The sequence below is a fragment of the Streptomyces sp. NPDC028991 genome (assembly GCF_055564775.1).
Genome location: NZ_JBVHVP010000012.1, coordinates 144,058 through 227,688, shown reverse-complemented (window position 1 = coordinate 227,688; position 83,631 = coordinate 144,058). Strand labels below are relative to the sequence as shown.

Here is an 83,631-nt window from a genome sequence, read left to right as displayed (position 1 = left end):
CCTCCCCCCCCCCCCCCCCCCCCCCCCCCCCCCCCCCCCCCCCCCCCCCCCCCCCCCCCCCCCCCCCCCCCCCCCCCCCCCCCCCCCCCCCCCCCGGTACCGTGCCACGCCGTCGCGGGCGGCGCCGACCAGGAGGAAGGGCAGACCGGTGGGAAGGACTCCGGTCCGGGGGCGGGCGCTTCCGGTGGGCGATCCACCCGGCCCCGATCCGGGGCGCGTGCCGGAACTTCTGGTACTGGGGTCCTCGGTGGCCGCGGCGGCCGCCTCGGTAGCCCAGCCATTCGTCCTCGGCCGCACACTCGACCTGCTGCTGGGCGGGGGCGACGCCGGTCTCTGGCTGGCGGCCGGCGTCGCACTGCTCGTCGGCGAGATCCTGCTCGACGGTCTGACCGCGTTCCTCACCGGCCGGTGCACCGCAGACTGGACCGCCGCCATCCGCTCCCGTGCGCTGCGGGGGCTTCTGCACGCCGTACCGGACACGGCCCGCGCGCACTCCTCCGGGGACGTCGCGACCCGGCTGACCCTCAACGCCTCGGACGCGGGCGCCGCTCCCGGGGCCAGGGCCGCGCTCGCGGCCTCGCTCATCACTCCGGCCGGCGCCCTCGTCGCGCTGGCCGTCGTCGACGTGTGGGTCGCCGCCTGCGTCCTCGTCGGTCTGCCGGCCCTCGCACTGGTTCTGCGGGCCTTCGCACGGGACACGGGGGTGTCGGTCGGGGCCTATCAGCGGGTCCAGTCGGACATCGCCTCCCGGCTGCTGGAGACCTTGGAGGGCGCGGAAACCGTCGCGGCCGCCGGGACCGCCGCCCGGGAACGCGACCGCGTACTCCGCCCGCTGGCCGAACTCGGCACTCTCGGTGAGCGCATGTGGCGTCTGCACGGGCGGGCGTTGGCCACCGGCGGGGTCCTCGTCCCGCTGCTGACCGTGGCCGCCACCGCCGTGGGCGGCATCCGGCTCGGCGCGGGCGCGCTCAGCACCGGTGAGCTGCTGGCGGTGTTCCGCTACGCGCAACTGGCCGCCGGAATCGGTGGTGCGGCCACGCTGGTGGGCGCGGTGGCCCGGGGCCGCTCGGCGCGGAAACGCACCAGGGAACTGGAGGAGCTGCCGGCCCTGCCCTACGGAACCCGGACCCTCTCCCCAGGAGGCCCGGGGACTCTCGAATTGCGCGGGGTACGGGTCTTCCGGGGCGGTACGGAAGTCCTGCGGGCGGACCGGGTGACGGTGCCGGGTGGCCGGACCGCCGCGGTCGTGGGCCGCAGCGGCGCCGGCAAGTCCGTCCTGGCCGCTGTGGCCGGCCGGCTGACCGACCCCGATCGGGGGCAGGTTCTCCTGGACGGAACGCCTCTCGGACTGCTGACCCGGCCGTGTCTGCGCGCCGAGGTCGGCTTCGCCTTCGCGCGCCCGGAACTGGGCGACCGCACGGTGGCGGAGGCGGTGGCCGCCGGTCCGCGCGCCGTGTCGCCCCACGAGGTCCGGTCGGCCGTGCGCCTCGCCGGTGCCGACTCCTTCGTCGACCGGTTGCCGCGGGCGTACGACACACCGCTCGCCGACGCGCCGCTGTCCGGCGGGGAGTACCAGCGCCTCGGGCTGGCACGGGCCTTCGCCCACGCGGGACGACTGCTGGTCATGGACGACGCGACCTCCAGCCTCGACACCGCCACGGAACACGCGGTGGAGCAGGCGCAGCGGCGCTCACCCTCGGCAGCCACCCGGCTGGTCGTGGCGCACCGCCCGTCGGTGGCGGCACGGGCCGATCTGGTGATCTGGCTGGAGCGAGGCAGGGTCCGGGCGGTCGACACCCATCGGCGACTGTGGCGGGATGCCGCTTACCGGGCGGTGTTCGGTACCCGGGAGGAGAGCGCCGGGGCGCCGGCCGGGGAGATCGGCGCTGACGGAGGCGGTCACGAGCGGGCCGGCCCGCGGCCTGGGGAGGTACGTTCATGACAGCCACCGCCGGACGGCGCGCGGTGAACCCCCGCGACGGAGCGGGGGCCGGGCGACGACTCGGGCCGCCCGCCCGTCGTTTCCTCGCCGAACGCAAGGGAGTCCTCGCGCGGCTGGGGGCATGGTCGGTGGCCGAGTCGGTCCAGACCTTCCTGGTGGGCTACGGCGTCGCCCAGGCCCTCGACCGGGGGTTCCTGGCCGGTGACACCCTGACGGGCCTCGGTTGGCTGGCGGTCTCGGCCTGCGCGGTGGTCCTGGGGGCGCCGGTGATCAGAGGGGTCTTCACCCAGCTGTCCGGGCTGACGGAACCGCTGCGCGACCGTCTCGTACGCCGGGCGGTGGACCAGTCCATGGCCCGCGCCCTGTCCCGGCCCGGCGCGGTGGACCGCGCGGCCGTCTCACGGCTCACCAACCAGGTGGAGATCGTGCGGGACAGCTTCGCCGGGCTCGTGCTGACCCTGCGCTCCTTCGTCTTCACCGCGGCCGGAGCTCTGATCGGGCTGTTCTCACTGCATCCGGCTCTCCTGCCGGTCGTCGTCCCGCCCCTCGCCGGGGGCCTGGCCCTGTTCCTGCTGACGCTGCGGCCGATGGCGGCGGCTCAGCGGCGGGCTCTCGCCGCGGACGAGGCTCTGGGCGACCACGCCGCGCGCGCTCGCAGGGCGCTGCGCGACATCACCGCCTGCGGTACGCAGCCGGACACGTCGCGGACCGGAGCACGGCTGGTCGCACACGCCGCGGACACGTCCCGTGCCCTCGCCCGCTGGGCCGCGGTACGCACCCTGGCCCTCGGGGTCGCGGCGCAGCTGCCCGTGCTGCTTCTGCTGGTCGCCGTGCCGTGGCTGCGCGCGCAAGGCGTCACGACCGGTGCCCTGTTGGGGGCGTTCGCCTACCTCGCCCAGGCGTTGCTGCCCGCGCTGCACACCCTCATGACCGCGCTCGGCGCCGCGGGAAGCCGGCTCTTCGTCGTCCTGGAGCGATTCACGGACCTGGAGGGGAATCCCGGCCTCGCGGGCGCGCCGCCGCCCGCACGGCAGCCGGACTTGCCCTCCCCGCCGCCTCCGGCTCGATCGGGGCCGGCCCCCGCGGTGCAGTTGCGCTCGGTGACCGTACGGTACGGCGCTCGGGCGGAGCCGGTCCTCGACGCGCTGGACCTGCGCGTGGAGGACGGCGAGCACGTGGCCGTCGTCGGTCCCAGCGGCATCGGCAAGTCGACCCTGACCCGCCTCGTCGCGGGCCTGTGCGCTCCGCAGAGCGGTGCCGTACGGGTGGCGGGCAGGTCGGTCACCGGCCGGTCCCCGGCGGAACTCGCCGCGCTGCGCGTACTGGTGCCCCAGCAGGCGTACGTGTTCACCGGAACGGTCCGGGACAACCTCGCCTATCTGCGGCCCGACGCCTCTGCGGCCGACATCGAGGCAACCGTCCTGGAGCTCGGTGCCGCACCCCTCGTCGAGCGGCTGGGCGGGCTCGACGCACGGTTGCGGCCGGACGCCCTGTCGCAGGGTGAGCGTCAACTGATCGTGCTGGCGCGCGCGCATCTGTCCACCGCCCGGCTGCTTCTGCTCGACGAGGCGACCTGCCATCTGGACGCGGCGTCCGAGGCACGCGCCGAGGAGGCGCTCGCCCGACGCCCCGGAACGCTGCTCGTCGTGGCCCACCGCATGTCCTCCGCGGTCCGGGCCGACCGGGTCCTGGTACTGGACGGCGTCCGGGCGGCCCACGGCACCCACCGGGAACTGCTCGGGACGTCGCCCCTCTACCGCGACCTGGTGGGGCACTGGGGCCGCGCCTGAGGACGCGCGGTGCGAGCGGGACCCGCACGGCGCGTCCTTCGCCCACGTCACAGCCAGCCGGAGTTCCGTACGATGCGGATCGCGTCCACGCGGTTGCGGGCCCCGACCTTCCGGACGGCGCTGGCCAGGTAGTTGCGCACGGTCCCCCGGGACAAGTGCAGGCCCACGGCGATCTCGGCGACGGAGGAGCCCAGTGAGGCTTCGAACAGGACGCCCAGTTCACGAGCCGTCAGCGGCATCTCCGATGCCCGCAGCAGTGCGACGGTGAGTCTCTCGTCGAGGAAGCGTTCCCCCTTGGCGACCGTGTGCACCGCGGCGATCAGCCGCTGTGCGGAGGCGTCCTTGTCCACGAACCCGAGCACTCCCGCGTCGAAGGCCCTGCGCAGCAGCCCCGCCCGCCCCGGCGCCGCGAGGACGACCAGCCGCGCCTCGCACAGGCTCCAGAAGGGCGCTCGGCCGACCTCGTCCGGAGATCCTTCCAGACAGTCCCCGTCGACCACGCACACGTCCATGGGCAAGTCGTCGCCGTCCGGCACGTCACCGCGCGACGGCATGGACGACACCTCGAGTCCGTCGGCGGACCGCAGCAGTTGCACCAGCGCCGACCGCAGCAGCGCAGCGTCGTGCACCACGAGAACGCGGACCATCTGACAACCCCCTGTCTTCACCGGTCGTCATCGCGGACGACCGGGCTCGTCCCCCAGTCCTCCAGCCGTCTGCCCCTGGCCCCCACCCCAGAAGCACGGGGTCCGGTCGCATCCGGGGCAGAGCGACATCAACACGCCGTTTTCTGCGGCTCGGCACGGGCCCGGAACTGGCGGGATCGGGCTGGAAGGCGTCTGTGACGCGCCGGGACTCCCCCGACGCGTCCGAGTGGAGAGTTCCCGCGTTGGCTGTTCATGTCGGGGACCGTGGTGCCGGGTGGCCGGCGGCAGGGCGGCGCCGTGGGACCGGGACCCGTTGTTACCGGAGCGTCACAGACTCAAAACAGGCGAAGTGAATGTGGCTCATATGTCCTGCCCGCTCCCGTCCTCCGGGACCGCGTGCGACGGGACCTCAGGTGCGCAGGCGGACCGGCTTCAGCGGCGACGGCGAGACAGGCGTGGTGGGCGCGGCCCTGCGGCCGACCGCCGATTGCGGGCGTCCGCCTGCCATCTGGCGGCGGTCAGCCGGCCTCGCCGGTGCCGCTCGGGTCCGGGCTGCGGCTCTGGGAGCGCCCGACGAACTCCTCGACCACTCCCCCTGGGCGTCGTGCCCAGCCCGAACGGCACCACGCACCACCTGTTCTGGCCCACTCCTCGGCACGGGAGGCTCGAAGCTGGGTTCGAAACCGCGCCGACCTGCAGGGGGGGAGCGAGTCTTCGCCCCCCTGCGACCGGCCTTCCGGGTGAGGCCCGACCGCGAAACCCGCGCGGTGCCGCCGGACGTGCCACTCGAGTGAGGAATGCACGGGCTACGGGTTCTCGGCACCATGTTATCTGCATCCGCGGGGCGAAGATTTTACGGAACGTGCAGGCAGTTTCCTTACAGCAATGACCAGAACAGAGTTATTCAACGTACCCAGACAGCCACAACGTGCTACTGTCGTTCTCAGTTGCAGTTGTGGTTCCCGAATTTCAAGCGCTTCCCAGTCGGCCTCCGTGCCGAGCGAAGCTCTTTTTGACACCGGTCTTATCCGGGCGGGGTGATCATCGCGGCGACACGGCGTCCGTGCAGTGCGGACGCCGACGCACTGCCCCGAAGGAGACAGACATGGCTACTGGCACCGTGAAGTGGTTCAACGCGGAAAAGGGATTCGGCTTCATCGAGCAGGACGGTGGCGGCGCCGATGTGTTCGCCCACTACTCGAACATCGCCGCCCAGGGCTTCCGCGAGCTGCTCGAAGGCCAGAAGGTGAACTTCGACATCGCGCAGGGCCAGAAGGGCCCGACGGCCGAGAACATCGTTCTCGCCTGACGCCGGCGCGCCGGCCGGCGCGCACTTCGTAGCTGGGGCCCGCATCCTTCGGGGTGCGGGCCCCAGCTGCATTCATTACCGCAGTGAATCCGACCTGCGGGACGACTCCACGGAATCCGCGGATCCACGTACACGGATTTCTGTTTCATTCGGCCTATTCTTGCAATTCTCCATGCGCACCTTGCTGCGGGAATTCCTTGATATAAGCCGCATCGAGGAAGGCTCCGCATGAACAACCACACCCGCACGAACGACCGCTTCTCCCGGACTCGGAACGGCAGCGCCGCCCCCGGGAAGACCGGCAGCCGATTCGGTTCCCCGGCCCCGAGGCGCTCCGACGGACGCAACCGCCGGCCTGCCGCGGTGCAGGGCGAGTTCGCCCTCCCGGAGACGGTCACCCCGGCACTGCCCGCCGCGGCGAGTTTCACCGAACTCGACATGCCCGCACAGCTGCTGGGCGCGCTCGGCTCGCAGGGCGTCACCGTGCCCTTCCCGATCCAGGCCGCGACCCTGCCGAACTCGCTCGCAGGCCGCGACGTCCTCGGCCGGGGACGCACCGGTTCCGGCAAGACCCTGGCCTTCGGGCTGGCTCTGCTGGCCCGTACGGCTGGGCGACGCGCCGAGGCCCGGCAGCCGCTGGGGCTGGTCCTCGTACCGACGCGTGAGCTGGCACAGCAGGTCACCGACGCGCTCACGCCGTACGCCCGGTCGGTGCAACTGCGCCTGGCCACGGTCGTGGGGGGAATGCCGATCGGCAGGCAGGCGAGCGCACTGCGCGGCGGCGTCGAGGTCGTCGTCGCCACCCCCGGGCGCCTCAAGGACCTCATCGAGCGCGGCGACTGCCGGCTGGACCGAGTCTGCGTCACCGTCCTCGACGAAGCGGACCAGATGGCCGACATGGGCTTCATGCCGCAGGTCACCGCACTGCTCGACCAGGTACGCCCCGACGGCCAGCGCATGCTGTTCTCCGCCACTCTCGACCGCAACGTCGACCTGCTGGTGCGCCGCTACCTGAGCGACCCCGTCGTGCACTCCGTCGATCCGTCGGCCGGCGCGGTCTCGACGATGGAGCACCACGTGCTGCACGTCCACGGCGCCGACAAGCACGCGGCCACCACCGAGATCGCCGCACGCGACGGCCGGGTGCTCATGTTCCTGGACACCAAGCACGCCGTCGACCGCCTCACCGAGCACCTCCTGAACAGCGGGGTACGGGCCGCCGCCCTGCACGGGGGCAAGTCGCAGCCGCAGCGCACCCGTACGCTGACGCAGTTCAAGAACGGGCACGTCAACGTGCTGGTGGCGACCAACGTCGCGGCACGCGGCATCCACGTCGACAATCTCGACCTGGTCGTCAACGTCGACCCGCCGACCGATCACAAGGACTACCTCCACCGCGGCGGCCGCACCGCCCGAGCCGGCGAGTCCGGCAGCGTCGTCACCCTGGTCACTCCCCACCAGCGCCGCGCCATGACCCGCCTCATGGCAACGGCCGGCATCGCCCCGCGGACCACCCAGGTCCGCGCCGGCGCTGAGGCCCTGCACCGCATCACCGGTGCCCAGGCCCCCTCCGGCGTCCCTGTCGTCGTCACGGCACCGGTGACCGAACGCCCCAAGAAGCGTGGTGCCACCTCACGCGGCCGGCGCCGTCCGGCTTCGGTGACCGGGCGCGCAGCCGCACGGCGCTCCGTCATCGCCGCGGCAGCCTAGAACGTCCCGATCGGAAAGCCGCCCATCTCTGCAGGAGGAACCTTTGACGCCGGTCCAGACGCATCCCCGTTCAACGACCACCTACCCCGTGCCCAGGACGGTTGCCGATGCCATGCAGGCGGCCGGTCCCCAGGTCTGGGACGACATGACCGTCGAGGTGGCGCTGTCCGTCATGGCCGCCGCACGCACGGGGCACCTCGTAGTCTGTGACGGGGACGGCCAGTACACCGACCTGGTCACCCGGGCCCGGCTCACCGCCGTGCGAGACAGTTCCGGATACACGGACCGGGTCCGCCTGCGCGACATCACCGTCAGTGACGGGCCCTTCACCTCGCCACTGACCACTGTGGCCGAAGCCGAGCACGCGATGCACCATCGGCGGCTCCGGGCCCTGCCGGTGGTCGACGAACACGGCAATGCCCTCGGCGTCCTCGCCCTCTCCCGCTGATCCGCCTCACCACGCCGGCTCCCCTCCCCCCCTACTTGTTGTGAGGCATCATGCGCTGTGTCATCGCCCGCTTTCCGTTCGAGCTCACCAAGGGTGGCGTGCTGGAGTCGATGAAGGGCGTCAAGCCCGAGCCGGTCACCGGCGACTCCGTGATCATCGGGCGCCGCCACTACCCCACCAAGCAGGTCGGCCAGGTCGTCACCCGCCAGGACCGCCGCGACTTCAGCGGCGACGAAGTCCTCAGGGCCATGGCCCGGCTCGGCTTCACGTGCCGCGTCCTCCCCAAGACCACAACCGCGCGGAACGTCGATCCGCTCCAGCGGGCTTCCGCGGCGCTCGGCGCCCCCTTGCCGGTCTGACCCACGGGAAGATCCAGACGACACCCCCCAAGACCCAGTCGCCCGCCGGTGGCACCGGTCCTTGCCGATGAAGGACGTCGCCACCCGCCCGGCGGGGTTACGCCTACGCAGGCCCTGTCGCTGTCGACCGGTGTCCCGCTTGAGCGGGCCAGGTCAGGCGTCGGCCTTGTCGGAGCGGTCGGCGGGACGTCGTCGCAGTTCCTCGTTGATGCGCCGGGCCTCTTCGAGTTGGTCTTCGAGGATGACGATGCGGCAGGCGGCTTCGACGGAGGTGCCCTGGTCGACCAGCTCGCGGGCGCGGGCGGCGACGCGCAGCTGGTAACGGGAGTAGCGGCGGTGACCGCCGTCGGAACGCAGGGGCGTGATCAGCCGGGCCTCGCCGATGGCCCGCAGGAAGGCGGGGGTCGTGCCGAGCATCTCGGCTGCTCGTCCCATGGTGTAGGCGGGGTAGTCGTCGTCGTCGATACGGTTGAGCGGATTGTCTGCGGTCACTGGCACCTCTGATCGGGGAACGCGTCGAGGGGCCTTGGTGCCGTACGGCACCAAGGCCCCGAGGGATTTGCAACACCATCTGCCGGCTTACTGCACTGCCAGCCTTCTGTTTCCGCGCCGTCCCTCGTCGAGGGGCGGGCGGTCAAGGGATCGCGGATGCGTGACCGTGGGACCACCTTCCGTTCCGGGGCCTGCGGTACCCGGGAGAACCCTTCTCGCCCGGGCGATCCTGATGGCGTCCGCCTCCTTCTCTCTTCCTTACTGATGCACCTCTTGGTACTGCTGGTACTGCGTACTGCCGGCGGCCCTGGTAAGCCGCCTGGCCCGGCAGCCAGCGGCGGGACCCTGGGAACCTCTGGCCCACGCCACTCCACCACCGTGCCGAACCACTGTCCTGCATGCGGGCAGTTCGTCTCTGCCGCGCCTCACTGACTTCCTGGCTACAGTAGGACCCTAACCCCATCGACAGCCGTATGTCTACATCAGCCACGACAGATTTCACTCCAAACGGGTGAACGGTTTTCTGTCTCGGTGACCGTCTGCTCACGGACGTCGGAGCGCCTCACCACCATGTGGGCCCCAAAGGTCACGGTCGGCATGGCACAGGTCGCGTACGTCGGGAGAATGGAGAGGGGGCGAGGGGGTCGGTGCCGACAGTGGGAAGAGGTTCGAGGTGATGGTGCTCGCGTGGCGGAGTCCGGGCCGGCCGAACACCTGGCAGGCGCGTGGCGCCGGGGGCTGGTGGTGAGTCCGGCGAGGTCGCTCGATCCGAAGCTGTTCGACGAGACAGTGGCGGCGGTCGCGTTGTTCGCGGGCCCCGAGCACCGCCTGGTCTACCAGAACGTGGCGTGTTGCAAGATGCTCGGGGCCCGGCCTCTCGGACTGCCGGCGCGGGAGGCCTTCCCCGAGCCGGACGCCGAGCAGTTCCGGAACGTGCTGGACGACGTGGTGGCCACTGGGCGGCCTCAGCGGCTCCCCGACTCACGTCGGCCCGACCCCGGCGCCTCGGACCAGGCCCGGTACTTCGTCTACTCCTGCACGCCCGTCACCACGCCCAACGGTCCCGGCGCCATGGTCGTCGCGCTCGACACCACGGCCGAGACCCTGGCACTCGAGCGCTACGAGGCGTTGGTGTCGGCGGTATCGCAAATGGTCTGGGTGCTGCGTGCGGACGGTTCCGCGGAAGAGATCGTCCCCGGCTGGCAGGCACTGACCGGAGCTCCCTGGCACGGGTGGATGGACGAGCACTGGGACGCCTACATCCATCCCCGTGACCGCGACGGACTCAAGCAGGCTTGGCGCTCTGCCGCCACCCGGTATCCGCCGGGCATCTTCGAGAGCACCTTCCGGGTCCGGGCCGCCGACGGCTCCTACCGTCACCTGTCCACGCGGTGCGTGCCCATCCTGCGTGACGGCCGCGCCGAGGAGTGGGTCGCCGCCACCGCCGATGTCGAGGACACCTGGGGTGCCGCGCTGCGTGAGCGCCTTCTCGCGCAGGTCGCGGAGGAGGCCGGCGGGAGTCTGGACGAGGCCTTCGCCGCACTGGTGAAGGTGATCGTGCCCGAACTCACCGACTCCTGTGTGATTCTGCTGTTGTCCCACGAGGAATGGCCACTGCCGGAGAACGCGGCCGTCACGGCCCGGCGGGTCGCGTCCGCTACTCGCCCAGGCCTGCCGGCCCGGCCCGCCCTGAGGGACCAGCGCGTCACCGTCACCGACACCGTGCGGAAGGTGCTGGAGAGCCGCACCCCACGCACCTTCCGTCTGCCGGCGGGCGGGCAGGTGCCATCCGGGCTCGTCCCCACGGTCACCGAACGGTGGCTGACCGCCGCGGACGCCACCAGTCTGACGCTCATCCCCCTGGTCGTCGACGACATCGTCCTCGGCTACGCCGCCGCCAGCACCAACGGGGACACCCCTGTCCCCGGGCCCGCCGACGTCGAGCTGCTGCACAGAGTCTTCCTTCTCGCACAGCGGCCCATCCACCGAGCCCTCGATCTCCAGCAGGCCCGTCGCACCGCCCTGCGCCTCCAGCGCGCCCACCTCACCCGCCCGCCGACCGTGCCCGGCGCGGCCCTGGCAGCCTGCTACCAGCCGGCCAGCTCCGCCAACGAGATCGGCGGCGACTGGTACGACGCCATCATCTATGCCGACGACACCCTCGTCCTCGACATCGGCGACGTCGCCGGCCACGACCTCACCGCGGCCACCACCATGGGACAGCTCCGCAGCATGCTCCGGGGCCTCGCCTGGAACAACGGCCCGGACTGCACGCCCGCGGCCGTCCTGACCATGCTGGAGGACGCCGCCGAGGGGCTGAACATCGCCTCCTTCACCACCGCCGTCCACACCCACCTGCGACGGCGTACCGACGGCACCTGGAGGATGACCTGGTCCAACGCCGGCCACCCGCCACCCCTCCTCCTCCCCGCCCGGGGAGACCCCCACTTCCTCACCGGCACCGACGAGGATCCTCCGTTGTGTGTCGCCGCCGGCATCTCCCGCACCACACACGCCCACACCATCGCCCCCGGCGACATCCTCCTGCACTACACCGACGGCCTCATCGAGACTCCTTCCGCGTCCCTCGACGACGGCCAGCAGCGCCTCTTGCGGGCTGCCACGTACCATCGGGCCGAGCCGCTCGCCGAACTGCTCCGTCGTCTGCAGAACCTCTCCGACGACCGCGACGACACCGCCATGATCGCCTTCCGTGCCGATCCGCCCAGCTGATCCCCGTCGAAGAACTGCGCGTCGCCGCCGCGCGACCGGACGCGAACCTCCGTCGACGCCGACGGGACATGAGTACGGACTGAGTACGCGCACTCATGTACGGCCAAGTGACCGGGACCACACTCTCAGGCATGACGACCCCCCTTCCTCCCCCGGCTGAGGAGCTGCGCTGGCTCGACGCCGAGCTGCGACAGCTCGACGCCCGCCGCATCGTCCTGATGCGACGCCGCGAGTGGCTGATTCACACGCTGCGTGCCACTTCCGCCCCGCAGCCCGCCCGGGGCGGAAGTGCCGTGCAGTGGGCGCGGCCCGGCGATCCCGGTGCCGTCGCTCACCGACCGGAGGCCACGGCGTCCGGCGTGCAGAACGTGCTGCTGGTCCTCGGAGGAGTCCTGCTGACCATCGCCGCGATCGCCTTCACACTGGTCAGCTGGGGCCACATGGGGAGCACCGGGCGGGCGCTGGTACTCGGCGCGGTGACCATCGCGGCGCTGGGCGCGCCCGGCGCGCTGCTGCGGCGAGGGCTGCGATCGACCGCCGAGGCAGCGGCCGGTCTGGGCATCGCCCTGACCGTGCTTGACGCCTATGCGCTGCACGAAGCGGCGTTCGCCGGCACGGGCGGCCTCGGGTACACGGCTGTCGCGTCGGCCGTCCTGGCCGGGGTGTGGACCGCGTACGGTGTGCTGACGGGCGCGAAAACCCCCCTGCCGCCGCCGACCTCGGGCTTCGCGGCGGAGCAGGGACGAGCACGCGAGGACGGGCGCCCGGCGCTGCGGCTCCCCCTTCCCCTCGCCGCGGCGACCGCGCACCTGCCGCTCCTCCTGTGGGCGCTCGCCGTCGACGCGGGCCCGCACACGCTCACGGCTGTTCTCCTGGTGACCGCCGCGGCCGGCACCGCTGTCACCCTTCGGACCGCACTCGGGCCGGTACGGATCGTCACCCTCGTCGGCGCGGTCGGTACGGGTGCCGGCGGTGTTCTGTCGGCCGGATGGCTCTGTTGGGACGCGGCCGACCCGGGGGCGGCCGCCCCGGCTGCGGCACTCCTGGTCCTCGCCGCGACCATCGCCCTGACCGCGGCCCGGTTCGCCCCGCCGGGCGTGGCCCCGGGCGCGGCCCTGGCCGCGGGTCTCTGCGTGGTCGCCGGGGCGGGCGGGGTGCTGCGCGCCTCGGTACCCGGCGAGTGGACGGTGCCCGGGTGCCTGGCCTTCGGGATCGCCCTGCTGGTGGCCGTCCGGACGCCGCTCCCCGAGCCCCTGCGTCAGGGCCTGGTCCGTGCGTCGCTGGTCGTCCAGGGGCTCGCGGTGCTGTGGACGGTGCCGCTGCTGGCCGGGACGCTTCTCGGTCCGGTGGCCCGTGCCGGGCGGCCTTGGTCCGGCGCTCCGGGCAACGTCCGGGACGCCGTCTTCTCGGACGTGCCCTGGCCTCCGTACGCGAGCACCGTGCCGCTGGTTCTCGCCGTCGTGGCCGGTGTGCTGTTCGCGGCCGAGCGCCGCGCGATCCGGCGACCGGCGACCGGGGTGGGGGCCCTCGTCCTGGGGTGGGCAGCGGTGTTCGTGCTCCCTGCCGTGCTCGACCTGCCCTATGGTGCGGGGCTGGTGGCCCAGGGCACCGTGGTCGTGGTCGCGCTGGGCTTCGCGGAGCGGGCCGGCCGCGACGCGGCCGGGGTGTCCCCCTCGGCCCTCACGGCCGTTCTGCTGGCCCTCGTCACCTCGGTCGACCTGGCCTTCCTCTCACTGGCCTCCGAGCCGGCGACGATCGTCGTGCTCCTGGTCCTGACGGCCCTCTTCGGCGCCGTGAGCATCCGCCCGGGGCTCGGCCCGTTCACGGCGCCCGCCGCCCTCGGGTACGCCACGGCTCTGGCCTGCGCTACCGGCGTGTCCGCCGGCTGGCAGCCGGCGCACACCGCGCTGCTGGTCCTCGTCGTGCCCGTCGTCGCGGCCCTGATCGCGGCGCGTTCGGCAGGCTCGCCCACCACCGTGCCGGTCGAGGGGACGGGCGCGGCCGCGGGGCTGCTCGCGCTCGCGCTCGCGGTGACGGATCCGCCGATGCTGGCCCTGGTGCTCTCGCTCGGCGGGGTCGTCGCGGCCGGGACCGCGCTGCGGCCGGATCGGCGGCGGGCGGGTCATGTGGCGGCCGCACTGTTCCTGCTGGCCGCCTGGACGCGTCTGACGGCCTGGGTGATCACCACGCCGGAGGCCTACACGCTGCCGGTGACCGTGCCCGCGCTGGTCGTCGGGTTCCTTCGCCGACGCGGCGACCCGGCGGTCGCCTCCTGGTCGGCGTACGGTGCCGGGCTGGCCGTCACGCTGCTGCCCAGCCTGCTCGTCGCGTGGGGCGATCCGCACTGGCTGCGGCCTCTCCTGCTCGGCACGGCGGCGCTGGCCGTGACGCTGATGGGCGCCCGCCACCGGCTCCAGGCGCCGCTGGTCCTCGGCGGGAGCGTGCTCGCACTGGTGGCGTTGCACGAACTCGAGCCGTACATCGCCCAGGTCGTCGGGGTGCTCCCCCGTTGGGTGCCTCCGGCGCTCGCCGGTGTGGTGCTCCTTTCCCTGGGCGCCACGTACGAGCAGCGGCTGCGCGACGCCCGGCGGCTACGGGGAGCGCTCGGGCGGCTCCACTAGAACGGCGTCTCTGTCCTGTTGCCGAGCCGCCCGGCCCGCGACGCCTCTCCGCCCGAGGACGGCGGCGCACCGGGCCGGGCGCGCCGCCGGAACCGGGGCCGGGTGCCGCCTACGGAGCCATCTCGTAGGCGCCCGAAAGCGCCTCGACACGCTCCCACACGCGAGCCGAGCGGGCCTCGTCCACGACCGGGCGGCGAATGGCACCGAGGGCCCAGCTCTGCTGCCGCTCCGTGGCGGAGTCCTTTCCGTGGAGGTCGACCGCGTGGCCGGAGAAGTCCCGGACGAGAACGGAGAACAGCTCGTCGAGCACGTCTCGATCGAGGTCGGTCAGCTCGGCCTGCTCGAGGATCAGCTGACCGTGCACCACGAGGGCGAACAACTGACCGACAGCGAGCAGAAGGTCCAGGTCGCGGCTCTGCCGCTCGTCGGGAGCCGCCGTGGTGACGAAGGCGCACAGAGCGTCGGCCTGCTCGCGGAACCGGGCCACGTTGGGCAGGTCCCCGTAGGCGTCGAAGGCGGCGCGCCAGTCGTGGAAGCGGATGGAGCCCAGCCCCCGGGCCGGGCCCTGCCGGAAGAGGAAGGCGTCGTCGGCCGCGTCGAGGCGAGTCGGCACCCGCGGGTGGTCGACCGGGTCGAGCAGGTGGTTGCGCATGAACTTCAGGATCAGCGCGAGGTTGACGTGCACCGTGCCCTCGAGCTTCGGCAGGCCCCGGATCTCGATCGCGGCCTGGGCGAAGTAGTTGTCCTTCTCGAAGCCCTTGGCCGCGATGACGTCCCACATCAGGTCGACGACCTTCTCGCCCTCGGTGGTGACCTTCATCTTGGTCATCGGGTTGAACAGCAGATAGCGGCGGTCGTCCGGGCCGGCGGAACGGAAGTAGTCGACGGCGCGGTCGCTGAACGACTTCATGCCGACGAGGCGTACGTACGCGTCGATCAGTTCCCGCCGAACGTGCGGGAACGCGGTGACGGGGCGGCCGTACAGGACGCGGTTGTGGGCGTGGGTGACGGCCTCGTACATGGCGTGCTCGCAGATGCCGATCGAGGCGGTGCAGAGGTTGAACTTGCCGACGTTGACGGTGTTCAGGGCGGCGTCGAAGGCGGCACGTCCGGTGTGCAGTACGTCCTCGGGGCCGACCGGGTAGTTCTCGAGCCGGAACTCGCTGACGTACTTGGAGGAGTCGACGACGTTCTTCACCAGGTGGTACGCGGGGTGGCGGCTGTCGGCGGCGAAGAAGACATAGCCGTCCGGTCCCTCGATGTCGGTGCGGCGGCCGAAGACCGAGACCAGCCCGGCGGCGTTGCCGTTGCCGATGTAGTACTTGGAGCCGGTCGCGCGGAATCCGCCCTTGCCGTCGGATTCCAGCAGCATGTCCGTGGCGTAGATGTCGGCGCCGTGACTCTTCTCGGACAGGCCGAACGCGAATACCTCGCCGTGGGAGAGGAGTTCGGCGGCTCGGGCACGTGCGGCGGCGTTGTCACTCTGCCAGACCGGACCGAGACCGAGGATGGTGACCTGCCAGGCGTACCAGTAGTCGAGGCCGTAGAACCCGAGGATCTCATTGAGGGCCGCGATACGGGCGGTGTCCCAGCGTTGGTCCGGACGGTCGCCGTCCGCTGCCGGCGTCAGGAAGGTGGCGAACAGGTCCTCCTTGGCGGCGAAGGCGAGGAAGTCCTCCAGCCATACGCGCGAGCGATAGTCCTCGATCAGCCTGCGCTTGCCACGCGCCTCGAACCAGTCGACCGTGGCGCGCAGCAGCCTGCGCGTCTCCGGGTCGAAGTGCGCCGGGTCGTACGTGCGCGGGTTGAACAGGAGCTGGTCAGCCATGAAGTGTGCCTTCCGGGGATCGGGTCGGACGGGGAGGAGCCGCGGAGAGGAGGGATCCGGAGTGAGCCGGGAGCCGGTCCGCAGGGAGATGAGTGGCGGGCGCGCGCGGCCGGTGCCGGACGGGCACCGTGTGGTCAGGTGGACCGTGCGGCGCGGAGCCTGTGGAGGGTGTCGAGGACGTCGTCGAGCCAGGCGATCGTCATCCGCTCGTACGCGATGCCTCCGCGCAGGACGACGTGCTGGAGTTCTTGGCCGGTGTCCAGCGGCCGCGGCGCCCCGGGGCCGGTGAAGTCACGCCGCTCTCCGGCGAGGTAGCGCCTGAGGCGGTCGTCGTGTTCCTTCCGATGGCGCTCGACCTCGGAGATCAGTGTCGCCGGGTCGTCGAACGCCGCGCCCCGGATCTTCACTGCCAGCTCGTGCCGGATGCTCTCCGGTTCGACCGGTTCGTGCAGCCATGCGGAGAGCGCCACGCGGCCGGGCGCCGCGACGGAGTACTCCTTCTTGTCCGGCCGACTCCGCTGCGGCACCTCGCGGACGTCCAGCAGACCGTCGCCCTCCATGCGCCGTAGGACGCGGTAGATCTGCTGGTGTGTCGCGGTCCAGAAGTATCCGATGGACCGTTCGAACCGGCGTGCCAGTTCGTAGCCCGAGCCCGGCTTCTCCAGCAGCGAGACGAGAATCGCGTGTTCGAGGGCCATGCCCCGACCCTCTATGCAACTTGGTGCATAGACAAGCCGCCGCATCCGGATGAGACGCGACTCACCCCGGGTCCAAGGCCAGGGCCTGACCGCACGTCGTCGTTGCGTCCGGTCAGGGCCATACGCCGTGCGGTCCCGGCACGTCGCGGCGGTAGACCTGGCGGGGGCCGCCCTCCGGGCCCGGCTCGGTGGCCTCGGCGGGGCGGAAACCCAGGCGCTCGCAGAAGGCACGGGCGCCGCTTGCCACAGCCCCGGGGTGATCGGACCCGAAGGTCACCACCTCCACGGTTCCCGGGCCCTCGACGAACCGCCGCACCGCCTGCGACATCAGTTCCCTGCCCGCGCCCTGGCCCCGCGCCCGCTGGTCCACCACCAGCCAGCGCACATGGTGGACCGGGGCGGCCATCCCGAACAGCAGGCCTCCGAGGATGTCGCCCGACTCGGAGAGGGCGACGAGGGCCATGGAGCGGCGTATGTGTTCTTCGACGGCGCGATGGAAACCCGGTTCGTCCACCATCGGGCCGAACCAGTGCTCCACCTGAGCGGCGAGGCCGATGATGCCGGGAACGTCACTCTCCCGTCCGAGTCTGATGATCACCCGTCCAGTGTGGCAGAAGGCCAACGGCCCTCGTCCGCGGCGCGTTTGACGCACGCGTCGTGAGCGGAGTGCATCAACCCGCCGATCGGGCGACAGCAGTTCGGACCAGTCCCCGGGGCTGCGACGAGGTCCGCGGCGTCGGCGCGCAGTTCCGGATGGTCCAGGTCGCCGCTGACGACCAGCGGGGGTGCGCGCCCGGCGATGGTGTCCGCCGTCGCGATGAAGTCGAGGCTGCCGTCCGCGAGCCACACCGCCAGGCCCGTGGCTCCGGCCGCGTTCCGCAGCGCCGCCGGGGCCCGCAGCCGGGGCTGCTCGGAAACCACCGGGAGTGGGAGGAGGCGCAGCCCGACGACGAGCGCGACCAGCGGCGGAAAAGCATGCCCGGCCGAACCGAACCCGGACCGAGCCGACCGACCCGCGACGGGGCCGCCTTCCGGACGGAGGCGGCCCCGTCGCGGACGGGCATGGCGCCGTCACTGCCCTGCGGACGCGGCGACGTCGCCTCACGCCACGGCGGTTCCCTCCAGCTCGACTATCAGGTCGGGGATCGCCAGCCGTGTCACCCCGAGCATCGTGGTGGTCGGTGCCACCCCGGCGGCACCCAACCGCGACGCCAGCACACCGTAGTGCTCGAAGAGCCGGTCGACGTCGGTGGTGTAGACGTTGAGCCGGGCGAGGTTCGCGAGGGACATGCCCGCCTTGCCGAGAACGGCCTCCAGGTTGTCGAGGGCCAGCGCCAACTGCGCTGCCATGTCACCGGCGTGCCGGGGTTTGCCGTCACCACTCATCGCGGTCTGACCGGAGCAGTACAGGGTCCGGGTGTCCCCGGAGACGATCTCGCCCTGGCTGTAACCCATCCCCACCGACCAAGTCCACGGGTTGACCGTCGACCGCTCCATCGTCACATCAGCTCCATTCGGTTCCTCGGCAGCACGTACGCACGTCGGCTCGGTGGCCACCGCCTTCGACGTCACGCTGCCAAGCCTCCCCGGAAAACACGACACCCTTCGTCATGCATTCCGTTAACGTTCTCGTATGCGTGCCGACCGGTTGATCTCGCTGGTCCTGCTGCTGCGCCGGCACGGCCGGCTGACCGCGGCCACGCTGGCCCGCGAGCTGGAGGTGTCCACCCGCACCGTGCTGCGCGACATCGAGGCGCTGTCCGCGGCCGGTATCCCGGTGTACTCCGAACGCGGCCGGCGCGGCGGTTTCGCGTTGCTGCCCGATTTCCAGACCGATCTCACCGGACTGAACCACGACGAGGCCCTGGCGCTCCTGGTGGCCGGATCGGGGCGCGGTGAGCAGGTGTTCGGCCTCGGCTCCGCGCTCGCCGCGGCCATGCGCAAGGTGGTTGACGCACTGCCCGAAGGCCATCGGGAAACCGCGAACGATGCCGCCCGGCGATTGCTCGTCGACCCGGAGACGGACCTGCTTTCACACCGCCTGGTCACCGACGAGTTGCCCGACACCACGATGATCGAGGTCCGGCGCGCGGTGCTCGCCGGCCACAGGCTGCGCATCCATTACGCGGCCAAGGACCAGACACCGCGGTGGCGCACCGTGGACCCGATCGGCCTGGTGACGGTGCGCGACCGGGGTTACCTGCTGGCCACGCGATCCGGCGCGGACCGCACCTACCGTTTGTCGCGGGTGCTGGCCGCCGAGGCACTCCCCGAACCGGCCCAGCGGCCAAACCGGGTCGACCTGGAGCGGATCTGGCGGGAGCGCTGCGCTCAGTTCCTGTCCGACGGCGACCAAGTCACCGTGCGGGTACGGGTGAACCCTGCGCGGCGGGAGGATCTGGTGGGTACCGCACTGGCCGTCCGGGCCGAGGAACCCGACGCGGACGGCCGGCTGCGGCTGGAGGTGACCTTCCAGGACGCACGGCACGCCGAATGGGCGCTGTGGCAGCTCACCACGGACGCGGAAGCGCTCTCCCCGCAGTGGTTGCGCACCTCCCTGCACAGTCGCGCCGCCGCGGTCGCCTCTTGCTACGGAGTGTCATCCTGAGCGTTGAGAACGGCGAGACAGGGGCACGAAGTCGGGCAGGGTGAGGGCCGAATGCGCCGGTCGTCCCTTCTGGGAGGGCAGGTCGCTGAGAGCGCGCAGCCTGTCGTTGCGCTGCTTCAGGGCCTGGGCGGTGGTCGGGAAGAGTGCGGCACCGCCCTCGCCGGCCTGTTCCTGGTTCAAGGTCACGAACTCTCGGGTGTCGTGTTCGTAGGCTGCGAAGCCCGCGGTGTGGCCGCGGTCGGCCAGGGAGCCGGCGAGCATGTAGGCGCCGACTAGGGCGAGGCTGGATCCCTGTCCGGTCAGGAACGAGGGTGCGTACGCGGCGTCGCCCACCAGCGCGCCCCTGCCACTGGACCAGCGGGGCATGCGGATCTGGCCGACCCCGTCGAAGAACAGGTCGTCCGCGTCGCGCATGGCGGCCAGCATGCCGGGGACCTCCCATCCCGCGTCGGCGAAGACGTCGGCGACCAGGGCACGTTGGGCCGCGGGGTCCCGGAACGCGTCGAAGGGCGGCTCCGGCTGTGCGAAGTTCAGGAAGGCGTGCACCTCGTCGTCGTCCCCCACGGCGTAGAGGGCCGCGGCCCTGCCCGGGGTGTTCCACATCACGGTCTCGTGGGAGAGCCCGAAGGTGTTGCGCATGGTGAACACGGCGAAGCAGTAGCCGAGGTGCCGGTGGAACCGCTCTTCGGGGCCGAACAGCATCTCCCGGGTACGCGAGTGCATGCCGTCCGCACCGATCACCATGTCGAACGTACGATCGCCGCCGCCTCGGAAGGTGACGTCGACCCCGTGGCCGGACTGGTCGAAGGTGTCGACGGAGTCGTCGAACACGAACTCCACGTCGTCACGGACCGCCGTGTGGAGCGCGTCGGCCAGATCCCCGCGCCGCACCTCCAGGTCCCGTCCGGCACCACCGGTGACGGCATGCGGGTGGAGCGATGCCACTTCGCCGCCGTCGCCGTCGAGGAAGGTCAGCCGGCGCAGGTCGACGTGCGCGTCCCGCAGTTGCGGCAGGATGCCCATCCTTCGGACGACCTCCAGAGCGGTGCCCCGCACGTCGACGGGGTAGCCGCCGCTGCGAGGCGTGCCCGCCTTCTCCACCACCGTGACCGCGTAGCCGCAGCGGTTCAGCCAGAACGCGAGGGCGGACCCCGCGATGCCGGCCCCGGATATCAGTATTGTGCGCCTCGGCGCGGTGTGAACGTCCGTCAGCCGATCGGTGAGGGTCATGCCTTGACTCCTTTGCTCATGGTGCGGGCGACAAGCAGGGACAGCACCGTGACGGTGCCGGCGACGAGGAAGCCGGTGACGAAGGCCGATTCGGCCGGGACGTCCGACCCGGAGGGGGTTGCGGCGGTGAGGAGCGCTCCGCCGAGCTGCGCGCCCACGGCGTAGCCGATCACCCGGGTCACCAGGACCAGGCTGGTGGCGATGCCGGTGTCGCCTTCGTCGACCGAGGTGGCGATGCCGGTCACCATCGCCGTCACGCACAGGCCGTTGGCCAGTGCGATCAGCGCCTTGCCGACGACGAGGTGCCAGACCTCGGTGTGTGCGGCCGACAGGGCGATCAGCGCGACGGCCATGAGGACGACACCGGTGGTGACCACGGCACGCGAGCCGAAACGCCGCTCACCGATCCCTCCGACCGGCCCGGCCAGCGACGCGGCCACGGCGCCGGGCAGGAGGAAGAACCCGATCTCGGTGGCGCTGGCCCCGAAACCGTACCCGTCGCCGGACACGTCGAACAGCTGCGGAACGAGATAGGCCGCCATCGAGGTTCCGACGCATATGACGAACGTCAGCACGCACGACTTCCACATGGCGGGCCGTGCCAGCATGCGCGGATCGATCATCGGCGAGGCCGCACGCCGCTCGACGGAGATCCATCCGGTCACGAAGGCGGCCAGAACCACGATGAGGGCGCCGAGGACGAGCGGCCGCGCCCCGATGTCGGGCGCCAGCGCGAGCACGAGCATGAGCGTGAACAGCGTTCCGCTCAGAAGAACCAGGCCGGGCCAGTCGAGACCGGCATCGTCGGAACGGCCGGGCGGATCGTTCGGCATCAGCCTGTGCACGAGCAGGGTGGCCCCGATGACCGCGATCGTCGGCAGTGCGAACATCCAGTGCCGGGAGAGCCCTTCCGCCACCGGCCCGGCCGACAGCGTTCCGGCCATCCCGCCTCCCACGAACAGTCCGCTGACCGTCCCGATGGCCACCTTCGACTCGCCCGCGGGGAGGTGTTTGCGCACCACGATGAACGACAGGGGCAGTGCGCCGACCATCGCCCCCTGCAGTACCTGACCGAGCAGCAGCACCGGCAGGTTCGGTGCCAGGGCGGACACCAGACCACCGGCCGAGACCACCGCCATCAGCCGGATCAGGACCCGTTTCCCGCCGTGGCGGTCACCCAGCTTGCCCGCGAGCGGTGTGACGAGCGCGCCGGTGATGAGCAGCACGATGCTCAGTAACGCCCCTTCGGCCGGACTCATGTCCAGCTCGCGTTGCAGGAGCGGGAGCGTCGGCGACACCACCGACTCCAGGGCGCCGGTGGACACCGCCAGCATCCCGAGGGCTCCGACAGCGGCCTTCCCGACGGGCACCGGGGGCGCCAGGGTTGTGGTCATAGAGGTTCCTTCCTTGCCGGGCGAAGCAACAGGGCGGCCGTACGCGTGGCGCTGCCGCCCGCTGCCTGAGAGGTGGGACGGGACGCAAGCCGGCGTGCTGCCGGCCGGCGCCCCGTGGGCTCGTGCTACGACCAGCGGCGCAGCGCCGCCCGGGCCGGCACGGTGACCGCGAGCAGTGCCAGGCCGCCGGCGGCCACCGCGAAGGATCCGTACACCAGCGGGGGCACGTACGGCGCCTCGCCGGTCATGCCGTTCATCATCGGGATCAGCGTGGCCGCGGCGATCGCGGAGCCGAGGACCACACCCACCGCGGAGACCAGCAGGCCCTCCCAGCGGAGCATCGCGAGCACCTGACTCCGGGTGGAGCCCACGAGGCGCAGCGTGCCGAGCTCGCGGCGGCGGTCCAGGACCGTCATCACCAGGGTGTTGACGGCGGCGACGGCGGCGAAGCCGCCGAGGACCGCGGCCATGGTGTTGCTGGTCCAGGCGCCCAGTTTCGCGTCGAGGTTCTGCTCGGTCGCGTAGCCCGACGCGTCGGTGACCTCGCCCAGGGCGGCGAGCGACTCCGCCGAGCCGCCCCGTACCAGCAGCGTGCTGTCGAAGCCCGAGGTGACGTGCCCGGCCAGGGACGCCCGGTCCATGGTCACCGTGGCCAGGCCGAGGCCGCGGCCGTAGACCGCGACGACCTCGGGGCGGGCCTCGGTACCGTCGGGGAGGTAGAGCGGGAGCCGGTCGCCGACGCCGGCGTCCGCCGAGGTCGCCAGGGTCTTGTCGATGGCGATACGGCCCTTGCCGAGCCGGTCGAGGCTGCCGTCGCGTACGTCCAGATCCTGCACCTTCGCGAGCTCGGTTCCGGAGCCGGTGACGCCCTGGGTCGCCGCGCCCTGCAGTGACGCGAACTCGCCGGAGCCGACGGGCACCAGTACCTGTGTGTTCAGCAGGCCCACGGCCGCCTCCACCCCGGGGGCGCGGGCGGCGTGCGCCACCGCGTCCACCGGGAGTCCCACCGGGTCCGTCACCACGTGGTCCGCGGTGATGCCCGCGCGCAGCTGCTTGTCGGCGGCGTGGGTCTCGCTGGTGTGCATGAACACGAGGGTCGAGGCGAAGGCCATGGCGAGCACGATCGGAGTGATCGCGGAGGCGAGGCGGCGGGCGTTGGTGCGGGAGTTGGCGGCCGCGAGCTCGGCGGCCGGGCCCGCGCCGCGCAGCGGGAGGCCGAACAGGCCCGCGCACAGCCGCGCCACCAGCGGGCCGAGCAGCCCGACGGCGAGCATGAAGCACATGACGACGCCGAGGGCTGCGCCCGCCGCGTCATCCCCCGCGGAGCGGGCGGACACGCCGGTGAGGACCGCGCCTCCGACGAGGGCGCCGACACCGAGGACGGTACGGATGACGCCGGGCCGCAGCCGCTCCACCGACGCCTCCGACAGCGCCTGTCCCGGCCTGACCTTCGCGGGCCGGCGCCCCGCCGTCCAGCCGGCGCCGAGCGCGGTGAGCAGCCCCATGCCGACCGCGGCGAGCAGTGGGAGCCCCGAGACGTGCAGGTCCACGGCCTGCGGGACGGCGCCGCGGTTCTGCAGTTGCCTGAACCACCAGTGCGCGAGGCCGATGCCGGGGAGACAGCCGACGATCCCGGCGAGCGGCGCGACGAGGAGTGCTTCGGAGGCGACCGCGCGCCGGATCTGCCGTGGGGTGGCGCCGACGGCACGCAGCAGGGCGAATTCGCGCGAGCGCTGACCGACCGAGAGCGCGACGGTGCCGGCGGCGGTGAAGACCGCGACGATGGCGGCGATGCCGCCGAAGGAGCCGCCGATCCCGAAGAGCGTCTGCTTGGCGTAGGCGAGGCCCGGATCCTCGACCGCGCCGCGGTCGTCGCCGGTGTGCACCTGGGCTCCGGAGCCGGCCAGGGCCTTCGTCACGGAGCCGGCCAGGACGTCGGCATCGGTGCCGGGCTTCGCCAGCACGGCGATGGCGTCGGCCTTGCCCGGGTGCCCGGCGAGCGTGGCGGCCTCGGCGTCGGCGAACCAGGCCAGGGCTCCCCCGGCGCCGGTGTCCCGGACGGTGTCCTCGGTTCCGGCCTTGGCGACGCCGGCTACGCGGAAGTCCCGCTGCCCGGCGGCGGTCTGCAGCACGACGGTGTCACCGACGGCCGCCTTCGCGGCGCGGGCCGTACCCGCGTCGAGTACGACTTCGCCCCCGCGGGGCGCGGAACCGGTGGTCAGCGCGGTACCGGTGAAGGCGTGCGAGCCCCATCCGTGCGCGGTGAGCACACCGCCCGGAACGGGCAGTCCGCGTGCGCCGGGGCCGGCGCCGTCGTCCGCCACGCGCACGGGGAAGGTGAAGTCCGGGACGGCCGTGGCCGCGCCCGGCGCGTTGGCTGCCTTCGCCGCCAGCCCGGCGTCCACCCGTGCGGTGTCCGGCAGCGGGGTCGCCTCCTTCTCCCGGTCCTCACCGCTGCCCGTGACGACGTACTCGTACTGGTCCGCCGCCGCGACGACAGGCGCCTTCGCGTACCGTTCCGGCGGCACCGACGCGCGCAGGCCGGTCTCGAGCAGGATTCCGCAGGCCGAGACGATCAGTGCGGACATCAGCAGCGCGAGGAAGGTCCCCGCGAAGGACGCGGGCTTGAAGCGGACGGCCTCACGGGCGAGTCCGTTGGGACGCCTCATGCCGCCACACCTGCCATCGCACCCGCGCGGGAGGTGCGGGAGGTGAGCACGGCCATCCGTGCCGCAATCTGCTCCGCCGAACCGCGCTCGAGATGGTCGGCGAAGGCTCCGTCGGCGAGGAACAGCACTCGGTCGGCCCAGGCGGCCGCGGCCGGGTCGTGGGTGACCATGACGACGGTGGCCCCGAGGGCGTCCACCGCGTTCCGCAGCAGGCCGAGGACCTCGGCGGCGGTGCCGGTGTCGAGAGCGCCGGTGGGTTCGTCCGCGAACACCACGTCCGGGCTGGTGACCAGGGCGCGGGCGACGGCCACGCGCTGCTGCTGGCCGCCGGACAGCTCGCCGGGGCGGCGTTTCGCCTTGCCGTCGAGCCCGACCTGCGCGAGTACGGCGGCCGCACGGCCGCGGTCCTGGCGCCGTCCGGCCAGGCGCATGGGCAACAGCACGTTCTGCTCCACGGTCAGCGACGGCAGCAGGTTGAACGCCTGGAAGACGAAGCCGAGGCGGCTGCGGCGCAGCTCGGTGAGCTCGTTCTCACTCATACCGGTGATCTCCGTACCACCGAGGCGCACGGATCCCGCCGACGGCCGGTCGAGCCCGGCGGCGCACTGCAGGAAGGTGGACTTGCCCGATCCGGAGGGGCCCATGACGGCGGTGAACGTGCCGCGCGGCAGGGCGAGGTCGACGCCCGAGAGCGCGTGCACGACACCCGCCCCCCGACCGTACTGCCGCCGGACACCGCGCAGCTCCACGGCGAGACCGGGCGTCGCGGCCGGGACCTCGCGCCGGTCGTCCGCCTCCGGCCGGTTGTCCGTCCCCAGCCGGTTGTCCGTCTTCTGCCGCTTGCCGCTGCGTAGCCTCATGTCCCGTCTCCCTCATACGCGCACTTCTGTGACGGGGTGAAGAGTGCGGGGGCGGCTGCACGCCGGGCGTCATACCCGGGAGCCAATGTGGAGGTGCTACCGCGGTAGGGGGTGGAGGAGGGGCAGGCCCTCCCCCGGCCCGCGGTCACCCGCCCGGTTGCAAGGGCGGAGCCCGCGGAACCCGCGGAACCCGCGGAACCCGCGGAACCCCGGGCCGCGCCGGAGGCGGGCCGGCCGGAGGCGGGCCGGCCGGGGCACCGCGGGCGGGGCGTGCCGGCGGCTACGCCTCGTTGCCGCCCGGTGCCGGAGCCGGTGCGTACCCCCGGCGAGGCATCCACTTCGCCGGCCGGGAGCGATCCGTCCCGACCCGGTGGTGGCGTGCTCGCGGTTCAGGGGCGGTGCTATTCGCCCGGGGCCACCAATCCCGATTCGTAGGCGAAGACCACCGCCTGGGCGCGGTCGCGCAGGTCCAGCTTGGTGAGGACACGGCTCACGTGCGTCTTCACCGTCTGCTCGGCCAGTACCAGGATTTCCGCGATCTCCCCGTTCGACCGGCCGCGGGCCACCAGGGTGAGGACTTCGGTCTCGCGTTCCGTCAGACCCTTGAGCCGCTGCGCGGGCTTGCCCCGGGCGGCGGGACGCTGCTTGGCGAAGTCCGCGATGAGGCGGCGCGTGACGGACGGGGCGAGCAGCGCGTCGCCCGAGGCCACGACGCGTACCGCCGCGATGAGGTCGGCCGGCGGCGCGTCCTTGAGCAGGAAGCCGCTCGCGCCCGCCCGCAGCGCCTCGTAGACGTAGTCGTCGACGTCGAACGTGGTGAGCATCAGGACGCGCGGCCGGTGTGTCACGCCCGGCGGCGGGGACAGGAGGCGGCGCGCGGCCTCGAGGCCGTCCATCTCGGGCATGCGGACGTCCATCAGCACGACGTCGGGATGGGTCCGCCGGCTCAGCTCGACGCCCTGCGCGCCGTCGGGGGCCTCGCCCACCACGTCGATGTCGCTCTGGGCGGCCAGCAGCGCGGCGAAGCCGGCCCGCACCATGGCCTGGTCATCGACGATGATGACACGCGTCGTCACGTGAAGTCCCTTTCGGTCAGTGGAAGTCGGGCGGCGACCCGGAAGCCCCCGTCCGGCAGCGGCCCCGCGTCGAGGGTGCCGCCGATGATCCGTACCCGCTCGCGCATGCCGACGAGTCCGTGCCCGGTGCCGCCCACCTCGAGCGGCGCGGAGGGCTGCTCCGGCGGCGGGTCGTTGACGACGAGTACGGTGAGCTCCGCGCCGTCCTCCGAAGTGGGCTCCGACACCGACAACGACACCCGCGTAGGGGCACCCGGCGCATGCCGCACGACGTTCGCCAGGGCCTCCTGGACGATCCGGTACGCGGACAGGCCCACCGCCTCGGGTACGTCGGCGTCGCAGGGTGTGAAGTCCACCGGTCCGCCGGCCCTCGCCGTCGCTTCCACCAGCTGCGCGATCTGCGTCAGGTCCGGCTGGGGGGCGAGCTCGCCGTGCGTGTCCTCGTTGCGCAGGACGCCGAGGAGCCTGCGCATCTCGCCGAGCGACTCGCGGGCGGTCGCCGCGATGGACGTGAACTCCTTCCGCGCATCCGGCGGCAGGCGGTCGAGGCGGTACTCCGCGGTGTCCGCCTGCACCGTGATGACGGACATGTGGTGCGCCACCACGTCGTGCAGCTCGCGCGCGATCCGGGCGCGTTCCTCCAGCAGTGTCCGGCGACCGCGCTCGGCCTCGCTGATCGTCTCCTGCTCGGCCAGCCTGCGCTGCACCTCGTGCCGCTCACGGAGCGCACCGCCCAACACGAGGGTGACGCCGCTGAGAATGGTGAGCAGTGTGCTGTTGCCGTTCGTTCCGTGGGGTACCACGAACTCCAGGCCGACGCCCGCGCCCGCCGTCGCCAGCCACACCAGCAACAGCGTCCGGCGCCGCTCGCGCAGGCCCAGGGCGAGGCAGAGGCCGACGTACCCGACGATCTCCATGGGCGGGAACGGCCACAGGAGCCGGGCTTCGAAGTCGACGGTGAGCAGGGCGAGCGCCCCGGCCACGTCCGCGGCGAAGACCACGTACCAGGCCTGCAGCGGACGGACCACGGCGAGCAGCAGCGGCGCCGACTGCGTAACGGCCAGCGCGCTCGCGATGCCGCCGTTGAGGCCGTAGTCGACGCTGAGCACCCGGATCGTGGTGGGCAGCAGGGCGACGCACAACACGAACGCCACGCCCCACGGCAGCAGCCGTACCCACCGACGTGAAGCCCCCGCCAACAGCGCGCGCGGGCGTCCCTCCTTCAGTGCGATCATGGACACCAGCCTAGGTGCGGCGGGACGGCGTCAGGACACGCGCGGCTGTCGTGCGCAGCCCTGCGGGGCCAAGTCGGGAGTGAACCCCGGTAGGGGGTGGGCCAGAGCTTGTGTCTTGATCGCTCGTCGCTCGTCGCTCGTCGCTCGTCGCTCGTCTCTTGTCGCTTGACGCTTGTCGCCGGTCGCCGGTCGCCGGTCGCTTGTCGCTTGTCGCTTGTCATCAGGGCCAACCGCGCAAGCCCGCGGAGGTACCCCTGTCTGCGCCCCGCCGAAGCCATTGCGCGGCAAGATCGAGCGCTGCCAAACTGATTTCGGGAATCGTCCGTGTCGAGGGGTGGCTTGTGGGGGAATGGTTCGATCTGTTTTCAGGCCCGCTCAATGACCGACGCATACGAAGGTCTGTCTCATGAGCCCGGTCCTGGACACCGCGTTCATACCGCCGCGGGACCGGGAGGAAGTAGTCCGGAACGCGGTGTGGGAATCCATGGTGGCAGTCGATATCAATCACCGTCCTCCGGCTGAGGACATCTCCGTTCGCATAGGGCTCGGCGCCGTGGGGCCCATCAGGATCTGTTCGGCGCGGGCGACCGCGGTCAGGATCCGCCGGACGGAGCGGCTCGCCCGGGAGGACGAGGAGCCGGCCGTCTCTCTCGGTGTTCAGATGACGGGCAGCAGCATGGTGGTGCAGAACGGTCGCCAGTGCCTGCTGAGGCCGGGTGAATGCGCCGTCTACGAATCGATCGCTCCCTACACGCTTCTCTTCGACGAAGGAGTCGACCACCGCTTCATCCGTTTCCCCCGCGCGGCACTCGCGCTCCCCGACCGGTTACTGCGAGACGTCACCGCGGTCCCCCTGGGACCCGACAACCCCGTTGCGCGCCTCGCCTTCACCTACTTCTCCCAACTGGCCGTCACCGACGAACTGCACCAGGGCGTGCACGCCGACGCGGTCGTGGAGCCCAGCGTCGAACTCCTCCGCGCCGTCCTGACGGCCCAGCGCGGCGACGCCGGCCTGGCCAGGGGCCCTCTCGAGGAGACACTCGGACTGCGGATCACTCAGTACATCCGGGAGCATCTGTCCGATCCCGACCTGTCGGCGACACGGATCGCCGCCGCGCACGGCATCTCCGTACGTCACCTCTACGCGGTGCTGTCCCGGTCGGGCATCAGCCTCGGAGACTGGATCCGCACACGCCGCCTGGCCGAATGCAGGCGGGAGCTGGCCGGCCCGAACGGCCGGCTGCGGACCATCGCGGCGACAGGACGGAGTTGGGGCTTCGCGGACGCGACCCACTTCAGCAAGGTGTTCAAACAGGCCTACGGAGTCTCGCCCCGGGCCTGGCGCGACCAGAACCATCCCCGCTCCGCCGAGTGACGGCCTCCCAGCGGCCGCGTCCGCACGGCCGGCCCCGCCCCGGGGAGTCGTGGCCGGACGGTCAGCGCCAGGCCTGGCGTTCCTGGCTGCGGGGGTCGTCGACCAGGGCCCACTCGGTGTCGATGCGCATCGTGGCCCGGCGCTCGTCGTCGTACGGGTCCCAGCCGGGGTCGCCGGTCCTGGCGAAGCGGACCCACGCCCCGTGCATACGGGCGGCGAGACCCGCGGGAGGTTCGTCGGGGCCGAGCAGGGCGGCGGAGCCGTGCAGCCGCGGAAGGTGGGCGGTATCGAAGACGAAGGGCAGCTCGACCGCGTGGGTCGCGCCGAGCTCTCCGCCCAGGGCGTGGGAGCGCCAGGCGAACTCGTAGGCGTAGGTGGCGGATTCGGGGTGGGCGGCATGTGCGCCGGCCAAGGCCCGGCTGCCCGCCCCGAACAGTGCGTCGCCCAGGATGGCGGAGCGAAGTTCGCCGAAGGACGCCTCGGGACGTGCCTTGCGGTACGTCTCGACGAGTCGGGCCGGTTCCGGGTGCGAGCGCGCCGCCACGTCATCGACGTCTCCGGCGGTCGAGGTCGCGTACTTGCCCACCGGAACGAGATAGAGGTGTCCCTCTTCGGTGTTGGTCCCGATGAGCAGGCGGACGTCGCTGCTCGGGCCGGCGGCGACGGATTCGGCGGGCTGCGTGTCGAGGACCAGGCTGAAGGGGCTGAGCCCGATCAGCGGGTCATGGTGCGTCTCGGTCCGCAGGCCGATGCCCGTGAGCCGGGAGGCGGCCTCGACCAGGCGGTCGTCGGAGATGCCGGCGAAAGCGTCGACCTGGGGTTCGATGCCCAGGGCGTCGGCTGCCGCCCTGGTGATACGGGCGGCCTGCTCGGTGGTGAACGCCCCCAGGCCGCTGCCGCTCTGGACGATCGCCCGGTGGAAGAGGCCGTCGGCTTCCTCGGCGGCGAGGATGCCGCCGACGATGGTCGCCCCGGCCGACTGGCCGAAGAGGGTGACGTTGTGCGGGTCGCCGCCGAACGCGGCGATGTTCTCCCGCACCCAGCGCAGCGCGGCGACGACGTCGAGCAGCCCGCGGTTGGCGGGCGCGCCGGGTATGTCGAGGAACCCGGCAATGCCGAGCCGGTAGTTGACGGTGACGAGGACGACGCCGTCGCGGGCGAAGGCGGAGCCGTCGTACAGCGCGGACCGTGTCGAACCGGCGACGAATCCGCCGCCGTGCACGAACACCATGACGGGCAGGCCGCCGTTCGCGGCGGCCGGCACCCAGACGTTGGCGGTGAGGTAGTCCTCGCCGCGGCTCCAGCCCGTGCCGAAGTAGGGGGACATGTCGACGCCGCCGAGCCGGCGCTCGGACTGCGGCGCGTTGGGTCCCGGCACGGTGGCGTCCCGTACGCCGTCCCACGGCTCGTGCGGCTGGGGCGGCCCGAATCGGCCGGCGCCGCGGGGCGGAGCGGCGTAGGGGATGCCGAGGAAGACGGCCGTGTCTTTCCGGCGCAGGCCGCGGACGGCTCCCTGTGCCGTGGTCACGACGGGGCCGGGGTGGTTGCTCATGTCTCGTGTCTTTCCGCAGGAGTTCAAGCCTGCTCGGTGTACGGGGCGAAGGGTGCCCAGCGCTTGATGGCGAACTTGTCCCCCTCGCGTGCCACCTCGGCGGCGCCGTGGCCGCCCAGATGCGCGGGGATCACGAGCGCGTTGTTGTCTGCCGCCCAGCCCAGAACCCTGCGGCGGGTGGCGCGGGCGCCCGCCGGGTCCTCGCAGAAGCAGCTGTTGGCGTCGGGTTCGAGGATCTGCACGGGGCTGTGCAGCATGTCTGCGACGAACACCGCGCGGTCCGTCCCGGAGGTGAGGGTCAGTACGGAGGAGCCGGGAGTGTGTCCGGGGGCCGCGTCGAGGCGGAGGTCGGCGTCGATCCGGTGGCTGTCTTCCCACAGCAGCGTCCGGCCGGCCTGGTGCACCGGGGCCACGCTGTCCTCGAAGACATTCTGGTTGCCGCGGCCGAGCAGTGGCTTGTGGCCGTTCTCGGGGTTCCAGAAGTCGAAGTCGTCCTTCGGCATCAGATAGGTGGCGTTGGGAAAGGTGGGCACCCACTGCCGGCCGTTCAGATACGTGTTCCAACCGACGTGGTCGACGTGGAGATGCGTGTTGATCACGATGTCCACGTCCTCGGGCTCGACGCCGGCGCGCGCGAGATTGTCCAGGAAGCCTGTTTCGAGACGGTTCCAGACCGGCGCGTACGGGCGGTCCTTGTGGTTGCCCACGCCGGTGTCGACGAGGATGGTCTTGCCTCCGCTGCGCAGCAGCCAGGTCTGGATCGCGGAATTGACGGTATTGCTCTCGGAGTCGATGAAATGTGAGGCCAGCCAGGAGGAGCCGCTGTTCCACACTTCCTTCGGACTTCCGGGAAAGAAGGTGTCGGGTGTCATCTCGACAGAACCGAAGTACTCCCATACCCGCGTGATGGTGACGTTGCCGAGCGTGATGTGTTCTTGTTCCATGAGGCGTCCTTGGGAATGGGGAGGCTTTCCCGAAACCGTAGAAGCGGCCTCGGCCCGCCCGGTATCCGTCAGGTGACTGCACCCGCGCACCGCCCGGGCACTGGACCGGCGCCGCTTGTAGCCTGGACGGGCCGGAGCAAGGCCACTCCGATCGAATGCCGCAATGCCGGGAGGCTCCGTGGACGAGCACACAGCCGACCGCGGTGCTGCCCTGAGAGCTGAGTCGGATACGGCGGAGCCGATCGTGGGCCGGGACGCTGAACTGGCACGCCTGTTTCGTGCGGTGGACCGGGCGTCGGCCGACCGGGTGCTGATGCTGGTCGGTGATGTGGGCACGGGCAAGAGCGCGCTGCTGGAGCACGCGGTGCGCCGGGCTGAAACCGGCGGTGCTCGCGTACTACGTGCCGAGGGCAGCGAGTCGGAGACCAGCCTGGCGTTCTCCGCACTGCATCAGTTGCTGCGGCCGGTGCCGGCCGAGGTGGACGGACTGCCGGGGAGGCAACGCGCGGCGGTGCGGGACGCCTTCGGCGAGGGGCCGGCCACGGCGGGACCCGATCCCATGCTGGTCGCGGTCGCCGTCCTGAGCCTGTTGTCGGGCCTGGGCGACCACCGTCCGGTACTCGTGGTGCTGGACGATGCGCAGTGGTTTGATCGTGCTTCCCTTGACGCGCTGTCCTTCGCTGCCAGACGGCTGGAAGGTGAACCGGTCACGATGCTGATCGGGGCCCGTGGCGGCGACCACCTTCCGGGATTCGACCGTCGTGTGCCGATGCTCACCCTGGAGCCGCTCGACGCCGCTGCGGCCAATCGGCTGCTGGACCTGCAGCCGAAGGTCCCCACCGGCCACATCAGGTCGCGGATCCTCGACCAGGCAGGCGGCAACCCGCTGGCGCTGGTGGAACTGACGAGGACGGCCACAGCCCAGGACACGGCTGCGGGGCCGCCGTCCGCGGGACCGCTTCGGCTGACCGATCGTCTGGAGCGGGTCTTCGCCGCCCGTCTGGACGGCCTCCCCCACTCGGCCACGCGGGCGCTGCTGCTCTTGGCCGCCATGGACAGCGCCGACTCCGCGATCGCCGTCTCGGCGGGGCTGCCGCGTGCCGAGGACGCGGCCTGGCTGCCGGCCGAGCAGGCCGGGCTGGTTCGGCGGACCGGCCGCGACGTCCGGTTCCGCCACCCACTGGTCCGGTCCGCCGTGTATCACGCCGCCTCCCCGGACGCCCGGCGCGAGGCTCACCTCACGCTCGCCGGGATGCTGCGGGCCGAACCGGACCGGAGTGCCTGGCATCTTGCGGCCGCCTGCCCGCACCCGGACGCTGCCGTGTCGGCGGAGCTGGAGCGGACCGCCGGGCGGGCCCTCCGTCGCGGCGGCCATACGGCGGCGGCCCAGGCCCTGCAGCGCGCCGCGGAGCTCGCACCGCGGCGCGAGGACGGTGCCCGGCTACTGGTCGAAGCCGCCGCGGCGGCCGTGTTCACCGGAGACATCGCCTGGGTCGAGGAACTGGTCGCCGCGGCGCACACGCGCACGGACGACGCGGCCCTGCTGGCCTCCGCCGCCGTGCAGGCCGGTCGGCTGGCGGTCCTGACCGTGCGCCACACCGTGGTCTTCTCCCGGCTGGCCGCGGCGGCCGAGGAGTTGGCGGTCCCCCAGCCCGCGGCCGCGCTGGACCTCCTGGCCGACGCCGCCGTGGTCCGCTTCTACTCAGGAGAGGACACCCAGCGCCACCGCGTCCGGGACATCCTGCGGCGCCTTCCCGCGCACGCCTCGGACGCAGGCCTGCGCACGTGGGTGAGGGCGGTGTCCGACCCCTTCGACGACCGGGCCCGACTGGTCTGCCTGCTGCCGCGGTTGACGGCCGAGGCGGTGGACCGGCCGGAGCGGCTCACCGCCGTCGGGATCATGGCGTGGCTCCTGGACGAGACCCCGCACGCCGTCCGCGCCTTCGACGAGGCCTTCGACCGCTGGGAGCTGCGGGGAGCACTGCCCGAGGGGCTGGGCGGCGCGGTCGCCTGGGCCTATGTGGAGCGAGGACGGTGGGAACAGGCCCGTGCGGCCTGCGCCCGTACCACCGCGGTCGGCCGGGCGGCCGGCCTCGACCACGCCGTGGCCTGTGCGGCCACCGTGGACGCCACCCTGCTGGCCTTCCAGGGCGACGCGTCCTCGGCGCGGGCTCGCGCCGAGGAAGCGCTCGCCCTGATCGATCCGCTGGAAAGCCGCTCGGTCGCCGTCTACGCCCATCGTGCGCTCGGTGCCGCGGCGGCCTCGGAGGGCGCCTACGAGACCGCGTACGGCCGACTCCGCATGGTCTTCGCGGCAGACGGCGCGCCCGTGCACTACCACGCCTCCTACCCGGCCCTCGCGGATCTGGCCGCCGCCGCTGTGCGCTGCGGCCGCCACGAGGAGGCTGTCGCGATCGTCGAGCGCTCGGCACGTGCGCTGGCGGACAACGCCTCACCCCGCCTGCGCGCGCTGATCAGCCGAGCGCGTGGCCTGCTGGCGGACCCGGAGGACGCCGAACCGCACTTCCGGGCGGCTCTGGCGGATCCGGTACTGGAGTACTGGCCCTTCGAACGTGCCCAGACCCTGCTCGACCTCGCCGAGTGGCTGCGGCGCCGTCGGCGCGTCGCGGAGGCGCGTGGGCCGCTCACCGAGGCCCTGGAGACCTTTCGTCGGCTGGGCGCGCGCCCGTGGATCGAGCGTGCCCGGGCCGAATCGCGCGCCGCCGGGCTCGATGTCGCGGACACGGCACCCGACGCACTCGCCGAACTTTCCCCGCAACAGCAGCAGATCGTCCGGCTCGCCGCCCGCGGACTGACCAACCGCGAGATCGGCGAGAAGCTCTTCCTCTCCCCGCGCACGGTCGGCTCCCACCTCTACCGCAGCTTCCCCAAGCTGGGCGTCACCGCCCGTTCCCAGCTGCGCGACCTCGTCGAGGGGGACCCTCGCCGCGGCGGCCCAGCAGGGTTGCGAGGCGGGCCCTCGCAGGCTGGACACTGTTCGAGTACGGGGGACCAGCCACCAGGGCTGCCCCCCGCCCACGGCACGGGGCATGACGGCGAACCGGGCCGGACCGCCGTCGGGGCATACGACCACGCGTGACGGAAGGCTCCGTGCGAGAGGCGGACATGCACTCCGGCGTGGACAGGGGCGGCACGCCGGCCGAAGAGCCGGGCACCGCGCTCGGGGCAGGCCGGGTGTGCCATCTCATGACATCGGTTTCCTCGTGGTCAGGCTCGGCCGCGTAGGACGCGAGGCGATCGGCGAGCGCAATGACGAGGTGGCGCAGTTCAACGGGGCGTTCGATGACGAACGGCCGGTCGAGTGAGGCGAGTACCGCAGGCAACCAATCGAGCCGCTCCGCCCGCAGCTCGACGCGCAGCCAGCGCTCGGTCGCCCGGTCCTCGCCCGTCCCGGGCGCGTACTCCTCCAGGCTCGCGATGCCGGCGGGAAGGCGGGCGCGGATCTGCTCGACCGTCCCGTGGATCCGCAAGGTCACCTCATGCCGGTACTCGGCCGTGGCGAACCCCGACAACAAGCGCTGTGCCGGACCGGGACCCGCTGGCGCTTCGAAGGAGCCTGGCAGGGTCCGCGCGTCCGCGATGCGATCGAGCCGGAAGGTTCGGTCCTCGACGGTCCGGGCATCCGTGCCCGTGACGTACCACCGGCCCGAATGGGCGACGATCCCGTAGGCGTGCAACGTGCGTTCGCTGCGCCGTCCGTCGCGGTCGGTGCAGCGGATCGAGACCGGTCGGCGGTGGCGCACCGCATCGGCGATGGTGAGCAGGATCTCGGCGTCCGGGGTGTCGAGATCATCGCGCTGATCCGTGAAGGCGAGAGCTTCCAGGAGCGTTTCGAGCCGACGGGCGATGCGCTTGGGCAGCACTCGCCGGATCTTCGCCGATGCCGTCTCGCTCGCCGTGTGCTCCCTCGTCGTCAACCCTGCTCGGCGGCCGGCGGCCAGGCCGAGCAGCACGGCCAGCGCCTCGTCGTCGCTGAGCACGAGCGGAGGCAAGCGGTACCCGGGGGCGAGCCGGTACCCGCCGTAGCGGCCGCGCACCGATTCCACGGGCACGTCCAGGTCGATCAGCTGGTCCACATACCGCCGCACGGTGCGCCCTTCGACGCCGAGCCGGTCGGCTAGACGGTCACCACGTCATCCCGGCTCGGCCGGATGTGCGGGGCGGCGGCTTGGGCAAGGAGGTGCGGCACGCGGTGCTCCGTCTGGCGTTGGGCCCCGGCGGGCCTCAGTGGAGGCACAGACAGAAGGGATGGCCCGCCGGGTCGGCGTAGACGCGCCAGTTGGCCCCCGGGTGGAGCTGGTCCGTCCGCTCCAACACCGTCGCACCGAGGGCAAGCGCCCGCTTCTCCTCGCCGTCGAGGTCGTCCACGTCGAAGTCCAGATGGAGCTGCTGCGGGCTCTCCTGACCGGGCCATTCGGGCGCTCGGTAGCCGTCCACCCGCTGGCAGGCCAGCGGCGTCCCCTCGAAACCGTGCACCTCGACCCAACCGGCATCCTCCGGATCCATCACCACCCGCCCGCCTAGCAGATCCGCGTAGAACTCGGCGAGCCGTACCGGATCGGCACAGTCCAGCGCGACCGCCTGCAGCTTTCTGATCACTTCCGCCACCCCTCGCTCCAAGGCCGCTGCCGCGACGCTCACGTACGGGAGGGCTCGTACCCGCCGCCGCCGGGGGCATGCGCGGCAGCACGCCCGTGCGCGGCCGGTCCGGCTCGTCCGGCCGCTTGCCGTCGACACCGGGCTCGGCGCACGGGTCGGCGGGTGCAGCGCGACCATCGGCTCCGGACCCGGAACCTCGTCCGTCGCTGACGCCACGCCGTGCTCCCTGACCGCCCTCGAGATCACTGTGTGCGTCAGCAGAAGCCCTCCGCGATCGGCCGAAGGCCGGCGGCCGGGGCGGCCTGGGCGGCCGGACTGACACGGAGGACGCCAGACCCCAGGCCCCGGATAGCGTCGGCCACCCGGCCACCCGGCCCACGGGACCGCCGTGTCCCCGGTACGCCCTCGTCTCGGGGACACGCTCAGCGCAGTGACCGGCGTCACACTCGACTTCTGTCAGCAATCGGGACGCCGTCTCGTTCAGGGGGCACGCGAACGAGACAGGAGCACTGACATGAAGCACCGCATCGTCGTACTCGGCGCCGGATACGCCGGGGCCTTCGCCGCCGGGAACCTGGCTCGCCGGCTCTCCCCCGCCGACACCGAGATCACCGTCGTCAATGCCGTGCCCGACTTCGTTGAGCGGATGCGGCTCCACCAGCTCGCGTCGGGCCAGGGAATCACGTTCCGCAAGCTCGCCGACGTATTCGCGGGCACCGGGGTACGGCTGCGCCTGGCGCGCGTCACCGGTGTCGACCCCGAGCGCAGGACCGTCGCCGTGACCGGCGAGGACGGCGACGGTGAGCTCGGGTACGACACGCTCCTCTACGCTCTCGGCAGCTCCGTGGCCGACCACGGCGTCCCCGGTGTCGCCGAGCACGCCTTCGATGTGACCGGCCGTGCCTCGGCGCTGCGGCTGCGCGAGCGCCTGGCCGGCCTCGGCGAGGGCGGCAGCGTGCTGGTCGTCGGTGAGGGGCTGACCGGCATCGAGACCGCCACCGAGTTCGCCGAGACCCGGCCCGATCTCTCGGTCGCGCTCGCCGCCCGCGGCGAGCTGGGCGCCTGGCTCTCCCCGAAGGCCCGCCGCCACCTGCGTCAGGCCTTCGACCGGCTCGGCATCACCGTCCACGAGCACACCCGCGTCGAAGCCGTCGAGCCGACACGGGCCATCGCCGCCGGCGGTACGTCCATCCCGGCCGAAGTGACCGTGTGGGCGGCCGGTTTCGCCGTGCACCCCATCGCTGCCGCCAGTGGCCTGGAGGTCGCCGATACGGGCCAGATCGTCGTCGACCGCACCATGCGCTCGGTCTCGCACCCGGACGTCTACGCCGCCGGCGACTGCGCATACGCGATCGGTGAGAACGGCCGGCCGCTGCCGATGTCCTGCGCCTCGGCAGGCTTCACCAACATGCAGGCGACCGCCGCGATCATCGCGCGTCTGACCGGCGACAAGGTCCCGGCCACCGGGCTGAAGTACCACGGCAACCACATCAGTCTCGGGCGGCGGGACGCCATCTTCCAGATGGTGGACGGGGACGCCCGGTCGAAGTCCTGGTACCTGGGCGGCCGGGCCGCCGCGCGGCTCAAGTCGGGTGTGCTCAAGGGGGCCGGGTGGGGCATCGTCCACCCGACCTTCGGCATGCCGAAGCGCAAGCGCCGCCTGGCCGCCGCGCCCGACCGGGCCGGTGTGAGGGTCGCCGCCTAGGCTGTCCCGCATGGACACCACGGCCATCGATCGGTTCGAGGCCAGCCGGGGCCGGCTGGCCTCGCTCGCGTACCGTCTGCTCGGTTCGGCCGCCGACGCCGAGGACGCCGTGCAGGACACGTTCCTGCGCTGGCAGGCCGCGGACCGCGAACGGGTCGAGGTGCCGGAAGCGTGGCTGACCAAGGTCGTCACGAACCTCTGCCTCGACCGGCTCCGCTCGGCGCAGGCGCGCCACGAGCGGGCGGCCGGTGCCTGGCTGCCCGAGCCGCTGCTGGAGGGCGACCCGATGCTCGACCCTGCCGGCACCGTCGAGCAGCGGGAATCGGTGTCCCTGGCCGTGCTGACCCTCCTGGAGCGCCTCTCGCCGGTCGAGCGGGCCGTCTACGTCCTGCGTGAGGCGTTCTCGTACAGCCACGCCGAGATCGCCGGGATCCTCGACATCACCGAGTCCGCGAGTCAGCAGCATGTCCACCGGGCCCGGATCCGGGTCACCGCCGAGCGCCGACGCGGCGTCGAGGCCGACCCCGTGTCCGCACGGCGGGTCGTGGAGGAGTTCCTCGCCGCCGCCTCTTCGGGGCGCACCGAACGACTGGTGGCACTGCTCACCGACGACGTGACGGCGGTCTCGGACGGTGCCGGACTGGGCAAGCGGCTGCTGCGGTACACGACGCGGGAGCGGGTCGCCTCCTTCGTACGGGCGGGTTTCAAGCCCACGCCGGCGAAGCGGCGGCTGGCCGGCGGCTCGCCCGCCATGCATATCGCCCAGGTCAACGGCTCCCCGGCCGTCGTGGCCGTGGTCGGCGACCGGATCGTGGGCGCCGTGGCGTTCGAAGTCCGCGACGGCAAGGTCGCGTCCCTGCGCGGCATTGCCGCCGCCGACCGGCTCGGGCGTCTCAACGAGGCCTGGCGGCGGCACGAACCCGACGCGCCGGTCATCGAGGCGTGGTGACGGAAGCCGAGCGCCCCTTCGGTCCCCGCACCGCACAGCGCGGGGACCGTGGCACGTCGGTCTCGGGCATCGGCGTCGGCCACGCGGCAGGGCGGTGGTCGCCGATCGGTCGGGGTCGCGGCCCGCGCTCACGGGTGTGCCGAGATCTCGCCGGGTCCGGGCGGCGCTGAAGCCGGGTGGGACGCCGATGTGTGTGAGGCGAGCACGGGGGCGAAGGGAACGACCGGCCCGTCCCCCCGGGGGAATCGTCGGTCGGCGTCGTCCCGTCAGGCTGCCTGGGTGAGTTCCGCGCGGCCGAAGAGGATCGCGTAGCCGGAGGGGAGTTGGGTGAGGATCCGGTCGAGCAGGTCGGGCCCGGCGAGGCGGGCAACGACGCCCAGTACGGAGCCGACGTCCCAGCGAGTGGTGGCCAGGGTGCCGCCGGTACCAGCGGCGAGGTCCCTGACGAAGGCCCAGCCTGTCATCGAGTCGGTCGCGGGAATCTGGGCGGCGAGGATCTGTGCCGCTTCGCGGGGAAGGCGGGCGGCCAGCTCGACGCGTTCCTCGCCGGTGACGCGGCGGCCGAGAGCGGCCAGGACCGCGGAGACGACTTCCTCGGCCCGCTCACGGGTGGGGTAGGCGCCGTTGTAGCGGACCTGCTCCAGCATCTGGCCGTACGACACGGAGGGGATGCCGGTGACCGTCGCCGGGGCCGTCTGGGTCTTCATCGGTGAAGGAGGCCTTTCTCGCTCGTGGTTGTTTTCTTTTTTTGGGGGATGGGCCGGTGACCGGCGAAGCCGGAGGAGTCAGTCACCGGATGTGCGGGCGGTACCGGAGGGCGTGGTGTCCTGCGGCCGGCCGAAGAGGAGGTCGTATCCGGGCGGGAGTTGCAGCAGGATGCGGCGGGTCAGCTCCTCGCCCGCGGCGTCGGCGGCCACGCTGAGCACGGCGCCGACGTCCCAGGTCGCGGTCTTTTCGGTGGCTCCCTCGATCCACGCCGCGGTGGCCCGCACGAATCGTTCGGCGGACAGGGGCTCGGCGGCCTGCAAGGGGTTGAGCAGGATCAGGGCGAAGGTCTCCGGGAGCCGGGCGGCCAGCTCGGCCCGTACCTCGCCGACCAGATGCGCGCCCAGGAGCGCCATGACCGTGCGTGCCGCGCGGTCCGCCTCCGTGCGGGTCGGGTACTCGCCACGTTCCTGTACCTGGTCGAGGAACACATCCCAGTGCATGGCCATCGGGATACTCCTTCCCCTGACGGTCCGTGCCGGTCGGCGGAGGGCGGGTGCCGCTGGGAAAGCCGGTCCGCCCTCCGTCACCGGGGAGGCTCTGCCTCAGCCGGAGATCTCCCTGCGGTCCGCGCCGGTGCCGATGGAGACCTTGCGCGGCTTGGCACGCTCGGCGATCGGGACGCGCAAGGTGAGCACGCCCGCGTCGTAGTCGGCACTGATGTGCTCGGTGTCGAGCGTGTCGGCCAGCATCACCTGGCGGGAGAAGACACCCAGGGGGCGTTCCGAGAGTTCCATCTGGATGTCGTCGCTCTTGGTGACGGGACGGCGCTCGGCCCGGACGGTCAGCATGTTCCGCTCGACGTCGATGTCGATCGCGTCCGGGGCGACACCGGGCAGATCGAGGGCGATCACGTACACGTCCCCCTCGCGGTAGGCGTCCATGGGCATCGCCGAAGGACGGGACCAGGTGCCGGACGTGTTGCCGAACAGCTGCTGGGTGAGCCGGTCGAGATCACGGAAAGGGTCGGTGCGCATCAGCATCGGGAAACACCTCCAGTTCACTGAGCAGAACCGCTCATGCGCTGCTTCCTGTCTTTCTTGTAGCATGTCATCGAAACGATGACAAGTGATGGTGTCATCCGTCGGGTGACGCGATGGAGTGGAGGTGAACCATGACCGTGGACCCGCGAGAAGCCGGTTCCAGGCCCTCGTCCTTCCTCGCCGCCGAGGCGGCACTGGCGGTGATCGACGAGGCCGTCCACACCGCCCAGGTGCCACAGTCCGGAGGGCGGCCCGGTGCCGAGGTCAGCTCCGATCAGGCGCTGGCCGCGCTGTTGCTCCTGCGTGAGGTGCGTGCCCGGCTCGCGGGATGGGAGACGGGGCTGATCGAAGCGGCGCGCGAGGCGGGGGCGAGCTGGGCGGACCTCGCGCAGCCCCTCGGTGTCGCCAGTCGGCAGGCCGCCGAACGCCGCTACCTGCGCCTGCGCCCCGGTGTCCCCGGCGCCACCGGCGAGCAGCGCGTACAGGCCACTCGGGACCGCCGCGCCGCCGACCGTGCCATCACCGCCTGGGCCCGCGGCAACGCGTCCGACCTGCGGCAGCTCGCCGGCCAGGTAGTCGCGCTCACCGCTCTCCCGACCGAGGCCCGCGTCCCCCTCGTGCTGGCGCTGGGCCGCGACGACGCCGCCGGCCTCATCGGCCCGCTGGCCCGTGCCCGCGAACATCTCGCAGCCGATCACTCGGAGCTGATCGCCCGCATCGACACCCTCACCCACCGCGCAGACCAGGTCCGCGCGCCGGGGAACGGCGGACGCCGGCCCCCGGAGTGACAGGGCGGGCCGCCTGCGGCCGGGCCGTCACGGCGGACGACTGACCGCGTGGGCCGACGGACCCTGGCCACGTGGGCACTTGGCCACCTGGGCACCTGGGCATCCGGGCACCTGGGCATCCGGCCGGAAGCAACCGGGAAGCACGCTGCGTCAGTTGCCTTGCTCGGGCTACCGTCCACACGCTGTGCGGGTCAGGCCGGAGGCGGCGGGGCCCCGCCGGCTGTCCCGGACCACAATCGCCTTTCGCGTCGAGCCGCCGGGCGCTAGTGTCCGGATGCGGCGAGTTCACCCACGGGGAGTTGCGGACATGGTCGGTCTTACGAGCACGCGTTGACGTCGTGGGCCGATCGGCCCGTCATCGCGTGCTGCCCTTGATGTCGCGGCACGGCGAGCCTTCTCCTGCCCGAACCGTCGGCGCACACCTGTGGCGTGCCCGCCGGCGGGCCTCATTGTGGGCAACCCGAGGGATCCAGTGCCGTCCGACTCCTCCTCCGTATCCGGTTCCGACCGCCCCGTTCCGCCGGGTCTGTGGCGGGACAGCAGCTTCCGCAGGCTCTGGACGGGGCAGACCGCCTCCCAGCTCGGCGAACACACGGGTCTGGTCGTTCTGCCGCTCTTCGCCGTCCTGACGCTCGATGCCAGCGCCGCCCAACTGGGCGCGCTGCGCGCCGTGGGGCAGGCGCCGATCCTGTTGCTCTCGCTCCTCGTCGGCGCGTGGGTGGACAGATGGCGCACTCGCACAGTGATGGTGCTGGCCGACGTCGGCCGGGCCCTCGCCCTGGGTGCCGCCGCCCTGGCCGGCCTCTTCGGCCGGCTCGGCCTGCCCGCACTGTTCGTGGTCACCTTCGCAGTCGGGGCCCTCTCCGTGTTCTTCGACGTGGCATACCAGGCGTCCCTGGTACGGCTGGTGCGACGCGATCAGCTGGTGCGGGGCAACAGCGCGCTCGAGGGCAGCCGGTCCGCGGCGCAGATCGGCGGTCCGGCCCTCGGCGGTGCGTTGGTGTCCCTGCTGTCGGCACCGATCGCCGCCGCCTCCAGCGCGCTGTTCTTCGCGCTGTCGTTCCTGTCGATCCGGCGAATCCGCCGGGTCGAATCGACTCCGGAGCGCCTGGAGCGGACGTCCAGGGTCTGGCGGCGGATTCACAAGGGTCTCCGTTTCGTCGTCGGCGACACCACGCTGCGGACCGTGTGCCTGGCCTCGGCCGCCTTCCAGTGCTCCTTCGCGGCCGTCATGACCGTCTATCTGCTCTTCCTGCCCCGGGAACTGCACCTGTCGGGCACCGTCGTCGGGCTGGCCCTCGCGGCGACAGGGCCGGGCGCGCTCCTGGGCTCCCTGCTGGCCGCCCGTCTGCCGAACCGTTTCGGGTACGGCCCGGTACTCGTGGCCGCCGCCGTGCTCGGCGACGGCGTGTTCTTGTGGGTACCCGCGCTGCACGGTTCCTCCGCCGTGACCGTACCCGTGCTCCTTGCGGTCAGCTTCGTGTTCGGGGCCGGCGGCCAGTTGGTGAACGTGGCGCTCATGGCCGTCCGGCAGACGGTCACTCCGGACGGGATGCAGGGCCGCGCGGCCGCGACGATCACGTTCGTCGGCATGGGGCTGACCCCGCTCGGCGCCCTGCTCGGCGGATTCCTCGCCGCGGAGTGGGGGCTGCGTACCAGTCTCCTGGTGACGGCCGCGGGCATGATGCTGTCCCCCCTGGTGATGGCCCTGTCCCCGCTCGCACGCATGGGGCGGACGCTTCCGGCCGTGCGCCATGCCCCACCCGCTTCCGGCCGCTCCGAGGTACGTCCGTGACCCGCTGGTACGTCCGTGACCCGCTGCTGGACCGTGAACCGTTGCCGTCCGGGTCAGTCCGCGTACACGACGATCAGGCACAGCGCCACGAACGGCACGACGGACGTGCCGAGCAGCGTCAGCGCCGCCGGGACCGCCGCCGTCAGCCGCTCAGTGCCCTTGTCCCGGCGCGAGAGGAACACGCGACGGGCCAGGAAAAGCGGCAACACCACCACGGCGAGGAGGACCACCGTCGCCGAGACGTTGCTGAACGCCGTGGTCCCGGTGCCGGTGACCAGGCGCCAGGCGGTCGCGCCGAAGACGATCGCCGATCCGGCCAGAAGTCCGCAGGCGAGCACCATCGCCACGGCGACCGTCAGTCCCTCGGTCAGCCGCTCCGCACGCCTGCGCTTCCTGCGCACGTCCACTGTCCCGCTCTCCCCCACACCCACCCCCGGGCGCCGCCGGGCCCCGTAGCCCTTTGCTTGCGTCTAGACGCTCATCATGCCGAGAGCACCGGAGCCCATCCGGGCCCCGGACGCGATGCTCTCACGGGCCCATCGGGCCCATCGGGCCCATCGGGTCCGTCGGGTGACCACGGGGAGCCGGAATAGCGGATTGGCAGCCGTGCGCAGCGGGCAGGGAGCCAGTTGGTGTCATGCACACGACTGCCCTTTCCCCCACGAGGAGGTCGACCATGCGCGTCCGTACCCTGACCGGCGGCCTGGCCGCGGCTCTGCTGATGTCCCTACCCGCGCTGAGCGGCCAGGCCGTGGCCGCCGAACCGTCCGGCGGCACCGCGATCCCCCTGCCCGCCGCCCGGGTGCTCACCTACGACGCGAGCGGCTCCGCGGAGTTCCGATCCGCGGTCACCCGGGGCGCGTCGATCTGGAACGAGAGCGTCGACGGCGTGGAACTGCGCCCCGCCGCGTCCGGTCAGCGCGCCAACATCCGGATACTCGCCGACAACGGCTGGCCGCGCGCCCTGCCCACCTCCCTGGGCAACGGCACCGTCTACATCGGACGCCAGGCCGTGAACCAGGGCTACAACACGGTACGCATCTCTTCGCACGAGCTCGGTCACATCCTGGGCCTGCCGGACCGCAAGCCCGGTCCCTGCTCCAGCCTGATGTCGGGCTCCAGCGCGGGCGTCCCGTGCACCAACCCCTACCCGAACGCCGCCGAGAAGGCCGAGGTCGAGGGCAACTTCCCGGCAGCCTGACGCCCTTCGAGGAGGCGGGACGCAAAGGACGGGCCCGGTGCCAGGAGCCCCGGCAAGCGGCGACCGGCCGAACAGCGGTGAGGGTCCTGCCGGTGCTCACCGGCGGGACCCTCACAGCGTGTCGTGCCGTTCCCCGGCGCGGCGGGCCTTTCGGTCAGTGCTCGGAGTAGCTGAAATCGCCCACGGTCCAGGCGCTGACGTCCTCGATCGCCACGCGGTACATCCCGCCCGTCTCGGGGATCCCCACCGCGCCCTGCAGGATCCGGGCGACATGGAAGTGCAGATGCGTGGGCGGGCCGTCCTTCTTCGCCGGGGTGTCGAAGACAGCGGAGAACTCGCTCAGCCGGCTGGAATCCGTCAGTACCTCCGACACCCGTTGCCGCCACACGGCTTCGGGCGCGAGACGGCCGGTGATGACAGCACCGCCCGTGACCACGGTGAGGGACATCTGGCTGCTCTGCCCGGACTCCACGAGGGCAGCGATGTCAGTGATGAGCTCGTCAGGCTTCGGCATGAAACCGAATTCTATGCACCGGCCCGCCCCAGCGGCTCACGCGGTGGCACACCGGTCAGGACAGCCGCCTGCCGTTTCGCCACCGAAGGCGTCGAGTGGCGACGCGATACGGTCCCTTGGGTACTAAAAAGTCACCCTTGGGCAGCCGGGGTGAGCACCACGAAGTCCGCGTTCGACGGATCGAGGCAGCCTGCCAGCCGGCCGACGCCCTCCGCGTCCTCCGGTCCCATCTGCACACTGCCGCCGTTCGCCGTGACCGCGGCGACCGCGGCGTCGCAGTCGGCGACGGCGAAGACCGGATGCCAGTACGGTCGGCCGTTCGCCAGCGCGAGGTCCTGCTCGCGGAGCTGCATGACACCGCCGTGCATCCGCTCCTCGGGAAGGCCGGCGGGAGTGATGAGGGAGTACGTGCCTCCGCCGCCCGGCAGATCCATGTCATCGAACTGCCAGCCGAAGACACCGCCGTAGAACTCCTTGGCCGCTGCGGCGTCACTCGTGTACAGCTCGGTCCAGGAGAGCGAGCCCGGCTGGTCCACCAGTTCGACGCCCTTGTTCGTGCCCGGCTGCCATACGGCGAACTGGCCACCCGAAGGGTCGCTGTACTGGGCCATCCGGCCCCATTCGTCGAGGTCCATCGGCGCCACCCGCACCGTGCCGCCGGCGCGCTGCACGGCCTGGGTCGTCGCGTCCGCGTCCGTGACGCGGTAGTAGATCATCCAGGCGGAGCGGGCACCCTCCTCGGTGAGCTTGCCCAGCCCGGCGACGACCTTGCCGTCCTTGCGGAACATGCCGCCTTCCACGTCCTCCCCCATGGCCTCGTACTCCCAGCCGAGCACGGCGCCGTAGAAGGACGCGGCGCCCGCGACGTCGGGAGTACCGAGGTCGAGCCAGCAGGGGGAGCCGGGGACGAAGTCATTGGTGATCACGGCGATTCCCTTTCGCAGTCGGGTACGAACTCAGCGTGGCATCCCGCGCTGACACCCGCACATCACCGGTCCGGGCCCCGCCCCTGGTGCAGGTCGGGTTCGGTGACTCACCCGAGCTTGTTCGTCCGGGCCTCGACCACGGCCGTGGGCACCGCGGCCGCCTTGCCGGTCGCGAGCGTGGCGAAGCCGACCGTGTTGTACGTCGCGACGGAGTGGCCGACGCGCACCACCTCGGAGTTGAAGGCAACCGAGCGCACGCCGTCCATGCCCACGTCCGCCCAGAAGGCGACGGCCTCGTCGCCGGTGCCGGAGACTCTTGGGCCGTCGGAGTGACCCGGCGGTCATCGAGGGACATCTCCGGTCTGTCTGAGAAGGTTGTTGTACAGGCGTCTGAGGTGTTTGGCCGCGGGGCACCTCACACCGTCCGCCTGGCATTGACGGCAGTTGCGCAGGTGGTGGTCGTAGTCCTTGCGCGCCTGCTCGAGACGGTCGTACGACGGCTGCATTCGGCTTCCTGACGGAGGTTCGGCTGCCCGGTGAAGGGCGCGAGCGGGTGGGGGCGGACTGCCTCAACTGTTCGCGTGAGACGCACGCAGCCACAGTGATCTTGTTACTGGAAGTAGAGCAAGCCGAGGCGTTCATTGTGCCCGCGAAGGCCGGTCGGCAGTGCTCCCGGCATGGACCGACCGCACTCCGGCCGCTGCCCGAACCGACCGGCGGCGTCCCCGACGCACTCCCCCCCCGAACCTCACCCAGCCGAGTTCTAAGCGGTCGACGCCGCCTCGTCCGGACTTGCGGTACGTCAGGAGGGCGCGGTGGCGAGGCTGCGGTTGAGTGCGCTGTCGGGGCGGCCGGTGAGCTCCTCCCAGGTCCCCTCCTCGGTGATGCGTCCCGCTTCGAGGACGGCTATGCGGTCGGCGCGGCGGATGGTGGCCCGGCGGTGCGCGATGACGATCGTGGTACGGCCCTCCTTCTCCAGTGCGGCGGCGAGTCGGGCGTCACTGGCGTTGTCCAGATGGGCGGTGGACTCGTCCAGTACGAGGACTCGCGGCCGGGCCAACAGCGCACGGGCGAGGGCGATGCGGGCTCGCTGCCCTCCGGAGAGGGTGGAGCCGCGCTCGCCCACCGGAGTGTCCATCGGGGCGATGCGGTCGACGCCGCACAGCCGTGCCGTCTCGGCGAGCAGGTCGTCGTCCGCCTCGGGCGCGGCGAGCCGCAGGTTCTCGGCGAGCGTGCCGTGGAAGAGGGGGGTGTCCTGTCCCACCACCGCGACGGCACGCCGGAGTTCCGCGTCACTCACGTGCCGCACGTCGACGGGGTCGCCGTCGGCGGGTATCAGCTGCACCGCTCCCCCGGACGGATCCCAGAACCGGGCCAGCAGGTGGGCGCAGGTCGACTTGCCCGCCCCCGAGGCACCGACGAGGGCGAGTGTCTGCCCCGCGCGGGCGGTCAGCTCGACGCCGTCCAGCACGGGCCCGCCGCCGTAGTCGAACCTCACCCGGTGCAACCGCACCCCCAGCGGACCGGCGGGCAGCGGGAGGGGCACGGCGGGCGGCGGAGCGAGGGTGGGGGCCCGCACGGCCGCGTCGACCCGGGCGGCGGCCGCGCGCAGTGCCACGGCCTGGCTCAGCGCCCGCGCGGACTCCGCGACGGGGCCGAGGACGGACAGCGCGAGTGTCATAGCCGCGGGGGCCCATGCCCCGTGCAGCCGTCCGGCGGTGACGGACTGCGCGGCCGCGGCCACCACACCGAGCACCGCTGCCACGATGAGGAGGTCGCGGACCGCGGCGGCGGCGGCCTCCCAGGTGGCCTCGGCCCGCTGGGCGTCGCCCACCTGCCGCCCCCGCTCGGCCAGTCGGCGGCGCCGTTCGGCCAGCGCGCCGAAGGAGAGCAGCTCGCGCAGCCCGTCGACGGTCTCCACGGTGTCGGCCGACAGCCGCGCGGCGGACGTCCGGGTGCGGCTCCCGCGCGCCGTGCGCCCGCGCGCGTCGGCGAAGGGCGCCGCGGTGAGCAGCGCCGCGACCGGCAGCACCGCCGCCAGCAGCCACGGCTCCACCGTGGCGAGGACCGCTGTGCCACCGGTGAGTACCGTACCCGCCGCGAGGAGTTGGGCGGTGGTGTGTGCGTAGAAGAACTCCAGGGCCTCCACGTCGGCCATCGCGGTGGCGGCGAGGTCTCCGCTGCGCCGGCCGCCGACGCGGGCGGGCGCGCTGCGGGCGAGTCCGTCGAAGACGCGCACGCGCAGTGCGGCCAGTACCCGGTAGGCCAGGTCGTGCGAGAGGTCCATCTCGCGCCAGGTCGTCAGGGCGCGTACGAGGACGAGGGCGACGAGCGCGGTGACGGTGGCGGCCGAGGGGGCGCGGCCTTCGATGACGGCCGTTCCCACGGTGTGCGCGGCCAGGGTCAGCAGGGTGACGAGGGAGCCTTGCTCGAGAAGTGCGGCGGCGCAGGTGCGGACCGTCATGGCGCGGTGTCCGGCGAGGGCGGGCAGCAGGGCGCGCAGTGAGCCCCGCGCGGGCACGCCTGCTTCGGCGATACCGGTGTCGGTGGTGCTGCTCATGCGGCGAGTTCTCCTCGGTGTGCGTGTCCGGCCGCGACGAGTTGGGCGTAGACGCCCCCGGCCTCGACCAGGCCGGTGTGCTCGCCGACCGCGTCGACCCGGCCGGCGTCGAGGACGACGATGCGGTCGGCGTGCCGGACCGCGTCGAGCCGGTGGGCGACCACGAGGACGGTGCGGCCGCCGGCGGCGGTCAGCAGTTCGCGGACGATGTCCGCCTCGCGGCGTTCGTCGACCGAGCTGGTGGCCTCGTCGAGGACGAGTACCGGGGCGTCGGCGAGCAGGGCCCGGGCGAGGGCGAGGCGCTGGCGCTGGCCGCCGGACAGGGTGGCCCCGCGTTCGCCGAGGACGGTGCCGTATCCGTCGGGGAGGGCGGCGATCTCGTCGTGGACGCCGGCGGTCCGTGCCGCGGCCGTGAGTTCGTCGTCCGTCGCGTCCGGCCGGGCCAGGCGCAGGTTGTCGGTGATGGTGGCGGGGAAGAGGTACGTCTCCTGGGAGACCACGGCGATGCCCTGGCGCAGCGAGTCGAGTGCGTACTCGGTCGTGCGGCGCCCGTCCAGGCTGATCCGGCCCTCGCGCGGGTCGTGGTGGCGCAGGAGCAGGGCGACGAGCGTCGACTTGCCCGCGCCGGACGGACCGACGATGGCGGTGGTGCGTCCGGCCTGTGCGGTGAAGGACACGTTGTGCAGTGCGGGCGACTGGGCGTCGCCGTAGGCGAACCCGACGTTCTCGAAACGCAGTTCGGGGGGCGCCGGCCAGTGGGCGGGCGCCGTTCCGGTGTCGCGGACGGCCGGTTCGGCGGTACGCAGGGCCGCGAGCCCGTCCGCGGCCGACGCTCCCAGGTATCCGGCGTGCCATTCGCGCGCGAGGTCGCGGACGGGGCGGAAGCACTCCGAGGCCAGCAGCAGCACGAGGTAGGTGCCGGTCGCCGTGGTGGATCCGGTGACGGCCGACCAGCACGCCAGGAGCGCGGCGGCGGCGGTGCCGCCCTGGATGGCGAGATCGGTGATGCCGGTGTCGATCAGGGACACCCGCAGCTTGGCGACGGTCGCCCGGTGCAGTGCCGCCGAGCGCTCCTCAAGGCGACCGCGGGTGCGTCCGACCGCGCCGGCGGCCCGTAGGGCGGGCATGCCCTGCAGGGCTTCCAGGTAGTCGGCGCCGAGTCCCTCGTAGGTGTCCCAGTGCTCCTTGCCCCGGGCCGCGAGGAGCCGGTCCCAGGCACGTGGGCCGCACAGGGCGAGCAGCAGGGCGGGAACGAGACCGAGGAGGGCCACGGGCTCCACCGCCGCCAGGACGGCGAGCACCGGGAGCGGCACGGTGAGGGTGACCAGGAGCTGGGGAAGGTAGCGCGAGACGTACGCGTCGACGCCCTCCACCCCGTCGACGAGGGTGGTGCGTACGGCCCCGGCACGCGCGGTGGTCAGGTGCGCGGGTCCCAGGCGTCCGAGGTGGGCGAGGAGTTCGTCACGCAGGGCCACCCGCACCCCGGCTCCGGCTCGGGTCGCGGTGCGCCGCTGCCACGTGCCGAGCAGGGCGCGCGCGGCGACGACGGCGAGGACGGCGGCGAGCAGCCACGGGAGCCGGCCGGTGTCGGCGCGCGCCAGGTCGGCGAGCGCGACGGCCAGCAGCGCGGCCTGCGCGAGGTGGGTGAGGGTGACGGCGCCTTGCAGGAGGGCGGCCGCGAGCAGGGGGCGACGTGCGTGCCGGGCGGCGCGGCGCAGCTCGGGGTGGACGATCACGTGGTGTTCTCCTCGTCGGCGTGTCGGGTGCCGAGGGCCAGTGCGTGGACGATCCAGTCCCGGCCCGGTGCGGCGCCGAGCGCGGCGCCGAGGTCGGCCCGCTGCCAGGAGCCGATGGGCCGGGCGGCCAGTCCGTGGCGCAGGGCGGTGACGTGGGCCAGGTGGACGGCGAAGCCGGCGCGCAGGTGGGTGCGGCGGATGTGCGGCGTATCGGCGTCCGCGGGGCAGCCGTGGGCGAGCAGGACGGCGCCCGCGTCCGCGATCCACGCCTGGCCCGCGGCCCAGGCCGCGAGCGTCGGGCGGGCCTCTCGCGCGGCACGCTGCCGCAGTGCCCCGCCGTCGGCGGTCACCTCGACCAGGCCGGGGCGTGGCGTGCCGGCGGCCGCGCACCAGCGCAGGTCGCCGGCGCCGGCCCGCGCGGCGGTGGCGAGAACCGCCCGCAGCGCGTCCGGCGGCGGAGTGCCCGTCAGCGGCGGCGGGGCGCTGCGGCGGGCCAGCAACTCGCCGGGAGTGGGCACGCGCGCCGGCGGCCACGGCCTGGGCGCGCCGCCGAACGGGCGTACCGGGCCCTGAGCGCCGGGCGGACGGACGCGGACGGTGGCCAGTGGGCTCGCGACGAGTCCGTCCAGCCGGACCTCGGGCTCGTCCGCGCCCAGTGCGCGGGCCGCCAGGAACAGCGCCGCGGCGGCGTGCCCGGTGTCCAGGAGCAGCAGTGGCCAGGCGCGATGGCCGTAGTGGGCGACCGTGCGCCGGGCGGTGACGGAGAGTCCGGCGGTCACACCCGGCGGCGTGTCGCCGGGCGGCGGTCCGAGGTGGTGGACGCGGTGGTTCAGCGGGTCGTAGCCGTAGCGGCCGGGCGGCAGGGGGCAGCCGGTCCCCACGAGCAGTTCGGTGTCCACCGGGTGCAGGGCACCGGCGGAGGAGGCGGGCCGCAGCCGGCCGGAGCCGTCCGAGGCCGCCAGGGAGAGGCGCAGCAGGGCCCGCAGGTCGAGATCGGCCGGGCCGGCCTCCGGGATGGGGCGCGGCGGCCCCGGCCAGCAACGGACGGGGGGCCCGGCGGATGCGGCGGCGCCGGGGCGCTCCGCGGAGCGGGCGCGGGCCAGCGCGGCGGAGAGGTCCACCGGGTGGTCCTCATGGGTGTGTTCCATGGCGGCGGTCCCTCACATGTGGGGCGGGGGCGCCAGTGTGAAGTCCTCCGGGGCGCCCGGCGCGGTCGTTCGCCAGCCCCGCCGGACGGCCGCTTCGGCGAGGCGTGGGCAGCCGAAGTAGCCGAAGGCGGCCGGGGCGTTGGGGAGCAGCCCGGAGACGAGGACCCGGGCGACGCGCAGGGACGTCTCGGCCACGTCCTCGGTGGTGAGGTCGAAGGTCATGACCCGGTGGCCGCCCGCGCGCAGCGCGCTCCGCAGCCGTTCCGGGCTGCCGGACTCGACCGCTTCGACGGAGACGGTTCCGTGGGCGGGACCGGTGAACCGCCGGGCCTCGGGCGTCATCCGGTCGTCCAGCCACACCTGCACGTGGGCGCCCAGGTCCCGTACGTGCTCGAACCGGTCACCGCACGCGTCGAGGTAGCGGCCGTCGGCGCGGTGCTCCAGGTACAGGCCACGGGCGAGCAGCCCGGCCTCGACGGCCTGGAACACCCAGCCGTCGGGGTCCGTGAGCCCCTGGGTGAACACCCAGGTGTGGACCGCTTCGAGAACGGCCTTGCGGGCTGCCTCGGCCGGGTCGTACTTGCAGGCGAACCCGGCGGCGTAGAGGCCGAGACGCGGGTCGTGGACGAGGGCGGCCATGCAGGGGGCGAACTCGGAGGGCATCTCCACGATGTGGACGTCGAGCGCGGACCCGGCGAGGTCGTCGGCGAGTCCGGGCACGCCGGCCGGGTCGATGCCGCGAGTCGGGCCGTCGAGGTGCCACCACAGTTCCAGGGCGTCACGTTCGACGATCTCCAGCAGGGCGCGTTCGACGGCGTCGTCGAATCCCTGTCCGGTGGCTATGCCCGCGTAGTTGAGGTGGTGGGTCCGGGGCAGCTCGCGCAGGGCGCCCTGGCGCCAGTTGAGGTGGGTGAGGGCGACGGGTGCCCAGACCTGTGCCGTCCGTCCGTCCGGCAGCCGCTCGGTGCCGCGCGTCCACAGGGAAGGGGTGTCGGCGGTCAGGCGCCGGTAGGGGAACTTCTCCCGGGCGTACTGCCACGGCGCGTAGGCGGGCAGGTCGCCGGGGCCGTAGAGCCGCATGCCCTTTTCGGCCAGTTCCTCGGCGGTGGCGCGCAAGGGGGCGTCGGGGTGACCGGGGGGCGGGACCCGGTTGCCGCAGTACCGCTCCACCCCCTCGGCTATCGCGGCCACCCGGGCCTGCTCGGGGTCGCCGAAGGTGGTGCCGAGGGACACCCGGTCGGCGGGCCACAGACCGTGTCTGCGGGCGTCGGACACCTCGGCGGTGAGCGCGGTGTAGCGGGGCGGGGCACCCGCGGGGTGTTCGACGGGCTTGACCTTGCGGACGATGCCGCAGACGGGATCGACGAGAGCTTCCAGCGGCAGCGCCGTCATCGCAGAATCTCCTTGGCGGAATCGGTGGGCGCGGGGCGGGACGGGAGCACGTGCAGCGTCAGTGCCACGCTCTCCGGGTCGACCTCCCGCCGGGAGGTGAGCAGCCGGTCGGCCGTGACCGGGTCTTCCCCGGTGTGGGGGTTGCGGGCGTGGACCGGGAAGTGGTGCCCGGCGATCTCCAGGCGGAGCCGCGTGCCGGCCCGCAGCCGGCGCGAGAGCCGGCCGAGCTCGATGGTGAACCCGGTTTCCCGGCCTGCCGGTTCCTCGCGCCGCAGGACGCCTACGGCGAGTCGCTCGGCGGCCCCCGCCGGGGTGAGGGCGACCAGCCGAGCGGCCCAGTCGGCGGACGGCGTGTGCGCGGTGGCCCGCAGACGCACGCGTACGGGGCCGACCGCGTCGAGCGGGCGCGGCAACGGCGGGGTGACCGTCAGGCAGCGGTCGGGCGGTCCGCCGGTGGGGACGGTGAGGTCGTCGGAGCGCACGGGATGGTCGGGGTCGGCGGTGAAGGCCGAGCCGTGCTGCGGCCGCGGCCGCAGCGTGCGGGGCTCGCCGTCGGTGCCGGCGGCCAGCCACAGGTTGCCGCCGCCCAAGGCCGCCGCGCCGTGGCGGCCGGAGGCGAGTTTGCCGGTCAGGGCCTGGCGGGCCCAGCGCACGTACAACTCGCCCAGGCTCACCGCGTGGGCGGGGCCGGCGTCGGGGCCGGGCGCGGCGACGAGGCCGTGGCCCCAGGGGCCCAGCAGCAGTCGTGCCGAGGGCCCGCCCCAGTCGCGCCACAGTGCGACGGTGTCCTCGGCGAAGTGGTCGTGGTGGCCGCCCACCGCGAGCAGCGGCATCCCGGCGTGCACCGCTCGCGACGCGAGCCGGCCGCGGTCGCGGTGTCGCCACAGGGCCGCCCAGGAAGGCAGGCTGCGGCCCAGCCGCTCGGGGAGGCCGGCGAGCGGCAGGTGGGCGAGCAGGCCGGGGTCCGCGGCGAGGGCCTTGTCCAGCGCGCTCTCGTCGGAGTCCCGGCGGTCGCCGTGCGCGGCCCACCATCCGGCGCGGGCCAGCAGCCGTTCCACACCGGAGGGTTCGCGGGCCGTCTCGGCGGCGCCGAGCGCGGGTACGGCGGCGATGACGGCGTCCGGCCGGGCGTCCTCGGGCGTTTCGAGGGCGAGGACGAGGGCGCAGTGGGCGGCGTAGGAGGCACCGGCGGCGACGAACCGGCCGTCGCTCCACGGCTGTCGCCGGATCCATCGGGCCGTCACCGCCCCGTCGGCCGCCTCGTTCTCGTACGGGTGCCACTCCCCCGCCGACGCGAACCGGCCGCGCACGTCCTGGACCACGGCGGCGAAGCCGCGGCGGGCCCAGCCGCGCGCCTCGGCGCGGTGCCGGGCACGGTCGTAGGGGGTGCGGACGAGGACGGCGGGGAAGGGACCGCCGCCGTCGGGGAGTCGTACGTCGGTGGCCAGACCCTCGACGACGGTGCTGAAGGGCGTCATCCGTCCTGCTTCGGCATCGGGACGACCGCGGGCACCGGGAGGACGGGGTGTTCGGTGACGGTCAGGGTGCGCAGGTCCACGCGCCGGAGCCGGCGCCGTGCCGGGAGGCCCGCCGTGTCGGGGGCGCCGGTGGCCCACCGGCCGAGGTCGTCGGCGAGCAGGGCCGCGAGCAACCCGGCGGCGGGGACGGTGAGCCGGAAGGGTGCGCCGGACGTGCGAGGGCCGTTCCAGTAGGCGGCCAGCTCGCGGTGCGCGGGGGTCGCGGCGAGCCGGCGGGCCCGGACATGCGCCGCGGTGACGTCTCCGGGGGCGGCGGCGAGCGGTTCGACGTACGCCTGCCAGCCCTCGCGGTGGCAGCGCAGCCAGGCGACCCCGTGCTCGGGCAGCCGGTCGGCCGCGTCCCACAGCCCGTCGGGCACGGGTCCGTCGAGGCACCACACGACGGCTGCGGGGTTCCCGTCGAGCAGGTCCGCGATCTCCGTCGACGACGCGTCGGAAGCGGCTGGGCCGTGAGCCGTCCGCGGTTCGGCGCCCAGGGCGGCCAGGTGCCGGGCCAGCGGTCCGGTCAGTTCCGGTTCACCGAGCAGCCGGACGTCCCGGCGGGCGGCGGGCCACTCCGGTTGCCGGTGGCCGCCCGTCAGGTAGCCGGCCCCGTGGAAGGCCCGCACGAGACGGCCCAGTTCCTCGTCCGCCGGGACCGCGGCCGCGCCGGAGAGCAGCGCGAGCAGAGCGTCCTCGTCCGCGTCCCGGGTCCTGACGCTGAGGAACTCTCCGTCAGTGGTGCGGACGGCGAGACCCCGCCCGGGTACGGCGACGACCTCGACACCGGGTACGAGCCGACTGCGGGTCACGGTGATCCTCCTGACGACGGGTCTGGGACGGGTGTGGGCCCGCCCGGAAGGCAACGGGCGGGCCCACGGTCGAGGGCGGTTGGGCCCTCGCTTACTCCTCGGTGTCGTCGAAGGGGTTCTCGACGAGGGCGTTGGAGTGGGAGGCCGAGTCGTGGGCCAGCTGACCCGGGTCGGCGATCGGCGCGAAGACCTGCTCGTTGTCCATGAACTCTCCTTGTTCTCAGGGGAGACACGGCGTTCGGTCGAACACCGTGACGCCACCTTAATGAATCTGATTTTCATATTCTAGATCCAGGAGGGGGTGATCTGGGTAACACACCGGCCAGCCCCCTTGGGGGTCCCGGCCGACCCGGCCGGCCACCTTCAGCACGTCGGCCAGCAACCCCGGCGTGACGACCTCCCCCGGCGGCCCGTCCGCCACCACACGGCCGTCGCGCAGAGCGACGATGCGCTCGGCGAACCGGGCCGCGTGCGCCAGGTCGTGCAGCACCATCACCACGGTGAGCCCGTGCTCCTCGCGCAGGCGGACCACCGTCCGCAGCACGTCCAGCTGGTGATGCAGATCCAGGTATGTGGTCGGCTCGTCCAGCAGCAGGACGCGGGTGTCCTGGGCCAGCGCCATCGCGAGTCGCACCCGTTGCCGCTCTCCCCCGGACAGCCCGTCGACGTCACGGTCGGCCCACTGCTCCACACCGACGTCCCGCAGCGCCCGGTCCACGACGGGGTCGTCGCCCTCGCGCAGCATGCCCAGCGGGCCACGTGCCGCGTACCGGCCCTGCCGCACCAGGTGACGCACCGTCATTCCCGGTACGGCGGGCGCGGACTGGTGCAGCAGCGCCACCCTCCGGGCCGTGGCGCGCCGGGAGAGCCGGGCGAGGTCGTCCCCGCCGAGCAGCACTCGCCCCCGGTCCGGCCGCAGCAGGCCGGCGGCCAGGCGCAGCAGGGTCGACTTGCCGCAGCCGTTCAGGCCGATGAGGGCGGTCAGTTCGCCCGGCCGCACGGTCAGGTCGACGCCCCGCAGCACAGCTCGTGCGGGGTAGCCGAAGTGGACCCCCTCGACGCGGATCCCCACGGACTCGGTCATGCTCTGTCCTTAAGTCGACTTCAGAACGTACGGCTCGGCGTGCGGCGCACGACGACCAGCAGCAGCACGGCACCGAGGCAGGCGGTGAGCGCCCCGACCGGCAGCGTGAGGCGTCCGGAGTCCAGGATCTCCGCCAGCAGCCGCGAGAACAGCTGCGCCGCGGCGTCCGCCCCGCACACCACGACCGCGCCCACCAGGGCGGCGCCGGGCAGGCTCGCCCGCAGGTCCGCGCCGAAGACGGACACCGCCAGATGCGGGACGAGCAGCCCCACGAAGCCCAGCGCCCCGACGGCCGCCACCGCACCTGCCGTCAGCGCCACCGCGCACAGCAGGGCGAGGGTGCGGGCCCGCCGGGCGGAAAGACCCGCGGCCAGGGCGATGTCGTCCCCGCAGCGCAGCAGGGTGAGCGGCCCGGCCAGCAGCCAGGCCGCGGCCCCCCAGACGAGCGCCCACGGCCACAGCAGGTGCCAGTGCTGCCACACCCGGCCCTCGGTGGTACCCACCAGCCACTGGACGACGCTGCCGAGTTCGCCCGGCTCGACGAGAAGCACCATGGCGGTGAGCCCGCCGAGCACGGCCGAGACCAGCACCCCGTGCACGGCGGTCTGCGCGGGATCGCCGCGGCCGCGGCCGGCGAGCAGCCACAGCAGCGCCGCGCCGGCGCATCCGCCCGCGCAGGCCGCGATGACCACGGCCAGGGGCGAGTCCCACCCGGCGATGCCCAGGGCCGTCGCCGTGACCGCTCCGAGGACCGCCCCCGGCGTCACGCCGGTCACCTCGGGACCGGCGAGGGGATTGCGCAGCGCGGACTGCAGGACCAGTCCGGCCACGGCGAGGCATGCGCCCGCGCCGAGGGCCACCAGCATTCTGGGCAGGCGGAGTTGCCAGAGGATGTGGCGTTCCGTCGCGTCACCGCCACCGCCCAGCACGTCCCGGACCACGCCCGGGGACATGCCGCGCCCGGCCACCAGTTCCACCCCGGCGCACACCGCGGCCAGTGCCACGAGCACCGCGAAACGCCGGCTCACCGCGCGTCCTCCTTTCCGGTCACCCGGCCGGAGAGCGAGGAGACGCCCCCCTGACCGCCGGCGCCGGGACCGTCCCGACGTGCGCTTCCTGGCGGCCCGGCGCCGGCGGCTTCCGCCATGGCGCCGGAGGCCGGGGCCCTCGGCGCGTGCGGCGCGCGCACAGCGCCGGAGGCCACCGCCCCGCGCGGGTTCGTCCGGCCGCGACCGCCCGACCGCATCAGCGCGACCCCGGCGGGGACGCCCAGCAAAGCCGTCCAGGCACCGGCCGGCGTCTCCACCGGAGCCAGTGCCAGCCGGGCCGGGACGTCGGCGACCGTCACGACCACAGCACCCCACGCGGCGGACCAGGGAAGCCAGCGCACCGCTCCCGCCGTGGGGGCGAACCACCGGGCCAGGTGCGGGGCGAGGAAACCCACCCACGCGACGGGCCCGCACACGGCCGTGACGGGTGCGATCAGCACGACGGCGATGGCCAGGGCGGCCAGCCGTGCCCGCTGGGCGCGCACGCCCAGGGCCGCCGCGTCCTCGTCGCCCAGCCGCATCACCGAGAGCACCGGCGCGCACAGCACGAGGGCGGGTGCCGCGACGAGCAGCCACGGCCACAGCCCCGAGACGTCGTCCCAGGTCCGGGCGGAGAGGGAGCCCAGCAGGTAGCGGTAGATGAGCTGGAGGTCGAGTTGGTCGGCCATGACCATGAGGACGAGCAACGCGGCCTGCAGCGCGGCCGCGACCGCGGCGCCGGTCAGCAGCACGGCGGACGGACTGCGCCCCAGACCGGCGGCGAGCAGGGTCAGCCCGCCGCCGAGCGCGGCCCCGACGAGGGCAAGCACGGGCTGGACGACGGCGGGCAGTGACAGTGTCAGCACCAGCGGGGCGGCCACGCCCAACGCGGCTCCGGACGAGACGCCCAGCATCTCCGGCACCGCCAGTGGGTTGCGCAGTGCCTCCTGGAGCACGAGCCCCGCCGCGCCCAGACAGGCTCCGGCGATCAGCGCCAGTACCAGCCGGGGCACGCGGAGTTCGCCGACGACGATCCCGGCGAGCGTGGTGTCCCCGTCCAGCACCGCGCCGGGGAGCCGGTGCGGTGGGACGTGGGGGGTGCCGAGGCTCAGCGCGCACATCGACGCGACGGCCAACAGCACGACCACGAGGAGGGGCTGCCAGAAGGGCGCCCTCACCGCAGCGCGGCCGTGGCCTCGTCGAGGACGAGGCCCAGTGAACGGGTACCGCGCCCCTTGGCCCACACCTCGGAGTTCACCTCGTGCACGTCCCCGTTCCGCACTGCCGGGATCTTGCTCCACAGGGGGTTGTCGGCCAGCTTCTCCGAGAGCTTGCCGTCCGTGTCGCCGAAGCTCATCGTCTCGACGAAGAGGACGTCGACATCCCGGGCGAGGATCTGCTCGAGGCTGTAACTTCCCTCCACTCCGCCGGATTTCCACGGGTAGTCGGCGATCTTCGGGAAGAGACTGGCGGCCACGTCGCCCTCCGGGGTGGCGACGCCGAAGTTCTCGTCACTGCCGTAGATGATGAGGGCGGTCTTGTCGCTCGGGGTCTTCTCGGCCCCGGCGAGCTTGGCCCGGAAGGTCTTCTCGGCCTTCTCCCCCTGCGCGGTGCGGCCCGTGAGCGCGGCCAGGTCGCGCAGGTATCCCACGCTGTCCTGCCACGTCTCGGGCTGCATGGCCCAGAACGTGGTGGCGCCCTTCAGCGCGGGAGCCAGCTTGCCGTGGGTGTCCCCCAGGCCGATCACCAGATCCGGCTTGTGGGAGAGGATCGCCTCCACCTCCGGGGCGATGAACCCGCCGGGAATGACGTCGACCTCCTTGGCCTTCTCCTCCCCGAGGAAGTCGGAGTGCGCGAGCAGCGTGCTGTTGGTGGCCGTCGGAACGATGCCGAGCTCCGTCAGGATGTCGTCGCAGAGTGCGAACAGGCACACGATCCGCTCCGGCTCCTTGTCCAGGGAGACCTCCGCTCCGTTGGTGTCGGTCAGCCGCGTCGCCGCCTTGATGGGCTCGACGGTGACCTCGGTCCTGGCCGGCGGTTCGGCCTCGTCACTCGTGGCGTCGTCGGACGATGTGCCACAGCCGGTCAGTACGGAAGCCACGACCGCCGCGGTGATCCAACCGCGGACAGATCTCGACGGTGAGCGCAGCATTGATGCCCTCGCTTCTTCTTCAGGAACCCGGAACGCAACGAAGATACATGATAATCGTTTTCAGAAAACCGGATCTCCTGGAGGCCTCCATGCCCGCTGCCGCTCCCGTACTGGTCGTGTCCGACCACGTCGCCGGATCCGTACACGTGCTGACCGTGCCGGACGGCACCGTCGTGGGCCGTCTCACGGGCCGTCATCTCTCCGAGCACGCCGGCTTCCTCGCGCTCCCCGGAGGGCGGCTGGCCTGCGTCGACGACCGCCGGGGAGAACTGCTGGTACTCGCTCCCTTCGGCGAGGAACTCGTGGAATTCTCAGTTCCGGTCGCCGTGCCGGCCGAGCACCTCGCCTGCGACCCGTCCGGTCAACGGCTGGCCGTGACGACCGGCCTGGGCAAGAACACCGAGCCGTGGTCGGACCTGTTGACGGTCGTCGACCTGGACACGGGAGACACCGCGCGGGTGCGCACGCGCGTCGGCGAACCGGGCGTGACGGTGCTGGGCGGCGGCGATCCGCTGTTGGCGCTGCGGCACCGGGAGCCCGGCGGGCTGGCCGTCCACCGCTTCACGGACCTCCTGGCGGCACCGCCCAGCTGCCCCGCGGTCACACCCCACGCTTTCGTGCCGTTGCCGGACGACGGGCACGGGGACGCCCAGGACCCCCTCGCGGGGCACGTGTTCACGGCCACGGGCGAAGGAGTGCACCGGGCTCGGAGGAGGGGCGACACGCTCGTGGCCGAGGCGGTGATTCCATGGGAATCGCCCGCCCGGGGCTGGTACCTGCGCCTCGACACCCGTCGGCGGGCACTGTGGACGACGCTGCGCGGCGGAGCTCCGGACCCACGGCGGTGGCCGGAATGGACCAACCAGGCGTGGCAGCACGATCTGGAGACGGGCCGCACCCTCCGCACAGAACTGGGGCCCGGTCTGGTCTTCCGGCTGGCCCTCGCCCGGCGGCACACCGCCTTCACCCGCGTCCACCCCGACGGCGACGAGTTGATCCTGCTGGGCACCGGCGACACCGTCCGACGCTTCCCGCTGCCCTCCATGGACGGTGCTCCGCGCCGCGGCGGCACCCCCTGGGAGGGCGTCCAGCGCCGCGCGGTGGCCGCCTCACCGGGCGCCGACTGGGTCGCCGTCACCCGTGGCGGCCACGGCGAGGTGCACATCATCGACGCGGAGACCGGCCTCGAGGCGACCCGTCTGCGGTTGAGCACGCCGCTGCACCACGGCGGCCACGTGACGCTGCGCGCCCGGAGCGACGGCGCCGACGGCGATCCCGTGGGCCGGTGACAGCGCACGGGCCGACACCGCCCGGCCCGGGCCGCGCCCTCGGTGCCGCGTTCCTGGCCACCGGCAGCGGCGCGGACGTCCGCGCCGCCCTCGTCGAGGCAGCCGCAGGCCCCCACGCACCGCTGCTCACCGGCCGCGCGGGACGCCGATGCCTTGGAGAACGCCAGAACGCCAGAACGCCGAGACCATACCGGAGCTCTGCCGCGCCCCCCTTCCCTCGGCGCCCGCACGGCGCCAGCATGGCGTGCCATGATCGTATGGCTCAACGGCACCCACGGTGCCGGCAAGACGACGACCAGCGCCCTCGTGCAGCAACTGCTCCCGGATTCACGTGTGTTCGATGCCGAGAAGGTCGGCGAGACCCTCATGGACATCACACCGGGCCTGCCGGAAACGGACAACTTCCAGCACTGGCCGCCGTGGCGACCGCTCGTCGTCGAGACCGCCCGCCGCGTGCTCGACTACACCGGCGGCACTCTGGTGATGCCCATGACCGTCCTGGTCGAGCAGTACTGGCGCGAGATCAGCGCGGGCCTGGCGCAGCACGCCATCCCGGTGAGGCACTTCGTCCTCCACGCCGACCAGGACACCCTCCGCGGGCGCATCGAGGGGGACACCGTTCTCGGCCCCTCCTCGTTCCGCCTCGCATACCTCGAGCCCTACGCCGAGGCGGCCCGCACGTGGCTGCACGGCGAGGCGGAGGTCGTCGACACCACGCACCTCACGCCCGCCGAGGCCGCCCGGCAGATCGCGAAGGCCGTGCGGAGCCGAGGGCCGGACGCCGCACCGGGCGAAACCGACCGGCAGCCGCGCTATAGTTCCCGGCCATGCCCGACCTCTTCGGCATCAACCACCTGACTCTGCCCACGGCCGACCTCGACCGGCTCATGGCGTACTACACGGAGGCGCTGGGAGCAACGCTCGCGTTCGAGCGCGCCGCAACCCCCTCTGCTCCCAGGATCGCGGTCCTCGACGTCGGCGGGGACGACCACCTGATGCTGGTCGAAACCACGACCGCGCCCTCCACCGATCTCGACCCCCTCGGCAAAGCCGGTTGGGGGCTGCGCGTGGGAACGTACGCGCGGCTGTGGGAGGTGCGCGAACAGATCCTGGCTGCCGGGTGGCCGGTCGGAGAGATCGAGACACTGCCCACGCAGTGGACGATGACGGCTCGCGACCCCGATGGACGCCCGGTCGACGTGCGAGCCCATCGTCCCCGCACCGCCTCGCCGGCACCCTCCGGCTGACGGCCGGCGACGGTCGGTTGAGGGCTGACGGCCGGGGATTGGCGGCTGACGGCTGACCGCGCCCCGATGTGCAGAGCACGCCCCGGCCGAGCCGTCCCCTGGGGCACGGACGGACTCAGACATGCGGGGCGGGCCGGTAGACGAGCTCCTGGATGTGGCCGTCGAGCGTCCGGCTCTCGACCAGCTCGAGGTCGAAGTCGGCCGCGCCCCGGAATACGGGGTCCATTCCGGTCCGACCGGTGATCACGGGGAAGAGCGTCACCTGGACGCGGTCGACCAGGCCGGCAGCCATCAGCGCCCGGTTCATCGACAGGCTGCCGTGCGAGCGCAGCGGCACCTCGGACTCCTCCTTGAGCCGGGCCACGACGTCGACGGCATCACCACGCACGACGGTCGCATCCGGCCAGTCGAGGGCCTCTTCCAGCGTTGTCGACACCACCGTCGCCGGCAGGCTCCTCATCCGGGTGACCCATGGATCACGCACCTCGGACTCCTCGGTACTCGAGGCCAGCATCCGCGCGAACGCCCGATAGGTGTTGGCCCCGAAGACCATCCGCTGCTCCTCTCCGTACAGGGCGAGGCGGTGGTCGAGCAGCTCGGGTCCCTGCTTGCCCCAGTAACCGCCCCAGTCACCGCCGGCGGCGCCGAATCCGTCGAGGCTGGCAAAGACATCGAAGGTGTAGGTAGCGGTCATGGTGCTGCTCTCCTCGAGTGCGGTCGATCGCCTGTCGTGGATACAGACCGGCGAGCACGGCGAAACTCATCGCCGCGGGCTCCTCCGGGGCGAAGACCAGGGTGCCCGGCGGCGCGGCGGGTGCGGAGGAGGGAGACGCCGCCATCCCGCCCGAGTGTGTCGGGTCCGTGGTGAAACCGCAGGCCGCCGGTGAACATCCCGGCCTCCTTCCGTGCCCTTCGCCACAGCACTGCCGCAAAACAGCGAAGGCGCGGTGCGCCGTTATGGCCCGTCGATGCACCGATTCGCGGCCCCGCGTCCGCCGCCCAAGGTCCTGACGGCTGCGAGACCGGGACGGGTTGCCCGCACGTGGGCGACTTTATGATCGTCAACGAACTACTGTCGTCGCGCCCGCCCTCCCGTCGCCAACGGTCCTTGGCGACCGCGAACACAACCGGCTGAGCGGGTCACGCGACAGTGACACGTGTAAAGAAAGGTGAACCCCATGGCCCTCGGGCTGCTCCGACGCCGGCGTTCTCGCGGCACCTCCGGTGCCGGACCGAACATCTCGGTTCCCCTGCCGCCCGATGCCGGGGCGTTCGGTTTCGAGGTCGTCGATCCCATGGGACATCCCATGGGCGGAGCCGAGGTCACGGTGACCGCGCTGGACAGTCACCGAGTCGTGACGCGTGGCACCACGGACCCCCACGGCTACTTCATAGCGACGCTGCCGCCGGGCTCGTACAGCGTGATGACCGTGGCCGACGGCCTGGCACCCGCTCGCGAGAGCCTCGACATCGCCGCAGGGGTGGCTCTGCCACCCGCGCGCATCGCGCTCGAGCCCGCCCGCCAGACGGAACTTCCGACAGCGGGAACCTGGCTGTTCGACCCTCCGCACACCGCGATCCGGTTCATCGCCAAGCACGTGGGCATGGCCCACGTCCACGGCCGGTTCACCCGCTTCCAGGGCGGTATCCGCGTCGCACCGAACATGGCCGACTCGCACGTCTCGGTCCGCATCGACGCCGCCAGCATCACCACGGGCAACAACACCCGTGACAATCACCTGCGTTCCGCCGACTTCCTGGACGTCGAACGCTTCCCGTACATCGACTTCACCAGCACCCGGTTCGCCTACCGCGGCGGCTCCAAGTGGACCCTGCACGGCACCCTCACCATGCACGGCACCAGTCGTTCCGTCGGCCTCGACACGACCTACCTGGGAACGGTCAACGGCGGCTACGACCAGGAACTGCGCTGCGCGGCCCTCGCGAAGGCGGAACTCCACCGGGAGGACTTCACCCTCAACTGGCGCTCCATGCTGGCCCGTGGCATCGCGGTCGTCGGCCCGACCGTCCAGCTGGAGCTGGACATACAGGCGATGTACCGCACCCACGACACCCCCACGCCTCCGGAGTAGGCGCTCACGGGGAGGTGCCTGACGCGAGCCGGGCCCGCGAGGCACCTCCCGGTCGTTCGCCGGGCGCCGACCGGGGCCCTCTCCGGCAGCGCACCACCGGATTATGTTGATCTTGTGCAGCTTCGCAGTCGACCGCATGGAACCCGGACGAGGCCACCCATCTCGCTGGGCGGTGTCCGGCGGCACCGTGATAGCACGGGGTAATCAGATGGGAAAGGGCTCACGATCATGGGTATCTTCAGCCGTCGCCAGACCTCCGTCGCCGAACGGGCCCCGGCCCTCGACACCGGCATCGCGGGCACGGCGGCCGCGCCTCGGAATGTCGCGCTCGACCCGGCGCTTCGCGCGCTGACCGGACGCTGGACCATCGACCGCCCGCACAGCCGTATCGGGTTCTCCGTGCGGCACGCGATGGTCACGACGGTGCGCGGAGCTTTCGCCGACTACGACAGCACGTTGTACTTCGACGGAGCCCGGCCCTCCGAGTCGCGGGCCGACCTCGTCATCCGGGTCGCCAGCGTCGACACCGGCGTGGAACAGCGGGACGCGCACCTCGTCGGCCGCGACTTCTTCGACGCGCGCCGCTACCCCGAGATGGTCTTCCGCAGCACCTCCACCGTCCACGAGGGCGGGGAGAGCTTCCGCATGACCGGGGACCTGACCATCCGCGACGTCACCCGGCCCGTCGATCTGCAGCTCGACTACCTCGGATCGGTCCTGGATCCGTTCGGGTCCGAGCGAGCCGGCTTCGACGGCACCACCACCATCGACCGCACGGAGTGGGGCCTGGTCTACAACCAGCGCTTGAAGGCGGGCGGCACCATGGTGAGCGAGAAGGTCCGACTCCAGTTCGACATCTCCGCGGTCCGGTCGACGCCGTAGCCGGCGCTTGTACCCCGGCCGCCCACCAGCGGGCTGGTGGGCGGCCGGGGTACGCGCGCCCGTCGCTCGGCGTCTCAGTCCTGTGCGACCAGCGCGGGGGTCGACCGGGTGAGCACCTCACCGCGGAAGAAGGCGGGGCTGCGCCGGCACATCACGCACATGATCACCACACCGAGTGCGAGCAGCCCCACGCCGATCACGAAGACGGAGCCGACCCCGAGGACGGATGAGCCACTGCCGTAGGCGGGATCCCACATGTCGGCCAGTGTCTTGACGAAGACGGCCGAGAGCAGGGCGCCGCCGAGAGCCGGGAAGAGCCCCTTGAACATCAGGTCGCGACCGGACTTCAGCAGGTCGGCACGGAAGTACCAGGCACACGCGAAGGCCGTCAGCGCGTAGTAGAAGCAGATCATCAGGCCGAGCGCGTAGATCGTGTCGACCAGTACGTGCTCGCTGACCAGGGTCATCACCGTGTAGAAGACACCCGTGGCGATGCCCGCGGTGACCGTGGCACGGCCCGGGGTGCGAAAGCGCGGGTGGACCCGGGCGTAGGAGGCGGGCAGTGCCTCGTACGTCGACATGGCCAGGACCGTACGGGCGACCGGAATGAACGTCGTCTGCAGGCTCGCCGCCGCCGACGCGAGGACCGCGACGAACAGCAGGACGCCGAGGCCCGGCCCCATCACGGGGCCGGCCAGGGCGGCGAAGACGTTGTCCGACGTGTCGGGGTTGGCGAGACCGAGGCCCTGGTCGCCGGAGCCCACCGCCATCTGGGCGGCGACGCCGGTGGCCAGGTAGGAACCGACGAGCACGATCATGGCGACGAGCGCCGCCCGGCCCGGCGTACGGCTGCTGCCGCTGGTCTCCTCGTTGGCCGTCAGACAGGCGTCCCAGCCCCAGTACATGAAGATCGACAGCGAGAGGCCCGCGGTGAAGGCGGCGAACGACTGGACGGCGAACGGGTTCAGCCACGACCAGGAGAAGTCGGCGGAGGTCGGAAGGCCGGCGCTTCCGGCCTTCGAGAAGGCCATCGCCACGAAGACGGCCAGCACCAGGAGCTGCAGCGCCACCAAGGCGTACTGCAGGCCCTTGGTCGCCGTCATCCCGCGGTAGCTGATCACCGTGGCGATCGCGATCAGAGCGAGGCAGGTCACGATGTGCACGGCCTTGTTGCCGTCGAGTCCGGCCACCGAGGCACTCCCGGTGATCTCCCCCGCGAGCAACCAGAAGTACGAGGTCGCCACACCGGCCAGGTTCGACAGTACGATGATCGTCGCGATCACCAGGCCCCAGCCGCACATCCATCCCAGGCGGGGACCGAATGCCCGTACCGTCCAGGTGAACGAGGTGCCGCAGTCGGGCATGGCCTTGTTCAGCTCACGGTAGGCGAAGGCGACGAGCAGCATGGGCAGGAAGCCGGCGAGGAACACCGCGGGCATCTGCACTCCCACCTCGCCGGCGGTCGAGCCGAGCGTGGAGGTGAGGCAGTAGACCGGGGCCACGGTGGAGACGCCGATGACCGCACTGCCCATCAGGCCTACGGAATTCCCGTTCAGGCCCTTCGTGCGCATGCCTTCGGCGGAGGCCCCGTTGCCTGGTTCGGGAGCCTCCAGCCGTACGTCCAGCTGAGTCATGAACAAGACGTTAAGTCCTGCGGTTTCCGTGGTGGCCGGTCCGTGACTCGACCCGCCAGAACCCACCCCACCATCTGATTGCAGGTCGACGTGCATGATTTACCTGCACTACACAGGGAGATGACCCACATCACTCACACCTCTCAAAGGGCGAGCGACGACCGTCCGATATTCGGTTATCGCAGAAGTGGCCGATTCATGACGTTCGGGCTTGCCGCGTGACCTGCGTCACACTTCCTGCCTCGACCGCGCCGCCCCGCGACAGGGCGCAACAGCGGGAACGACGCCGACGGGTCTGGTTGTCGGCGACCCGGTCGGAGGTGGTGGTTCGACGACCGGGGGCTACCGGCTCCCCGGCAGCGGTGCGCCATCGTCGTCCGGTACGTCGGGATCGTCCACCGGGCTGCCCGGCTCACTCCTCTCCGCGTGCCTTCATCACCGTCTTGTTCAGCACCCACAGCGCGATTCCGATGGCCAGCAGCACGCCCGCACGGATGTAGACGTCCGCGGGCCGGTCGGACAGGGGGCTGGCCAGAACGAGGGAGGTGACCGCGCCCAGTACCGGCAGAGCGGTCGGCGTACGGAAGTGCTTGTGCTCGACGCGGTCGCGGCGCAGGACCAGGACGGCGATGTTGACCACGGCGAAGACGCACAGGAGCAGGAAGGCCGTGGTGTCGCCGAGGCCCGCGATCTCCCCGGTGGAGACCAGGCCGATGGCGAGAAGCGAGACGAAGACGATGCCGACGACCGGCGTTCGACGCCGGGGAAGAACACGGCCCAGGGCACGCGGCAGGATGCGCTCGTTCGCCATGCCGTAGCAGAGCCTGGACGCCATCATGATGTTGATCAGCGCCGAGTTCGTGACCGCGAACAGGGCGATCAGCGCGAACAGCTTCGGCGGAAAGTCCAGCCCGCCGGCCTTGACGACCTCCAGCAGCGGGCCGCTGGAGGCCTCCAGCACGCGGTAGTCGACGAGCAGCGAGGAGACCAGGGCGACCAGGACGTAGATGGTCCCGGTGACGGTGACGCCGATGAAGATGGCGCGCGGGAACGTGCGCACCGGATCCTGGGTCTCCTCCGCCATGTTCACGGAGTCCTCGAATCCCACGAACGCGAAGAAGCCGAGGGCCGTGGCCCCCAGCACGCTGGTGACCAGCGCGTAACTGGTGCCCCCCGCCTGGAACTCGCCGAGCCGGGAGGGCTCACCGTCGCCGGTGAGGACCGCCCAGGCACCGACGGTGAGGATGACGAACAGGCCGGTCAACTCGACCAGGGTGAGGACCACATTGGTCTTCACCGACTCGGACACGCCGCGCAGGTTGAGGGCAGCGAGGGCGAGGATGAACAGGATCGCGACGAGGGTGGGCGGCAGGAGGTCCGTGAACTCGGCGAGGTAGTCGCCGCTGAAGGCGCGGGCCGCCGCGCTCGCCGAGGACAGGCCCGAGCACATGACCATGAAGGCGACGATGAAGGTGAGGAACGGCACCTTGAACGCCTTCTGCGTGTACAGCGCGGCACCCGCCGCCTTCGGATACTTGCCGACGAGTTCCACGTACGAGGCCGCCGTCAGGACCGCCACGACGAACCCGATGACGAAGGGCAGCCACAGCGCCCCGCCGACCTTGCCCGCGACCTGACCGGTGGTGGCGTAGATGCCGGTACCGAGGATGTCGCCGATCACGAAGAGGATCAGCAGCTTGGGACCGATGGCCCGCCGCAAGGGGGTGCCGTCCGCTCCCTCCTTCGAGGCAGTGGCATCACTTCCGCCGGTGGTCACGGAGACTCCCCCTCGAGTGTCTGGCAGCGGACAACGTCTCACCTGCCCGGGAGACCGGTGAGTCATGCCCGGCCGCGCCTTCCTGGACGAGCCGGTGACCACTGCCCGCCTCGTGTGCCTGCTGCCGATCACCCTGGTGCGGCCGGGCTCGAACCGCCGCACAGACCGCCCGCCGGCGCCAGGCCGAGCGGGCCGGGCCGGGCGCGCGAGGGCAGGGTCCGTCGGGAGGGCATCGGTGGAATGACCGATGTGCGGGAGGTGCGGGTGCGGTCATAGTCCACGGGAGATCGTTCGCGGGTGGCCGCTGTGCGCCCGGTTTTCGAAAGGGACCCTCCATGGACAGGTATGCGGATCTGGTGTTTCTCGGCGGGCGGGTGGTCACGGTCGACGCGGAGTTCTCCGTCGCCTCGGCCCTGGCGGTGACCGGTGGGACCATCAGCGCCGTCGGTGGGCGGGACGGCGTCGCGCCACTCGTCGGGCCCGGCACCCGGGTGATCGACCTGCGGGGGGCCACCCTGCTTCCGGGTATCAACGACTCCCATCTGCACGGGTGCGCGTTCGGCATGGCGACGCCGCCGCTCTCCCTCGACCTCGGCCATCCCGCCGTGTCCTCCCTCGCGGACGTGGCCGAAGCGGTGAGGGTGGCCGTCGGGCGAGTGCCGGACGGGCAGTGGATCACGGGGCACGGCTGGGACACCGGCTACCTCCGGGAATGCGTGTCCGATCCGTCGCGGCTGCCCTCGCGACGCGACCTGGACGCCGTGAGCCCGGACCACCCCGTCGTCCTGTACTCCTTCTCCGGGCACGCCACCTGGGTCAACTCCAAGGCCCTGGAGCTCATCGGGCTCGACCGGCACACCGTGGCGCCGCCCGGCGGGGCCATCGTCGTGGACGCGGCCGGGGAACCGACCGGACTGCTCCACGAGGGAGCCCAGGCCCTCGTTCAGAACGCGCTGCCGCCGCTCAGCCGGCAGGAGCGGACCGACGCGATCAGGTCGACACTCGCCACGCTCGCCCGGCTCGGGGTGACCAGTTACACCGAGCCCGGGCTCGGCCCCGGTGGCGAGGGCATCATGCGCGGCGCACTCGGTGCGCAGACCCTCGACGTCTACCGCCGGCTGCTGGCCGACGGCGAACTGACCGCCCGCGTGGGCGTACTGCTCCTGCCCACCGGGATGGCCGGCACCGCCGAGGAGTTCGCCCGCACCCTCACCGCCCTCGGCGAATCCGGAGAGTCCGGCGAAGCCGATCCGCGCCGCCTCGCCATCCACGGGGTCAAGGTCTTCGCCGACGGCATCGTCCCCAACAAGACGGCCTGGATGAACGAGCCGTACGTCGGCGGTGGTTGCGGTTCCCTGTGCGTCGGCGGCGAGACCGACGCCGAGCGGACCGCCGAGATCGACGCCATGATCCGGCACGCCCACACCGCCGGGTACCAACTGGGCGTCCACGTCACCGGCGACCGGGCCGTCGACACCGTCGCGGACGCGTTCGCCGCTGCCGTGGCCGAGCACCCGCGGCCCGACGCCCGTCACTACGTGATCCACGGCGACTTCCTCACCGCCCGCAGTATGAAGGTGCTGGCCGCGCACGGCTTCGGCGTCAACATGAACCCCACCATCAAGTGGACCGTCGCCGACATGGAGGAGGAGTTCGTCGGCGCCGAACGGGCCGCGTACGCGTGGCCCTACCGCGATGCCATCGACGCCGGCGTGCGGGTCGCCAGCGGGTCCGACGCCCCGGTCACGCACCCGGACTGGCGCCAGGGCGTCGCCACCATGGTGCTGCGCGAGTCGAAGGCCACCGGCCGGGTCAGCGGCCCCGAGCAGCGCATCGGCCTGGCAGAGGCGATCCGTACGTTCACGATCGACGCGGCCTGGCAGGACTTCGCCGACGACTGGAAGGGCTCCCTGGAGCCGGGCAAGGTTGCCGACCTCTGCGTTCTCGACGGGGATCTGCTCGCTGCCGATCCCCATGAGATCCCGGGAATGCCCGTCGTGCTCACCGTCGTGGACGGGAGGGTCGTGCACGACGCCCTTCGCGATTGACGTGTTCCGAGCGCGTGATCATCCTTGGCGGATGGCAGCGGAGCGGAGCACGGCGGACATCCTGGACGCGGCCGTCCACGTCCGTGAGGCCGCCAGGAACGCCACAAGGGGCGCGACCGGCGTCGACACGGTCCTCACGGCGTTGTCGGAGGTGATGACGTACGACCACGCCTCCCTGGCCCGGTGGGACCCGCTGCGCCGATGCCACACCACACTGGCGGGGAGTTACCCGGACGACGCCACGGCCTACATCGAGACCCGCCTCCACCGCGACCCGGTGTTCGCCGTGCTCCGGGGCCCGGCCCGGGGCGGCCTGTGGCTCAGGGACGTCCCCGGGCAGCTCCTGGCCACATCCCCCGGCTTCCGGGAGGTGCTGCGTCCCCTCGGCGTCGAGGACGGCGTGGCCCAGTGCCTGTTCGCCGCCGACGGCCGGTACGTCGGCATGCTGAACGTCAGCACCCGCCGGCCGCGGCGCACGCCCGATCCGGCGCGCGCCGTGATCACCCTGCTCACCGAGTCCCTCGCCGCGGCCCTCGGCTCCCCGGCAGGCGCGCCGCCCGAGCGGGTCGCCGGGGACCCGCGGCAGCCCGGCGGCCTCTCGCCGAGGGAGCTCCAGGTACTGGCCGAACTGACCACCGGCCGCACCAACCGCGAGATCGCCGAGCGGCTCCACGTCACGACCCGCACCGTGGGGACCCATGTCGAGCACATCCTCGCCAAGCTCGACCTCCCCAACCGCGCGGCCGCCGCCGCCCGGGCAGCCGCCTGGGGCATCGAACCCTCCCCCTGAGGCACCCCCGGCCGCGGAACCGGGATCGAATGCCGACAGAGGGGCGGGTGACCCTACTCGGACTCGGACGGGCGGGAGACCACGTTGATGTTGAACGTGTGGCTCCCCAGACCGCCCGCGATGCCCATGAAGAGCAGGGCGAAGTGCTCCTGTCCCCGGGCGGTGGTGATGCCGCCGATGTCGAGTTGGGACGACGTGGGCCAGCCGAGGTCGGTGAGCAGCCGGCCGGTGATCCGCTTGGCTTCGGCGTCATCGCCGGAGAGGAAGACCGTGCTCGGGCCGGCGAGACCCGCCGGGGCGGTCATCACGGTGGAGTCCATGGTGCACAGGGTCTTGACGACGGGGGTCGCGGGAAAGGCCTTCTGAATCCGTTCCCCCAGACTGCTGTTGGGGTGGGAGAGCTCGGTGAAGTCGTCGGACAGGCCGACCCCGACGTCGATCAGCGGGGTGCCGGCCAGGGCCGGCGCCCCTATGGAGTGAAGCAGGTCCACGGAGACGGTTCCCGGCGTGGCGTTGACGAGTACCTCCGCGTGTGCGGCTGTTTCGCCGAGGCCCGCCACGGGGAGGCCGAGGTCTGGCCGGTTCCCGGGATGGCGCGAACCGAGGAGCACTTCGTGCCCTGCGGCGCTCCAGCCGTGGGCCAGTGCTCGGGCGACGTTGCCGGTACCAAGGATTCCTATACGCATGGTGGGACGCTAACCGTTGCCGCGGGAGCGGCGAATCGGGCCGCGGGCCCTGACGTATCGGCACCAAAGACCTAGTTCCGTGGTCTCTCCTCCGCACCGGCTCGGCCGGTACGGGATCGGGGGCCGAGACGAGGGGACGGGATCGGCGACGGTGCGCGGCGGCGTGGAACCGGCCCGGGCCGCGGCCGGGTTCCTCAGGCCGGGCCCACGTCGGTGTGCAGCATGTGGTGATCCGAGTACGGGGTCGCCTGCACGCGGTGGTCGAGCGGGGCCACGCCTCGCAGGAAGACGTAGTCGAACTTGCTGTGCCAGTCGGTGGTCGGCTCGCAGGGGCCGGCGGGCGCGGGACGGCACCGGGGGTCCGTGTCCGTGGCCAGGGACCACATCCGGGCGAGTTCGGGAGCGTCCGGTACGGCGTTGAAGTCGCCGAGAACGATGGCACGGTCGTGCCGGGCGACGTCTGCCGCGAGTACGCCGACCTGGTCCGCTCGGAAGGCTTCCTGACGTCGTTGGGCGAGGTGTGTGTTGAAGACCCGGACGGGCTGACCGCCGACCAGAGTGGTGACTGCCATGTACCCGCGGTCTTCTGATCCGCCGTCGGGATACTCGACGTGGACGTGGTCCGTCATCGGCGCTGCCGAGAGGATCGCCTGACCGAAGGCCCCCGGGTTCCACGGCACTCCCCCGCAGCGTCCCCGATGCCGGAGGACCGTTCCGTACTCGACGTGGTACACCAGCCCGTAGAGGCGCTCCAGATGATTCCGGATGCTCTCGACGTCACGCACGCACGCCTCTTGCATGCCGACGACCTGCGGCGCGTACGTGGCGATCTCCGCCGCCCGGTCGACGTTGCTCACCTCGCAGGGGTTGCAGATGTTCCACGTCATGACCCGGTTCGCTACGACCTCCTCGACCGCGTCGGCGGGCAGTGACCTGGCGAAGAGTGCACCGCCTGGCGCACTGGGGCCGACGAGCATCATGCAGACCACCGCCATGGCGCCCGCGAGCAACCACCTGCCCCTTCCGAGCACCATCGCCTCCTCAGTGCGGATACGGATACCGGATACCCGTGGCATCCGACGTCTCCACAGGCAAGGTTATGGGACGGGAGCGCCCTGACGGGAGCGCCGTCAGTGTGCGCTCTTCGCCCTTCACCAGGCCCTCCGCTCCGCCCGGTGCCCGGTCCCTGCCCGGTGGCCCGTCAGGGAGCGGGAACGGGGCCGCCGGGCCGGAAACGCTCCACACCGACGATGTGCCGCACCTTGACGGGACGCACGATCACCGCGACCCGCCGCTCCCCCGGCATGATCCACTCGAACCGCTCGCTGCCCAGGTACTTCCGGGCCAGCCGGTCCATCCGGTCGTGCGCCTCCGGGCCCTCGATGAAGCGGGCCACCACACCACTGATCTGCACTCGGTCGAAGGGGTCGGCGGCGTCCGCGTGCGAGAGATAGACGCGGGGGTCGTGGCGCAGGTTCTCCTCCTTCACCCGGCCCGCCGAGGTGTTGAACGACAGCTCCCCGTCCCCCTCCAGATCCACCCACATCGGGCTGACCTGCGGCGCTCCGTCGGGGAACACGGTGCCGACGTACCAGATGTTGGGGGCCTGCAGCCGGGCGCGGACGGCTTGGTCAAAGGTCGCAGTCATCCCGAGAGGCTAACAACCATGGTCGGCAAGGCGGTCCGGGGGAGTGTCCGGCAGCCCCCTCGGCCGGGCCGGAGAGGACCCGTCAAGTGGTCCCGCCGTCAGGCCCGCCGGACCGCGTGCCGTCAGCCGGCCTCCGCAGCCCGCCGCCGTCTCCGCGCGACGAGGGCGCGTGACCGAGGAGCCCTCGCACCAGGGCGTCAAGACGAGTCGTCACGAGAGCGTCGGTGCCTTCTCGAGCGCGCCGGTCAGCTTCTGACGATGCAGAAGGGGTGCCCGGCCGGATCGACGAGGACCCGCCACTTGTCCTCGTCGGGTTGGTGGTCGGGCTTGGCCGCGCCCAGCCCGAGCAGCCGGGCCTCGGCCTCGTTCAGATCCTCGACCCGGAAGCAGATGTGGAGTTGCTGGGGAACGGCCGGGTCGGGCCATGCCGGGGCCCGGTGGTCGTCGACCCGTTGGAAACCGAGGAGGAGCCCGTGCTCACCCTTGAGGCCGGCGAAGTGGGCGTCCGACTCCGGATGGAGCTCGAGGCCGGTGGCCTGCTCGTAGAACGCCGCCAGGGCCGGCGGGTCAGGGCAGTCGAGAGTTATGGCGCACAACTTCATCCGCGCGGGCATGAAGCCTCCCTAACCGCTCGGTGGGCTCGTCGGTCCCATCATGGCCCATGCCGGCGGTACGCGGTCACGGCCGGCGGCATCAGTCAGTGCCATGACCGTCGATCAGGCGGGGCTCTACGCCCGTAATCCCGGCACCGGCGACTCACCGACGCGGGCCACCGTCTTCACCGCAGGGGCGGACGGCCCGTTCAGCGGCTGGATTCGAGGCGGGCACGGCTCAGGTAGCGCGCCGCGATCTGCTCGGCGTGCGTGGCGAGCAGACCCCGCAGAACGACTCGACCGTGCAATGAAACGACCGCCTGGGCCAACCGAACGACCGGGCGGTCTTTTCCAGTACTCAGCGGTCAGGACCGTGATCACCGGGGAGCAGGGCGGCGAGGCCCGGCTCATGCTGACCACCTCGGGGCAGGCTCCGGTCGAGGTGTGGCGCTGGAGACTGGAGCCGGGTGAGGAGTATCCGAGCCACCCGCACCCGGCCGGCGTGATGGAGACCGTCAGCGTCACACCGGGCCGGATGACACTGGTCGTGGACGGCACCGAGCATCCCGTCGAAGCCGGACAGACCGCCGCCTTCGACGGCGACGTCCCGCACGCCCACCGCGGTTCGGGTACACGGACCTGCCAACTGATCATGACCGTGCACCTCCCGTCCGCCCCCCACTCCGCGAAGTGACCGTGCACGGTGCGGGTGCCGGGTGGTGGAGTTGGTCCGAGTGAGTGAAGGTGGAGGAGATGCTTCTGTTACGCGGGGGCGGCTGACCAGGCGCTGGACCGCCCGGCAGGCGCTGCGGGACGGACACCGACCGCGCAGCCCGAACGGCCCCCGGAAACCGCCCGAGTCGGCGGGATCACCACCGCCAGCGCCCTTCGGACTTGGAGGATCCCCATGGTCTCCCTACGCCTGTTCGCCGGTGCGGCCGCGGCCGCCATCGCCCTCGCCGTGCCCTCGGCGGCTCACGCCGCGCCTGCCGTCGCTCCGGACAGCTGTGCCAAGGCGAAAGCGGTCGCCGAGATGACGCAGGAGCAATACGACTCCACGGTGAAGTGGTACAAGGACCTCATCGCCCAGGGCGGGCACCCGGGCATCGTCGGGGAGCAGGCGGTGGCCGACGCCAAGGCCGATCGGGATCGGGCGGCATCCCAGGCGCAGCGCATCTGCGGCCCGTGACCGCCCCGCGACCCGGGGCTTCACAGCCGACAAGCGCAACCGGAGTCGCCGGACGGATGGCCGCCGCAGCGGTGCACGCGGCGGTGCACGCGGCGGGCGCTCCTTTCACCCCGCCGAAGCGTCCCGGACCTCTCCCGGACCTCTTCCGGACAGTGTCCGGCGTTCATTCGGCACCGGCTGCGCCTTCAGGACGCCACGCGGTAGGTCACGTGCGTGACCAGTCGGGCCGATCGCGACCTGACCTGCTCGAGTCTCAGCGGCGGGACGCCCTCGAACAGCCGCGTGCCGGCGCCGAGGGTGAGCGGCGCGATGTGCAGCCGCAGCTCTTCGATGAGGCCGGCGGCAAGGTACTGGTTGACCGTGGTCGCGCCGCCCTGGATCGCCACATCACCGTCGCCGGCCGCCGCGCGCGCCTGCGCCAGGGCGGACTCGATACCGTCGGTGACGAAGTGGTAGGTGGTGCCGCCGTCCATCGGCTGCGGCTCACGCGCGTGATGGGTGAGCACGAAGACCGGGGCGTGGAACGGCGGATCGTCGCCCCACCAGCCGTTCCACGGCCGATCCCACTCGCCGCGCACCGGGCCGAACATGTTGCGCCCCATGATGAAGGCTTTGGCGGCGGCCATCTGATCGAGCTCGGCCCGGTTCTCCTCGGGAGTCTCGGCGAGCCAGGCGTGCAGCCCGCCTCCCCAGCCGTCACCGCCGTCATCGCCGAACGGGCGCTCCTCGGTCTGGTTCAGACCGGCCGAATACCCGTCGGCCGAGATCGTGATGTCGCAGGTCACCCTGCCCGGACGCGCGGTCATCGTTCGCTCCTCCTGGTCACCGGAAGCGGTACACCCACCCACCGCACCGGACACGATCGACGGCCGTCCGGCCGCCCGCCCCACTCGGTTGAGAGGCACCCAGCAGTGTGGCCCGGCGGCTTCCCGGCCGCCAGCGGCGGCGAGGGCGGCAATGGCGGTGGCAAGCTGCGCTCCGCCGGGTTGCCGGGGCCGGAGACATACAGGCCGGCAACGCTCCCCCCGCGGTCGGCTCCGGTCCGAGAAGGCGTACTGGCCGTGGATCCGGCCACAGGAGGGCTCCGACGGCTTCATCCTGTTTCCGGCCGGCTCCGCACTGGATCCGGTCGGCTCCGCACGGGTATTACCGGTACGCGGGTCGCGCGCTGACGGATCCGGAAGGACGGTGCCGTGCCGGAGGTCCGTCGAGCCTGCCCAGATGCACGGTTGCCTGCCGAAATCCGCTGGCGCGACGCCGCACAGGACGTGAGGATCGACAACCGGTGTCCGACGCGCGCTGAAGGGGTGCCGACGTGGTCGGTCGAGTGGAATTGCGGCAGGTGGACGAGGCGAGTCTCGAAGAGCTCATCGCCGTGGCCGTCGAGGACGCGCAACCCGAGGAGGTCATGCCTCCGGTGGCGGGCCCACCAGGGTGGACGCCGGCTCGGCAGGAAGCTTTCCGCGCGTGGCACCGCGCTCGGCGCCCCGGACTCGCCGGCCCTCTCGGGGAGTCCACCTTCGTGATCGCCCACGACGGACAAGCGGTGGGGTCGGCGCGGCTGGCCGCCCGGGACAGCGCGCACGTCCTCGAAACGGGCATGTGGCTGGCCCGTTCCCAACGCGGCCGCGGGATAGGCAGCGCCGCACTGCGCATACTCCTCGGCGAAGCCGCCAGGGCCGGTGCGCGGGCGGTGGTCGCGGACACTCAGGTCCGCAACACAGCGGCACTCGCAGCGCTGCGCCGTAATGGCGCGACGCTCGTCCCGAGTCAGGACACCGGCGACGTCCACGCCGAGCTGCGACCGAGGACGATGCCGTCGGCTGCGCCCACCTCCGCGAATCCGTGAGAAACCGGCACCGGTGCTGCCGGTGAACACGCGCCGGGAACGCGGGTCCGAGCGCGGTCAGCCGGTGGCCGCCCGGAACGATCAGGCGGTGCTCGCCCGGGACGACCCGGTGGTGGAGCGGGACCGGTCCATGATCCCCGCGACGATTCTCATCAGTCGGCCCCCCGCCTGATCGATGCTTCCGTTCTGTGTGCTGACCTGAGCGCCTTCGAGTACGAAGGTGATCTCGGCCGCTGTCTGCTCGGGGTCGGGCAGCCCTGCCTCGGCGCACATGCCGACCAGCCTGCGGGTCTGACGGGCCTTGTGCTCCTCGATCACCTTCCGTGCGGGATGGGAACGGTCGGGCAGTTCGGCGATGGAGTTGATGAACGGACAGCCCCGGTGCGAGATGGCCGGCAATCCCTCGGCGATGAAGCGGGCCAGGGCCAGGATCTGCTCCCTGGGCCGGGCCGGATGGTCGGCCTCGGCCCGGTCGAAGGCCGCCTGGTAGTCGGCGGCGACGATCCGCAGCCACTCCGCGACCAGCGCGTCCTTGGTCTCGAAGTGGCGGTAGATCGCCATTTTGGTGGTCTCGGCCCGCTCGGCGATCGCCTGGACGCCCACCCGCCGGATCCCCTCGCGCTGGAAGAGCTCTTCCGCCGCGTCGAGGATGCGCTCACGGGGCGGCAGCTTCGCCACCCTGCTCGGCCTTCTGCCGGTCGATGCCATGACCACTCCGTGACGTCCCGCCGCCGATTGCCGACCGCTCATCCGCTGCTACGGTACCAGCTCGTTCCATGCGATACCGTCGGGTATCGTTCGGTACCCAATGGTCCCAATCGATCTTTGTTGCGGGAGTGACAGTGAAAGTTGCCGAGTACGTGGATTTCGACGCGGTCGGGCTCGCGGAGCTGGTGGCCGAGGGTGAGGTGACCCCCGCCGAACTGGCAGCCGCCGCACTCGAGGCCGCACAGGCGGTGAACGGGCGGATCAACGCCGTCGTGGAGACATGGCCGGCCGACGACCGGCCCCACCCGGGCAGTTCACCGCTGGCCGGAGTGCCCTTCCTGATCAAGGACATCGGAGTCTCCATGGCCGGGAGGCGAATGGAGCTGGGCAGCCGTCTCGCGGCCGGCAACATCGCCGGCGCCGACTCCTCCCTGATGCTGCGCTTCCGGCGCGCCGGCCTCGTGACGTTCGGACGTACGGCGGCACCGGAGATGGCCTACAGCATCACGACGGAACCAGTGCTGTACGGCCCGACCCGCAATCCGTGGAACCCGGAGCTGAGCGCGGGCGGATCGAGCGGAGGCGCGGGCGCGGCTGTCGCGGCCGGGGTGGTCCCGATCGCCCACGCCACCGACGCGGCCGGCTCGCTCCGCATACCCGCCGCCCACAACGGCCTCTTCGGACTGAAGCCCACCCGGGGCCGGGTCTCCATGGGTCCCGGCGCCGACGAGGTCTTCAGCGGCCTGGCCGTACACGGCAGCGTCAGCCGATCCGTACGCGACAGTGCGGCTCTGCTCGACCGGATCCGCGGCCCCGAGCCGGGCGACCCCTACTTCGCCCAGCAGCCGTCCCGGCCCTACGCCGAGGAAGTCACCCGCCACCCGGGCTCGCTGCGGATCGGTGTCCTCACCCAGGCATGGGGTGGACGCCGCACCACCGCGCCGGTGGCCGACGCTCTCGCCCGCACCGCGCGCCTGCTCGAATCGCTCGGCCACCGGGTGGAAGAGGTCGAGGTCGACCTGGGCGTCGACTGGGAGGAGTTCGTCCTGGCCAACGCCCGTCTGCTGGCGGCGAACCTCGCGGCCTCGGCCGACGAGCTGGCCGCCGCCTTCGGCCGGCCCGTCGACTCCTCGACCCTGGAGCCGCAGACCCTTGCCGGCTACCACTACGGGCAGCGGGTCAGTGGCGCCCAGTTCGTCACCGCTCTCGCCATCCGCAACCGGGTCGCTCGAAGCCTGGCACGGTTCTTCGACGCCCACGGCATACTGCTCACCCCGACCCTGCCCGAGCTTCCCATGCCCTTGGGCACCTACGCCGAGGGCGGGGAGGCCCTGGACGGCCTCGGCTGGATCGACCGCCTCAACGACCGCTCGCCGTTCACCATGCCGTTCAACATGGCGGGCACGCCCGCCATGTCCGTACCGGTGACGGCCGACGCCGGGAGCGGACTCCCGATCGGTATGCAGTTCGCAGCCGGTTACGGGCTCGAGGGCCGCCTTTTCCGCCTCGCCGGGCAACTCGAACAGGCGAACCCGTGGTGGAGCCGAACCCCCACCGTGTGGGCAGGGGGCCGCACGGGCCCCCGGGCGCGCTCGTAGGGGCCGGACGGCGGACCGATGAACAGTCGAACGCGGCCACCGTCCTTGTGACAGACGCGGGCTGGTCACGCTCTCGCTCCCGAGGAGACCGCCGATCGCGTTGTCCGGGAAGCACGCGACCGCGCCCCGTGAACTGACCAGGGTGGCCGTACCCGAGGTGGCCCTGGCCGGCCGCCGGATCGCGGCCGAGCCGGCGGTTGCGGACGGCTGCCCCACACCTCCGACCGGCCGCCCGCCCCCTCCCGCCGGCTCACGCGTAACGTCCGTCCGCATGGAACCATCGCCCCGCCCGCTGTCCCCGCCCGGCAACGCCCGACGCCGGGCCCGTGACCTCGGCATCGTCATCGGATCCGGTGCCACCGGGCCCTTCAACGCCATCACCGACGTCCCGGGGGTCCGCGTCGGCCACACCACCGTCCGCGGCCGGCCGGACGTACACAGCGGGGTCACAGCCGTCGTGCCCGACCTCGTCAGCCCGCACACCCCCCTGCCGGCCGGGGTCTTCACCGGCAACGGCTACGGCAAACTCATCGGTACCACCCAACTCACCGAACTGGGTTCACTGGAGACCCCGATCCTTCTCACGTCCACCCTTTCCGCCTTCCGCGTCGCCGACGCCCTCGTCGGCTGGATGCTCCAACGCCCCGGATGCGGAGGGGTGCAGAGCCTCAACCCCGTGGTGGGCGAGTGCAACGACGGCCTCCTGTCCGACATTCGCGCGCGGCCCGTACACGAGGAACACGTCCGCGCGGCACTCGACTCGGCCTCCGGCGGACCCGTGGCCGAGGGCTGTGTCGGCGCGGGGACCGGCACTGTCGCACTGGGCTTCAAGGCCGGCATCGGCACCGCCTCACGTACCCTTGCCCTGGCCGGTGGAGGCTGCACGGCCGGTGTCCTGGTGCAGGCCAACTTCGGCGGCACACTGCGGGTTCTCGGCCGCACCCTCACACCGCGGTCCGTGGGCCTCGGGGCCGACGATCCGGTACCGTCCGCGGACACCGGCTCCTGCATGATCGTGGTCGCCACGGACGCCCCTCTCGATGCCCGGCAGCTCACCCGCGTGGCACGGCGCGCGGTGTTCGCCCTGGCCCGCACGGGCGCGGCCTACAGCCACGGCAGCGGCGACTACGCCATCGCCTTCGGTACGCGACCGGACGGTGTCCCGGTGGCGGACAGCGGGCTCGGTCCGCTGTTCGAAGCGGTCCTCGACGCGGTCGAGGAAGCGGTGCTCAACTCCTTGCTCGCTGCGACCACGACCACCGGCTTCGGTGGCCGGAGGGTGCCCGCCCTGCCGGCGGACCGCCTGCTCGCCGCCCTCTCAGCCCCTGACAAACCAGGAAAGTGGAGAACATGACGATGCGTACTCACCACGTCGACGAAGAACTCGTTCAGGCCGCGGCCCACGTCGCACGCACCCGCTGCCGGGGCGACAACCACACCATGGCGGCCGCGGCCCGCGCCCGGGACGGTCGGATCGTCACAGCGGTGAACGCCTACCACTTCACGGGAGGCCCCTGCGCCGAGCTGGTCCTCATCGGAACCGCAGCCGGTCAGGGCTCCTACGAACTGGACACGATCGTCGCCGTCGGAGACCGCGACCGGGGTGTGGTTCCCCCGTGCGGCCGGTGCCGGCAGGTCCTTCTCGACTACTTCCCCACTCTCGAGGTCATCGTCGGTGAAGGTGACCGTCTCCGCACCGTCCTCATCACCGATCTGCTGCCCGAAAGCTATGTCTGGGCCGACCACCAGCTCGACACCGAGTAGTCCGCGCAACGCAGCACGAGTCGGTTCCGGCGGGACTCGCGTGGTCCCGCGCGAGCGGCGGTACCAGACCCTCCGCCACCGACGAGTGCACCCTTGACACGGACACGCCGAACGCCTGTATGGTCTAGTCCAACAGAACTCGCCGCTCCGTTTGCGGAGTTGACCCCTGCCGGGGCTCGGAGCTCCCTGCCGGGGCGGTGAGGACGCGTCACCTTCCGCCTCTTGGCCCCACCCACGAGAGGCCGTACCCGGCGTGTGCGGTCACCCCACCTACGACCGCGTGTGCCATGGGACGGCCTGATGTGAAGGAGTTCCGCATGCACACCAGCCGGAAGACCGCTGCGCTGATCGGCGCGGCCCTCGCCCCTGTCATCGCCGTCAGCCTCCCCGCCTCCTCGGCGAGCGCGCACGGCTACATCTCCGATCCGCCCAGCCGCCAGGCCCAGTGTGCCGCGGGCGCGGTGTCCTGCGGGGACATCAGGTACGAGCCGCAGAGCGTCGAAGGCCCCAAGGGCCTGACCAGTTGCAGTGGCGGCAACAGCCGCTTCGCCGAGCTGGACGACGACAGCAGGGGCTGGACCGTCACACCGGTACCGAAGCACGCGACGTTCTCGTGGAAACTCACCGCGCAGCACGCCACCAGCACCTGGGAGTACTACGCCGGCGGACAGCGGATCGCGCTGTTCGACGACGGCGGCGCCAAGCCGGGCGCGGTGGTGAACCACCAGGTCGACTTCGGTGGCCTCACCGGGCAGCAGAAGGTCCTCGCCGTGTGGAACGTCGCCGACACCGACAACGCGTTCTACGCCTGCATCGACGTCAACGTCGGCGGCTGACGGCTCGACCGGTGGAGAGGCGGGAGCGACAGCCGTCCCCCCGGGGCCCCGCTGTCGCTCCTCCCCGTCTCCACCCACTGTGGTCTCACCGCAGCACTCGTCGCCCAGCCGGCGACGACACGGTGCTTCACACCGCTCCTCGACGACTTGCCCGGCAGCACCTTCGGCTGCCGGGGCGGGCCGCCTGCGAGGTCTCGCCGTCGAGGCGGCCCTGACGAGCAGCCCGCACTACCCGGGAGTGGTGGAGCGGGCCCGCCACAGGTCGCGGAGCAAAGCGATCTCGGCCATGTGGTGGATGAGTTCGAGGTTGGCCCCGGCCAGCACGGCGATGAACGGGTCGCCGGGGTCGGAGCCGTACGGATACCGCGAGAGGCCGACGGTGTCGAGTTGCTCGTCGGTGACGGCGGCGACGCTGCCGCGCCAGCGGTCGATCAGCTCCCAGAACCGCTCGAGCGCCAGGGACGCGGAAGGAGTGAAGTCGACCAGCAGCCTCGGATCCCGCCTTCGTTCGCCGAAGGTCCACTCCCATCGGCCGGCGAAGTCGGAGTGCAGGTGCCCCAGCCGCCAAGCGATGGTGCTGATCGGCGTGTCGTCGGGTTCCGGCGTGCCGCTGTGGGCGAGGACCTCCTCGACCCGCTCGGTACTCACGCTCCAGTCGTCCGCGATCTCGGCGATGGTCATGCCGTCGGCAACCTGCCGGGCAACCTCGGCGTACTCGCTCGCCGGGATGTCCGGGGCGCCCTTGTCGAGCACCCATTCGCCGGGACCGTACGCCCTGGGCGTCACCGCGTCACCGCGGCGCCGGATCGACCAGCAACCGGCCACCGGCTCCCACAGGTACTCCTCGTCACCGAGCCCGGTCAGCCGTACCTGAGCCATCTCCCTGGCCTGGTCGAACTGGTCGAGCAGCAGGCCCAGACGATCGGTCCGCACGCCGTCGGTCTCCATTCCCGGCTCCCCCTCGCGTTCATGCGTCGCGCGTCACCGCGCCAAGGCGGAGGCTAACGGGCCCCCTCACGTGACGCGACCGATTTCCTGGCCGATGACGGCCTGCGTCAATCGGGGTCCATGGTGAGGAAGCGGGCGTTCGTCAGTCTGGTGCAGAGCATCGGGCGTCGTCATGCGTCCATTGACTCGGCGAGGGAACGGGGGCGCAGATCCTGCCAGTTGGCCTCGACGAACTCGAGGCAGGCGGCCCGGCTGTTCTCCTCGAAGGCGAGCGTCCACCCGCCGGGCACCTCCGCGAAGGCCGGCCAGAGTGAGTACTGGCCCTCGCCGTTCACGAGGACGCGGAAACGGCCGTCGGCGTCGTCGAAGGGGTTGGTGCTCATCCGCGGTACCTCCCAAGGAAATTAGGTTAGGCTCGCCTAATGGGAAATGAGCTTAGCCTTCTCACTTTCCGCTCCACAAGGAGACGTTCATGAGGTTGGTGGGGGAAGACGCCTTCGCCGCGTTCGGACTGCCCGGCGAGCCCGGATCCGACGCGTTCTGGGCGAGCGCCAGGACACCCGCGTCGGTGGCCGACGGCGGCGGTTGGACGACCCTGTTCCTGCGGCGCGGGTCCGAATCGGCGAGCGTCGGGTTCGAGAGCTGGTCGGAACCGGTCCCGCTGCGGCGGTGGGGGGACACGGACTGCTGGTACGCCGAGGTGCGCATGCCCGCCCGGCTGCGGGTCACGTACCAGTTCCTCGTCGGCGACGCGGCGTACGCCGACCCGCTCAACCCGGTCGGTGCGGGCGGTGACCGGTCCATCGCCGCGACTCCGGACGTCCCGGCCCAGCCGCACTGGCCGGCGGTCGCCGCCA

74 protein-coding genes and 3 pseudogenes (1 of these 77 only partly in view) are annotated in these 83,631 nt (G+C 72.2%); 31 read left to right on the top strand and 46 right to left on the bottom strand.

Going from position 1 to position 83,631, the window contains the following annotated elements; translation table 11 throughout:
• Nucleotides 1-217 precede the first annotated feature (217 nt).
• Together ACZ4V1_RS23635 and ACZ4V1_RS23630 are read left to right on the top strand one after the other, a co-directional pair.
• The gene (locus tag ACZ4V1_RS23635) at nucleotides 218-1,942 is read left to right on the top strand and encodes an ATP-binding cassette domain-containing protein (protein ID WP_468339260.1); all 1,725 of its coding nucleotides are present in this window, start codon (nucleotides 218-220) and stop codon (nucleotides 1,940-1,942) included.
• On the top strand, nucleotides 1,939-3,732 hold the full coding sequence (locus ACZ4V1_RS23630; protein ID WP_468339258.1) for an ATP-binding cassette domain-containing protein: 1,794 nt from the start codon (nucleotides 1,939-1,941) through the stop codon (nucleotides 3,730-3,732). The genes ACZ4V1_RS23635 and ACZ4V1_RS23630 overlap by 4 nt, the downstream gene beginning before the upstream one ends.
• A 47-nt stretch (nucleotides 3,733-3,779) precedes the next feature.
• Here the strand turns inward: ACZ4V1_RS23630 and ACZ4V1_RS23625 are convergent, their stop codons facing one another.
• Nucleotides 3,780-4,379: a LuxR C-terminal-related transcriptional regulator gene (locus ACZ4V1_RS23625; RefSeq protein ID WP_468339256.1), complete on the bottom strand. Its 600-nt coding sequence runs from the start codon at nucleotides 4,377-4,379 to the stop codon at nucleotides 3,780-3,782.
• A 1,105-nt stretch (nucleotides 4,380-5,484) separates the two neighbouring features.
• On the opposite strand from ACZ4V1_RS23625, the gene ACZ4V1_RS23620 reads away from it, so the two are divergent.
• The 4 genes from ACZ4V1_RS23620 (at nucleotide 5,485) to ACZ4V1_RS23605 (ending at nucleotide 8,205) form a co-directional block, all read left to right on the top strand.
• Nucleotides 5,485-5,688: a cold-shock protein gene (locus ACZ4V1_RS23620; RefSeq protein WP_003974279.1), complete on the top strand. Its 204-nt coding sequence runs from the start codon at nucleotides 5,485-5,487 to the stop codon at nucleotides 5,686-5,688.
• Nucleotides 5,689-5,916: 228 nt separating this feature from the next.
• Nucleotides 5,917-7,398, top strand: a complete 1,482-nt coding sequence (locus tag ACZ4V1_RS23615; protein ID WP_468339254.1) for a DEAD/DEAH box helicase — start codon at nucleotides 5,917-5,919, stop codon at nucleotides 7,396-7,398.
• Nucleotides 7,399-7,441: 43 nt separating this feature from the next.
• Nucleotides 7,442-7,846, top strand: a complete 405-nt coding sequence (locus ACZ4V1_RS23610) for a CBS domain-containing protein (protein ID WP_468339252.1) — start codon at nucleotides 7,442-7,444, stop codon at nucleotides 7,844-7,846.
• Between the two features lie 50 nt (nucleotides 7,847-7,896).
• Complete coding sequence (locus tag ACZ4V1_RS23605) at nucleotides 7,897-8,205, top strand: SCO5918 family protein (protein ID WP_468339250.1); 309 nt, start codon at nucleotides 7,897-7,899, stop codon at nucleotides 8,203-8,205.
• Between the two features lie 153 nt (nucleotides 8,206-8,358).
• Here the strand turns inward: ACZ4V1_RS23605 and ACZ4V1_RS23600 are convergent, their stop codons facing one another.
• Entirely contained in the window at nucleotides 8,359-8,697 is a 339-nt protein-coding gene (locus tag ACZ4V1_RS23600; RefSeq protein ID WP_468339248.1) for a MerR family transcriptional regulator, read from the bottom strand.
• 687 nt (nucleotides 8,698-9,384) lie between these two features.
• Here ACZ4V1_RS23600 and ACZ4V1_RS23595 point away from each other — a divergent pair.
• Both ACZ4V1_RS23595 and ACZ4V1_RS23590 read left to right on the top strand, forming a co-directional pair.
• A complete protein-coding gene (locus ACZ4V1_RS23595; protein ID WP_468339246.1) occupies nucleotides 9,385-11,430 on the top strand; it encodes a SpoIIE family protein phosphatase in 2,046 nt (681 codons plus the stop codon).
• Nucleotides 11,431-11,561: 131 nt separating this feature from the next.
• Complete coding sequence (locus ACZ4V1_RS23590; protein ID WP_468339244.1) at nucleotides 11,562-14,051, top strand: SCO7613 C-terminal domain-containing membrane protein; 2,490 nt, start codon at nucleotides 11,562-11,564, stop codon at nucleotides 14,049-14,051.
• A 109-nt stretch (nucleotides 14,052-14,160) separates the two neighbouring features.
• Here the strand turns inward: ACZ4V1_RS23590 and ACZ4V1_RS23585 are convergent, their stop codons facing one another.
• The 5 genes from ACZ4V1_RS23585 to ACZ4V1_RS23565 all read right to left on the bottom strand — a co-directional run bounded on the left by ACZ4V1_RS23585 (nucleotide 14,161) and on the right by ACZ4V1_RS23565 (nucleotide 18,074).
• On the bottom strand, nucleotides 14,161-15,879 hold the full coding sequence (locus ACZ4V1_RS23585; RefSeq protein WP_468339242.1) for an acyl-CoA dehydrogenase family protein: 1,719 nt from the start codon (nucleotides 15,877-15,879) through the stop codon (nucleotides 14,161-14,163).
• A 134-nt stretch (nucleotides 15,880-16,013) separates the two neighbouring features.
• Entirely contained in the window at nucleotides 16,014-16,577 is a 564-nt protein-coding gene (locus tag ACZ4V1_RS23580) for a PadR family transcriptional regulator (protein WP_468339240.1), read from the bottom strand.
• Nucleotides 16,578-16,689: 112 nt separating this feature from the next.
• Nucleotides 16,690-17,175: a GNAT family N-acetyltransferase gene (locus tag ACZ4V1_RS23575; RefSeq protein WP_468339238.1), complete on the bottom strand. Its 486-nt coding sequence runs from the start codon at nucleotides 17,173-17,175 to the stop codon at nucleotides 16,690-16,692.
• Nucleotides 17,172-17,498, bottom strand: a complete 327-nt coding sequence (locus tag ACZ4V1_RS23570; protein ID WP_468339236.1) for a hypothetical protein — start codon at nucleotides 17,496-17,498, stop codon at nucleotides 17,172-17,174. The genes ACZ4V1_RS23575 and ACZ4V1_RS23570 overlap by 4 nt, the downstream gene beginning before the upstream one ends.
• Nucleotides 17,499-17,678: 180 nt before the next feature.
• Nucleotides 17,679-18,074, bottom strand: a complete 396-nt coding sequence (locus ACZ4V1_RS23565) for a RidA family protein (RefSeq protein ID WP_468339276.1) — start codon at nucleotides 18,072-18,074, stop codon at nucleotides 17,679-17,681.
• Nucleotides 18,075-18,210: 136 nt separating this feature from the next.
• Between ACZ4V1_RS23565 and ACZ4V1_RS23560 the strand changes: the two genes are divergently transcribed.
• A complete protein-coding gene (locus tag ACZ4V1_RS23560) occupies nucleotides 18,211-19,185 on the top strand; it encodes a helix-turn-helix transcriptional regulator (protein ID WP_468339234.1) in 975 nt (324 codons plus the stop codon).
• Here the strand turns inward: ACZ4V1_RS23560 and ACZ4V1_RS23555 are convergent.
• The 6 genes from ACZ4V1_RS23555 to ACZ4V1_RS23530 all read right to left on the bottom strand — a co-directional run bounded on the left by ACZ4V1_RS23555 (nucleotide 19,177) and on the right by ACZ4V1_RS23530 (nucleotide 27,649).
• Nucleotides 19,177-20,415 carry an FAD-dependent monooxygenase gene (locus tag ACZ4V1_RS23555; protein ID WP_468339232.1) on the bottom strand — a complete coding sequence of 413 codons (1,239 nt, stop codon included), beginning with the start codon at nucleotides 20,413-20,415 and terminating at the stop codon, nucleotides 19,177-19,179. The genes ACZ4V1_RS23560 and ACZ4V1_RS23555 overlap by 9 nt on opposite strands.
• Nucleotides 20,412-21,809 (bottom strand): MFS transporter, encoded by a 1,398-nt coding sequence (locus ACZ4V1_RS23550; RefSeq protein WP_468339230.1) that lies wholly within the window; start codon nucleotides 21,807-21,809, stop codon nucleotides 20,412-20,414. Before ACZ4V1_RS23550 ends, ACZ4V1_RS23555 begins: the two co-directional genes overlap by 4 nt.
• Before the next feature lie 125 nt (nucleotides 21,810-21,934).
• The gene (locus ACZ4V1_RS23545; RefSeq protein ID WP_468339228.1) at nucleotides 21,935-24,478 is read right to left on the bottom strand and encodes an FtsX-like permease family protein; all 2,544 of its coding nucleotides are present in this window, start codon (nucleotides 24,476-24,478) and stop codon (nucleotides 21,935-21,937) included.
• Nucleotides 24,475-25,338 carry an ABC transporter ATP-binding protein gene (locus ACZ4V1_RS23540; RefSeq protein WP_468339226.1) on the bottom strand — a complete coding sequence of 288 codons (864 nt, stop codon included), beginning with the start codon at nucleotides 25,336-25,338 and terminating at the stop codon, nucleotides 24,475-24,477. The genes ACZ4V1_RS23545 and ACZ4V1_RS23540 overlap by 4 nt, the downstream gene beginning before the upstream one ends.
• A gap of 401 nt (nucleotides 25,339-25,739) precedes the next feature.
• Nucleotides 25,740-26,414 (bottom strand): response regulator, encoded by a 675-nt coding sequence (locus ACZ4V1_RS23535; RefSeq protein WP_468339224.1) that lies wholly within the window; start codon nucleotides 26,412-26,414, stop codon nucleotides 25,740-25,742.
• Nucleotides 26,411-27,649 carry a sensor histidine kinase gene (locus tag ACZ4V1_RS23530; RefSeq protein ID WP_468339222.1) on the bottom strand — a complete coding sequence of 413 codons (1,239 nt, stop codon included), beginning with the start codon at nucleotides 27,647-27,649 and terminating at the stop codon, nucleotides 26,411-26,413. The genes ACZ4V1_RS23535 and ACZ4V1_RS23530 overlap by 4 nt, the downstream gene beginning before the upstream one ends.
• A 406-nt stretch (nucleotides 27,650-28,055) precedes the next feature.
• On the opposite strand from ACZ4V1_RS23530, the gene ACZ4V1_RS23525 reads away from it, so the two are divergent.
• Complete coding sequence (locus ACZ4V1_RS23525) at nucleotides 28,056-29,024, top strand: AraC-like ligand-binding domain-containing protein (protein WP_468339220.1); 969 nt, start codon at nucleotides 28,056-28,058, stop codon at nucleotides 29,022-29,024.
• Between the two features lie 61 nt (nucleotides 29,025-29,085).
• Here ACZ4V1_RS23525 and ACZ4V1_RS23520 read toward each other — a convergent pair whose 3' ends face one another.
• Both ACZ4V1_RS23520 and ACZ4V1_RS23515 read right to left on the bottom strand, forming a co-directional pair.
• A complete protein-coding gene (locus ACZ4V1_RS23520) occupies nucleotides 29,086-30,576 on the bottom strand; it encodes a carboxylesterase/lipase family protein (RefSeq protein ID WP_468339218.1) in 1,491 nt (496 codons plus the stop codon).
• A gap of 23 nt (nucleotides 30,577-30,599) precedes the next feature.
• The gene (locus tag ACZ4V1_RS23515) at nucleotides 30,600-31,520 is read right to left on the bottom strand and encodes an MBL fold metallo-hydrolase (RefSeq protein ID WP_468339216.1); all 921 of its coding nucleotides are present in this window, start codon (nucleotides 31,518-31,520) and stop codon (nucleotides 30,600-30,602) included.
• Nucleotides 31,521-31,698: 178 nt separating this feature from the next.
• On the opposite strand from ACZ4V1_RS23515, the gene ACZ4V1_RS23510 reads away from it, so the two are divergent.
• Nucleotides 31,699-34,620: a helix-turn-helix transcriptional regulator gene (locus tag ACZ4V1_RS23510; protein WP_468339214.1), complete on the top strand. Its 2,922-nt coding sequence runs from the start codon at nucleotides 31,699-31,701 to the stop codon at nucleotides 34,618-34,620.
• 139 nt (nucleotides 34,621-34,759) lie between these two features.
• Here the strand turns inward: ACZ4V1_RS23510 and ACZ4V1_RS23505 are convergent.
• Nucleotides 34,760-35,662: pseudogene (locus tag ACZ4V1_RS23505) on the bottom strand (helix-turn-helix transcriptional regulator); the annotation flags it as partial.
• Between the two features lie 103 nt (nucleotides 35,663-35,765).
• Entirely contained in the window at nucleotides 35,766-36,140 is a 375-nt protein-coding gene (locus ACZ4V1_RS23500; RefSeq protein ID WP_468339212.1) for a VOC family protein, read from the bottom strand.
• A gap of 514 nt (nucleotides 36,141-36,654) precedes the next feature.
• On the opposite strand from ACZ4V1_RS23500, the gene ACZ4V1_RS23495 reads away from it, so the two are divergent.
• Both ACZ4V1_RS23495 and ACZ4V1_RS23490 read left to right on the top strand, forming a co-directional pair.
• Nucleotides 36,655-37,845 (top strand): NAD(P)/FAD-dependent oxidoreductase, encoded by a 1,191-nt coding sequence (locus ACZ4V1_RS23495; RefSeq protein WP_468339210.1) that lies wholly within the window; start codon nucleotides 36,655-36,657, stop codon nucleotides 37,843-37,845.
• 10 nt (nucleotides 37,846-37,855) lie between these two features.
• Entirely contained in the window at nucleotides 37,856-38,794 is a 939-nt protein-coding gene (locus ACZ4V1_RS23490) for a sigma-70 family RNA polymerase sigma factor (protein WP_468339208.1), read from the top strand.
• A gap of 266 nt (nucleotides 38,795-39,060) precedes the next feature.
• Here ACZ4V1_RS23490 and ACZ4V1_RS23485 read toward each other — a convergent pair whose 3' ends face one another.
• The 3 genes from ACZ4V1_RS23485 to ACZ4V1_RS23475 all read right to left on the bottom strand — a co-directional run bounded on the left by ACZ4V1_RS23485 (nucleotide 39,061) and on the right by ACZ4V1_RS23475 (nucleotide 40,542).
• On the bottom strand, nucleotides 39,061-39,501 hold the full coding sequence (locus tag ACZ4V1_RS23485) for a DUF2267 domain-containing protein (protein ID WP_468339206.1): 441 nt from the start codon (nucleotides 39,499-39,501) through the stop codon (nucleotides 39,061-39,063).
• A 78-nt stretch (nucleotides 39,502-39,579) separates the two neighbouring features.
• On the bottom strand, nucleotides 39,580-40,008 hold the full coding sequence (locus ACZ4V1_RS23480; protein ID WP_468339204.1) for a DUF2267 domain-containing protein: 429 nt from the start codon (nucleotides 40,006-40,008) through the stop codon (nucleotides 39,580-39,582).
• A 96-nt stretch (nucleotides 40,009-40,104) separates the two neighbouring features.
• A complete protein-coding gene (locus tag ACZ4V1_RS23475) occupies nucleotides 40,105-40,542 on the bottom strand; it encodes an Hsp20/alpha crystallin family protein (RefSeq protein ID WP_468339202.1) in 438 nt (145 codons plus the stop codon).
• A gap of 131 nt (nucleotides 40,543-40,673) precedes the next feature.
• On the opposite strand from ACZ4V1_RS23475, the gene ACZ4V1_RS23470 reads away from it, so the two are divergent.
• Both ACZ4V1_RS23470 and ACZ4V1_RS23465 read left to right on the top strand, forming a co-directional pair.
• Nucleotides 40,674-41,330 carry a type III effector protein gene (locus tag ACZ4V1_RS23470; RefSeq protein WP_468339200.1) on the top strand — a complete coding sequence of 219 codons (657 nt, stop codon included), beginning with the start codon at nucleotides 40,674-40,676 and terminating at the stop codon, nucleotides 41,328-41,330.
• Between the two features lie 472 nt (nucleotides 41,331-41,802).
• Complete coding sequence (locus tag ACZ4V1_RS23465; RefSeq protein ID WP_468339198.1) at nucleotides 41,803-43,125, top strand: MFS transporter; 1,323 nt, start codon at nucleotides 41,803-41,805, stop codon at nucleotides 43,123-43,125.
• 53 nt (nucleotides 43,126-43,178) lie between these two features.
• Here the strand turns inward: ACZ4V1_RS23465 and ACZ4V1_RS23460 are convergent, their stop codons facing one another.
• Nucleotides 43,179-43,532 (bottom strand): hypothetical protein, encoded by a 354-nt coding sequence (locus ACZ4V1_RS23460; RefSeq protein WP_468339196.1) that lies wholly within the window; start codon nucleotides 43,530-43,532, stop codon nucleotides 43,179-43,181.
• 269 nt (nucleotides 43,533-43,801) lie between these two features.
• On the opposite strand from ACZ4V1_RS23460, the gene ACZ4V1_RS23455 reads away from it, so the two are divergent.
• On the top strand, nucleotides 43,802-44,326 hold the full coding sequence (locus ACZ4V1_RS23455) for a snapalysin family zinc-dependent metalloprotease (protein ID WP_468339194.1): 525 nt from the start codon (nucleotides 43,802-43,804) through the stop codon (nucleotides 44,324-44,326).
• A gap of 154 nt (nucleotides 44,327-44,480) precedes the next feature.
• On the opposite strand, the gene ACZ4V1_RS23450 is transcribed toward ACZ4V1_RS23455, so the two are convergent.
• The 14 genes from ACZ4V1_RS23450 to ACZ4V1_RS23385 form a co-directional block, all read right to left on the bottom strand.
• Complete coding sequence (locus ACZ4V1_RS23450; RefSeq protein WP_468339192.1) at nucleotides 44,481-44,840, bottom strand: hypothetical protein; 360 nt, start codon at nucleotides 44,838-44,840, stop codon at nucleotides 44,481-44,483.
• Between the two features lie 131 nt (nucleotides 44,841-44,971).
• Nucleotides 44,972-45,766, bottom strand: coding sequence for a VOC family protein (locus tag ACZ4V1_RS23445; RefSeq protein WP_468339190.1), 795 nt, complete (start codon nucleotides 45,764-45,766; stop codon nucleotides 44,972-44,974).
• A gap of 107 nt (nucleotides 45,767-45,873) precedes the next feature.
• Nucleotides 45,874-46,032: a hypothetical protein gene (locus tag ACZ4V1_RS23440; protein ID WP_468339188.1), complete on the bottom strand. Its 159-nt coding sequence runs from the start codon at nucleotides 46,030-46,032 to the stop codon at nucleotides 45,874-45,876.
• Between the two features lie 536 nt (nucleotides 46,033-46,568).
• A complete protein-coding gene (locus ACZ4V1_RS23435) occupies nucleotides 46,569-48,326 on the bottom strand; it encodes an ABC transporter ATP-binding protein (protein WP_468339186.1) in 1,758 nt (585 codons plus the stop codon).
• Nucleotides 48,323-50,062, bottom strand: a complete 1,740-nt coding sequence (locus ACZ4V1_RS23430; protein WP_468339184.1) for an ABC transporter ATP-binding protein/permease — start codon at nucleotides 50,060-50,062, stop codon at nucleotides 48,323-48,325. The genes ACZ4V1_RS23435 and ACZ4V1_RS23430 overlap by 4 nt, the downstream gene beginning before the upstream one ends.
• Nucleotides 50,059-51,210: a nitroreductase family protein gene (locus ACZ4V1_RS23425; RefSeq protein WP_468339182.1), complete on the bottom strand. Its 1,152-nt coding sequence runs from the start codon at nucleotides 51,208-51,210 to the stop codon at nucleotides 50,059-50,061. The genes ACZ4V1_RS23430 and ACZ4V1_RS23425 overlap by 4 nt, the downstream gene beginning before the upstream one ends.
• A 12-nt stretch (nucleotides 51,211-51,222) precedes the next feature.
• Entirely contained in the window at nucleotides 51,223-52,602 is a 1,380-nt protein-coding gene (locus ACZ4V1_RS23420; RefSeq protein ID WP_468339180.1) for a YcaO-like family protein, read from the bottom strand.
• Nucleotides 52,599-54,080 carry a CocE/NonD family hydrolase gene (locus ACZ4V1_RS23415; protein ID WP_468339178.1) on the bottom strand — a complete coding sequence of 494 codons (1,482 nt, stop codon included), beginning with the start codon at nucleotides 54,078-54,080 and terminating at the stop codon, nucleotides 52,599-52,601. The genes ACZ4V1_RS23420 and ACZ4V1_RS23415 overlap by 4 nt, the downstream gene beginning before the upstream one ends.
• Complete coding sequence (locus tag ACZ4V1_RS23410) at nucleotides 54,077-54,931, bottom strand: hypothetical protein (protein ID WP_468339176.1); 855 nt, start codon at nucleotides 54,929-54,931, stop codon at nucleotides 54,077-54,079. Before ACZ4V1_RS23410 ends, ACZ4V1_RS23415 begins: the two co-directional genes overlap by 4 nt.
• 91 nt (nucleotides 54,932-55,022) lie before the next feature.
• The gene (amiA, locus tag ACZ4V1_RS23405; protein WP_240661371.1) at nucleotides 55,023-55,136 is read right to left on the bottom strand and encodes a streptamidine family RiPP; all 114 of its coding nucleotides are present in this window, start codon (nucleotides 55,134-55,136) and stop codon (nucleotides 55,023-55,025) included.
• Between the two features lie 57 nt (nucleotides 55,137-55,193).
• Nucleotides 55,194-56,015: an ABC transporter ATP-binding protein gene (locus tag ACZ4V1_RS23400; protein WP_468339174.1), complete on the bottom strand. Its 822-nt coding sequence runs from the start codon at nucleotides 56,013-56,015 to the stop codon at nucleotides 55,194-55,196.
• A gap of 20 nt (nucleotides 56,016-56,035) precedes the next feature.
• Nucleotides 56,036-57,043, bottom strand: a complete 1,008-nt coding sequence (locus tag ACZ4V1_RS23395) for a FecCD family ABC transporter permease (RefSeq protein ID WP_468339172.1) — start codon at nucleotides 57,041-57,043, stop codon at nucleotides 56,036-56,038.
• Nucleotides 57,040-58,164, bottom strand: a complete 1,125-nt coding sequence (locus tag ACZ4V1_RS23390) for a FecCD family ABC transporter permease (protein WP_468339274.1) — start codon at nucleotides 58,162-58,164, stop codon at nucleotides 57,040-57,042. The genes ACZ4V1_RS23395 and ACZ4V1_RS23390 overlap by 4 nt, the downstream gene beginning before the upstream one ends.
• A gap of 53 nt (nucleotides 58,165-58,217) precedes the next feature.
• On the bottom strand, nucleotides 58,218-59,195 hold the full coding sequence (locus tag ACZ4V1_RS23385; protein ID WP_468339170.1) for an ABC transporter substrate-binding protein: 978 nt from the start codon (nucleotides 59,193-59,195) through the stop codon (nucleotides 58,218-58,220).
• Nucleotides 59,196-59,284: 89 nt separating this feature from the next.
• Between ACZ4V1_RS23385 and ACZ4V1_RS23380 the strand changes: the two genes are divergently transcribed.
• From ACZ4V1_RS23380 to ACZ4V1_RS23370, 3 genes and pseudogenes are all read left to right on the top strand, one after another.
• Nucleotides 59,285-60,484 carry a YncE family protein gene (locus tag ACZ4V1_RS23380; RefSeq protein WP_468339168.1) on the top strand — a complete coding sequence of 400 codons (1,200 nt, stop codon included), beginning with the start codon at nucleotides 59,285-59,287 and terminating at the stop codon, nucleotides 60,482-60,484.
• A 249-nt stretch (nucleotides 60,485-60,733) separates the two neighbouring features.
• A pseudogene (locus tag ACZ4V1_RS23375) lies at nucleotides 60,734-61,252 on the top strand (AAA family ATPase); the annotation flags it as partial.
• Nucleotides 61,253-61,311: 59 nt separating this feature from the next.
• Nucleotides 61,312-61,731 carry a VOC family protein gene (locus ACZ4V1_RS23370; RefSeq protein ID WP_468339166.1) on the top strand — a complete coding sequence of 140 codons (420 nt, stop codon included), beginning with the start codon at nucleotides 61,312-61,314 and terminating at the stop codon, nucleotides 61,729-61,731.
• A gap of 115 nt (nucleotides 61,732-61,846) precedes the next feature.
• Here the strand turns inward: ACZ4V1_RS23370 and ACZ4V1_RS23365 are convergent, their stop codons facing one another.
• Nucleotides 61,847-62,425 carry a dihydrofolate reductase family protein gene (locus ACZ4V1_RS23365; protein WP_468339164.1) on the bottom strand — a complete coding sequence of 193 codons (579 nt, stop codon included), beginning with the start codon at nucleotides 62,423-62,425 and terminating at the stop codon, nucleotides 61,847-61,849.
• A gap of 484 nt (nucleotides 62,426-62,909) precedes the next feature.
• Between ACZ4V1_RS23365 and ACZ4V1_RS23360 the strand changes: the two genes are divergently transcribed.
• Both ACZ4V1_RS23360 and ACZ4V1_RS23355 read left to right on the top strand, forming a co-directional pair.
• On the top strand, nucleotides 62,910-63,824 hold the full coding sequence (locus ACZ4V1_RS23360) for a YceI family protein (RefSeq protein ID WP_468339162.1): 915 nt from the start codon (nucleotides 62,910-62,912) through the stop codon (nucleotides 63,822-63,824).
• A gap of 228 nt (nucleotides 63,825-64,052) precedes the next feature.
• The gene (locus ACZ4V1_RS23355) at nucleotides 64,053-64,706 is read left to right on the top strand and encodes a YceI family protein (protein ID WP_468339160.1); all 654 of its coding nucleotides are present in this window, start codon (nucleotides 64,053-64,055) and stop codon (nucleotides 64,704-64,706) included.
• 74 nt (nucleotides 64,707-64,780) lie between these two features.
• Here ACZ4V1_RS23355 and ACZ4V1_RS23350 read toward each other — a convergent pair whose 3' ends face one another.
• Both ACZ4V1_RS23350 and ACZ4V1_RS23345 read right to left on the bottom strand, forming a co-directional pair.
• Nucleotides 64,781-66,340, bottom strand: a complete 1,560-nt coding sequence (locus ACZ4V1_RS23350; protein WP_468339158.1) for an APC family permease — start codon at nucleotides 66,338-66,340, stop codon at nucleotides 64,781-64,783.
• A 412-nt stretch (nucleotides 66,341-66,752) separates the two neighbouring features.
• On the bottom strand, nucleotides 66,753-68,117 hold the full coding sequence (locus ACZ4V1_RS23345; RefSeq protein ID WP_468339156.1) for an APC family permease: 1,365 nt from the start codon (nucleotides 68,115-68,117) through the stop codon (nucleotides 66,753-66,755).
• 335 nt (nucleotides 68,118-68,452) lie between these two features.
• Between ACZ4V1_RS23345 and ACZ4V1_RS23340 the strand changes: the two genes are divergently transcribed.
• Complete coding sequence (locus tag ACZ4V1_RS23340; protein ID WP_468339154.1) at nucleotides 68,453-70,165, top strand: amidohydrolase; 1,713 nt, start codon at nucleotides 68,453-68,455, stop codon at nucleotides 70,163-70,165.
• A gap of 31 nt (nucleotides 70,166-70,196) precedes the next feature.
• Nucleotides 70,197-70,955, top strand: coding sequence for a helix-turn-helix transcriptional regulator (locus ACZ4V1_RS23335; RefSeq protein ID WP_468339152.1), 759 nt, complete (start codon nucleotides 70,197-70,199; stop codon nucleotides 70,953-70,955).
• Nucleotides 70,956-71,008: 53 nt separating this feature from the next.
• Here the strand turns inward: ACZ4V1_RS23335 and ACZ4V1_RS23330 are convergent, their stop codons facing one another.
• From ACZ4V1_RS23330 to ACZ4V1_RS23315, 4 genes are all read right to left on the bottom strand, one after another.
• Nucleotides 71,009-71,641 carry an NADPH-dependent F420 reductase gene (locus tag ACZ4V1_RS23330; protein WP_468339150.1) on the bottom strand — a complete coding sequence of 211 codons (633 nt, stop codon included), beginning with the start codon at nucleotides 71,639-71,641 and terminating at the stop codon, nucleotides 71,009-71,011.
• Nucleotides 71,642-71,835: 194 nt separating this feature from the next.
• Entirely contained in the window at nucleotides 71,836-72,675 is an 840-nt protein-coding gene (locus ACZ4V1_RS23325; RefSeq protein WP_468339148.1) for an endonuclease/exonuclease/phosphatase family protein, read from the bottom strand.
• A gap of 167 nt (nucleotides 72,676-72,842) precedes the next feature.
• On the bottom strand, nucleotides 72,843-73,289 hold the full coding sequence (locus ACZ4V1_RS23320) for a TIGR03618 family F420-dependent PPOX class oxidoreductase (protein ID WP_468339146.1): 447 nt from the start codon (nucleotides 73,287-73,289) through the stop codon (nucleotides 72,843-72,845).
• Nucleotides 73,290-73,534: 245 nt separating this feature from the next.
• Nucleotides 73,535-73,903, bottom strand: coding sequence for a VOC family protein (locus tag ACZ4V1_RS23315; RefSeq protein WP_468339144.1), 369 nt, complete (start codon nucleotides 73,901-73,903; stop codon nucleotides 73,535-73,537).
• Nucleotides 73,904-74,264: 361 nt separating this feature from the next.
• On the opposite strand from ACZ4V1_RS23315, the pseudogene ACZ4V1_RS23310 reads away from it, so the two are divergent.
• Nucleotides 74,265-74,576, top strand: a pseudogene (locus ACZ4V1_RS23310) (cupin domain-containing protein); the annotation flags it as partial.
• 213 nt (nucleotides 74,577-74,789) lie between these two features.
• Nucleotides 74,790-75,071: a hypothetical protein gene (locus ACZ4V1_RS23305; protein WP_468339142.1), complete on the top strand. Its 282-nt coding sequence runs from the start codon at nucleotides 74,790-74,792 to the stop codon at nucleotides 75,069-75,071.
• Nucleotides 75,072-75,256: 185 nt separating this feature from the next.
• On the opposite strand, the gene ACZ4V1_RS23300 is transcribed toward ACZ4V1_RS23305, so the two are convergent.
• Complete coding sequence (locus ACZ4V1_RS23300) at nucleotides 75,257-75,877, bottom strand: dihydrofolate reductase family protein (protein ID WP_468339140.1); 621 nt, start codon at nucleotides 75,875-75,877, stop codon at nucleotides 75,257-75,259.
• Nucleotides 75,878-76,386: 509 nt separating this feature from the next.
• Here ACZ4V1_RS23300 and ACZ4V1_RS23295 point away from each other — a divergent pair.
• The gene (locus ACZ4V1_RS23295; RefSeq protein WP_468339138.1) at nucleotides 76,387-76,920 is read left to right on the top strand and encodes a GNAT family N-acetyltransferase; all 534 of its coding nucleotides are present in this window, start codon (nucleotides 76,387-76,389) and stop codon (nucleotides 76,918-76,920) included.
• 81 nt (nucleotides 76,921-77,001) lie between these two features.
• Here ACZ4V1_RS23295 and ACZ4V1_RS23290 read toward each other — a convergent pair whose 3' ends face one another.
• Nucleotides 77,002-77,628 (bottom strand): TetR/AcrR family transcriptional regulator, encoded by a 627-nt coding sequence (locus ACZ4V1_RS23290; protein ID WP_468339136.1) that lies wholly within the window; start codon nucleotides 77,626-77,628, stop codon nucleotides 77,002-77,004.
• A 134-nt stretch (nucleotides 77,629-77,762) separates the two neighbouring features.
• Here ACZ4V1_RS23290 and ACZ4V1_RS23285 point away from each other — a divergent pair, with 134 nt between their 5' ends.
• The 4 genes from ACZ4V1_RS23285 to ACZ4V1_RS23270 all read left to right on the top strand — a co-directional run bounded on the left by ACZ4V1_RS23285 (nucleotide 77,763) and on the right by ACZ4V1_RS23270 (nucleotide 81,826).
• Entirely contained in the window at nucleotides 77,763-79,226 is a 1,464-nt protein-coding gene (locus ACZ4V1_RS23285) for an amidase (RefSeq protein WP_468339272.1), read from the top strand.
• Nucleotides 79,227-79,497: 271 nt separating this feature from the next.
• Entirely contained in the window at nucleotides 79,498-80,580 is a 1,083-nt protein-coding gene (locus ACZ4V1_RS23280) for a P1 family peptidase (RefSeq protein WP_468339134.1), read from the top strand.
• On the top strand, nucleotides 80,577-80,990 hold the full coding sequence (locus ACZ4V1_RS23275) for a cytidine deaminase family protein (protein WP_468339132.1): 414 nt from the start codon (nucleotides 80,577-80,579) through the stop codon (nucleotides 80,988-80,990). The genes ACZ4V1_RS23280 and ACZ4V1_RS23275 overlap by 4 nt, the downstream gene beginning before the upstream one ends.
• Nucleotides 80,991-81,307: 317 nt before the next feature.
• The gene (locus ACZ4V1_RS23270; RefSeq protein ID WP_468339130.1) at nucleotides 81,308-81,826 is read left to right on the top strand and encodes a lytic polysaccharide monooxygenase auxiliary activity family 9 protein; all 519 of its coding nucleotides are present in this window, start codon (nucleotides 81,308-81,310) and stop codon (nucleotides 81,824-81,826) included.
• A gap of 228 nt (nucleotides 81,827-82,054) precedes the next feature.
• Here the strand turns inward: ACZ4V1_RS23270 and ACZ4V1_RS23265 are convergent, their stop codons facing one another.
• Nucleotides 82,055-82,774: a DinB family protein gene (locus tag ACZ4V1_RS23265; protein ID WP_468339128.1), complete on the bottom strand. Its 720-nt coding sequence runs from the start codon at nucleotides 82,772-82,774 to the stop codon at nucleotides 82,055-82,057.
• A 170-nt stretch (nucleotides 82,775-82,944) separates the two neighbouring features.
• Nucleotides 82,945-83,157, bottom strand: coding sequence for an MbtH family protein (locus ACZ4V1_RS23260; protein WP_468339126.1), 213 nt, complete (start codon nucleotides 83,155-83,157; stop codon nucleotides 82,945-82,947).
• A gap of 89 nt (nucleotides 83,158-83,246) precedes the next feature.
• Here ACZ4V1_RS23260 and ACZ4V1_RS23255 point away from each other — a divergent pair, with 89 nt between their 5' ends.
• A protein-coding gene (locus ACZ4V1_RS23255; protein WP_468339124.1) for an alpha/beta hydrolase-fold protein crosses the window boundary here: on the top strand, nucleotides 83,247-83,631 show its beginning. It continues 707 nt past the right edge of the window; 385 of the gene's 1,092 nt are visible here — the first part of the coding sequence; its start codon is at nucleotides 83,247-83,249; the stop codon falls past the right edge of the window.

Excerpts from the sequence above, each read along its gene's own strand:
- ACZ4V1_RS23630 (WP_468339258.1), top strand. The coding sequence starts at position 1,939 with ATGACAGCCACCGCCGGACGGCGCGCGGTGAACCCCCGCGACGGAGCG.
- ACZ4V1_RS23625 (WP_468339256.1), bottom strand. The coding sequence starts at position 4,379 with ATGGTCCGCGTTCTCGTGGTGCACGACGCTGCGCTGCTGCGGTCGGCG.
- ACZ4V1_RS23620 (WP_003974279.1), top strand. The coding sequence starts at position 5,485 with ATGGCTACTGGCACCGTGAAGTGGTTCAACGCGGAAAAGGGATTCGGC.
- ACZ4V1_RS23615 (WP_468339254.1), top strand. The coding sequence starts at position 5,917 with ATGAACAACCACACCCGCACGAACGACCGCTTCTCCCGGACTCGGAAC.
- ACZ4V1_RS23605 (WP_468339250.1), top strand. The coding sequence starts at position 7,897 with ATGCGCTGTGTCATCGCCCGCTTTCCGTTCGAGCTCACCAAGGGTGGC.
- ACZ4V1_RS23590 (WP_468339244.1), top strand. The coding sequence starts at position 11,562 with ATGACGACCCCCCTTCCTCCCCCGGCTGAGGAGCTGCGCTGGCTCGAC.
- ACZ4V1_RS23585 (WP_468339242.1), bottom strand. The coding sequence starts at position 15,879 with ATGGCTGACCAGCTCCTGTTCAACCCGCGCACGTACGACCCGGCGCAC.
- ACZ4V1_RS23580 (WP_468339240.1), bottom strand. The coding sequence starts at position 16,577 with ATGGCCCTCGAACACGCGATTCTCGTCTCGCTGCTGGAGAAGCCGGGC.
- ACZ4V1_RS23565 (WP_468339276.1), bottom strand. The coding sequence starts at position 18,074 with ATGGAGCGGTCGACGGTCAACCCGTGGACTTGGTCGGTGGGGATGGGT.
- ACZ4V1_RS23560 (WP_468339234.1), top strand. The coding sequence starts at position 18,211 with ATGCGTGCCGACCGGTTGATCTCGCTGGTCCTGCTGCTGCGCCGGCAC.
- ACZ4V1_RS23555 (WP_468339232.1), bottom strand. The coding sequence starts at position 20,415 with ATGACCCTCACCGATCGGCTGACGGACGTTCACACCGCGCCGAGGCGC.
- ACZ4V1_RS23550 (WP_468339230.1), bottom strand. The coding sequence starts at position 21,809 with ATGACCACAACCCTGGCGCCCCCGGTGCCCGTCGGGAAGGCCGCTGTC.
- ACZ4V1_RS23545 (WP_468339228.1), bottom strand. The coding sequence starts at position 24,478 with ATGAGGCGTCCCAACGGACTCGCCCGTGAGGCCGTCCGCTTCAAGCCC.
- ACZ4V1_RS23540 (WP_468339226.1), bottom strand. The coding sequence starts at position 25,338 with ATGAGGCTACGCAGCGGCAAGCGGCAGAAGACGGACAACCGGCTGGGG.
- ACZ4V1_RS23530 (WP_468339222.1), bottom strand. The coding sequence starts at position 27,649 with ATGATCGCACTGAAGGAGGGACGCCCGCGCGCGCTGTTGGCGGGGGCT.
- ACZ4V1_RS23525 (WP_468339220.1), top strand. The coding sequence starts at position 28,056 with ATGAGCCCGGTCCTGGACACCGCGTTCATACCGCCGCGGGACCGGGAG.
- ACZ4V1_RS23520 (WP_468339218.1), bottom strand. The coding sequence starts at position 30,576 with ATGAGCAACCACCCCGGCCCCGTCGTGACCACGGCACAGGGAGCCGTC.
- ACZ4V1_RS23515 (WP_468339216.1), bottom strand. The coding sequence starts at position 31,520 with ATGGAACAAGAACACATCACGCTCGGCAACGTCACCATCACGCGGGTA.
- ACZ4V1_RS23495 (WP_468339210.1), top strand. The coding sequence starts at position 36,655 with ATGAAGCACCGCATCGTCGTACTCGGCGCCGGATACGCCGGGGCCTTC.
- ACZ4V1_RS23490 (WP_468339208.1), top strand. The coding sequence starts at position 37,856 with ATGGACACCACGGCCATCGATCGGTTCGAGGCCAGCCGGGGCCGGCTG.
- ACZ4V1_RS23485 (WP_468339206.1), bottom strand. The coding sequence starts at position 39,501 with ATGAAGACCCAGACGGCCCCGGCGACGGTCACCGGCATCCCCTCCGTG.
- ACZ4V1_RS23480 (WP_468339204.1), bottom strand. The coding sequence starts at position 40,008 with ATGGCCATGCACTGGGATGTGTTCCTCGACCAGGTACAGGAACGTGGC.
- ACZ4V1_RS23475 (WP_468339202.1), bottom strand. The coding sequence starts at position 40,542 with ATGCTGATGCGCACCGACCCTTTCCGTGATCTCGACCGGCTCACCCAG.
- ACZ4V1_RS23470 (WP_468339200.1), top strand. The coding sequence starts at position 40,674 with ATGACCGTGGACCCGCGAGAAGCCGGTTCCAGGCCCTCGTCCTTCCTC.
- ACZ4V1_RS23455 (WP_468339194.1), top strand. The coding sequence starts at position 43,802 with ATGCGCGTCCGTACCCTGACCGGCGGCCTGGCCGCGGCTCTGCTGATG.
- ACZ4V1_RS23450 (WP_468339192.1), bottom strand. The coding sequence starts at position 44,840 with ATGCCGAAGCCTGACGAGCTCATCACTGACATCGCTGCCCTCGTGGAG.
- ACZ4V1_RS23440 (WP_468339188.1), bottom strand. The coding sequence starts at position 46,032 with ATGGACGGCGTGCGCTCGGTTGCCTTCAACTCCGAGGTGGTGCGCGTC.
- ACZ4V1_RS23435 (WP_468339186.1), bottom strand. The coding sequence starts at position 48,326 with ATGAGCAGCACCACCGACACCGGTATCGCCGAAGCAGGCGTGCCCGCG.
- ACZ4V1_RS23425 (WP_468339182.1), bottom strand. The coding sequence starts at position 51,210 with ATGGAACACACCCATGAGGACCACCCGGTGGACCTCTCCGCCGCGCTG.
- ACZ4V1_RS23420 (WP_468339180.1), bottom strand. The coding sequence starts at position 52,602 with ATGACGGCGCTGCCGCTGGAAGCTCTCGTCGATCCCGTCTGCGGCATC.
- ACZ4V1_RS23415 (WP_468339178.1), bottom strand. The coding sequence starts at position 54,080 with ATGACGCCCTTCAGCACCGTCGTCGAGGGTCTGGCCACCGACGTACGA.
- amiA (WP_240661371.1), bottom strand. The coding sequence starts at position 55,136 with ATGGACAACGAGCAGGTCTTCGCGCCGATCGCCGACCCGGGTCAGCTG.
- ACZ4V1_RS23400 (WP_468339174.1), bottom strand. The coding sequence starts at position 56,015 with ATGACCGAGTCCGTGGGGATCCGCGTCGAGGGGGTCCACTTCGGCTAC.
- ACZ4V1_RS23390 (WP_468339274.1), bottom strand. The coding sequence starts at position 58,164 with ATGTGCGCGCTGAGCCTCGGCACCCCCCACGTCCCACCGCACCGGCTC.
- ACZ4V1_RS23385 (WP_468339170.1), bottom strand. The coding sequence starts at position 59,195 with ATGCTGCGCTCACCGTCGAGATCTGTCCGCGGTTGGATCACCGCGGCG.
- ACZ4V1_RS23380 (WP_468339168.1), top strand. The coding sequence starts at position 59,285 with ATGCCCGCTGCCGCTCCCGTACTGGTCGTGTCCGACCACGTCGCCGGA.
- ACZ4V1_RS23370 (WP_468339166.1), top strand. The coding sequence starts at position 61,312 with ATGCCCGACCTCTTCGGCATCAACCACCTGACTCTGCCCACGGCCGAC.
- ACZ4V1_RS23365 (WP_468339164.1), bottom strand. The coding sequence starts at position 62,425 with ATGACCGCTACCTACACCTTCGATGTCTTTGCCAGCCTCGACGGATTC.
- ACZ4V1_RS23360 (WP_468339162.1), top strand. The coding sequence starts at position 62,910 with ATGGCCCTCGGGCTGCTCCGACGCCGGCGTTCTCGCGGCACCTCCGGT.
- ACZ4V1_RS23355 (WP_468339160.1), top strand. The coding sequence starts at position 64,053 with ATGGGTATCTTCAGCCGTCGCCAGACCTCCGTCGCCGAACGGGCCCCG.
- ACZ4V1_RS23350 (WP_468339158.1), bottom strand. The coding sequence starts at position 66,340 with ATGACTCAGCTGGACGTACGGCTGGAGGCTCCCGAACCAGGCAACGGG.
- ACZ4V1_RS23340 (WP_468339154.1), top strand. The coding sequence starts at position 68,453 with ATGGACAGGTATGCGGATCTGGTGTTTCTCGGCGGGCGGGTGGTCACG.
- ACZ4V1_RS23335 (WP_468339152.1), top strand. The coding sequence starts at position 70,197 with ATGGCAGCGGAGCGGAGCACGGCGGACATCCTGGACGCGGCCGTCCAC.
- ACZ4V1_RS23330 (WP_468339150.1), bottom strand. The coding sequence starts at position 71,641 with ATGCGTATAGGAATCCTTGGTACCGGCAACGTCGCCCGAGCACTGGCC.
- ACZ4V1_RS23325 (WP_468339148.1), bottom strand. The coding sequence starts at position 72,675 with ATGGTGCTCGGAAGGGGCAGGTGGTTGCTCGCGGGCGCCATGGCGGTG.
- ACZ4V1_RS23320 (WP_468339146.1), bottom strand. The coding sequence starts at position 73,289 with ATGACTGCGACCTTTGACCAAGCCGTCCGCGCCCGGCTGCAGGCCCCC.
- ACZ4V1_RS23315 (WP_468339144.1), bottom strand. The coding sequence starts at position 73,903 with ATGCCCGCGCGGATGAAGTTGTGCGCCATAACTCTCGACTGCCCTGAC.
- ACZ4V1_RS23305 (WP_468339142.1), top strand. The coding sequence starts at position 74,790 with ATGGTCTCCCTACGCCTGTTCGCCGGTGCGGCCGCGGCCGCCATCGCC.
- ACZ4V1_RS23300 (WP_468339140.1), bottom strand. The coding sequence starts at position 75,877 with ATGACCGCGCGTCCGGGCAGGGTGACCTGCGACATCACGATCTCGGCC.
- ACZ4V1_RS23290 (WP_468339136.1), bottom strand. The coding sequence starts at position 77,628 with ATGGCATCGACCGGCAGAAGGCCGAGCAGGGTGGCGAAGCTGCCGCCC.
- ACZ4V1_RS23280 (WP_468339134.1), top strand. The coding sequence starts at position 79,498 with ATGGAACCATCGCCCCGCCCGCTGTCCCCGCCCGGCAACGCCCGACGC.
- ACZ4V1_RS23275 (WP_468339132.1), top strand. The coding sequence starts at position 80,577 with ATGACGATGCGTACTCACCACGTCGACGAAGAACTCGTTCAGGCCGCG.
- ACZ4V1_RS23270 (WP_468339130.1), top strand. The coding sequence starts at position 81,308 with ATGCACACCAGCCGGAAGACCGCTGCGCTGATCGGCGCGGCCCTCGCC.
- ACZ4V1_RS23265 (WP_468339128.1), bottom strand. The coding sequence starts at position 82,774 with ATGGAGACCGACGGCGTGCGGACCGATCGTCTGGGCCTGCTGCTCGAC.
- ACZ4V1_RS23260 (WP_468339126.1), bottom strand. The coding sequence starts at position 83,157 with ATGAGCACCAACCCCTTCGACGACGCCGACGGCCGTTTCCGCGTCCTC.